The sequence below is a fragment of the Streptomyces sp. CNZ287 genome (assembly GCF_007827615.1).
The window spans coordinates 57,672-168,117 of record NZ_VISV01000008.1 but is presented as its reverse complement, the minus strand read 5'-3'; the positions used below and the strand labels follow the sequence as shown (position 1 = coordinate 168,117).

Sequence of the window (110,446 nt, the reverse complement as noted above, 5' to 3'; positions counted from 1 at the left end):
GGGGAACTGGCCGATGTGCGTGACGCCGTCGGGCAGGTCGCCCCAGCTGGATGCCTCCACGGCGAGCACGACGGCCAGGACGAAGAAGACGGCGACGACGGCCAGCTTGAAGAAGAGCAGCTTCTCCAGGGCGTTGTAGACCACCGGAGCCAGGGTCAGCATCGCCCCGATCGCGGCCAGCAGGCATATGCCGATGATCGCCGGGTCGCCGCCGAAGACGTAGCTGAGCATGGTCGCGGAGCTGGTCGCCCAGCCGGGCCAGAGGTTGGCGGCGTAAGTGAAGACCACCATCACCGCGCCCCAGTGCTTCCAGTAGCGGTTGAAGCCGGAGACGGCGGTCTCGCCGGTGGCCAGCGTGTACCGCTCGACCTCCATGTTGATGAACCACTGGGTCAGCACGCCGACCACGGCGCCCCAGAGGAACACCAGGCCGGCCTGCGAGGCGATGTAAGGCCAGAGGATGAACTCCCCGGAGGAGAGTCCGACTCCGGCCGCCACCACGCCGGGGCCGATGATCGGCCACACCCTCTTCGGCGGGGCGGGGAGCTCGCGGACCTCGGGGGCCGGGAGGTTCTGGGTCCGCAGGGGGAACGGGCTGCTGCGCGGTGGGGTCACATGGTCGTCAGCATGCGTCATGCCGAGCTCTCTCTTCGTTGCGGACGGCTCTCGCGTGGGCAGTTGACGGGAAAAGTTAAATCATTCGATGATTGCCGTCGAGGGGGCGGGAGGAACATTTGTGCGCAGACATCGGACGATGCACGAGTGGGCGGTCGACGAGTTGGTGCGCCGGATCGTCTCGGGTGAGGCCGCGCCCGGGGACTCGCTGCCGGTCGAGGAGAAGCTCGCCGCCGAGCTCGGGGTGAGCCGCGGGGTGCTGCGCGAGGCGGTCAAGTCGGTTGCGGGCAAGGGGATGCTGGGCATCAGGCCGCGTACGGGCACCAGGGTGCTGCCGCCCGAGGGGTGGAACCACCTGGACGCGGACGTACTGCGCTGGCAGCAGGAGTACGGGCCGCTGCGGCTGCTGCGGGAGACCGTCGAGCTGCGCCGCACCGTGGAGCCGGCCGCGGCCCGGCTGGCCGCCGCCGGGCGGCTGCCCGCAGACGTGCGCGCTCTGCTCGACGCGCACGAGCGGATGGCGGCAGCCGCCCGCCGCCCGGAGCACGCCGGCTACGTCGAGGCCGACGCCGCCTTCCACCGCGCCCTGCTCGACGCCAGCGGCAATCGGCTCTTCGGCTCACTGGGCCGCGCCCTGGACGTCGCCCTCCAGCACAGTTTCGCGATCAGCAGCGAGACCCCCGGCGCGCTGGAGGCATCCCTCCCCCGCCACCTCGCAGTCGCCGAGGCGATCGGGCGCGGCGACGGCGCCGAGGCGGCCGCCGCAGTCCTGGCCATCATCGACTCGGCGGAGCACGAGATCGAGCACTCCCCGGCGCTGGACCTCATCCCGCGGCCGGACGGCGAAGTCCGCACGCCGTAGGACATCGGTGTGCCCCACCCGGACCTCCAACCCCCGCACCGAGCAAGGGCGCGTTGGGCCTTGACGCACGCGGTTGGGTCGGCGGCTCCGGCCTGCCGTGGCCTGCCGTGATGACGAGCAGGTTCAGTCGAGGCTTGGCCGAACCTTCCTGGTCAGCACGTCGGCCCGCGGCCCCACGGCCCCGGGGGGTGATCCGTCGGTGAACGCGTACGACGAGATCGGCCGGGTGTGTCCCCTGCTCCTGCCCGCCGCCGTGTACGGCCGCGGGCACGCACTCGTGGTCGATGGCGCCGAGGGGAGCCGCAGCACGCGCCGCACGACCGGATCGTGGTCACCGTCGAGGCTGCCGATCTCGCCCCCGCCTGGGTGGACCAGTTCACCGAGAACGGCCGGATCGTGGTGCCGCTGCGCCTGCGCGGACTCGACTGGTCCGTCGCCTTCCAGCGCGAGAACGGCTCGCGGGAGCAGACCCCACGACACACGAGAGAACCACCTCCGTGGAGACCTCCGCCGACCAGACACCGAGGCCCGACCGGCGTTGGGCCTCTCCGTGCCACTCGCGTGCCATACACCGTGGACAAGACGAGTCTGCAACGGACACAGAGCGTGCCCTATCGCCACCCGATACCCACACGTCGTCGCAGGCCGGAGACATACCAGCGCTCCGAGGCGGTGGGATTCCCCAGGTCGGAGCGCGGGTTCGATTCCCGTCTCCCGCTCCAGAAGAAAGCCCCAGGTCAGCGACCTGGGGGTGCCGTGTTATCCAGACCTCTTTACCCCCGCGTGCCCGTTGCGTGCCCGATGGATCCTCGTCGTGCCCCTGCCGGGCTTTCTGCTCTCCCTCGTGCACGCCGCTCTGCAAGAGTGGTGGGCGTGGAGAACTTGAGGAGCCAGGATCCCAAGCGTCTGGGCGAGTTCAGGCTGCTGGCCAGGCTGGGTAGCGGCGGCATGGGGCGGGTGTATCTGGGACGGTCGCCGGGTGGGATGCAGGTGGCGATCAAGGTGATCCGCGAGGATTTCGCGGAGGATGCCGATGTCCTGGTCCGGTTCCGGCGTGAGGTGGCGACGGTGCGGGCGGTGCGCAGCCCGTACACCGCTCGTCTCGTCGGCGCTTCCCTGGACGTGCCGCCGTATTGGCTGGCGACGGAGTTCGTGCCGGGCCCGACGCTGCTGGAGGCATCACGCGGTACGTCCCTCGAACCCGCCCTGTGCACGGGGTTGTTCGCGGCGCTGGCGGAGGCGCTGGCGGCGGTGCACGGGCATGGGGTGGTGCATCGGGACGTGAAGCCGCACAACGTCATCCTGGCCCCGGGAGGGCCGCAGTTGATCGACTTCGGTATCGCCCGGGCGGCGGATCAGACGCAGCTCACCCGCACGGGGCAGATGCCGGGTACCCCTGGTTATACCGCGCCCGAGGTGCTGCTGGGCGGCGAGACGGGTCCGGCGGCGGATGTGTTCGCGCTGGGCGCGACGATGGCCGCCGCCGCGACCGGCCGGCCGCCGTACGGCGGCGGGGAGTGGCCGGCCGTGAGCTACCGAGTGGTGCACGGCGAGATCGATGTCGACGGGGTGGAAGCCGGGCTGGCCGAGCTCATCCGGCAGTGCGCCGCCCGGGACCCGGCGCGGCGGCCTGACCCGCTGGATATCGTCCGGCGATGCGGCGTGACGTACGCGCTGGCGGAGTTACCGGCGTACGGGCGGCTGGCCGGGGCGGCGCCGCCGGCGCTCCCGGCGCCGCCGCGACGCCGGGGCTCGTTGATGGCCGCAGCCGCCCTGGCCGTCGGAACGCTTGCGCTGGCGGCAACGGTATGGCTGCTGCCGTCGGGCGGTGACGGCGCGACAGCGGGCGACTCGCCGACCGAGTGTGCCACCGACCCCTCCCCGGCCGGGTCCGGCTCCGGTGGCGGTACGGGGCGGAAGAGTCTGACGATCGGCATCATGCCCGACCAGTCGACCATGAGCTACTGCGACCGGGACGGAAATTACGCCGGATTCGAGGTCGACGTCGCCAGGTACGTTGCCGGCGAACTCGGCGTCGAGGTCGAGGACATCACGTGGCGGGAAGTCTCCGCCGCCGAACGTAGGGACGTCCTTGTGCGCGGCGAGGTCGACTTCGTCGTCGCCGGCTATGGGATCACCGACGCGACGAAAGAAGAGGTCGACTTCGCCGGCCCCTACCTCTCCGCCCGCCAGGACCTGCTGATGCGCGCCGACGAACGGGTCCGGAAGGTGACGGACCTCAACGGCATGAAGCTGTGCTCGGTCACCGGCTCCACCTCCGCGCAGGTCGTGAAGGAGGGAGGGGCACCGGGCGCGGACCTCACGGAGCGCGCCGCCTACACGGAGTGCCTCACCGCCCTGGACAGAGAGGAGGTCGATGCCCTGACCACCGACGACTCCCTCCTCGCCGGATACGCCGCCTGGAGTGGAAATTCCAGTGACTACCGGCTGGCCGGACTGGAACTCAGCGCCGAGCACTTCTACGGGGTCGGGGTACCCGAGGGCGAGACGGAGTTGCGCGACGACATCGACAAGGCGATCGAACAGATGATCGCGGACGGCTCGTGGGCGAGGTCCGCCGCAACATTCCTCGAGGGCGTGGCCAACTACGACGCCGAGCCGCCCGAGCAGGCCGCGACGACCGGCTGACGCGGCACGAAGTGGCTCCAGAACAGGAGACCCCTCTCCGTGAAAGCCGGGAGCGCCCTCAAGCACCTGCCCGCCTCCGACTTGGTCTCACCGACGACGCGGCGGCCGGACGGCAGCTCCTCCCACGGCCACCCCACCGGCATCGTTTTCTGCCTCGCCGGCCAGCTCGACGTCATGGTCCTGCGAACACCTCGGCTGGAACGCCGCCAAGCTCGGCCTGCTCACCCTCACCCCCGGTCAGTGCGCCTGGCACTCCAAAGATCATTTCGACGTGCACCGGGTGTACTGCCCGATGGACGGCGGCGGCGGCGCCACCGGCCCCGGCTCCATGAACTCCACCGCCGGTTTCGGCGCCAGCTTCCACGTCTACCTCAACCCCCAGCAGACCACGGTCCACGACGAAGACGGTGACAGCTACGACCGCGACTCCTTCGACTGCGTCGCAGGCAGGCTCCCAGGGCTTCGGGGGGAGCAGTCCCAAGCTCAGAGCGCGGGGTCGAGCCGCTGTCTGCGGCACGACCCCCGCGGTGCGCGCATAAGCGTGAACGGAGCGCATGCGGATGCTGACGTTCCGTACCGAGATGCGGAGGGAAGCCGACGGCACCTATCGTGAACGGGAAGGTCGGCCTCCCTCTCGTCGATGAGGAGGGACGACGAAGGCGCGTGTGGTGCTGGACATCGCGACCGCGCAGGTCAGCGGGCGTGCGGACGCCCACAGAACCCCGCGGACTTGGACGTGCGCGAGATCGGTGACGAGTTGGCGGCCGGCAGGGCGCCGAACAATCTCGGCCGGCGACTGGCGGACGTCGCCCCGCGTGACATCGAAGGGCTGATCACTGGGCTGCGGGGGCATTCGGAGAGAACGGTGGCGATCATGCGAGCTGAAATCGGCGATCAACTCGTGGTCGAAAGCCCGGCTACCGGAGCTGCAAGAAGGGACGGCGAGATCGTTGCACTCCACCATGCGGATGGCACGCCTCCTTACGAGGTGCGCTGGTCGGATACGAACCAGGTGACCCTCGTCTTCCCCGGGCCTGACGCGCACATCCGCAGTCTCGCGCACGGGAACGGGGACGCGGACGGGCCTTCCCGGGCGGGAGGAAGCAGAAGCGCCGGGCTGCGGGCGGCCCCGCCGGGCAGGCGGCTCCATCCCGGTGACATCGGCCGCCGCGTGGCCGCCGGACGCGAACGCCAGGGTCTGACCCGGGAGGAGACCGCCCGCCGCGCCGGGATAGCGCCCGAGTACCTGGCGTACCTCGAAGAACAGACGGCCGACCCGACCGCCGCCACACTTGCTCGGCTGGCCGGCGTCCTGGGCACCACCCCCGCTGCTCTGCGCGGCGGTGCCAGCGATCTGCCGCCCGGGCGGGGGCAGGCGCTCCTCCATCCCCAGATGCGGGAACTCGGCCCCGGCGAGTGCCGTCGGCTGCTGTCCACCTCCGGCGTGGGGCGCGTGGCGGTGTCGACACGCCAAGGCCCGGCGGTGGTCCCGGTGAACTACGAGGTCGTCGATGAGGAGATCGCGTTCCGGACCGCGCCGAACTCGGTTCCGGCGGCGGCCGTGGACTCGGAGGTCGCGTTCGAGGTCGACCACCTGGACGAGGCCATGAGCCGGGGATGGAGCGTGCTCGTGGTCGGACCCGCGCGTGTGGTCACCGAGCCCGACGCGGTGCGGAAGCTGATCGATCGCGCCCACGCCTCGCCCTGGGCCGGGGGTGGCCGGGAGATGTGGGTGTCGATCCAGCCTCGGCGCATCACCGGGCGTCGCATCACCGAGGGCGGGCCGTAGCGCAGGCGTGCCGGTCGGAGTGGTCCGGAGTGCGGCGTGCGGCCACAGGGGGCAGTCTGGGAGGACATCGAAGGGCGCGTAGGAGGAAGACCTCTCTGGAGGCGGTCATGGCTGGTGCGAGCGGGCGTCGGCCGATCGTGGCGGGCGTCGACCCCGATCCTGCGAAGCGCCTGGCACTGCTCTGGGCTGCCGACGAAGCGGGCCGGCGTCACCTGCCGCTGCGGCTCGTCCACGCGCAGGCCCTGCCGCCGCTACCCGGTGGACACCGGTCGGAGGCGGTACGGCGGTACCGGGAGGAGTGGAGCCGTGCGCTGCGCGGCGTGGGCGACGAGTTGCTGCGGCAGGCGGCTGAGTTCGCCGAGTCCCGGCAGCCGTCGGTGGAGGTGTCGACGGTGCTGGCGGAGGAAGAGCCGGCATCGGTTCTGCTGCAGGAGGCGCGGAACGCCTCCCTTGTCGTGGTGGGTTCCCGGCACCTGAGTAGGCGGCGCGAGATGTTCACCCCCGACTCGGTGGCGCTCCCGCTCACCGCCCGCGCCCCCTGCCCGGTCATCGTCGTACGGGAGCCGGAGCACGTCACCCAGGAACCCGCGTACTTCGTGGTCGGCGTCGACGGCAGTGCCCATTCGGCCGCGGCGGTGGACATGGCGTTCGAGGAGGCCGGCCTGCGTGGGGCGCAGTTGCGTGCCCTCTACGTGTGGCATCCGCCGCTCCTCGGTCCTGCGGACGAGCACGCCACGATGCGGGAGTGCCGCCGGGTGCTGTCGGAGACGGTCGCGGGCCGCGAGGCGGCGCACCCGGACGTGGAGCTGCACCACGAAGTCCTCCGTGGCCATCCGGTGCAGGTTCTGACGGACGCCTCGGAGCACTCCCTGGGGCTGGTCGTGGGGACCCGGGGCCGCGGCGGGTTCGCGGGGATGCTGCTGGGCTCGGTGAGCCAGGGGGTGCTGCGCCACGCCCGCTGTCCCGTCATCTCGGTCCCAGTGTGAGGCACCGGACGGCCGAGGGGCGCACCGCCGGCGCCGGCCCGAGGACACCGGGCGGCGGCGCACCACCCGGTGCGGCCCGGCCTCCCGAGGCAGCGCAACTCGATGCCGGGAAGGTCTTCGCCGCGCTGGACACGTCACGGCGCGGCCTCTCGGAGGCACAGGCACGGGCCAGGCTGGAGGAGTGCGGGGCCAACGAGTTGCCCCGTGCGCGGCGCGGCGCCGCGCAGGGTGGCGGAGGCTGGGGGCGCAGTTCACGGATCTGTTCGCGGTGGTGCTGATTGTCGCGTCGGGGATCACCTTCCTGGCGTACGCGCTGGAGCAGCCGCGTGACGTGGGCACCTTGCAGCTCGGGGTGGCGATCCTGGGCGTGGTGGCGCTGAATGCGGCCATCGGCTTCGCGCAGGAGTATTCGGCCGAGCGGACGGCCGAGACGCTGGCGGCGACGGTGCCCCACACCTGCCGGGTGCTGCGCGGGGGTGAGCGGCGTGAGGTGCCCGCCCGGGATCTCGTGCCGGGTGATGCGGTGGTGCTGGAGGCCGGGGATGCGGTGTCGGCGGGGCCCGTCCCTGGAGGCCCGCAACTGCGTGTTCATGGGGACTGACGTCGCCGCCGGCTCCGGGCGCGCGGTGGTCTTCGCCACCGGTTCGAGGACCGGCGGCCTACCAGGCGTACATCAAAGGAGCGCCCGGAGAAGTGCTGCGCCTCCACCGCCAGGAGCCGCTTGATCAGGGCATGCCGGCGCGCCATCCGCCGTACGCCGATCGCCAGCGACACCGACAGTGTCGCGGGCAGCCCCTCCGGTACCAGCCACTGACCGGACAGGACCGGGCGGCGTCTGCCGCGGCGGGAGACGCGCTGGCGTCCGAGGGGCTGCGGGTCCTGGCCGTGGCGCGCCGGGAGGTGGCCGGACCACGCCCTGCGCCGGCTGAGACCGGAACGTCCACCTCCCGGGAGAGAACAGCGTTGACGCCGGGCGGGAGACGGCGCGCTCATCGCAGCGTGACGCGAACCGCCGTGACCTTGTACTCGGGGCAGGACGTGACGGTGTCGGCGTGTGCGGAGGTCAGGCGGTTCACCCCGCTGGCGGGGAAGTGGAAGGAGCAGAAGACCTGGCCGGGCGCCGTCTCTTCGCCGACCCGGGCGACGAGCCTGGCCTCGCCGTGCCGGCTGGCCACGGTGAGCCGCGCGCCGTCCGGGATCCGGTACCGGGCGGCGTCCGCCGGGTGCAGGTCGAGGACGTCGACCTGGTCGAGGGCGAGGTTGCCGCCGCGGCGGGTCATGCTGCCGGAGTTGTAGTGCGCCCAGCGGCGGCCGGTGACCATGAGCAGCGGGTAGTCGTCGTCGGGGTGTTCTCCGGGCGGGAGGTACGGTGCCGCGGCAAGGTGTGCCCGCCCGTCGGGCGTGGCGAACTCCTTCGTGTAGAGCCTGGCTTCACCCGGGCGGCCGGGGTCGGGGCAGGGCCACGGGACGGCGCCTTCCCGGTCGAGCCGGTCGTGGGAGAGGCCGGCGAAGACGGGTGCGACCCGGCCGCACTCGGCCAGTGCCTCGGCCGGCGTGGGGCAGCCCAGGTCGGTGCCCATCGCCGCGGCGAGGGCGCGTACGACGTCGTAGTCGCTGCGTACCCCGGCCGGCGGGGCCACGGCGGGGCGGACCCGCTGGAAGCGGCGGTCGAAGTTGACGAAGGTGCCGTCCTTCTCCGGCCAGGACGCGACGGGGAGCACGACATCGGCGCGTCCGGCGGTCTCCGACAGGAACAGCTCGTTGCACACCACCAGCGGACAGGCATCCAGAGCGCGGGCCACCTGGTCGGCGTCGGGATCGGTGGCGCAGACGTCCTCGCCGATGATCCACAGCGCCCGCAGTGCACCCGACCGGGCGGCGGCGAACATGTCCGGAATTCTCAGGCCGGGGCGCTCCGGAACCCGTACACCCCAGACAGCCCCGGCCCGGTCCCTCGCGGCCGGGTCGACGACCTTGCCGTAGCCGGGCAGGAGGTCGGGCAGCGCGCCCATGTCGGAGGCGCCCTGGACGTTGTTCTGGCCGCGCAGCGGGTTGACGCCGTATCCGCGGTCGGTGCCGACGGCGCCGCGCAGGATCGCCAGGTTGGCCAGGGACCGTACGCCGTCGGTGCCGTGGAGGTGCTCGGTGACGCCCAGGCCGTAGACGATCGCAGGCCGCCGGGCGCGGCCGTACAGCCGGGCGGCGGCGACCAGATCGTCTGCGGGCACTCCGGTGATGTCCTCGACCCGGTCGGGCGGGTAGTCCTCCAGCAGTGCGGTGAGTTCCGGCAGCCCCGCGGTCCGCTCGGACAGGAACTCCTCGTCGGCCAGTCCTTCGTCGAGCAGGACGTGGGCGAGCCCGTGGCAGAGCGCGACGTTGGTGCCGGGCCGGGGCCGGAGATGGACGTCCGCGTGCAGGGCGAGGCCGACCGCGCGAGGGTCGGCGACGACCAGCCGGGCTCCGCGGAGCACCTGCCGCAGCAGCCGCGCTCCGACCACCGGGTGGGCCTCCACGGGATTGGCCCCGACGACCAGCAGGCAGTCGGACTTCTGCACGTCGTCGAAGGAGTCGGTGCCGCCGGCCAGGCCGAAGGAGGCGGTCAGGCCAGCGGCGGACGGGGAGTGGCACAGGCGGGAGCAGTTGTCGACGTTGTTGGTGCCGATCACGACCCGCATGAACTTCTGTACGAGGTAGTTCTCCTCGTTCGTGGCGCGGGCCGAGGAGATCGCCGCCACCGCGTCCGCGCCGCCGGCGGCGACGGCCTCGCGCATCCCGCGGGCGACGTGGTCGAGCGCCTCGTCCCAGCCGGCCGGCTCCAGGCGGCCGTCGCGGCGGAGCAGCGGCCGGGTCAGCCGTTCGGGGGAGGTGAGGTAGCCGTGGGCGAAGCGGCCCTTGACGCAGGCGTGCCCCCGGTTGACCGGGCCGTCCGGGGCGGGCAGGACCGCCGCGACGGCGCCGTCCCGGGCGACGATGTCCAGGGCGCAGCCGACGCCGCAGTATCCGCACGTCGTACGGGTCGCGGCCGGCCGGTGGGCGGAGGTGAGCCCGCGCCCGGGGCCCGGCTGGGTGAGCGCACCGGTGGGGCAGGAGTCGACGCAGCCGCCGCACGCCACGCAGTCCGACTCCGCCCAGGGCCCGCCGGTGCCGGGAGCGACCACGGTGCCGGCGCCGCGGCCGGTCAGGGTGAGGGCGAAGGTGCCCTGGACCTCGGCGCACATGCGCACGCACCGCCCGCAGGCGATGCACAGGTCCCGGTCCAGGTGGACGTACGGGTGCGAGGTGTCCCCGCCCCGGCCTCCGGCGCCCCGGGCCGTCTCGGGGCCGAGGCCCAGCGACCGGCAGACGTGCGCCAGCTCGGCGGGGTTGCCGTCCGCCAGCGCGCGGGGCGGCAGGGCGGAGACGATGACGGCCACCGCGTCCCGGCGCAACCGCTGCAGGTCCTCGGTGCCCGTGTCGACGCGCGACCCCGGTGCGGCCGGGGTCACGCAGGCCGCCACGGTCCGCCCGTCGGCCCGTACGAGACACGTGCGGCAGGAGCCGGCCGGGCTGAGCCGGTCGTCGGAGCAGAGCGCGGGCAGCTCGGCGCCGGCCGCGCGCGCCGCCGTGAGCAGGGAGGCCCCCTCGGGCACCGCGACGTCGACGCCGTCGACGCAGACGTGCGTGAGGGGGTCAGAGCCGGCGTCGTCCCGGAGCCGTCCGGTCGCGGTCACAGAGCCCACCCCGCCAGGCGGTCGCCGTAGGCGCGGGCGAGGCTGTGCACGGCGGGCGGGATCCGCCGGCCGAAGGCGCACAGGCTCGCCTCGGCCAGCACCCGGCCGAGCCGGTCCCACTCCGGTCCGGGCGGGGCGCCGGCGGCGGCCAGCTCCAGGCCGCGGCGCGCGCCCACGCGGCACGGGGAACAGGCGCCGCAGCTTTCCGCCGCCGCGAACTGCCAGACGTGCCGCAGCACTTCTTCCGGGGCTACGCGGTGGTCGAAGGCGACCAGCCCGGCATGGCCGAGCGCGGCGCCCCGGGCCGCGAGGCCGGCGGTGGTCAGGGGCACGTCCAGGTCGTCCGGCCCGAGGAATCCGCCCAGTGGCCCGCCGACCTGCACCGCGGCCGGCTCCCCGCCGTCCTTGAGGCCACCGCCGAGTTCCGCGACGATCCGCAGCAGGGGCGTACCGAGTTCGACCTCGTACGCGCCCGGCCGGACGAACCGCTCCGACAGGCACACCAGCTTCGTCCCGGTCTCGCCCGGAACCCCCCGGCGGGCGTACGCCTCCCCGCCGCGGGCGACGATCCACGGGACGGACGCCAGGGTCTCCACGTTGTTCACCACCGTCGGCGCGTCCCACAAGCCGCGCTGGGTCGGATACGGCGGCCGCGGCCGGGCACAGCCCCGGTCCCCCTCCAGACCGGCGATCAGAGCCGTCTCCTCACCCGCGACATACGATCCGGCGCCCTCCGCCACTTCCACGTGCAGAGTGACGTCCGTCCCGTGCACCGACGGGCCGAAGTGACCCTCGGCGTAACCTTGCTCAACCGCGTCCCGCATCCGTGCCAGCGCATGCGGATACTCCGAGCGCACCAGCACCACGCCCCGCTCGGCCCCGCAAGCGAAGCAGGCCAGCGCCAGGCCCTCCAGCACCCGCTCCGGGTCCGCCTCCAGCAGCAGCCGATCGGCGTACGAGCCCGGATCGCCCTCGTCCCCGTTGGCCACCACCACACTGCCGCGCGCCTGCCCGGCCGCCTCCCACTTCGCGGCCACCCGGAACCCCGCTCCCCCGCGGCCCCGAAGCCCGGACACGGCCACCTGCGCCCGGACCTCATCGGCGGCACCGGTGCCGACGATCCGCGGCCACACCCGCCACGCCGGCTCGCCGGCCACCGCACCTCCCAGCAGCACGGGGTCACCGGTGCCGTCGGCTGCCGGGATCCCGGGCGTCCGGGCGGGCTCGCGTCCCGTGAGCTGACGGGTGAGCGTCGGGCCGGTGCAGGGTGTGTCGCCGTCGAGCGCGGCGGGACCCGCGTAGCAGTACCCCAGACAGCGCACGGATTGCAGCGATGCCTCCCCGTCCGGTGAGGCCGTGCCGGCACGCACGCCCAGCGCCTGCTCCACCTCGCCGAGGTGACGTCCGGACCGGGCGGCGAAGCACGCCGTCGCCGTGCAGACCCGGACGTGACGGCGGCCGTGCGGAGCGGCCAGATCCTCGTAGTAGGTCGCCGGCCCGAGCCCGGCGGCAGCGGGCAGCCCCATGTCCGCGGCGATGGCCGGAGCCCAGGCTCCGGGGTCTTCTCCCGTACCCGCTCTCCTTCCGGCCAGGGACTCCAGCAGCCGCTGTCCGGGCCGTCCGCTCCGGTCGGCCAGCGCACGAAAGGCGTCGAAGCGGTCTCCGGTGCCGGTGGGAGTCATGACCCCATCCTGGAGTCAGCCGCAAACCAGCGCAATCGTGGCAAAGGGCATCGGTGGAGGCGTCGCGGCCCGGGGTGCGCCGGGTTCGGCGTCGGCGCCCTGCTCCAGCAGCCGCGGTGCCACCTCGCCGTCCAGCAGCGCAGGCTCCACCTCCACGTCCGGGTAGCCGGTCCGGAAGGCGTCGAGGGCCGAGTCGAACTTCTTACCCGTGTTCGCCCGCAAACCAGCGCCGACCTTCGGGTTCGGCACGAACTTCCCAAGCTCAGAGCGCGGGTTCGATTCCCGTCGCCCGCTCCAGCCAGAAGGCCCAGGTCAGCGACCCGGGCCTTTCGTGTCGTCGGTGAACGCCCACCCGGTCCAGGTCACGACGTGGATAACGACCACCGCACCCGGCGGGGGTGCTTCCTCGTACTGACGGTACTTCTGTTGCAGCAGTTCAACGGCCGGCAGGCGGCCGGCGTCGTCTTGCCGGATCTCAGCCCGGCCGTCGGCGCGGGCCCACCACAAGGATGCCCAGTCGTCGGCGTAGTGATCGGCGATGACCGACACGGCAGGGTTCTCCGCGATGTTGCGTAGCCGGCGCAGGCCGGTCGTGCGCTTCGGCTTGTGATCGACGGCGAAGACGATCACATCCCCGTCGACGGCGAAGGTGATGGGCACCACGTGCGGCACACCCGCCCCGTCGGCGGTAGCCAGCCGCGCAACCGGGGAGCCGATGAAGCGATCACGAGCCTCGACCGCGGAGAGGTTCATGAGCCGAAGGTACCCACCGTGCCGGATCCATCCAGGCAGGCAGGCTGTTGCGGCAGCCCACGTTCCCTGCGCTGAGCGATCGATGAGGGGAGGCCATGCGGTACGTCGTTGTGGAGTGGCAGGACCGGGGGGTCGTGTGGCACGACCCGAGCGCGTACCTGGCGGCTCTGCGAGTCCGGTGGGGCCGGGAATCCGGTGGTCAGCAGATGAGCCGTTTCCATCGTCGGGAAATCCGCACAACCAACCGGATCGGCGTCAGCCGGAAGGGCCCGGGGCGCCACGGGGGAGGAGTTGCTCGGCCCAGATGGTCTTGCCGTCCGCCGTATAGCGGGTTCCCCAGCCCTGGGCGAACTGGGCCACCAGGAAGAGCCCGCGTCCGCCTTCGTCGTCGACTTGGGCCTGGCGCAGGTGGGGGGAGGTGCTGCTGCCGTCGGAGACTTCGAGTATCAGGTTCACGTCCCGGATGAGGCGCAGGCTGATCGGGCCGGAGGCGTGGCGGATGGCGTTGGTCACCAACTCGCTGACGATCAGTCCGGCGGTGAAGGCGAGATCTTCCAGATGCCAGGCCGCCAGTTGCTCCGTGGTGAGGGACCGGGCCTGGCCGACCGCCGTGAGTTCGTAGGGCAGGTGCCAGGTCACGACGTTCTCTTCCTTGACGGACCGTGGGCGTACGACGAGGAAGGCGACGTCGTCGCGGGGACGGTCCGGGAGCAGCAGGCGCTCCATGACCTCGCAGATCTCTTCCAGCGGACGGTCGGGGTACGCCAGCGCGAAGGCCAGCCGGGTGAAGCCGAGATCGATGTCGCGGTCGGCGGAGGCGGTGATGAGGCCGTCCGTGTAGAAGGCGAGGACGCTCTCGTCCGGGATCTCGAGGTGCGTGGATTCGAAGGGCAGGCCGCCCAGTCCGAGTGGGGGTCCTGCCGGGATGTCCAGGAATTCGACGGCCTTGTCGGGGTGGGCGATGGCAGGCGGGGGGTGTCCCGCGCGGGTGATCTCCGCGGTACGGGAGACGGGGTCGTACACGCAGTAGAGGCACGTGGCCCCGATCACGCCGGGGATGTGGTGGTCCGCCGTCTCCGCTTCGTCGAGGTGGGCGACCAGGTCGTCGAGGTGGGCGACCAGCTCGGCGGGCGGCATGTCGAGGGCGGCGAGGGTCTGGACGGCGGTGCGCAGGCGTCCCATGGTGGCTGCCGCGTTCATTCCGTGGCCGACGACATCGCCCACGACCAGTCCGATGCGGGCACCGGAAAGGGGCAGCACGTCGAACCAGTCCCCACCGACGCCTGCGTGGGTGTCGGCCGGCAGGTAGCGGTAGGCGACTTCCACGCCGGTGGGGGCCGGCAGGTCCTTGGGGAGGAGGTGGCGCTGGAGGGACAGGGCGGCGCGGTGTTCGCGGCCGAAGAGCCGGGCGTTGTCGATGCAGACGGCCGCGTAGGCAGCGAGTTCTTCGACGAGGAGCAGGTCGTCGGCGTCAAAGGCTTCGGGGTTCTTCCAGCGCACCAGGGTGGCCACCCCCATGGTGACGCCGCGGGCGCGCAGGGGCACCACCAGGTGGGAGTGGATGCCGACTTCCCGCAGTTTGTCCGAGCGCGCCGCGTCCTGGGACAGCCAGGGGGTCGACAGATCCACGGTGGGGTCCATCACGGGACGGCCCGTGGCGACGCAACGGTGCTGGGGCGAGGTCTCGGAGTAGGTGACCGGTGTCCCCAGCGGCGACTCGGATTCCGGAAGGTCCGCACGGATGGACTGCTGAGCGCGTCGGATCAGTTCGGCGGAACCGGCGGTCAGGACCGGAGCAGGCTCGTGGCCACGGATGATGGCGGCAGAGACGTCGACGGCGACGAAGTCGGCGACCTCCGGCACCAGCACCTCGGCGAATTCCTGGGCGATACGTTCGAGATCCAGCGTGCTGCCGATGCGGATACCGGCCTCGCTGAGCAAGGTGAGGTGCCGTCGTACCTGGTAGTAACTGGTGACATCGAGTACCGCTTGGCCCATCCCCAGGGTGTGGCCGGCGAGGTCCTGAAGCCTGAAGGACGAGCGGGAGCGGACGTGCGGCAGATGGGTGGAGGAAGCGGCCGGGGGGTCGGCATGGGAGACGGCGACCTGTGGCTCGCCCGTCTGCAGTACCTCCTGGGCGCGGGCTTCCGTCGCCGGACCGGCCTCTTCGGGAACGATGTCGCCGAGGGTGCGGCCAAGCTGTTGCCGTGCGGGGACACCCTCCATGCGTTCCAGTGCGGGGTTGACCATGACGAGCCTCAGTTGCGGGTCCACCACGGCCAGCCCGAACGGAGACTCGGTGAACAGTCCGCGCAGGATCGCGTGGTCGCGCTCCCGCGCCTGTGCGGTGGCGAGGTCCGTGGCCAGAATGAGCCAGCTCGCCCCGTGGTGGAGCCCGAGCGGGCAGACCTGTGCCCTGGTCTGAAGGCGGCTGCCGTCGTGGCGATACGCCGTGAAGGTGCCCGTCCAGCCTCTTCCGGCCCGGTTCCGTTCGGCGATCTCCCAGCGCTCGTCCCACGGGATCGCCAGGAACTCCGTGACACGCTGTGCGACGGCGTCCGGCGCAGCGTAGCCGAACAGCGCCTCAGCGCCCTCGCTCCACTGCTGAACCAGGCCCTCCGGGCCCACCACGATCGCGGCATCGGTGATGTCGAACCGATAGCCTTCGGTCTCCCCGACAGTCGCTCGCGGCCTGTCGGCTTGCGCTGATCCCACACCTCAATGGTGCATCCGTTCGACAGAGCGCACCACCGTCGGCGGGAGCGCGTCCGGGGCCGATGACGGAGGGTGACCCGCTCCGTTCCCAGCGCTCCCCACCCGGACGCGCCGCCCCTCACCGCAGGTCACGGCTGCCGTCCCGCGGCGAGCAACAGACCACTCCGCCTCTCGGTCCGTGGTCAGGTGCCCTTGCGGAGGATGCGGTGAGGGCTTCGCCCGTGGGGTGGGTGAGGGGGCCCGGGCTGGAAACAGGGAGGACGCCGCCCGCTTCACGGGGAAGGAGCAGGTCCTGGGCTACGTTCAGGGCGTGTTCACGACCATGGGCGAGATCGACTTCACCGACGGCCGGAGCCGGTCACCGAGATGTCTCAGATGTGGCGGGTGCCGTCGCCGGTCGGGTACGTCGCCCGGTAATCCCGGCGGGTCACCGTGCCGAACGTCAGCTCAGGGAGCGCCGGGCGACCGGCCCCGCCGCCGTTACCCCGCTTGCCGGAGCGCACCCCCGGCTCACGGGAGCACTACCTCCGCAGCAGCCACTGCCCGAACGTCCGCCGCCGCGGTCGTACGACGACGCGGCCGTGGGCCTTCTGGCCGTACAGCTCCACCCGCAGCCTCACCGGCACACCGGAATCCGCGGGCGGCTCGCGGAACACGACCTTGCTGTGCACCAACCGCAGGCCGTCGGTGTCGACCACGATGCCGGGACCGGTGACCAGCGTCAGGTTCTTCCCCATCATGGCCACGTCGATCCGCAGGGTGTCCTGCGTGATCACGGCGTCGGTGAAGTCGAGGGTCACCTCGCAGTGCGTCACCGCGAGTTCCAGCCTCCGCGGCACCACCCAGCGCCCCACGCGCTCGATCGCGCCGCCGTGGATCTGCTCGATCCTGACCAGGTCCTTCACCTCGGACCCGGCCGCGCCCGCCCCGGCCGGTACGGGCGGCAGATCGGCGGTGAGCACGGCCAGTTCGCTGCGGGTACGGGCCGACAGGGCGGCCTCCACGCGCTGGTCCAGCTCGTCCGCGGTCAGCAGGCCCTCCCCCGCGGCGATCCGCAGCACGTCCACCACCCGGTCCCGGTCGGCGTGCGACGCGCGCAGTTCGGGCTGCGAGCCCGGCGGCCCCGGTACCCCCGGCGAGCCAGGCGGCCCCGGCGAGCCCGGGCCGGAGTTCTGTCCGGTGGGCGAGATCTCTCCCGGCATGCTTCCGTCCTGTTCCGTCCCGGTCCCTCACACGTGCGCGCGACGCGGACATCGGCGCGACCCTCAGACTAGCGTTATATCGCGACACACACCCGGCCCGGCCCCGCACTCAGGCCGGTTGCGCGAGAAGCAGCCGGGCGAGGATGTCGTCGAGGGTGGAGGCCGCCCGGCGCCCGCTGCCGCTGCCGGACGCGGTGGCGCGTATGCAGGAGTGGCATCGGGAGGTTCGCCCATGGGGGGACCGCTCCTCCTTGGTAGTTCGCCGCCGGTCGCCGGTCTCCGGTTGCCCGCTGCCGGCCGCCCGTCGCCCTGCTCCGTGCGAGTCGTCGGATCGAGTGGATCTGGCCGAATGCCGATGTCGCGGACACCGGAGTAAAGGGATAGTAAATCCGAGCGGCGATCCCCTCGCCCGCCACCCCATTCGCAGAGACGACGAAGGAGACGACACCGCATGGTGTTCAAGCGACTGCTCGGCGCGATCGGCGTGGGCGCGCCCAGCGTGGACACGGTCCTGGAGGGCGGCGCGGTGCTGCCCGGCGGCACCCTGGGCGGCCGGGTGCTGCTGCGCGGCGGCAGCGCCGCGGCCGACATCGAGCAGATCACCCTGGAGCTCGTCGCCCGCGTCGAGGCCGAAGGCGGCGACGGCGAGCACGAGGGCACGGTGTCCTTCGGCCGCTTCCCCGTCGGCGGCGCCTTCCGCCTCGGCGAGGAGGAGGCCCACGAGGTGCCGTTCTCCCTGGTCCTGCCGTGGGAGACGCCGATCACCGAGTTGCACGGCCAGTCCCTCGGGCTCCCTCTTGGCGTGCGTACGGAACTGGCCGTGGCCGGCGCCAGGGACGCCGGCGACCTGGACCCGCTGGCGGTCCGCCCGCTGCCGGTGCAGGAAGCGGTCCTGGAGGCTTTCGGACAACTCGGCTTCGCCTTCACCTCCGCCGACCTCGAACTCGGCCACATCCCCGGCACCGGCCAGCAGCTCCCCTTCTACCAGGAGATCGAGCTGGCTCCGGGCCCGCAGTTCGCGCACGCGATGCAGGAGGTCGAGGTCACGTTCCTCGCCTCGCCCGGCGGCATGGAGGTCGTCCTCGAAGCCGACAAGCGCGGCGGGATGTTCTCCGCGGGCCACGACGCGCTCGCGCGCTTCACGGTGAGCCACCACGACGTCGCACAGGCCGACTGGACCGCCCTGGTGGACTCCTGGGTCAAGCAGTTGGCGGAGCACCGCGGCGCCCCGCCGGGCTCGTACGGCCACGGGGGACACCACCACGGGGAGGACCACGGCCGCCGCGGCCCGGGAATGGGCACGGTCGCCGTCGCGGCGGCCGGCGGGCTCGCGGCGGGGGTCGTGGGCGGGATGGTCGCCGCGGAGGTCGTCGACGAGATCGGCGACGCCTTCGAGGCCGAGGACGAGGAGGAGTAACCCCGCTCCCGCAGCCGTCCGCCGTCTCGGAGTCCGCCGCGCCGGGGACTCGCACGAGGGCATGCTCCGGCAGGAGCGGGGCGCGGGCGAACTCGTCGACCGCGCGCTGTGCGACACCCGCGGCGGAGGGAAGGAGCGTCCGCCCAGGGGGGCGGTGTCCCGGGCGAACGCTTCCTGGTTGCTACTTGCCGGCGGCGAAGCGCATGAGCGAGTGCTCGTTGCCCTGCTTGATCTTGCCGGTCTCGTTGATCACCTGCAGCCGCCAGGTCTCACCGGATCGGGTGGCCTTGGCGACGGCGCAGCCGTTGTCGGTGGTGAGCAGGCTGGGCCAGATGTCGGCGACCTGCGCGGTGCTGCCACCGGAGGCGTCGTACACCTTGAAGCTGATATTGCGGGCCTTCTGGAAGCTGCTGCCCTTCTTGTAGGCGGCGGCGACGAAGACGATGGCCGTGATCTGGTTCGGGATCCGGGAGAACTCGACGGTGACCGTCTCGTCGTCGCCGTCGCCCTTGCCGGTCTGGTTGTCGCCGCTGTGCACGATCGCGCCGTTGCCCATGGGGTCCAGCGAGTCGAGACCGGCGAGCCGGACCGGGTCGGATCCCGCCATGGCGATGGCGATCAGGTCGAGGTCGGTGCCCTTGGTCTGGCGCAGCTTGCCCATGATGCCGCCGCTGCTCCCGACGGTGGGGTCCCAGGAGACCCCTATCGACAGGTGGGTAACCCCGGCCAGGTCCGCCGGTTCGTCATCCTTCGTAAGCGTGATCATTCCCGATCCCTTGGTGGTGAGACGGTGCAATCCGAAGTGGCGCCGAGGGCCCGCGGGCTTCCGGTGACACCCCACTCCGTATGGGAACATACCGTGCCGGGCTGGACGCCTGGGAAGTCCGGCGGGCCGGATGCACGAGTCCCGGGGCCGCGACCGGCGGTCTGCTCGACCGGACGGACCCGCCGGATCGCGCCCGGAAGCGGACGGAGCGCAGTGCCGATCAGCTCCTTTGCCGGTTCGTCGGCGAAGCGCACCGCCGACCCCGGGTCCGCGGCCGTCTTGGCACGTGCCGCTGCCGTTCGGTTTCCTGGATAACGGGCATGACGCCCTCGCGTCCGCGTCATGATCCCATCGGGCAGTACGCCGGCGGCTGCCACAGGTGCTTGCGAATCGGGGGGAACGTGACGGTGCCAGACCAGGTCCTCGGGGGCCGTTACCGCTTGGTGCGGCAGCTCGGTGAAGGCGGAATGGGGCACGTATGGGAAGCACGGGACGAAACTCTGGGCCGTCCCGTCGCGGTCAAGGTGATCTCCCTGCTCGCCGGTGGCGGGAGCCGCGGCGATGAGGCACGCGCCAGGTTTCTGCGCGAGGCGCGCATCACCGCCCGGTTGCAGCATCCCGGCATCGTCACCATCCACGACCTCGGCGAGACCGGCTCGGGAAGCGAACGGGTCCCCTTCCTGGTGATGGAGCTGGTCCGCGGCGAGGGCCTGGACGCGAAGCTGCGCAGAGGCGCCGTCACCTTGCAGGACGCGGCCCGATGGGGCGCGGAGATATCCGACGCACTGGCCGAGGCGCACAGCGCCGGGGTCATGCACCGGGACATCAAGCCGTCCAACATCCTCGTCATGCCGTCCGGCATCGTGAAGGTCCTCGATTTCGGCATCGCGCGGGCGGCCGACCCCTCCGCGACCGCAGACCGCCTCACCCAGACCGGCTTCATCGTGGGCACACCCCCTTACATGGCGCCCGAACAGGCGCGTGGCCATCCGGAACCGCACAGCGACCTGTACGCCCTCGGCTGTCTCCTCTTCGAGCTGATCACCGGCCGGCTCCCGTTCCAGGCCCCCGACACCGTCGGGTATCTCACGGCACACCTCACCCAGGAACCGCCCGCCCCCAGTTCGGTGTCGGCTGGTATCCCCTCCGCATGGGACGACCTCGTACTGACCCTGCTCCACAAGGAACCCGGCGGGCGGTGCGCGAACGCCGCCGGTCTCTCCCAGGCGCTCCGGGAACTCGACCGCGCACCGGAGTCCGCACCCACGGCGGACGGGTCCACTGCAATCCTCACGACGCCCGGCCCGACTCCGCTCACCGAGGCCGGCACCCGGCCGGGTCCCCGGGCCCCGCGACCCGAACCGCCCGGGCGGCAACCGGGCCCCGCGGGCACGGGTACCCGCCCGGACACGACGCCGCCCCCTCCCCGGCGGTCCGCCGCCAGGACCGCGACTGCCGTGACTGCGTTCCTCTGCCTCGTCCTGGTCCAGGTCATTCCCTTCGCGACCACCCAAGCCGTCGACACCGGCGAGATGACGAGCGGTGAGCGGACCGCGCATGTGACGATCTTCGGCGCTCTGGCGGCCCTGCTCATCATCGGCATGCTGTTCCTCACGCGGCACGGGGCCGGACGCTGGCTGATCGCGGCAGCCGGCGCCGGCCTGGCCCTGCAAGCGGCGAACGCCATGATCATCTTCGATGCGATCGGCACCGCCCTGCAGGGAGTCCTGCCCCTTGCCGCCGCCACGGCGGCCCTCTCCGCCATCCTGGCGGTCCTCCCTGCCACGAGCCTGTCTCCCCGGCATACGGGCGAAGCCCGCCCGCGTCGCTCCGCCGGAGGGAGAGACGGCTGACGGGTCGACCGCGGTGCGCCGCCTCGTCGACAACGGTGGTCGGCCGGGCGCGGGGCGCACGGGGTACCGGCGTCCTCCCCACCGCACGTGGTGCCCCGCCCACACGGCGAGCGCCCGGTAGCCCGTCAGCCACTCCGCCCCGGCCGCGCGGGCGCCGTCCCAGCCGGCCCAGGTTGCAGAACTCCAGGGCGGGCTGGCCGCTGGTGTGCAGGGGCAGGCGTACGTCCCGGACCTGGACGGCGTACGCGGCCAGCGGCGGTTCGTCGAGCGAGGGGTCGGCGCTGAGCACCTTCGCGTGTACGTCGCGGAGGGCCGGGCCCGGTGCGACGCCGCCCAGTTCGGCGGCGAGGGCGAGGCGGGTGGTGCGGTAGACGTCGAGGGCCTCGGCCTGGCGGCCGGCGCGGTAGAGGGCGGTCATCAGGGAGGCGACGAGCCGTTCACGCAGGGGGTAGCGGGCGGCCAGGGGCCGGAGTTCGGCGGCGAGGGAGCCGCCGCCGTCGCGCGCCCCGCCGCGGCCGGTGTGCAGCCGGTCCTCGGCGCGCTGCTCCAGAGCGCCGAGCCGGAGTTCGGCCAGCTCCGCGCCGAGCCGGGCGCGGAGTTCGCCGTCCGCGAGCCCGTCGAGGAGTTCCCCGCGCCACCGGGCCAGCGCCTTCTCGGTACGGCGCAGCCGCTCCGCGGGGTCGCGCAGCGCGGCGGCGGCGCGGGCCCGTTCGGCGACGCGGGCGGCCGCTCGATCGTCCGCTACGCCCCGGACGGCGGCCATGTCCACCACCCCACGGGTCCGGTCCTCATCGGCTTCAAGGACGGCCAGGGCAACCTGCGCCGCGGCGAGTACCTGGTCGACGGCGTCGACACCCTGGAGATCACCGCGTCCGACTACCGCACGATGACGTGGAAGGAGGGCACGAAGAAACTGACCGACGTCTGCGACAAGATCGCCTGAGCCGGGCCGCGGCCCGCCCGCGAGACACCGCCGCTGATCTACAGAGCGCGGTACACGTCGCGGCGGTCGCCGACGGCGACGACCCAGATGACGAGTTCGCCGTTGTCGACCGTGTACACCACTCTGTAGTCCCCGACGCGCAGCCGGGACATGCCCTCTTGACCAGTCTGCGGCTTGATGTCGAAGGCCGAAGTGTCGCCCTTGTCCATGGCGCGCTGGAACTCCCCGAGGCGAATGAGGATCCTGCGCGCCTCGCGGAGCGGCACGGCCCGCATCTGCCGCTGAGCGGCCTGGGTGAGTTTCGTGCTGGAGACCCCGTCGGTCATGCCTGGCGAGCCTCGCCCAGGATCTCAGCGGCGAGGTCTTCCAGGGTGACGGTCGGTTCGCGCCCTTCGGCCAGGGAATCTGCGGCCAGCCGCGAGAGCCAGGCGTCCTCGACGCTCTCCTCAAGTTTCCTGAGGCGCTGGTACTCGTCCAGGTCGAGAATCACGGCTTCGGCCTTGCCCCGCCGGGTGATGATGGTCGGGGTGGCTTCCCGGCGCGCACGGTCGATGGTGTCGGCCAGGTGGGCCCGCACACCCCGGCCTCAGTGCAGTTGGAGGACCATGACGTCGTAGCGCGGTGAGTCCGGGAACGGCTGCGACTGTCCGACCTTCTTGTATCCCCAGCGCTCGTAGAGCGAACGAACCCGCGGGTGGGCGGTCTCCACGGTCAGCGAAGCGCGGTCTTCCGGGCGCTGGTGCATCAGCTCGTCGTGAATGCCGCGGGCAACCTGGGTTCCGCGCCAGGGGGTACGCACCATGATCTCGCAGAGGCCGAAGACAGAGCGGCGGCCGTAGTCGTGGACGTCGGGGCTGACCGGATCGATCACCGCGTCCCACTCCTCGGGGCTGTCCGGTCGGCCGTACGCGTAGCCGACGACGGCGCCGTCGACCTCGCCTACGACGCACGACCAGCCGGGGGTGGACGTGTGGCCGTCAAGGCGGCGTTCGAATCTGTCCACGGAGAAGAAGGGATCCTCGGCCGCCTCGGCGGCGTAGACCTCCGCGTACACCTCGATCAGCGTGTGGCGAATCTCCGGCAGTCGGCCACGGTTGTAGGTGCTCAGGGAGAGCACTTCGCCGGTCATGCTGCAACCTTCCGGTAGCGTTCCAAGAACTCGGCGGTCACAGGGGAGGACCCTCTCTGGCCGAGCGATCGGCCGAACCCCCGCAGATGGGCGGTCCAGCGCGGGCTGCGCACCTCGGGCAGCAGATCGAGGGCCCGGTGCCCGGCCGCCAGCGCCTCCTCGGGTTCGCCGGCAGCCAGGGCATTGCGCGCCAGGCTCACGTGCGTGGCGAACGCGTTGCGCCGGAACTCGCCGACTCCCATGAGCGTCCGTGCCTCGCGGTCGGCCTGGAGAGCGTCGGTGAAATCGCCGAGGTTGTAGTGGCAGAGGGCGGCCTGACCGGTCAGCTCCGCGGGTCCGCAGAAGGCCAGCCACGGCGGCGGTTGCGGCGAAGCGCGGTCGAGTTCCTGTTCTGCGCGGTGGAGCGACTGCCCGCAACGCCCGCGCTGGCCGGTGACGGAGTGGCCCAGGGCGACCCGGGTGTGGAGCAGGGCGGACAGCCGGGGCTCGCGGCGGCCTCTTGTGGCGTCCAGCGCCGTGCGGGCGATGGCCACAGCCTCGGAGCCATGCCCGAGGTCGACGGCCTGCCGGGACATGCAAGACCAGACACGCGCCTCCAGGTCGGAGGACTTGGCCAGGCGCGCGTACTGGAGGGCGCCGCGCCAGTGGCGGCGGGCCTGTTCGTGCTGCTGGGAGTCATAGGCGAGCCAGCCGGCCTGAGCGCACATCTCCCCGAGCGCCTGATGCAGCGCCGTCTGCACGCGGCTGCCGTAGCTGCAGTGCCGCATGGTGTGCTCGACGTGCGCGACGTAGCGGCCGGCTACGCCGGCCAGCTCTGCGCTGCCGTGGCGGTCGTCCAGTTGCACCAACCGGGCCTCGGCGCCGCGGATGCGCGCGATGTCGCTCATGTCGATGCGGCCGGCCTCGGGCAGAACGGGGAGCGCCACTAGGGTCCCGGCGCTGAGAACGAATCTGCGGCGACGCACTGGCAGTTCCTCGTCAACGGGTGCTGGTGCTCGCACAGTACGCCCGCGTAGGGCCGCTTGGGGAGGAGAGCGGAAGCCGAGTTCCACGGCGCGGCGGCCGAGGACCGCTTCCAGCGGCAGCCTGGTGGCGTCACGGGGCCATGCGACCTCCCCGGTCAGCAGGCGGCGCACCTGGCGATCGCTGCATCTGCCCGGTGAGCCGTACAGCTTCTCGTGTTCCTCGTTGATGGCCTCTGCCAGGTCATCCTGGGTGTAGCCGCTCTTCTCGATGGCCTGCTGAAGAGCCTGGTTCGGATGTAACGGCATCAGCATCAACTCCCGGGACCCGCGACACAGTAGTGGTCCGATTACTGAAAGTGGAGTGAATCGTCCGCCCGGGGTGAAGCAACAGCCCCGGCACCGTCCTTCCCGCTGACGCCCTCGCCGCCGGACCGTATTCACATGCCGTGCTGGCTGAGCACGGCACACCGGTTTTGAGGCGATGCAAGGTGTCGTGTATGACGACCGATCAGAACAGAATGGCCAGCACTTCGGTCATGAAGTGGCAGTGGCGGCGGCATCCTCGATGTGTAGGGCTGGCGCGGGCCCAATTGCGAAAGGCTTTGGCAGGGTGGGGGCTGACCGGGATCGAGGAGCCGGCTTCGCTGGTGGTCTCGGAGCTGATGACCAACGCCGTGGTGCATGCCCGTGTGCCGCCTGGGCGGGAGATCCTGACGCGCTTCGTCCGGCAGGACGGCGGGGTGCTCATCGAAGTACACGACGCCTCCGACGTGTGGCCGGAAAAGCGGGTGCCCGACGAGGGCGGCGGCTATGGGCTGCTGATGGTCGAGAAGCTGGCGGTCCGGTGGGGAGTCTCCGCGCGCAACGGGATCGGTAAAAGGGTCTGGGCGGTGGTGGTCGACACCACCGCCCCATCGGAGTGAGGCTGCCGGGAAGTGACCGCCCCCGGCGGGCTTTCAGCGCGCTGTTTCCGCCGCCTCCTCACCCCGCGAAGTGGCATGCCGCCGGGTGGTCGCCTCCGTCCCGTACGCGCAGTTCCGGGGCCTCCGACTCGCAGATGTCCGCCGCCAGGGGGCAGCGGGTGCGGAAGCGGCAGCCCGTGGGCGGGGAGGAGGGGGACGGGACCTCGCCGGTGAGGGGGAGGTCCTTCGCGGCGCCCGGGCGGTCGCGGACCGAGGGGGCCGCCTTGAGGAGGGCCTGGGTGTAGGGGTGCTGGGGGGACTCGAAGACCTGGGCGGCGGTGCCGCGTTCGACGATCGTGCCCAGGTACATCACCGCCACCTCGTCCGCGATGTGCCGGACCACGTCCAGGTCGTGGGAGATGAAGAGGTACGCGATCCCCAGCTCCCGCTGGAGGTCCGCGAGCAGGTTGAGGATCTGTGCGCGTACGGAGACGTCCAGCGCCGAGACCGCCTCGTCGCAGACGATCAGCTTCGGCCGCAGCGCCAGCGCCCGCGCGATGCTCACCCGCTGGCACTGGCCGCCGGAGAGTTCGTGCAGGCGGCGGGTCGCGTACGAGGCGTCCAGGCCCACCTGGGTCAGGAGCCGCGCCACCTCCGTCGCGTGCTCCGCGGGCGCCACCACGTCCCGGTGGATGTGCCAGCCCTCCGCGACGATCTCCGCCACCCGCATCCGCGGGTTCAGCGACGTGTACGGGTCCTGGAACACCATCTGCAGGTCGTGCGCCACCCGCCGGCGCTCCCGGCGGCCCGCCGTCGCCAGGTCCAGGCCCGCGAAGGAGACGGAGCCGGCGAAGGGCTCCAGCAGGCCCACCACCGAGCGGGCCAGCGTCGACTTGCCGCAGCCGGACTCGCCGACGATGCAGACCGTCTGCCCCGGCCGTACCGTCAGGTCGACGCCCGCGACCGCGTCGACGCGGCGGCGGCCGAGGCCGGAGCGGCCGGGGACCGTGTAGCCGGCGTGCAGGCCGCGGATGTGCAGCAGGGGCTCATCCGTCTGCTGCGGGCTTGTCTGCGCGGTGCTCATGAGGCGGCCTCCACGCCGGTGGGCTGGGCTCGTACCTTGTCGCTGTGGTGGCAGGCCGCGCTGTGGCCGGCTCCCACTGCCGTCAGTGCGGGGTCTTCGGTGGCGCACACCTTCGTCGCGTACGGGCAGCGTGGCGCGAACGCGCAGCCCGCCGGCTGCCGGCCCGGCGCCGGCGGCTGGCCCTCGATCGGGACCAGCCGGCCGGGGCGGGCCGGGTCCGGGACCGCGTCCAGCAGGCCGCGCGTGTACGGGTGCGCCGGTGCCGTGTACACGTCGTCCAGCGCGCCCGTCTCCACGATCCGGCCGGCGTACATCACCGCCACGTCCTGCGCGACCCGCGCCACCACCCCCAGGTCGTGCGAGACGAGCAGCATCGCCATCCCCGCGTCCGTCTGCCGGGCCGCGAGCAGCCGCAGGATCTGCGCCTGCACGGTGACGTCGAGCGCGGTCGTCGGCTCGTCGGCCAGCAGGACCGCCGGGTCCAGGGTGAGCGCCATCGCGATGACCGCGCGCTGCCGCATGCCGCCCGAGAACTCGTGCGGGTACGCGCCGTACTTGGCCTCCGCGTCGGGGATGCCGACCGTCCGCATCAGCTCCACCGCCCGCTCCCGGGCCGCGCGGCGGCCCGTGCCGCGGCGGCGCAGCGTTTCGGCGATCTGCCAGCCGATGGTGAACGACGGGTTCAGCGCCGCCATCGGGTCCTGGAAGACCATCGCGACCTGCGCGCCGCGCAGTTCGCGCCACTGCGCGTCGGTGAACCCGGCGGTGTCCCGGCCGTCGATCTCGACCGTCCCCGTGCTCACCGCGGCGCCCGGCGGCAGCAGGCCCATCAGCGCCAGCGACGTCAGCGACTTGCCGCTGCCCGACTCCCCCACCAGGGCGGTGACCCGGCCGGGTACGAGGTCGAGGTCGACCCCGCGGACGACCTCCCGGGGGCCGAAGGCGATGTGTACGTCCCGCAGGCGGGCCGCCGCGGAGGTCTCCACGGTCGTGGCAGGCATCTTCTTCTCCTCTGCGCTCATATCTGCGACCGCGGGTCCGAGACGTCCCGGAAGCCGTCCCCGATCACGCCCACCGCCGTGACCACCAGCGCCAGCGCCGCCGCCGGCATCGTGGAGATCCACCACGCCGAGCCCAGGTAGTCGCGCCCCACGGAGACCGTGGCGCCCCACGAGGACGTGTCGACGGGCACGCCGAGGCCGAGGAAGCTCAGCGACGCCTCCGCGACCATCACGAGGCCCACCTGCACCGTCGCGGCGACCAGCAGCGGCTGCCACAGGGACGGCAGCACGTGGCGGACCATGATGCGTACGTGTCCCGCCCCCAGCACCCGCGCCGAGTCGACGAAGCCGAGCTTTCGCGTCGCCATCGCCGAGGCGCGGGCGACGCGGGCGAAGATGACCCACCTCGTGATCGCCAGCGTGATGACGATGTTGGTGACGCTCGGGCCGAGCACGCCGGCCAGCAGGATCGCCAGCAGGATGGAGGGGAAGGCGAGCTGGATGTCGCCGATGCGGGAGGCGATCGTGTCGGGCCAGCCGCCGAAGTAGCCCGAGACCAGCCCGACGACGAGGCCGACCGCGCCGCCGACCAGGATGGTCGCGGCGGCGACGAGCAGCGAGATCCGGGCGCCGGCCAGCAGGTTGGCGAGCAGGTCGCGGCCCATCTGGTCGGTGCCCAGCCACGCGATGTCACCGCCGTCGGTGCGCTCCCCGGGAGAGAGCAGCCGGTTCGGCAGGTCTGTCGCGACCGGGTCGTACGGGTGCAGCAGCGGCCCGACGAGGGCGGCGAGGACGAAGAGCGCCAGCACCCCGGCGCCTGTCCACACGCGCACCGGCACCCGCCGCGCGGCGTCGCCGCGGGACTTGTCCGTACGCGGGGAGTCGACGGCCTGCGCGGGTGCGGCCGTGGTCGTGCCGCTCATGCGTCCTCCGGAGTGAGGCGGGGATCGATGACGAAGTAGACGACGTCCACGAGCAGGTTCAGGACGATGTACGCCAGCGTGATCGTGAGGATCGCGGCCTCGACGACCGCGTAGTCGCGGTTGGTGATCGCGTCGACCATCAGCGAGCCGATGCCCGGCCAGGAGAAGACGACCTCGATGATGACCGCGTTGGCGATGAAGTTGCCCATCAGCAGGCCGAGTACGGTCACGACCGGGATCGCGATGTTGCGGCCGACGTGCACGTACTGGATCGTCCCCTCGCCCACGCCCTTCGCGCGGGCCGTACGGGCGTAGTCCTTGGCGCCCTCCTCCAGCGCGCTGCTGCGCACCAGCCGGGCGAGCCAGCCGATGAACGGCAGCGACAGCGTGAAGGCCGGCAGCAGCACCGCGGTGGGCGAGCCGTCGACGGTCGCGGGCAGCCAGTCGAGTCGGCGGGCGAAGACGAGGATCAGGACGATCCCGAGCCAGAAGGACGGGATGGCCTGGCCGGCGAGCGAGCCGGTGGAGACCACCAGGTCGAGCAGCTTGCCGGGGCGGCGGGCGCAGAGCATGCCCAGCGGGATCCCGACGGCGACGGTGAACAGCAGCGCCGCGAGCGACAGGCTGAGGGTCGCGGGGAAGCGGTCCAGGGTGTTGCTGAGGGCGGAGCCGCCGAGGCGCCAGGAGTCGCCGAGGTCGCCGCGTACGATGCCGGCGAGGTGGTCGGCGTACTGCCGCCACAGCGGGTCGTCGAGGCCGAAGTCGGCCCGTACGCTCTCCAGTTGTCCGGCGGAGGCGTCGGGGCCGACGATCAGCTTGGCGGGATCGCCCGGCACGACGCGCACGATGAGGAACACCAGCGTCAGCGCGCCGAAGGCGACGACGACGGCCTGCGCGAGGCGTTTGGCGAGGAACGCGCCCATCATTGCTCACCTCTTCTTCCCAGTGGTCCGGCGGAGGCGCGTACGACGAGTTCGGGGGCGAGGAGGGTACGGATCGGATCCGTGTCCTCCGCGACGGAGTCGGGCCCGGACTGCACCCGCTCCAGCAGCCGGTCGACGCCGGCCCGGCCCACGTCGGGCGCGGGCAGCCGGACCGTGGTCAGGGCCGGGTCGAGGTACGCGGAGAACGGGTGGTCGCCGTGGCCGACGACCCCGATGTCGGTGCCGACCCGCAGCCCCCGCTCGGTGAACGCCCGGTAGAGGCCGAGCGCGTGGTAGTCGTTGCCCGCGAGCACCACCGCGCCGGGCCCCGCCCGCCGCGCCAGTTCCGCGCCGACGGCGTACGCCACCCCGGGGTCGAAGGGACCGGAGACCGGCAACCCCTCCGGCGCGGCCGCCGGATCCACGCGCACCACCGCGTCGTCGGGCGCCGCGACCCCGCGGGCCGCCAGCGTCTCGCGGAAGCCCCGGATACGCTCCGAGACCGGCGAGATCTCCAGGTCCTCCTCGACCAGGTACAGCTCCCTCGCCCCGCCGTCCAGCACGTGCTCGGTCGCCGCGCGCGCACCGGCGTAGTAGTCGACGCCCACGACGTCGGCGTCCAGCTCCGGCAGGTGCCGGTTGAGCAGCACCACGGGCGTACCGGACTTGCGCAGCCGGCTCCAGTGCTCCGCGCCGTGCTGCACGGGTATGGCCAGCACGCCGTCGACGCCCCAGCGCATCAGCTCCTCGGCGGCGCGGCGCTCGTTCTCCGCGGAGTCCTCGGTGACCATGAGCATCAGCGAGTAGCCGCGTTCGCGGCCGCGCTCCTCGATCGCGGAGATGAGGCGGGCGTAGAAGGGGTTGGCCGGGTTGGTGATGACGAGCCCGAGGGTCATGGCGTTCCGCAGGACGAGGGAGCGGGCCATGGTGTTGGGCACGTAACCGAGGCGTTCCGCCTCCTCCTTGACCCGCTCGCGGGTCTCGGGGCTCACCGCGTCCTTGTCGGCGAGCGCCCGGGAGACGGTGTTGACCGACAGGTCGAGCGACAGGGCGATGTCGCGCAGCGTGGGTCGGCGGCGTGGGGTCATGGGATCCTCCGGCGCGGGGTCATCGGCGCCCCACCACGGCGAGGTCCGGCTGGTTGTTCGGGGCGGGGGTGAAGCCGGTCAGCTCCTTCGCGCGCCCGTACCCGGTGACCAGGGTGACGGGGAAGAGACCGACGGCGTCCGACCATATGGTCCCGCATGCCTCGCCGTAGAGCGCGTCGCGTTCCGGGCCCTCGGGCGCACCGGCGGCCCGGGCCAGGACGGCGTCGAGGTCCCCGTTGGCGTAGCCGAGGCGCTTGGCCTCCGAGGTGTAGAGGCGGCCGATGGTGAAGGCGGCGTCGCCGGTGGTCACGGTGTTCGTCTGGAGGTTCATGTCCCAGTCGAGGCCGTTGAGCCGCTCCAGCCACATCGCCTTCTCGATGCTCTGCGGTTCGACGGTGACGCCGATGCCGGCCCACGCCGAGATCAGCGCCTGCGCCAGCTCCCGCGACAGCGGCCCGGTGGCGTCGAACCACATCATCGAGGTGGAGAACCCCCGCCCGAGCCCGGCCCGCGCCAGCAGCCGGCGCGCCTCGTCCGGGTCGTACGGCCAGGGCCGCTGCGGCGCGAAGCCGGCGACGGTCTCGGGTATCGGCGCGCGCATCTGCTTGCCGCCGCGGCCGAAGAGGGAGTCCACGATCTGCGGCACGTTCACGGCCTGGCAGAGCGCGCGGCGGACGTCGGGGTCGTTGAAGGGCTCGCGCCCGCAGTTGAACCAGTTGAAGTAGTACGTCCAGGAGGGCACCGGCTCGACGGTGATCCCGGAGACCCCGGTGACCTCGGGCAGTTGGTCCGGCGGCACCGGCCAGAGCAGGTCGATGTCGCCGCCCAGCAGGGCGGTGATCGCCGTCGAGGTCTCCGCGATGTACGGCATGGAGACGGCGGGCAGTTCCGCCCGGCCGCCCCAGTAGTCGTCGAACCGCGCCAGTTCCACGGAGGTCGACGGGGTGAAGCCGGTGACCCGGAACGGACCGGAGCCGACGGGGCTCCGCTTCTGCTCTGGGTCCGCGACCAGCCGCGCCGGGACGATGAACAGGAGGGTGAGGTTGACCGGGAGCGAGCCGAGCGGCCCGTCCGTGGTGAAGACCACCGTGTGGTCGTCGGGCGCCTCGGCGCCCGCGACCGTCGCCCACAGCGGGGTCTGCGCGGACGCGACCTGCTGCGTGTGCTTCAGGCACGCGACCACGTCGCGGGCGGTGACCTCGCTGCCGTCGTGGAAGACGGCGCCGCGGCGGAGCGTGAAGACCCACTTCGTGTCGCCCTCCCGCCGCCACCCGGTCGCGAGCCCCGGCGCCAGCTCCGCGCCCTCGCGCCGTACGAGGGTGTCGAAGACCAGCCGCTTGACGATCAGCGACGCCTCGTCGACGGCGGTCGCGGCGTTGTACGGGTCCAGGTCCGTGACCGGCTGCCCGAACGCCGCGCGCAGCGCCCCGCTGGGCGCGGCGCTGCCGACGCCGCAGCCGGACAGCAGCACCGCCGTGGCACCGAGCCCCGCCATCGCCAGGAAGTCCCGCCGCGCGGGGCCTCTCCCACTCGCTCTGCTCGCCCCGGTCATCTCACCACCTCCGGATCATGACTTGAGTGCCAGGTAGATCAGGACCTTGAGGGACGAGGCCGTGTCGCCGGTGGCCTCGGCCGGTTCGTCGACGACGGTGCCGCGCAGCCGCAGCCAGCCGCCGAAGCCCTCGGCGGGCCAGCTGTGCAGCGGCCCGTCGTCGGGGTCGACGGACTGTTCCGCGCCGCGGTCGAGGTCGCACCAGTGCAGGCCGTCAGGCGATATCTGGGTGCGTACGAGCATCCGCGGGGCGCGCCCCGAGGCGTCGAGGACGCGCACGAACCAGCGGGCCTCGCGGGCCCAGGCGGCCTCGTACGGCTCGGTGGTGAACTCGCCCGTCAGGGTCGCGTTGCGCTCGATGACGGCGGTGAAGGACTGTCGCATGGTCATGTCGCACTCACCAGTCCACCGAGATCAGCACGGAGTCGAGGTACAGGAAGTTCCGCACGTCGGTGTGGGTGCGGACGGAGACGTAGAAGTTGAGGAGGTTCTGCAGCGACCCGTACTCCTCGTCGTAGGGCGGTACGGGCACGTCGGACATGTCGTGGACGACGTCGTTCACCTGGAGTTCGACGTTGCTGCGGGTGCCGGTGTCGATGACCCAGCGCAGATAGTGCCAGTTGACCTTGGTGGGGACCTCGTTGAAGCAGAGGTCCTGCCGCTCGCCGAACTGCCGCCAGTCGGCGGGGTCCGGGGCGGTGAAGTCCGCGGTCCGCGGGAGCTTGACCTTGCCCTCGAAGTGCTCGCGGGGGGTCGGCTCCGGGACCGTGGGGTACATCCAGCGGTGCTGCACCTCGTGGTCGGGATCGGTGTTCTGGTACCGGACGACGTTGTGGTAGCGCACGCCGTCGCAGATGTCCGTCGCGACGGTGAGCGCGCCGAACTGCTGCTCCGACGGGTGGTTGTTGGCGTCCCACCGGCCGCCGCCGGCGGCGGTCGCGGCGCCGTTCTCCGCCGAGGCGGCCTCCGCCTTGTACGCGAAGTACGTCTCGAACTGCACCCGGCCGCGGCCGGCCATCGTCAGCCGCCGGATCGCCACGCCGGTGTGCCCCGTGACCGGCCGGGTCGCGACCTTCAGGGCGTACGTGCCGGACATGGCCCCGTGCGTGCCGACGTCGAAGAAGTTGCAGGAGCTGAGCTGCGGCGGCCGGAAGTCCGACATGTGCGCGTCGACGGTGTCGAGATCACCGTGCTGGTCGTGGTTGCCGATCAGCTCGATCCAGCCGTGCGTCCCGGTGTTGAAGTCGTCGTGGACGAGGATGCGGCGCAGCGGGTTGAACTTCGCCAGCTTCGGGTCGAGCAGGCGCGGATCGGGGTGTGATGCGGTCGTCACCGGTGTCCTTTCATGAGGCGGACGGTGGCGTAGGAGAGGTTGTGGTCGGAGCGGAGGAGTTCGGCCTGCGGCCCCTCGGTCGCGGTGGTCTGCGGGATCTGCACCCACTCGCTGACCTTCGTCCCGTTCCGGACGAAGAGGTGGTCGATCTTCTCGCCGAGGGGCAGCGGGATCTTGCCGCCGTTGTACGAGGCGTACGCGTCGCCGGTGACGCGGTCCGCGACCGCGAGCGCGTCGGTGAAGCCGACGTCGGAGAAGGCGTCGATGGCGCTGGCGCCCTCGGCGGCGGAGCCGGAGTTCATGTCGCCGGCGAAGACGATGGGCAGGTTGCGGGTGTGCTTGTTGCGGAGGGTCAGCTCCTCGGCGGTGCGCCTGGCGTCGGCGTAGCGGACCTCGTCCCAGTTCTTGGTCCAGCCGTTGGGGTCGGTGGCGCCGTTCTTGCGGTACTCCAGGTGCATGTCGACGACGACGAAGCGGGCGCCGGAGCTCTTCTCGCGCAGCACGTTCCAGGTCATGGTCTTGCCGTAGATCTCGGTGGAGTCCGGCAGCCAGAGCAGGTCGTGGGGGAGTTCGCGGCCGCGCTTGTCGAGGTGGGAGTAGCGGGAGGCGTCGTAGTACGTGTAGCGGCCGGCGCCGGACTTGAGCGGGTAGCCCTTCTCCGGGTGGCGGGTGCCGGCGTAGTCGGCGGGGGCCTCGGCGTAGCCGTACTCCTGGAGGGCGGCGGTGAGCGGCGCGCGGAAGGACTCGACGTCGACGGCGGGCTGGCTGGGCGTCGCGTTGTTGCCGATCTCCTGGGTGGCGACGACGCCGAGTCCGGCCGCGTCGATGTCCGCGGCGACGTCGGCGGCCCGGCCCTCGGCCCAGGGGCGCAGCTTGGTGGCGCAGTCGCGGCCGATGACGCGCTCGCACTCGGCCTTGGTCGGCAGGCACCCGTGGCCGCACACGTTGTACGTGCCGACCCGGACCTCCACGGTCCGCCCGGCCGCTCCGGGCCGGCCGTTCTGCCCCTGGCCGTCCTGGTCTGAGGCCGCGGCGGCAGACCCGCCGAGCAGCGCGAGGGCTATCGCGACGCCGGGGACCACCACGGTGGATATTGCACGCAATCTGGGACGCATCTCGGCTCCAGGCTCGACATGAACGTTAACGTGAGCGTTGCGATGAGCACGCTACGCATGCCGTGGCCGGAAGTAAACGGTCCCGACGCGACTACTTGGTGAAGGGGCGGCGGCAAGGCGCCGCCCCCGGCCTCGGGTCGGCGAGGCGCGGGGGCGGCGGGCGGGGGCGCGGCGGGGCCGCCGGGGTCAGCCGGCCGTCAGCCGGTCCCGGCGGGCAACTCCGCGAGTTCGGCGAGGAGTTCGGGCGAGAAGTTGCTGCCGGTCACGACGGTCGCCAGGGCGCCGGGCGCGAAGCGGTGGTGGAGTGCGGCGGCGACGCCGAGGGCGGCGGCGGGCTCCAGGATCAGGCCCACGGTGTCGCGTACCGCCCGCAGCGCCTCGCGGATCTGGTCGTCGTCGACGAGCACCACGTCGTCCACGAGGCCGCGCATCCTGTCGACGGCCGCGGGCACGGGCACCCGGACGGCGACCCCGTCGGCGATGGTCCGGGCCTCGGGGGTGCTGACCGGCGCGTTCCGGCGCCAGCTTTCGGCCATCGCGGGGGCGCCCGCCGCGCAGACGCCCACGATCCGGGTACGGGGCGCGCGGGCCTTGGCCCAGCAGGCGATGCCGCCGATCAGGGCACCGTTGCCGACCGGTACGAGCAGGGTGCCGGGGAACGGCGCGAGTTCCACGGCGATGGTGCCGGCGCCCTCGGAGATGCGCGGCTCCTCGCCGTCCTCGACGAAGAGGCGGTCCGCGGCGCCGTCCGCGTACGCCCGCGCGGCGTCCTTCGCGGCATCGAAGTCGGCTCCGGCCAGGACCACTTCGGCGCCGAGGTCGCGCATCCTGGCGACCTTGACGGGGTTCGCGTTCCGGGCGCAGTACACCGTGACCGCGATGCCGCGCGCGCGGCCCGCGTAGGCGACGGCCTGGCCGAAGTTGCCCGCCGAGGCGCAGACCACCCGCTGCCCCTCGGCCAGTTCGTGCATGAAGTAGTCCGCGCCGCGGCCCTTGAAGGACCGGATCGGGTTGAGCGTCTCCAGCTTGAGCGCCAGATCCCGGCCCACCCGGCGGGCCAGGGCGGCGTCCTCGACGTACGGGCTGTCGCGGAAGACGGGATCGATGAGGCTTGCCGCTTCCTCGATGTTCTCCACCTTCAAGGGCTTGACCATCTGCGCATCGTATACGATGAACGCATGGCCGTACGATCGACGCTCCAACTCGGCGATCCCGCCCTGCGCCTGCCCGCCGCCGACGTCGCGGAGCCGGGCTCGGCCCGGACCGCGGAAACCGCCGCCGACCTCGCGGACACCCTGGCCGACTGGGTGGCGCGCACCGGCTACGGCCGCGGCATCGCCGCGCCGCAGATCGGTGTGGACAGCCGCGTGATCCATCTGCACCTGGACCGGCCCTGGACGCTCATCAACCCCCGGATCACGGGCCGTTCCACGGAGACCTGGGAGCCGTGGGACGCCTGCCTCAGCTTCTCCCTGCAGTTCTTCTGCCGGGTCAGCAGGGCGACATGGGTGGACGTGGAGTACGTATCAGCGGACGGCGAGCGGCACGGCCTGCGCGCGGACGGCGACCTCGGCGAACTGCTCCAGCACGAAATCGACCACCTGGACGGCATCATGGCGGTCGACCGGATGATCTCTCCGAGCACCCTGTGCATGCGCTCGGAGTTCGAGAAACGCCACCGCGACGAAAGCCCGTACCCGCAATGACCACGTACCCCGCAGGCGCGAACGAGCCCATCACCCGGGCGGAACCGCTCCGCGAAGCCGTCTACCTCCGCATCGTCGCCCGCATCTCCGCGGGCGAGTACGCCCCGGGCGCCCCCCTCACCGAGGCCGGCCTCAGCCGCACCCTCCAGGTCTCCCGCACCCCCGTACGCGAAGCACTCCTCCGCCTCCAGGCGGAAGGCGTCCTCCAGTCCGCCCTGGCCCGCGGCTTCACCGTCCGCCCTCTCGTCCGCCGCGACGCCGCCGAGCTGTACCCGGTGCTGGCCGCCCTCGAAGCCCTGGCCGTCCGTACGATCACGGCGCTCGACCCGGCCACGACGCAGCGGCTGCGCACCACGCTCGGCGAACTCGAAGAATGCGCCGACCCGGTACGCCGCTGGCAGCTCGACACCGAGTGGCACACGACGATCGCCGCCGCGGCCGGCAACCGCCACCTGCTGGGCATGCTCACCCAGTTGCGCACGAACCTGTCCCGCTACGAGCTCACGTACATGCGCGAGGTGAAGCACCGCGCGGAGGTCGACCACGAGCACCGGAAGGTCCTGACGGCCCTCACCGCGGGCGACTTCGGGCACGCGGCCGCCTTGCTGGAGGCCCACTGGCACGACGGCATGCACACGATCCTCGACTGGCTCGGGGGACCGGATTAAATCGTCCGGTCATTGACGGGGTCCGGCGCGCGTTCGCATGGTGCCGGCAGCACTCCTCCTTCTCGCTCTCCTTCTCCGTACCGCGCACCGGAAAGGAACGGACGCCGTGACGTGCCCTACCGCCCCCCCACATCGTGTTCGTCATGACCGACCAATTCCGTGCCGACTTCACCGCGGGCGAGGGGTTCGGTCTCGACACCATGCCCTTCCTCGACTCCCTCGCCGCCGGCGGCATGCGGTTCAGGCGGGCCTGCGGCACGACCGGTACAAGCTCTACCAGCACGTGGACGGGGAGGCGGAGCTGTACGACGTCGCGGCGGACCCGATGGAGCTGCACGACCGCTGGGACGACCCGCGCCTGCGCCACGTCCGGGCGGATCTGACCCAGCGCCTCCACCGCTGGTCCCTCCGCCTCACCGACGACCTCCCCGACGGCGCCTACGCCCCCCTCCTCCCCGCGCACAACTGGCACCGCGGGGAGGGCGATGAGCGCCGGCCGCCGCACGGGGGCGGCGCGCGGCGGCTGCGTGCGGGTGCACGGGACGGTTCGCGGGACGGTTCGCGGGGCGTCATGCCGCCGTCAGCGGACCGACCGTGCCGCCTCCTCGATGAGGTCGGCCACCGCGTCCGGCCGCGAGACCGTCACCGCGTGGCTCGCGTCGAGCGTCACCGTACGGGCCCCGGCGCGCTCCGCCATGAACCGCTGTGCGGCGACGGGGATGTTCTTGTCCTCGGTGGTGAGGAGGGCCCAGGACGGCACCGTCCGCCAGGCGGCGGCGCCCGCGCCCTCGCCGAGGGCCGCGCTCGTGATGGGGCGCTGGGTGGCGGCCATCCGCTGCGCGGTGACGGGGGGCACGTCGGCGGCGAACTGGCCGTGGAACTTGTCCTGGTCGATGGAGAGGTCGGTGACGGCGCCGCCGTCGGGCAGCGCGGTGGGCACCTCCTTCAGCGTCTCGCCGAGGGTGCTGCCGGGGAACTTTCCGGACAGCTCCGCGGCGCTCTCGCCCTCGTCGGGCAGGAAGGCCGCCACGTACACGAGCGCCTTCACCTTGTCGTTGCCGGCGGCGGCCTCGCTGATCACCGAGCCGCCGTAGGAGTGACCGGCGAGGACGACGGGGCCTTCGACGCTGTCGAGTACGTCCCGGAGGTAGGCGGCGTCGCTGCGCAGGCCGCGCAGCGGGTTGGCGGGGGCGACGACCGGATATCCCGCGCGCCTCAGCTTGTCCACCACCCCGTTCCAGCTCGACCCGTCGGCGAACGCGCCGTGGACGAGGACGACGGTCGGCTGCTTGCGGTTCGACATGAGGAGCCTCCGTGGCTGGTTTCCCACGCCGCCGGGAGGCCCCGGCGACACTCATAAAGCTAGCGCACACTTACCTTTGGCACAAGTTAATTGTGCACGAACTGAACGGGCGGGGGCGCGCCCGTGATCCACGTGCGCTGGAACGTTTTGGCTGTCCGATGCTCCGCAGGTAACGTGTGCGCCTCCTCCGGCCGATCCAAGGTCAACCCCCGGGAGGCGCCCAGCAGTCGAGTGAACGAAGGTCGAGATGAAGTACGTCATACGCGGGCGCCGCGTCGCCGTCGCGGCGGCCGGGACGGCAGCGCTGCTGGCGTTCACCGCCTGCGGCAGCGACGACGAGGGGGGCGGCGGAGCGAGCGGGGGACCCGCGCAGACGGACGCCGTCGAGGCGATGCGCGCCGCCACGTCCGTGCACGCGGTCGGCGAGATGATCGTCGTCGCCGACCCCGCCCGGATCGACGTGCAGGTGGACGACAAGGGCAACTGCGTCGGCAGCGCCACCACGGACGACGGTGCCGTGGAGTTCGTCATGCAGGGCGACAAGGCGCGGATGAAGCCGGACGCCGCCTACCTGGAGTCCGAGTACATGTTCGACGCCGCGGTCATCGAACAGGTCCAGGGCTCGTACCTGGAGGAGCCGAAGTCCGACGTCCAGTCGGCCATCACGGACCTCTGCAAGATCGACACGTATGCCGAGCAGACCGACAGCGTCGTGTCGTTCAGCCCCGGGATGACGCAGAAGGAAGAGACGAAGCACAAGGGCGTGGCGGTCGTGCCCTACGTGAACGAGGACCCCGAGACCAGCGACGGCGCCAGCATGAAGATCGCGGCCGAGGGCAAGCCGTACCCGGTGACCATCACGGACCCGGAGGGGGCCGAAGTCGACCTGGCGTTCTCGGCGTTCGGCGAGCCGGTGAAGCCGAAGGCTCCCGCCGCCGACTCGGTGCTGACGGAGGACCAGGTCTCGGACATCGAGTTCGAGGCCATGTAGCGGGCGGCCTCGCCGCCTTCGGGGGAAGCGGCGGCGGTACGGGTCGGGGGGCCCGTACCGCCGCCGGCTGCCGCTTCCGGGCGGGGTCCTTCCCGCGGGACGGCCCGGAGGGCCCCGGGACCACTGCCTACGATGGGGGCATGGCTGGGGCGAGCGGTCTGCTGATCGCGGGCCGGTACCGGTTGGACCGACCGGTGGGACAGGGCGGCATGGGCCGGGTGTGGAGCGCTCGCGACGAGCTGCTCGACAGACGGGTCGCGGTCAAGGAGATCCTCTTCGCCGCCGACGTCGGGGAGGGGCAGCGGGAGAAGCAGCTACGGCGCATGATCGTCGAGGCCCGTGCGGCGGCCCGCCTCAACCACCCGGGCATCACCACCGTGTACGACGTCGTGGAGCACGACGGCGCCCCGGTGATCGTGATGGAGTTCGTCGCCGGCAGCTCCCTCGCCGCCGTCCTGCGGGAACGCGGGCGGCTGCCGGTGCCGCGGGTGGCGGAGATCGGCGTCCAGGTCCTCGACGCGCTGGCCGAGGCGCACGCGGCGGGCGTGGTGCACCGCGACCTGAAGCCCGACAACATCCTGGTGACCGACCGGCGCGCGGTGATCACCGACTTCGGCATCGCCGCCATCGCCGACGCGGCGGGCCCGGAGGGCGCGGCGGGCCTGACGACCACGGGCGGCATGCTGGGCACGCCCGCATACGCCTCCCCCGAGCAGTTGAACGGCGAACCGGCCACCGCCGCCTCCGACATGTGGTCGTTCGGCGCCACGCTGTACGCGGCCGTGGAAGGCCACCTGCCGTTCCACGGCGAGAACCTGTGGACGCTGCGCCAGGCCGTCTCCGCGTCCGCCCCGGCGCCTTTCCGCCACGCGGGCCCGCTGGCCCCGGTCCTCACGGCGCTCCTGACCAAGAACCCCGCCGACCGGACGACCCTCGCCGCGGCGGCAGCGGAACTCCGTGCCCATACCCCCGCACCGCCCCCGGCCCACCCCCGCAAGCTGCGCCGCCCCTGGAAACTCCTCCCCACCCGCCGCACCCACCACCCGGCGTACGCCCCGCGACTCCCCCCGACGCGGGTCATGCGGGCGGACCCCGTGGAGGAACTGGAACGCGCGGCGCGGGCACGGCTCCACAGCCAGGTGCAGGTCCACCTGGGCCTCCTGGACGTCATCGCGGCGGCACCGCCGTCGGACGCGGACCTGCTGACGGGCCTGAAGAACCTCAAGGACACGCACACCCACCGGGTGGGCCGCATCCTGGAGGACGAGGAGCACAAGTTGCTCCGCTTACGCGACCTGGAGGACGAGGAGTCGCGCCGGGCGATGGAACCGTACGCCTCCCACCACGGCGCCTGGCTGGCCACCCGCCGCGACGCCCTCGCGGCCCTGGACGAAACGCTGCCGCTGTCGCCAACCCTCCTGGCGGGCGAAAGCCCCCGCGAGGCCCTGCTGTCGGCGGTCGACGCCTTCAGAACCCACATGCTCGCCATGCAGTCGGACTGAGGGGCGAGGACCGGGCGGTTCCGGCACGCGACGGTCTCGTCCGCCCTGCGAGGCCGGCCGTACCGGTACCGGCGTGCGGAGAGTGCGAACGGGGGGTCCTGGCGCCCGTACCCGTCTCCTGGCAACACCGCCGTGCGGCACGGCCTCCGGCCGGCCCGGAGGGATGCCGTGCGCGACACTGGACAGAAATATGTAGATCGGTCTAGCGTCATCGTATGGCTGTCAAGGGAGCACAGACCCGGGCCCGGCTCGTCGAAGCCGCGCGCACCCTGGTCGAGGCGCGGGGCTACCACGGCACGGGCCTGAACGACGTGATCGCGGCCGGAAGCGCGCCGCGGGGCTCGCTGTACCACCACTTCCCCGGCGGCAAAGACCAGTTGACCGCCGAGGCCCTGACCGTCTCCGGCCGGGAGATCACCATCGTGTTCGCCGATCTGGCGGACTCCGCCCCCGACACCCGGTCGCTGATGGAGTCGGCGCTGTCGCTGCTGGCCGACCGGATGGAGGAGGCGGCGTACGCCAAGGGCTGCCCGGTCGCGACGGTCGCCCTGGAGGTCAGCGCCCGCAACGACGCACTGCGGCAGGTATGCGCGGAGATCTACGACCGGTGGCAGCGCGTGCTCGCCGACCGGCTGATCGCGGACGGCCGCTCCCCGGCCGACGCCGAGGATCTGGCGTGCTCGCTACTCGCCCTGACGGAAGGCGCACTGATCCTCTCCCGCACCCGGCGCAGCCGGGCGCCGATGGAACAGGCCCGGCGCACCGCGCGGGCCCTGCTGGACGGCTGACCGCAGACCACCGGTCCGCCCGCCTCCCCCTGCCGGCGAACGGTTCACCCACACTGCCCGCCCAAAGAATATGCAGATCGGTCTACTAGGAGCGCCATGGTCACCGAACCCGACACCCTCGTCGCCGGAGCGACCGGCCTCATCGGCCGCTGGCTGACCGCCGAACTCCTCACCCGGGGACGGTCGGTCGCCGCCACCGTCCGGGACGCCCCCGTGCGGGAGGGGGAACTGCGCGGCTGGCTACGCGAGCACGGTGCCGACGACCGGGCCCTGACGGTCATCGGAGCCGACGTCAGGCGCCCGGATCTCGGCATCGCCCCCGACGACGCCCGGCGGCTGCTCTCCGTACAGGACGTGTACAACACCGCCGCCGTCTTCCACTTCGGCCTCGACCGCGACAAGGCCCGCCGCGTGAACGTCGACGGCGCCCTCAACGTGCTCCACCACGCCGCCCGGCTCCCCCGGCTGCGCCGCCTCGTCCACGTCTCCGGCTACCGCGTCAGCGGCGCAGAACCACTGCCTTACCCCGCCCCCGAGGACCGACTCGCGCGCCTCTACCGCCACTACGGCGCGTACGAGGCATCCAAGCACGAGGCCGACGCCGCACTGCGGGCCGTCGCCGCAGCAACCGCGGTCCCCCTGACCCTCATCAACCCCGCCACCGTCATCGGGCACTCACGCACCGGCGAGTCGGGACAGTACATCGGCCTGGCCGACATGGTCGAGAAGCTCTGGACAGGCCGGCTGCCGGCCCTGGCCGGCTCGCGGAATACGTTCGTGCCCGTCGTCACCGTCGACTACCTCGCCCGGTTCATGGCCGCCGTGCCGGAGCACGACCGCGACATGCTCCACGCGCACTGGGTCCTCGACCAGGCGACCCCCGAACTGCCGGAGCTGGTCGCGTTGCTGGCCCGGCACCTCGGGGTCCGCGCCCCGCGCGTCACGCTGCCCGTGGGCCTCGTACGCCGGCTGCCCCGCGCGCTGACCCGCACCGAGCCCGAGACGCTGACCTTCCTCTCCGACGACCGCTACAGCACCGCGTCCGCCGACACTCTGGCCGGTGCCGCCGGGCTGAGCCATCCACCTGTGGCCGACGCGCTGCGCCGCTGGGCGGACCGGCTCGTGGCGGAGCGGTTCGGCGCCACCAGGCCACCGCTGCCCGGCGCACTGACCTCGGCCGCCGGCACCCGCACCTACGTCGCCGGCGACCGAACCCACGCCGAACCATGAGCCGGGCCCGGTCACCTCCGATACCGCTGCGCCACTGCCGTGAAGGCGGCCTTGGGTTCCCAGTCCATGTCGGGGTAGGTCTGCCCCCGGCGTCCTTCGAGGAGTTTGACGATGCCCAGTCCGGCCCGGTCCAGGTCGTCCCGGGGGTCGCCGTCCGGGCGGTGCGGGTATCCGGGCAAGGCGAACAGGAAGACGAACGCGCTGTCCACGCCCTCGGTGTCGAAGATCTCCAGGAGTTCGCTCAGATATGCGGCCTGGCCGGCCTCGTCACGCTCGTATATGCCGTTCAGTCGCACAGGGGCCCTGGTCTGCGGATCGTGCTCGACCACCTCCAGCACGCGCCCGCCGCGGTCTCCCGCGCCGCGGTAGGCCGCGGTGCCGAACCCGGTGAGGGCGAGCGGCTTCGGGCCCTGGGCCAGGGTGCGTACCGCGTCCCGGAACCGGTCGGCGACCTCGGCGGAGCGGATCAGCTCGAACGTGACGATGTCGAAGGGAGTCCAGTCGACCTGCTCGAACTGGATGGATGCGTAGGTGAGCTTGCCCTGGAAGCGCTCGCGGACCGTGGCCGCGGCCTCGCGGAGGAACGCGTTGATGCGCACGCCGAGCTCGCGCATCGCCCCGGCCCGCCGCTCGGGTTGGCTCATCAGCTGCTCGACCCGCTCCTCGGGGCTCTCTCCGGGCAGGAACCCGCGGTTCATCACGCTCAGTTCGACCCCTGCGACGAACACGACTGCGGCCCCCTGCCGCCGGAGCCGTTCCGATCGCTCGGCGCAGTCGCGGAAGAGCACGAGGATCTGCTCCGGGTCCAGCTCCAGCGGATAGGGCGAGAACCAGACCTCCAGGCCGAGCTCGGCGGCGGCAGCGGCGGCAAGCTCCAGTCGGCCCGGGTCGCCGCCGATGATCTGGACCGCGTTGCAGTGCAGGTCGTCGCGGATGATGGCGAGCTCGCGCCGGACCACCGCGGGGTCGAAGTGCTCGCGGGACATCTGGCCGCGCACGACGAATCCGGTGTCGTAGGTCATCCCTCTTGCTCGCACGGTGACGTCCTCCCTGTCGGTCTGGTTCGGGTCGAGACTGACAGAAAAAGTGCGCACGCGCAAATTTACGTGCGAGCAATTTTGCGCATACGCAGCCTGTGTGGAACGCTGACACCGTGACGACACCACCAGGGCTGCGGGAGCGGAAGAAGCAGGCCACGCGCGAGGCGCTACGCGAGGCGGCCCTGCGCCTGGCCGTGGAGCACGGGCCCGACCAGGTGCGGGCCGAGGACATCGCCGAAGCGGCCGGGGTCTCGCCGCGCACCTACCACAACTACTTCGCCAGCCGCGAGCAGGCGATCGCCTCCGCTGTCACCGCGGACCGGGAAACGCGGATCGCGGCGGCGGTCGCGGCCCGGCCCGCAGACATGCGCCTGGCTGACGCCGTCACCGAAGCAGTGGTCCAGCAGTACACGAACACCGGCGAGCGCGAGCACAAGGCGCTGCTGCTGATCACCACCCAGACCGCGCTGCGCGACGCGTTCCTCGATACCACCGCCGGCATCGAGCCCCCACTCACGGCGGTGATCGCCGAACGCCTGGGCGACTCCGAAGCGTCCACAGCCCGCGTCCTCGCGGCAAGCGTGACCGCGGCGGTTCGCATCGCGCTGGAAGGCTGGCTCCGGCCGGCCGGGAACACAGAGGTCGCCGGAAGTTCCGGCGCCGGAGGACTGCTCGTACCCTCCGGCTCCCTGCCCGACCGACTCCGCGCGGCACTGGCCCCGCTCGCGCCCGCGTTCGACGCCGCCGAGCAACACACCCGGCCGTGAGCCGGCGTCGTGAGTCGGGCGCGATCACGGCCCCCTAGGCTGAGAGTCGCTCGGAGAGGACCACGTCGAGGCGGGGCCGGCATGCGCACTGCCCGGCGGCGACGCAGGTGAAGGGCGCCATGAAGATAGGTTTCGCACTCCCCCAGTTCCACCGTCAGGCCTTCGACATCGCTCGGACCGCCACGTTCGCCTCCGCGATCGAGGAGGCCGGGGGAGCCAGTCTCTGGGTGGGCGACCGCAATCTGGCCGCGGTCCGGCCCGTCGTGGGCTACGGCGGGCGGGGAACCACCATTCCGGAGGAACTGAACCCCGCCGCCGACCCGTTCGTCCTGCTCGGTGTGGCGGCCGCCTCGACCAGCCGGGTGCTCCTGGGCTCCCACGTACTGATCGCCCCGCTGTACCCGCCCGTCCAACTGGCCCGGTCGCTGACGACGATCGACCTGATCAGCGGCGGGCGGCTCCTCCCCGGCTTCGGGATCGGCTGGTCTCCCGAGGAGTACCGGGCGGCCGGGCTGGACTTCACCCGCCGCGGCGCGCGCATGGACGAACTGCTCGACGTCCTCGACGCCATCTGGACCACCGACCCGGCGCGGTACGAGGGCGACCAGCTCTCCGTGCCGGAGCACCACTCGCCCCTGAAGCCGGCGCGACAGCCCCGGCCGCCCTTCTACCTCGGCGCGCTGTCCGAGCGGGCCCTGCGCCGGGTCGCCCGCCGCGGCGACGGCTGGCTGCCGTTGATGGTCGTGCCCAGCTACGTGGACGTGGACGGGCTCCTCGCGCAGCGTTCGTTCCTGGACGAGCTGGCCCGGCAGGACGGCCGCGACCCCCGGGCCATCGACACGGTGCTGCGGGTGAACATCGACGCGGGGACGAGCACGGCGAAGGTCGTCGACACCGTCAAGGACATCCACGAGCGGACCGGAATCGACCACTTCATGATCGACTCGATGTACGAGATCGGCACCGTCGAGGGCTCGGTGGAGCACGCCCGGCGGATCCTCGAACTCGTCGGGAGAGGCTGAGCCCACGCCGAAGCTCGGGCCGCGGCCGTCGTCACGCCTTGGCGCACTCCATGTGGCCCCAGCCCGTGCCGTTCTTCGCGATCGTCGTGCCCGCCTCGTACGGCCGGCCGCAGCGGCAGCGGCCCGGGTACTTGGCCTTCAGGGTTCCGGTCCTGCCGGAACGGCGCTTCGGGGCGGCGGACGGGACGCGCGCCGGGGCGTCCTCCACCGTCGGCAGCGGGGAGCCGTGGGCCGTGCCCGCCGGGTTCTGGGTGCGGGCGGACTCCGCGGCGGCCGCGTCCGCGGCGGCGTTGTACGGGTCACCGCCGACCTGGTGCGCGCGGACGTGGACGAGGCGGACGTCACGGCCCGTGAGGCGGTCGTCGATACTGCGTACCAGCTCCTGGTTGGCGACCGGCTTGCCCGCCGCGGTCTTCCAGCCGCGCTTCCGCCAGCCCGGCAGCCAGTCGGTCACGGCCTGCATCGCGTACGTGGAGTCCATGCGGACTTCCAGCGGGACGGCCGGGTCCGTGGACTCCAGGAGCCGCAGCAGGGCGGTGAGTTCGGCGATGTTGTTGGTCGCCGTGCCCAGCGGGCCCGACTCCCAGCGCGCGACCGCGCCGTCCGGGCCCGCCACCACCCACGCCCACGCGGCCGGCCCCGGGTTCGGACTCGCGGCGCCGTCGCATGCGGCGATGATCAGGTCAGCCATACGGCCGATTCTGCCACCCCTTGCCGGCCGGCGGCCGGGCGGATCGCCCGGCCACCGGCCGTGCGTGACCGCGGGTCTGTCACTCGAAGACGAACGGGCCCGGGTTCTGCGGGGTCGTGGCGTCGCAGGTGGCCGTGATGCCGAGGACCGAGACCGTCAGGGACGTGGCCTCCAGCGAGTCGCCGGAGGCGACCGTGCCGTCGAGGGGGCCGGTGTCGGCCGGGGCGCCGGCCGGGATGGCCGGGTTGGAGCTGCCGGAGAACTCGACCGTGTCGGTGCCGTTCCGGGTGAGGGTGAGCGTCGAGGACGCGGAGCCGGCGCCGATCGGGATCGGGGCGGTGATGGCGTCGGTGGTGATGGTGATGGTCGCGGCGGTGCCGTCCTGCGTGGCTTCGAGCGTCGCCTCGCCGGCGCCCCAACTCCCGCAGTCGAACCCGATGGTGGCGGTCTGCGGCTCCACCGCCAGCGCGCTCGGCGCCGCGAGTAACAGCGCGCCGGCGACCGCGGCACCGACGCCCAGGGCGGTGCGTGCGTTCTTCATGGAGTGCCTCTTCCTGGTGGGGGGTCGGGGTGGATCACCCCGGATACGTAGGCATTGAGGCAGCTCCTCGTGGCGAGGGCAAGAGCGGCGACCCGACATTTTTGTCATGGGCATCGCTATTGCGCCACGTTTGTTACCGGCGGGTCAACAGCCCCCGGGTACCGCTCCGGAGCGCGTCCTCCACGCCGGACCGCCGGGGCCTCGCGGCCCGCATACCCACCGGTCGTGCGCCGCGTGGCGAGGAGGGTGCCCCCAGAGGGGTGATCCGCAGTGCCCTGGGCTTTCGCGCCGTCGTTACCAGCCAAACGGGCGCCTACGCACCCTGCCCCCGGGAAGGCGGCTAGTCCTCATGCAGCGCACCGACGCCGGCCCGGCGTGCTTTCCGCTCGCCGAGTTGCGTCACGCCGTCGGCGGCGGCATCGCCGCCTGGCTGGACCGCGCCGGTGCCGGCGCCGACGGCTCCGACTACCTGGCCACGGCGCAGCGCTGGGCGCTCTGCCCGCCCGGGAAGCTGCTGCGGCCGATCACCCTCCTCGCCGCCGCCGGTGCGGTCGGCGGCTCGTACGACGCGGTGCTGCCCGCGGCCGTGGGCCTCGAACTCGCCCACGTCGCGACCCTCGTCCACGACGACATCATCGACGGCGACGGGCTGCGCCGCGGCAAGGCGGCGGCGCACCGCGAGTTCGGGCTGGCGCACGGGGTGCTGGCCGCCGACTCGCTCTTCTTCGCCCTCTTCGAGCAGCTCGGCGCCTGCCGGCGGACCGGGGTGCCCGCGGGCCGCGTGCTCGACGCCGTCGAGGTCCTGGGCGCCGTCGGGCAGCAGACCGCGCGCGGCGTCGCGCAGGAGGTCGCGCTCAGCGGCAGCCTGCGCGAGGTGACCGCGGCGGCGGACGGGGGCATCGCCGCGTACGTGGAGATGGCGCGGCTGAAGAGCGCGTCGCTGTTCTACTCGGCGTGCCACGTGGGGGCGCTGCTCGGCGGCGGCAGCCCGGAGGAGACGCGGGCGCTCGCGGCGTACGGGGAGGCGATGGGCATCGCGTTCCAGATCCGCGACGACCTGCTGCCGTACGTGCCCGACGGCGATGCCGGCGACGACGGGGACGGTGAGGACGGTGAGGACGGCGACGGGGGCCGCGCGCTGCGCGCCGGGAAGCCCGTCTGCAGCGACCTCCGCAACCGCCGCCCCGCGCTGCCCGTACTCCTCGCCCACCGCCTCGGCGGCCGCGCCGAACGGGCCGCCCTCGTCGCACTGGTCGACGGCACGACCGACGAACTCGCCCGCCAGCGGCAGCTCTCCCGGCTCGCCCGCGACACCGGCGCGCTGGACGCGGCGCAGATGATGGCCCGCGCGTACGTCGACCGCTGCCGGGAGGCGCTCGCGCCGGTGCCCGCGGGGGCGGACCGCGACCGGCTGGCGTGGCTGGCCGACGAAGTGGCAGGCACGGCGTACGAGCACGACGCGGCGGGCACGGCGTACGGCCATGAGGCGGCGGACACGGCCTACGGCCACCACCCCGGCGGTGACCGGCCGTGAACGCCCCGCCCCCGGACCCTGCCGCCCCCTTCGCCATGCCCCGCGGCGGGCCCGCCGCCGCCCGCTGGGACCGGCTCTACGAGACCGGCAGGGCCGAGTACATCGACCGCCCCGGCAACCCCGCCACCACGCGCCGCGTCCTCCGCGGGCTCGACCGGTTCCAGCGCCTCACCCTCGGCTACCGCACCTGCGCCCGCCTCACCGCCGCCGAGTTCGGCCCCGCCCCGCACCCCCGCGTCCTCGAACTCGGCGCCGGCTGCGGGCGGCTCGCGTACCGCATCCTCCGCGCCCACCCCACCGCCCGGGTCACCGCCAGCGACGTCAACCCGCGCGTCGTCGAAGAGCTGCGCGCCGGGCCGCTCGGCCGGCATCCGCGCGCCCGCTGCGCGGTGGTCGACGCGACGGCGATCGACGCCCCGGCGGGCGCGTACGACGTGGCGGTGATGGCGATGTCGCTGCACCACCTGCCGCCCGCCGGGGTACTGGCGCTGCTGCGGGAGGGCACGCGGGTGGCGCGGACGCTGCTGCTCGTGGACGGGTGGCGGCACCCGCTGTGCCTGGTCTCGGTGCCGCTGATGTTCCTCACCGGCGGCCCCGCCCAGGCGCACGACGGGCTGATCAGCCTCCGCAAGGTCTACGGGGCCGCCGCCGTCCGGGCACTCGCGGGGATGTGCGGAGCGCCACTACGGGTGCACACTCGGTTCGCACTGCCGGGGTATCTCGTCGCCACCGCCACGCGGTCGTCGTACGCCCCGGCACCTGCCGTCCCGACACGTCTCCGGACCCGAAAGTGAGCCGCAACGGTATGCCCACGAGGACCGAGTTCCTGCCCGCAGCCCACAACGACGACGACTTCGACACCTTCGGCACCGACACCGCCCGCTCAGCCATCGCCCGGTTCCGCAGCCCGATGACGCGGATGCTGCTCGGCAGCGACGGTCTGACGACGACGCTCCTGGAGTCGTGGGCGGGCACGCCGATGCGGGTCGGCGACGTGGCGCTGCGGGTCGTCCGCCCCGAGCTGGCCCCGCGCGGCGTCGTCGCGCTGCTCGGGACCGAGGGCGAGGTGCTCGTACGGCACTCGACGCTCACCGACGCCGGGGGCCGGAGGTGGTCGTGGAACCGGGTCGTGGCCGGCCCCGGCGGCGACCCGGCGCTGCGGCGCTGCCTGACCGACGCCGCGGTGCCGCTGGGCCCCGCGCTGCGGGCGGCGGGCGCGCGGCTGGAGCGCACCGTCGTACGGGCCGGGGTCACGCCGTGGCCGCCGGAGCCGCGGGCGGAGGAGCCGCGGCCGGCGGCGTTCCGGACGTACCGGCTGTGGCGCGGGGACGACGTCCTGGCCGCCGTGCACGAGGTGTTCAACCCCGCGCACGTGCCGGCGGACCTGGAGGAGACGGCATGAGCGGCACGAGCACGACGGCGGGGCCGCGACGGTTGCGTACGCAGGTCGCCGTCGTGGGCGCGGGACCGGCGGGACTGGTCCTGGCGAACGTCCTCTTACGGGCCGGGGTCGGCGTCGCCGTCGTGGAGCGCCGCTCCCGCGCCGAGGTCGAACGGCGCGCGCGGGCGGGCCTGGTGGAGCACCGGGTCGTCGAGTACCTGCGCGCGCACGGCCTCGCCGGCCGGCTGCTCGCCGAGGGCACCCGGCACGGCTGGTGCGACTTCCTGTGCGCGGGCCGGCTGCTGCGCTTCGACTACGGCGCCCAGTCCGGGGGCATCCGGCACTGGGTGTACCCGCAGCAGCTCCTGGTACGGGACCTCATCGCCGACCTCGGCACGGCGGGCCACACCCCGGAGTTCGGCCTGCCGGCGACCCGCGTGCACGTCGACGGCGCCGGTCCCGCGCGGGTGGAGTGCCCCGGGCTGGACATCGAGTGCGACTACGTCGTCGGCTGCGACGGCCCGCACGGCATCACCCCGCAGGCGCTGCCCCCGGACACCGCGCCGCGTGCCGAGCTGGACGAGCGCTACCCGTACGACTGGCTCACGCTCCTCGCGGAGGTCGACCGCGGCGTGCCGGGCGTGGTGTACGCCGTGCACGAGGACGGCTTCGCGGGCGTCATGCCGCGCACGTCCCGTATCGCCCGGCTCTACCTGGAGATCCCCGCCGGGGACGCCACCGCGCGCTGGACCGCCGCCCGCGTGCACGAGCGGCTGCGCACCCGGCTGGTGGGCGCGGGCGCGGCGGTGCCGCGGCTGGGGCGCATCGTGGAGACCGGGGTGCTGCGGATGCGCAGCAGCGTGCGGCAGCGGTTCCAGCACGGGCGGCTCTTCCTCGCGGGGGACGCCGCGCACGTGCTGACGCCCTCGGGGGCGAAGGGCATGAACCTCGCCGTCGCCGACGCCGCCGACCTGGCCGACGCGCTGATCCGCCGCTACCGGGACGGCGACGAGACGCACCTGGCCGGCTATACGGCCCGCAGGCTCCCCGAGGTGTTGCGGACCCGCGACCTCGCGGCCGGGTTCCTGGACCTGCTGCACCCGCAGGGGGAGCACCCCGCGGACCGCAGGGGGGAGCTGGCGCGGCGGCTGGAGCGGCTGCGGGAGCTGGCCGAACCGGGCCCCGCGGGCGCGGCGTTCGCGCACTGGTACGTCGGCGCGGGACCCGGCCTCCCCGTCCCGCACAGCACCCCCCACACGATGCAGTCGAGAGAACCCAGGGAGTCCACTCCATGAGCCTTGCGGTCCAGGCGCGGGCGTTGTACGGCTTCTCGCGCGGCAACCAGGCGCTGCTGAGCATCGCCCAGCCCCTGGTCGGCGCGCTGCTGGCCACCGACCACCCCGCGCCGGGCCGCCTGGCCGCCGCCGTCTTCGCCACCGCCGCGGCGTTCTTCGCGGTCTTCGCGGCGAACGACCTCTTCGACGCCCGCCTCGACCGGCGCAGCGCGGCGATGGCCCGCACCCGCGCGGCGCCGGACATCGACAGCACGGGCGGCCGGCACCCGCTGGCGCAGGGCAGGCTGCGGTTCGCGGCGGGGCTCGCGTGGGTGCTGCTGCTGGGCGGGATCGCGCTGGCGGTGGCGGTCGCGCTGAGCTGGGTGTGCGCGGTGCTGTTCGTCGGCGCGGCGCTGCTGGAAGCGGCGTACTGCAAGCTGGCCACGGTCACGGCGTACAAGTTCCTGCTCAGCGGCGCGATGGTGGCGATCGGCGCCTGCGCGGGCTGGTTCGCCTTCTCCGCCACCGTCGACCCGCTGCGCCTCGGGCTGCTGGCGCTGTGGATGGCGGCGTGGGAGATCGGCGGCCGGAACATCCCCAACGACCTCGCCGACGTGGCCGAGGACACCCCGCTCGGCATCAAGACGGTCCCGATCGTCTACGGCCCCCGCGCCGCCGCCCGTCTCTCGGCGGCCCTGCTCCTGCTCACGGCGGCCACGGCCTGCACCCTGGCGGTAACGGCCTGGCCGTTCTACGGCGCTGCGGGGATCGCGGTCACGGCCCTCACGGCGATCCCCACCCTCGTCCTCCCCGCCGCCCGCCTCCTCCGCCACCCCGAACCCCCCACGGCCCTCACGGTCTTCAACCGCGCGTCGTTCCACCCCCTGGGAGTCCTCGCGGCCTTCGTGGCGGGGTCGCTGGTGGTCTGACTCCCGGTCGATTCATTCTTTCCTGAATTCAGAATCCCCTGTATCGTCTCCGGCGTGCTGACCACCGCCACGGACATCGACGTGCTGGCCCGCTTCGGGCGGGCGCTTGCCGACCCCATCCGCTGCCGGGTCCTGCTCGCGCTGCGCGACGGGCCCGGCTATCCCGCCGAGTTGGCCGAGGCGCTCGGCGTCTCCCGGACCCGGCTCTCCAACCATCTGGCGTGCCTGCGCGACTGCGGGCTCGTCGTCGCCGTGCCCGACGGGCGGCGGGTGCGGTACGAACTCGCCGACGCCCGCCTCGGGCATGCCCTGGACGACCTGCGGGCCGCCGTCGTCGCCGTGGCGACGGACCGGACCTGCCCGGACGCCGACGCCGAAGGGTGCTGCTGACGATGGCCGCGGGCGTCGGCACCGGTCCCGGCCAGAGCCGGGCGGCCCTGCTCACCCGCCGGATACGGCTGCTGGTCGCGGCGACGATCGCGTACAACGTCGTCGAGGCCGTCGTCGCGCTCACCGCCGGGGCCCTCGCCTCCTCCGCCGCGCTGATCGGCTTCGGGCTGGACTCCGTCGTCGAGGTCTCCTCCGCCGCCGCCCTCGCCTGGCAGTTCTCCGCCGTCGACCCCGCCGCCCGGCAGGCCAGGGAGGGGCGGACGCTGCGGATCATCGCGGTGTCGTTCTTCGCCCTCGCCGCGTACGTCGCCGTCGACGCCCTACGGGCGCTGGCGGGCGGCGCCGAGGCGGAGCCGTCCGTACCCGGCATCGTGCTGGCCGCGCTGTCGCTGGCGATCATGCCGTTCCTCTCCGCCGCGCAGCGCCGCGCGGGCCGCGAACTCGGCTCCGCCAGCGCCGTGGCCGACTCCAAGCAGACCCTGCTGTGCACGTACCTGTCGGCCGTCCTGCTGCTCGGGCTCGTCCTCAACGCGACCGCCGGCTGGACCTTCGCCGACCCGGTCGCGGCCCTGGTCATCTCCGCCGTCGCCGTACGGGAGGGCCGTAACGCCTGGCGTGGCGAAGCCTGCTGCGCCGTCCCGGGGACCACGACCGCGAGCACCACCGCCGCGTGCGACTGCTGCGGCACCCATGGAGGAGGCCCGTCATGAGCACGTGGGCGCGGGCCGCCACGACCACCACCGGCCTCGCGCTCGTCCTCCCCCCACCCGGTCTCCCTCCCGGCCCTCGCCGCGCTGATCGTCGCGGTCCCGTTGCAGGTCCGGGTCGTGGAGGAGCCGCACCTGACGGCGGTCCACGGCGACGCCTACGCCGCGTACACCGCCCGCGCCAGCCCTTTCTCCCCGCCATCGGCGGGGCACGGCCTGATGCTTACCCGCCGTTCACGCCGCAGGGATCAGATCGCCAAGTCGCTGCTGCGCACGCAGATGTGACTGCCAGACCAAGTCCAACGCCGTGAACGGGGACATGACCGGCGGTCTCAGCCTCGGACGGCCCGGATGAGGAAGATGCGGCGCACGCCTCCGGCCGAGCGCGGCGGTACGGCGTGGGACCAGCGGGGGTAGTCGGCAGGCGCCTCGCCCGGCTGTACGGAGGTCGCACGCATGCCGTGCCCGGAGAAGAGGACCTCCGGTTCGTCGGTCCCGAAGTGCCAGGGGCAGCCCCAGCGGGCGAACATGTTGAGCTGCCCGCTCGCGTGCGGCACGGTGAACGCGGCAGCACCGACGCAGTCGGCGAGGAGCACAGAGCCCGGGGCGGTGACGCGGCGGATGCGGTCGAGGAGGTCGTTGACCTCACCCTCCCGCAGGTAGCACAGCAGACCCTCCAGCAGCCAGACGGAGGGCACCTGCGGCTCGTACCCGGCCGCGACCAGCCGCCGCTCCCAGTTTGGCCCTGTCAGGTCGGCACCGACGGCACGGCGATCCACGCAGGGCCGCACGTCCGCTAGTCGCGCCTGCTTGTGCGCGACGACGGCGGGCCGGTCGATCTCGTACCACCGCACGCCCCGTGGCCACTCCGTCCGGTACGCCCGGCAGTCCATCCCACTGGCCGGCAGCACCACCTGCGTACCCTCGTGCACGTCCGCACGGAGCCGGTCGTCGAAGAACCGCGTCCGCACGGCGTTGACGTCGAGCACATCGGGCATCCGCCGCGGCTGTCCGGCCGGCAGCGTCGCCGCCCGCAACTCCTCCAGCAGACACGGACCGACCTGCCCGCACAGCCGGTGCGCGTACGGATCGTCGAAGAGACGGTCGGAGCGACGACTCTCGATCGCCCGCATGGCGGCGGTAAGCAGCGAGGTACGGCCAACGGCATCCAGCCGGCCGCTCGTCGGCTTCGCAACAGCGACGTGTCCCACGTCCGCAGAGTACGACGCTCCGCTTGCCGGGCACTTGGCCCCGCAGGCTCAACGAACCACCTGCGGCAACGCTTCACTCCTGCGGGGCACTCCAGGTGTGGACGAAGCGCAGCATGCCTGTCGCCTCGCGGGCGCGGGTCAGCGCCTGCCTGGCGTCAGCCGCCGACGGCGATGACGCAGCCGGACCGGTCGAAGTTCTGGCTGACCGTGCATGGTGGGCTCCCGGGTTCCCGCAGCAGCGTCGCGGTATTGACCTGGGGCAGGTGTCCCGGGTCCGTTCAGGACGCGAGCCAACCCCAGCAGGCTCGCGTCGGCCGTCAACCGCCGTACGGTGGCCGCGTACCAGGACGCTGGGACAACGACATCTCTCACGGGAATCCACACCTGACCGCTCGGGCTCTCAGGGGCGGCTGGCAGCGTAGAAGGGCATGCTGTCGACCGGGACGATCTCGACGTTCTTGCCGGTGCGGGGCGCGTGGATCGCCTTGCCGTCGCCGACGTACATGCCGTTGTGCTGCGTGTCGTTGTACCAGTAGATGATGTCGCCGGGCTGCATGTCCGCCTGGCTGACCTTGCGGCCCGCGTCGTACTGCTGCTTGACCGTACGGGGCAGCGAGACCCCCGCCGCGCTCCACGCCGAGCCCGTCAGGCCGGAGCAGTCGAAGGAGTCGGGGCCGGTCGAGCCCCACTCGTAGGGCTTGCCGAGCTGGGCGTACGCGAAGTCCAGGGCCGCCTTCGCGCGGCCGCTCGCCGGGCCGTCGTAGGTGTCCGCCGCGTCGCTCGTGCCGGCCTCGGCCGCGTCGCGCTCCTCGGCGGCGTCGAGGCGGGCGCGTTCCTCCGCGGTCAGGGAGTTGAGGAGCTGCCGCGCCTCGGTCAGCTTCGCCTGGACCTCGTTCTTCTTCTCCGCCGCGGCGGTACGGAACTCCTCCGCCTCGCGCAGCTTCGCCGACGTCTCCCTGCGCTGCTGCGCCAGCTCCCGCTGCTTGTCCTGGAGCACGCTGAGCGCCGACGCCTGCCGGTGGCCGACGCGGTCGACCAGCTCGGCCTCCCGGAGGTACTCGTCCGGGTCGGCGGAGAGGGCGAGTTGCACACTGGGGTCGATGCCGCCGTTGCGGTACTGCTCGGCGGCGAGCGGGCCTATCCGGTCCCGTAGGTCGTTGATCTCCTGCTGCTGGCGGGCCGCCTCGTCCTGCGCCTTCTCGGCCTCCTCCTGAAGCCCGCGCTGGCGCTCGCGGGCGGCGTTGTACTCCTCGGTGGGCCCCGTGGCCTCCTCGTACAGCTTCTCCACCTCCGCGCGCACCTCCTCGACGGTGGGCTTCGGCTCGGCCTGGCCGCTCTGGGTCGAGAGCAGGGTGAAGGCCCCGGCGGCGAAGGAGAGGGCAGTGATCCGGGCGCGGCCGGGGGACTTCGGGCGGCGGTGCGCTCCCATGGCGGAGTTGCTCCTCATCCTCGGCGGCGACAGGAACCGAAAGGCAACTTAGTAGATTAGTAGAAGCGCAGGCAAGCGACCCCCTGCAAGCTGTAGGAGGCCATGGCGTTGCTGACGCCTTCGCATAGCCGTGATGCTGGCGGTTGCGTGACGATCCGCTCGATGCGGGTGATGCCGTGGGCGGCCAGCCAGGCTCGTGCTCGGTGCATGAACGCGATCGCGGTAGCGGCATTCTCGTCCGGGAGGGGTAGCGATTGACCCACTTCGGTGCGGTCGCCCTGGAGATGCCCGTCTCTGCGGCGACGTGCGCGATGGGCCGAGTGCGGCAACGTTTGACCAGACGCCGGCGTCCTTCAACGCTCAGGGTGCGCTGGCGTGGGTCATGACGTGGCCTGAGTGTGGGGGAATGCGCGGTGTCGGGCCCCGGCGACGATGACCAGGCTGACTGCCCCGAGGGCGGCGGCTGACGCGGCGACCACGGTGACGCCCGAGCTTTGCAGCAGGAGACCGCCGATGATGCCGCCAAGGGCCATCGCGGTGTTCCAGAGGGTGACGAGGACGGCTTGCGCGGTGTCAGCGGCAGCGGTGCTGCGCCGCATTCCGGCTTGTCCGGCTGCGGTTTGCAGCAAGGTCGGGGCGCCGCCCCACCCCAGGCCCCAAAGAACAGCGGCGACCCAAACGATCGTGTGTGTGGTGGTGACGGCAAGAGCTGCGGTGGCGAGAGTGAACAGCGCTGCGCCGGTGACCATCAGAGCCCGTGGCCGGCGGTCGACATGGCGTCCGACGTACCAAATGCTCACCAGGCATGCGACACCGAAAGCAAGGAGAACCGCGTCGGTCGCTGGCCTGAGCCCGGCGTGCTGTAGGTAGGGAGCGATGTAGGCGTAGATGATCGTGTGCCCGAGAACGAACGTCGTGACCGTGACCATGATCGCCGCGACACCGGGCACCGCCAGGGTCTGCCGCAGGGGCGACTTCGCTGATTCTGGTGCGGGGTCCGAACGGTTGGGGTCAGCCTGTTCAATGGCAGGTTGCCCCACGCCGGGGACGGACACGCTGATCCAGCCGATGACGGCAAGAGTGACCAGGGAGACAGCGCCAAACGCCGCCCGCCATCCCACCTGTTCACCGATCAGCGTGCCGGCCGGAACTCCCAAGGACAGCGCCACAGGGATCCCGGTCATCGCCACTGCGATGGCGCGCCCTTCCAAGCCGACAGGTGCGATACGACGGGCGTAGCCAGCGAGGATCGCCCACGCCAGGCCCGCGGCCACGCCGGCGAGGAACCGGCCCGCAAGCAGGACGATGTATCCCTGTGCAGCCGCAGTCAGCGTGTTGGCCACCAGGAAGACGGCCATGGCGCCGAGCAGCAGTGGTTTCCGCGGAACAGATGCCGTCGCCGTGGCGAGCGGGATCGCGGTCAACGCCGTACCGGCCGCATAGACGGTGACGGCCTGGCCGGTAGCACCTGAACTGGTGCCCAGTGAGGTCGACATCTCGGGCAGCACCCCGGCAGGCAGAGTCTCGGTCAAGCTCGTGATGAAGACGGCAGTCCCCAGTGCCAACAGCGCGGACCATGGAAGGCCGGCCTGTCGCGTACGAGGCTGTGCGTCAGAAGACGTGGTGGTCATGGACCGAATCCTGAAACCTTCACATAGATGTGATGGTCAAGCCGACGTGCGCCGAGTAGTTTCGGCGAGTGTGAGGATCGGTGAATTGTCGCGACTGACGGGTGCGTCCCGTCGGCTACTTCGCTACTACGAGGAGCAGGGGCTGATTGTCCCGGACCGGGGCGCGAACGGGTATCGGGAGTATGACGACCGCTACGTGGACCGGGTCAACCAGATCCGTGGCCTGCTGGATGCGGGGCTCCCCACTCGCATCATCAAGCAGATTCTTCCGTGCCTGGACAAACCTCGATCGATCCACTTTCCCGATGCAACACCGGAGATGCTGGCCTTGCTGGCCGCCGAGCGGGACCGGCTCACCGAGCGGATCGACGTACTCATCCGCAACCGTGATGCGATGAGCGAGTACCTGACTGAAGTCGCACAATGCCGAGCGGCGGCGCCTGGCAGCTCTCACGGAACACCGAACTCCCCGTCGGTGGTGTCAGCAACGTCATGACCCGCAACAGCAAGCCGGGACCACGGGCCGTCAGACCAGCGCGGGCGGGCAGGCCACCAGGAGCGGGACCAGCGGCACCGTCAGCGCGACCGCCGCCACCGCGCCCCGCAGCACCGGGTGCGCGCGCCGCCGCGGGCCCAGCACCCGGCGCAGCCGCACCGGCACCGTGCCGCCGCCGACGGCGAACGCCCCGCGCGGCGCGCGGCAGGCCGCCATCTCGTACATCGCCGTGGCCAGCACCCGGCCCGGGTGCCGCCGCAGCGCGCGGTCGTCCGCGGCCATCTCCAGCAGCAGCGCCGTCTGCCGCCGCACGTGCCGCGCCAGCGGCAGCCCGCGGAACAGGGCGGCGAAGCCGTCCGCCGCCGCCTGCGGCAGGTGGTGCCGGCCGGCGACGTGCGCCCGCTCGTGCTCCAGGACCGCGTCGACCTGCGCGGCCGACAGCAGCCGCAGCGCGCCCTCGCTGACGACGACGCGCGCGCGGCGGCCCGGCAGGCAGTACGCGACGGGCGTGCCGTGCGCCACGACGGTGGCGCCCAGCGCGGAGGAACGGCGGCCGACCATGTCGAGTACGGCGCGATGCCGGGCCCGTACCCGCCGCGCCCGCAGCGCGTGCCCGCCGACGCTCACCGCCACCGCCCCGGCCACGGCGGCCGGCAGCACGCCCGCCAGCCGGCTCGCGACACCCGGGTCGGGCCGCCCGGTGCCGAGGCCGAGGTCCACGCCCCGGTCCAGGCCCAGGCCGCAGGAGTGCAGGAAGCCGACGAAGCTGGCGTGCAGATGCTCGGTGGGCGTCGCCAGGTGGTACGCGGCCAGCGCCACGGAGAGCGTGAACGCCACCGCGAGCGCGTGCCACACGGCGACCGCGAGCCGCGGCGCCCGGTGCGGCCACGCGCCGCGCAGCACGAAGCGCGGCGCGACGACGCCCAGCACGGCCGCGTACCCCAGGACGGGCAGCGCCTCGCTCACCCCGGGCCCCGGCCCTCGCACCGGCGGCCGGCGTCGCTCTCGCGCAGCGCCTTGCGCAGGGCGGCGACCTCGTCGTCGGTCATACCGTCGACGAAGTGGGCGAGGGCGGCGGACCGGTCCTCGCTGGCGCCGAGGGCGTCCTCCATCAGCGCGGCGGAGTACGCCTCCCGGCTGCGGACGGGGGTGTAGAGCCAGGCCCGGCCCTGTTTCGTACGGACCAGCCAGCCCTTCTGGTACAGGATGTTGGCGACGGTCATGACCGTCGTGTAGGCCAGCTCGCGGTCGTTGTTGATATCGTCGACGATCTCGCGGACGGTGGCGGGGCGCTCCCACTTCCACAGCCGGTCCATGATCTCCGCTTCGAGATCCCCCAGCCGCCGCATGATCGTTTCCCCTCCGCAGGCGATGCGCGCAGCCACATCGTAGCCAGGGGCGGCGGCCCTGGCCCGGTGGCGGTGGCAGTGGCGGTGGCGGGCGGGAAGGATCACCTGCGCCAGAGCTGGCCGGTGCAGTTTCCGCAGGGGTTGAGCACCAGGCCGACGTTGATGGCGGGAGGCCCGGCCGTGTCCATGCACAGTCCCGTGGTCTGGTTGACCAACTGGCCGGTGCCGGGACTGTGGTGCCATACCTGGCCGGTGTAGTTCCCGCACGGGTTCACCACCAGGCCGACCCCCGTGGCGGGGGCTCCGGCCGTGTCGAGGCACGGTCCGCTGGGCGGGTTGGCAAAGTGACGATCGTTCTCGTCGTAGGTCCAGCTCTGGCCGGTGCGGTTCGCGCAGGCACGCATGTGTACTTCGACACCGGGCCCCTGGGGACCGTTGGTGTCGATACACGACCCGGCCCGGCAGGACACGTTCGACGAGATGTACCGCAAGCTCTTCGGCACCCAGGCGGAGTGGGGCGGGGCGCAGGAGTCGAAGGATGACGTCTTCCGCGGCTTCGCCCGCGAACTGGGCCTGGACATGGACCGCTTCGACCGCGACCTGGCGGCCCCGCGCACGGCCGACCGGGTACGGGCCGACCAGCGCGACGGCCTCGCCCTGGACGTCCAGGGGACGCCGACGTCTTCCTCGGCGGGGAGAAGATCTCCGACCCGCAGTCGTGCGAGGACTTCGCCGCCGCCATCGACGAAGCGCTCGCGCGCTGACCCGGACGGCTACGGCTTCATGAGGCCGCCGCGCTCCTGGAGCATGTCCCGCATCAGCTTGATCTCCGACTGCTGCCCGCGCAGCGTGGTCTCCGCCAGCCGCCGCACCACCCGCGTCTCCACCGCGCCCGCCGCCATCTGCGACATCTGCACGCCGCCCCGGTGGTGCGCGGTCATCAGCCGGAGGTACAGCACCTCGGCGTCCCGGCCGTCCGCGTCCCGCAGCCGGCGGAGCTGGGTGTCGGTGGCCATGCCGGGCATCAGCGACCCGTCGCGCGCCTCGAAGGGCATCTCGTGGCCCATCCAGGCCATCGGCGGCTCGCCCGACGACTTCGGCAGCTCCCACTCGTCCAGCCAGCCGAGGAGCATGCCGCGCTGGTTGGCCTGGGTGTTGACGACGTCGTAGGCGAGCCTGCGCACGTCCTCGTCGCCGGTGCGGTCGCGCACGATGAGGGACATCTCCACGGCCTGCTGGTGGTGCACGATCATGTCGCGGGCGAACCCGGCGTCGGCGGAGCCGGTGTCCGGGACGCCGGGGGCGTCGTCGTCCGCGCCGGTGGCGAGGACGACGAGGAACGCACCGCAGACGAGGACCGCGGCGGCCAGCATCGCGAGCGGCCACCGCAGGGCGGGCCGGAGGAGCGTCACGCGTCCTTCCCACCGGTGCAGGCGGCACCCTGCTCGGGAGTCTGCGGACCCTGGACGTACTTGTCGAAGAACTTGCCCACCTTCGGGTCGGCCGCCTTCTCGACCGTGAGCTGCTTGCCCCAGGCGGAGAGGGTGATCGCCCCGGTCTGGTCGGGGTGGGGGCTGATCAGCGAGTACGGGGTGTCGGTGACGCGCTCGGAGAGGGTCTTGACGTCCCCTTCCTTCGCCTTGTCGCCGTACGTGACCCACACGGCGCCGTGCTCCAGGGAGTGCACGGCGTTCTCGTCGCGTATCGGCTGGTCGTAGACGTCGCCGTTGCAGTTCTGCCACGCGGGGTCGTGGTCGCCGCCGGCGGGGGGCGTCATCTTGTAGTCGACGTCCTCGGTGACGTGGTTCTGTTCGAGGTCGTCCCAGCTCTGCTCGCCCTTGAGGGGCGCGGCGGCGGCCTTCTCGTCCTCGCGGGCGCTGTCGACGATGAAGTAGCCGCCGACGGCGGTGGCGACCACGACGACGGCGGAGGCGAGATAGGTGATCTGCTTGCTGCGCCGCTCCCGGGCGGCTTCCTTGCGGCGCATCTCCTCGACGCGGGCACGGCGGGCGGCGGCTTTGGACTTGGCGGAACCCATGGTGTGCGGACCCTTCTCCCCGGGGCGCGCGCGAACGCGGCGGGCGCGGGCGCGCGGCGGGGTGTGTGCGTAGGGGTGAGTGGACGGAGTACGGGGTGGGCGCATGCACCGGGCGCCGCGGGCGGCGATCCGGTTCTGGGGCGTGCGCGGGACCCGGCCTGGGGCCTGGCTTCACTCTCGCGTCGTTCGCCCGCAGGGCGGGCGGCGCAGGGGGCACCGCCCACGCCCCCGCGGCGTAGGGGGAGTCTGGTGCGTGCGATCGCAAGGCGGAGGCCGACCGCATAGCGGGCCTCTTCGGCCGATCCCGACAACGCGGCGAGCGTGCGTGCCAGGCTCCCCCACAGCGCGCTGCGCGCCCGTGGGCGGTGCCCCCAGCCGCAGGCGGGAGATTGACGACAGACCCTAGGTCCGCTGGACCTGGAGTTGGTGGAGATCGGGGGTGCGGAGAGCGCCGGGCGGGGCCGGAGCGAGGCCGCAGTCGGCGACGGCGGCCTCGCTGGGCACGTACGAGGGGGCGGTGCCGGGCGGCGGAGAGAACGCGGGCCCGGAGAGGGACGCGACGGGCGCCCGCTCGGAGGCGGCGGGGCACTCCCCGGCGGGGGCGCCGGGGGCGTGGACGGAGGTGCAGTCCAGGGGGAGGGGCGCGGCGCCGGCGGAGGGGGCACCGGCCGGGAGGGGGCCGCGGGGTGGGCCGTCGGGCCGGGGGGTATCGCCGGGCGGGCCGTCGGGCTGGGGGGCATCGCCGGGCCGGAGAGCGACGGCGCGTGCCGGGTCGGCCGGGAGGCTGTCGCCGGGCGGGACCCCGGCCCGGAGGCCGTCGGCAGGCAGGGCATCGCCGGGTGGCGCGTCGGCCGGGAGGCGGTCGGCGGGTGAGGCGTCGGCCCGCGGATCGTCACCCCGTAGCGCGTCGGGGCGAAGCGTCGCCAGGACGTCGGTCTGCGGGGCGTCGGCGCGGAGGACGAGTCCGTGGGCCCCGGCGGTGCCGGAGCGGCCGGCGTCGGCGCAGGACGCCGCCCCGGCGAGGAGGCCCAGGAGGACGAGGACGTAGCCGAGCAGGCGAAGGCGGCGCACCGCGGCGTCCGGAACCCTGCGTGGCCTGGTCATCGCCGCGCATCGTAGCCCGCCCGCCCCCGCCGCAACAGCGCCCCGCACCGACAACGGCCCTCCGCGGCCCCGGCCCCGGCCGCACCACGGCCACCGTTTCGCATCCGCCCCGGGGCCACCACACCAACCCCTCACACCCGCCCAAGGGTAGGCCGCCCCACCGACAACGCCCGCCGAGAAGCCCGGCCCCCCGGGGCCGCGGCACCACCCCCGCCCTCGCCCACCACCAAGCCGCGTCCGCCTCCCCGCACCACGCCCACGCCCACGCCCGAGCCACCCCCGCCCCAGGCCACCCGCACCCGGCCGCCCCCGCCCCGCCGATTACCGTCTGGGGAGAACCGCAGATCACCCCACCCCCGAGGAGCAGCCGTGGCGCAGGCCGGCGGGATCGTCGCCGCCATGGAGCGGCACCAGGTTCCCGTCTACCTCGGGGCCCTCGTCGCCGGCGGGGTCGTCGGGTGGGCCGCGCCCGGCGCCGGACCCGGCCTTGAGCACGCCATCAACCCCGTGCTCGCCGCCCTCCTCTACGTGACCTTCCTCCAGGTCCCCGCCGCCCGGCTGCTCCGCTCCCTGCGCGCCGGCCGCTTCCTCGCCGCCGCACTCGTCGTCAACTTCGCCGTCGTGCCGCTCGTCGTCGCCGCGATGTTCGCCTTCCTCCCCGACGAGCAGGCCATCCGCATGGGCGTCCTGCTCGTCCTCCTCACCCCCTGCGTCGACTACGTCATCGTCTTCAGCGGCCTCGCCGGCGGCAGCAGCCGCCGGCTCCTCGCCGCCACCCCCCTCCTCCTGATCGCGCAGATGGTGTTCCTGCCCGGGTACCTGTACCTCTTCATGGGCTCCGACCTCGCCGACATCGTCGAGGCCGGGCCCTTCGTGGAGGCGTTCGTCGTCCTCATCGCCGTCCCGCTCACCCTCGCCTGGCTCACTCAGGCGTGGGCCGCCCGCCGTCCCGCAGGGCAGAAGACCGCCGGCGCGGCGGGCACCGCGATGGTGCCGCTGATGGCCGCGACCCTCGCGACCGTCGTCGCCTCCCAGGTGCCCAAGGTCGACGACAGCGTCGGGGACGTCGCCCGCGTGGTGCCGTTCTACGTGCTCTTCCTCGCGGTGATGGCCTTCGCGGGACTCGGCGTCGCCCGGCTGTTCCGCCTCGACGTCCCCGCAGGACGCGCGATCGTCTTCACCGGCGCGACCCGCAACTCCCTCGTCGTCCTCCCCCTCGCCCTCGCGCTGCCCGACCGGCTGGCCGCCGCCGCGGTGGTGATCGTCACCCAGACCCTGGTCGAGGTCGTGGGCATGGTGATCTACGTACGCCTCGTGCCCCGGCTGCTGCCCTCCGCCCCGCACGGGATGCCTTGAGCACGTCTGTTCTGTCCGGCATTCCGGAGATGTAAGTTGGAGGGTGAGTCCCCCCGAGGGAGGCTGATGCGATGCCGTGGATCGTCTGGCTGCTCGCCGCCGCGGCACTCGGTGCCGCGGAGTTCTTCACGATGACGCTGGTCTTCGGGCTGCTGGCGGGCGCCGCCCTGGTGGCCGCCGTGGTGGCCGGGGTGGGCGTCGGCGCTCTCGGCCAGTTCGTGGCTCTGGGTGCGGCGGCGGCAGCGGGCCTCGTGGTCGTACGCCCCATTGCCAAGAAGCACATGGCGCAGACACCCCTCTCCCGCGAGGGCAGCGACGCGCTGCTCGGCAAGCGGGCCGAGGTCGTGCAGGAGGTCACCGCGACGCGCGGCCTGATAAAGCTCTCCGGCGAGGAGTGGTCCGCCCGCGCCTTCGACCAGTCCTCGGTGATCCCGGTGGGGGCGCTGGTGGAAGTCATGGAGATCGAGGGCGCCACCGCTGTCGTCTATCCCCGTGAGCTCCTGCCATGAATCGCTGAACACACAGCCAACGGAGGAAGTGTGGACCCGGTCGTCATCCCGATTCTCGTGGCGGTGCTCGCCGTCATCTTTCTGGTGAGCGCCAGTGTGCGGGTCGTCCCGCAGGCACGCCGCTACAACATCGAGCGGTTCGGCCGGTACCGCCGGACGCTGCAGCCCGGTCTGAACTTCGTCGTGCCGGTGGCGGACCGCATCAACACCAAGCTGGACGTGCGCGAGCAGGTCTACTCGTCCGACCCCAGGCCGGTGATCACCGAGGACAACCTCGTGGTCAACATCGACACCGTGCTCTACTACCAGATCACCGACCCGCGGGCGGCGGCGTACGAGGTCTCCGACTATCTGCAGGCGATCGACCAGCTCACCGTCACCACGCTGCGGAACGTCATCGGCGGCATGGACCTGGAGGAGACGCTCACCTCGCGCGAGGAGATCAACGCCCGGCTCCGCACCGTCCTCGACGACGCCACCGGCAAGTGGGGCATCCGGGTCAACCGGGTGGAGATCAAGGCCATCGACCCGCCGCACAGCATCAAAGAGGCGATGGAGAAGCAGATGCGGGCCGAGCGCGACAAGCGCGCGGCCATCCTGCATGCCGAGGGCGAGCGGCAGGCCAAGATCCTCACCGCGGAGGGAACGAAGCAGAGCGACATCCTGGAGGCCCAGGGCACACAGCAGGCCATGATCCTGCGGGCGGACGGTGAGGCGCAGGCCGTGGAGCGCGTCTTCCAGGCCGTCCACCGCAACAACGCCGACCCGAAGATCCTGGCGTACAAGTACCTGGAGACGCTGCCGCACCTGGCGAACAGCGACAACAACACGTTCTGGGTGATTCCCGGCGAGCTGACCGAGGCGGTGCGCACGGTCACCACCGCGTTCGGCGACAAGTCGGCGTCGGGGCCGCCCGAGGTCGCGCAGACGACGCCGACGCCCGACGAGAAGCCGGCCGAGAGCGGTACCGGGGCTCCGGCGCTGGAGGCAGGCGCGGCGCCCACGCTCGATGCGGTGACGGCGGCCGTCGAGGCCGCGAAGGAGGCCGACGCGGCGGTGAGCGAGGCCAAGGCCGAGGCGGAGGCGGCGAGTTCGACGCAGCCGCCGAGGCCGAACCGGAAGAAGGCCGACACCGACGAGTAGACGGCCCTCCGGCCCGGGGCCCCGGGCCGGGATCAGGCCGGGTACGCGTGCGTCTGGATCGCCTTCACGGCCGCCCAGACCTCGGCGCCCGGGTGCAGGTCGAGTTCGGCGGCCGCGGTGGTGGTCAGGTCGGCCGCCAGGGGAAGTTCACCGGTCAGCTCGGCGCGGATCTGGTCCGCGTGGGTTTCCAGTCCCGCGACCGCGCAGCGCCAGACGTTGCGGGCGCTGGAGCCGGTGGGCCGGTCCCGGTGCAGGGTCACGGCGCTGGGCGGGAAGGCGACGAAGACCGGCCCGGTGAGGTCGTCGGCGGTGGTGATCGCGGGTCCTTCTGCGAGGTCGACGGTGTGGCCGCGGGCCCGCCCCCGGTAGAGATTGAGGCCCACGAGGTGGGCGATGTAGTCGGTACGCGGGCGGCGGGCGATCTCCGTGGGGGCGCCCTGCTGCACGATGCGGCCGTCCTCGATGACCACGAGGTGGTCCGCCAGCACCATCGCGTCCAGCGGATCGTGGGTGACGAGCACGGCGACGGCCTCGAAGTCGGCGAGGTGGCGGCGGAGCTGGGCGCGGACCTCCAGGCGGGTACGGGCGTCGAGCGCGGCCAGCGGCTCGTCCAGGAGCAGCAGCCGGGGGCGGGTGGCCAGGGCGCGGGCGAGCGCGACGCGCTGTGCCTGGCCGCCGGAGAGCCGGCGGGGCTTGGCGGCGGCGTGCTCGCTCAGGTCCATCCGCGCCAGCCAGGCGGCGGCCTCGGCGCGGGCCCCGGCCTTGGTGGCGCCGTGGCAGCGTGGCCCGAAGGCGACGTTGTCGAGGGCGCTGAGGTGCGGGAAGAGCAGGTAGTCCTGGAAGACGACCCCGACCGGGCGGTCTTCCGGCGGCGTACGGTCCAACTCCGCGGCGTCGAGGCGCAGATGCCCGTCCGTGAGCGGGACGAGGCCCGCGAGGGCGCGCAGCGCGGTGGTCTTGCCGGCGCCGTTGGGGCCGAGGAGGGCGAGGACGTCGCCGGGGCGGGCGCGGAGCGCGACGTCGAGTTGGAACGCGCCCCGTTCGACCACGAGCCGCGCGTCGAGCCCGCTCTCTCCCGGCATCTCCGCGTCCGCCTCCACGCCGCCCCCTTTGCGTACCGAATCGTCGCTCATGCCGAGGTCATCCAGCGGTCCCGTAGCCCCGCGAGCACCGCCACCGAGACCGCGAGCAGCACCAGGCTCAGCGCGATCGCCGCCTCCGGGTCGCTCTGCAGCGCGAGATAGACGGAGAGCGGCATCGTCTGCGTACGCCCCGGGAAGTTGCCCGCGAACGTGATCGTGGCGCCGAACTCGCCCAGCGCCCGCGCCCACGCCAGCACCGCACCCGCCGCGATGCCCGGCGCGACGAGCGGCAGGGTGACGCGGCGGAAGGCGGTGAAGCGGGAGGCGCCGAGGGTGGTGGCGGCCTCCTCGTAGCGGGGGTCCGCGGCCCGTAGCGTGCCCTCGACGGCGATGACCAGGAACGGCATCGCCACGAACGCCTCCGCGACCACCACCCCCGCGGTCGTGAACGGCAGCGTGACCCCGAACCAGTCGTCCAGCCACCGCCCCACCACCCCGTTGCGCCCCAGCGCCATCAGCAGCGCCACGCCGCCGACCACCGGCGGCAGCACCAACGGCAGCGTCACCAGCGCCCGGACGAGCCCGCGCCCCGGGAACTCCACCCGCGCCAGCAGCCACGCCAGCGGCACCCCGATGACCAGGCTCAGCGCCGTCGCCGCCGTCGCGCACACCAGCGAGAGCCGCAGCGCCTGCCACACCTCGGTGCTGGTCAGCAGCTCCGGCATGCTGCTCCACGGGGCGCGGAGCAGCAGGGCGAGGAGCGGCAGGACCAGGAAAGCGAGGCCGAGCAGCGCCGGTACGAGCAGCGGCAGCGGCGCCCCGCCGCGGCCGGGCGGGCGGGGCCGGGGCCGGGACGCGGTCCGGGACGCGGTCCGGGACGCGGGCCGGGGCCGCACGCGGCGCCGGCGGAGCGGGGCGGGGCCACCGGCCGGGGTGTCCGCCGCCTCGCCCTTGTCCGCGCCGGAGGGGAGCGTCACGGCTTGAGGAACCCGGCCTCGGTGAGCACCTTCTGCCCCGCGGCCGACTGCACCAGCCCGACGAACGCCTCGGCCGCGGCGGCGTTCGGCGCCTCCTCAAGCAGGGTGATCGGGTAGTCGTTGATCGCGCCGGCGGACTCGGGGAAGTCCACACCCTCCACCGTGCCAGCGGCGGCCCGCACGTCGGTCTTGTAGACGACGGCGGCGTCGGCCTCCTTCAGCACCACCTTGGTGAGGGCGGACTTGACGTCCTCCTCGTACGACACGGGGGTGAGCTTCAGCGCGCCGGCGTCCAGGGCCTTCCGCACGGCGGACCCGCAGGGCACGGTCTCGTCGCAGAGCACGACCTTCAGGCCCGGGTCGGTGAGGTCCTTCAGCGAGGCGATCCCGTCCGGGTTGCCGGGCAGGGTGGCGATCTCCAGTCGGTTGCGGACGAAGGTCTCGGGGGTGCCGGCGGCGGCCCCGGCGTCCGCGACGATCTCCATCGTCGTGGGGCTGGCGGAGGCGAAGACGTCGGCGGGGGCGCCGCCGGTGATGCTCGCGGCCAGGGCGTCGCTGCCGCCGAAGCTGAACGTCACGTTCGTACCGGGGTGGTCCTTCTCGAACTGCGCGCCGAGCTTCTCGAAGCTCTCGGTGAGGGAGGCGGCGGCGAAGACGGTGACCTCACCGGACAGCTCACCGGACTCGCCGCCCTTCCCCGGGTCCGAGCCGGGAGCCGGGTCCGAGTCGGAGCAGGCGGTGAGCGCCAGCAGGGCGGCGGCCCCGGCCCCGGCCCCGGCCATACGGAGGGTGGGGCGGCAGCCCCCGGTCCGGCGCGCGGAACGGGTCATCACAGGTCCACTCCCTGACGTCTACGGTCTCTCGACGACCACGTTGGTCGACTTGATCACTGCCACCGCCGGAACGCCCGGCGCCAGCCCCAGTTCCTCGGCCGACTCCCGGCTGACCATGGACACCACCCGGAAGGGACCGGCCTGGATCTCCACCTGCGCCGAGACGTCCCCCAGGTGCACGTCGGTGACGATCCCGGCGAAGCGGTTGCGCGCGGACGACCCGGTGGACCCCCGCTCCGCTCGATGCATCTCGCGGGCGTACGCCGCGAGCGCCGCCCCGGGGATGATCCTGCGCCCCGCGTCGTCGCGCTCGGCGGTCAGCTTTCCGGCGTCGACCAGCCGCCTGACGGTGTCGGCGCTGACACCGAGCAGGGCGGCGGCATCTCCCATCCGGTACGTGTGCATGCGCCCATGATAATGCCGCACCTGCAAGGTGAAAGTCACTGGTCTCTTTGCACAAGCACGTCGATACGAGAGATGGCCTGGCATGTGCGTTTTCACAGACCCGCAGCGCGTGCTCCCTCAGGACCGCCGCGGGGCGTGCCGCTTCACACCGGGCGGCACTCGCCGGTGTGCTCGGCCTCGGAGCACAGGCCGTGGCCCTGGTCGCGGAGGATGTCGCGGCCGGTCTGCTGGGTGAGGAAGTTGAGGAAGGCCGCCGCGATCGAGCCGGCCGGGGGCTCGCCGTAGGTGTACGCGAACTCCGTCTGCCAGTACGGATAGTCGGCGTCCTCGACGCCGGCCGCGGTCGGCTCCCTGCCGTCGATCTTCAGCTTGACCAGCTCGCCCGCCGCCCGGTGGCCGTCCACGCCGGCGGCCTCGCTGTAGCCGATCGCACCGGCCTTGGCCGCGGTGGCGGCCAGCATCGTGTCCGTGCTGCTGACCTCGCAGCGCCCGTACCGCCGCGCCCCCGAAACCGTCCGGCCAATGTTCATCCGGGATCCATGTACGCCATGTCGTGTTCGCTCGGATGCTCAGATCAGCAGGCCGCCGGTGGCGCGGAGGTTCTGGCCGGTGATCCAGGCGGCGTCCGGGCCCGTCAGGAACGAGACCACCGCGGCGATGTCCTCCGGGCGGCCCAGGCGCTGGAGCGCGGTCATGGCCGCGGTCTGGGTGAGGGCCTCCGGTGGGTTGGTGGCGCGGAGGAGGGCCGTTTCCGTGGCGCCGGGGGAGACGGTGTTGACCGTGATCCCGCGGGGGCCCAGTTCCCGGGCGGCGACCTGGGTGAACTGTTCCAGCACCGCCTTGCTCGCGCAGTACAGCGCGTGGCCGGGGGCCGGGACCACCGTGTTGAGGGTGGAGATGTTGACGATCCGGCCGCCGTCCGGCATCAGGGCCGCCGCCTCGCGCATCGCCAGGGCGCCGAACCGCGCGTTCGCCGTCAGCACCCGGTCGAACTCCGCCGCCGTCAGCTCCGCCAGCGGCAGCCGCGGGTTGACCGCCGCGTTGTTGACCAGGATGTCGAGGCCGTCGCGGACGGGGGCGAAGGCGTGGGCGAGGGCGTCCGGTCGCTCCTGGTCGGCGCGGACCGCCTCCGTGCCCGGGACCTCGCGTACGACCTCCGCCGCCGCCGTCTCGTTCTCCTTGTACGTGAAGACCACCCGCGCGCCGTCGCGGGCCAGCCGGGTCACGATCGCCCGGCCGATGCCCCGCGAACCGCCCGTCACCAGCGCCGTCCTACCGTTCAGCAGCATGCGCGGGACGCTATCCGGCGGCCGGCTCCCGGTATTGAAGGTTTGCGCACAGCGCGGTGGGCGTCAGGCCCGTCAGCTCCCGTACGTCCCGGGTGAAGTGCGGCTGGTCGGCGTAGCCGCAGGTGGCGGCGATGGCTGCGAGGTCGTGCGCCGGGTCGGCCAGCCGGCCGACCGCGTGCTGGAGACGGGCGATACGGGCCACCCGGCCCGGCGGCATGCCGATCTCGCGCCGGAAGCCCAGCTCCAGGTACCGGCGGCTGACGCCCAGCCGGGCCGCCAGCGCCGGGATGGGGATCCGGCGGCCGGGACGCTGGAGCCGGTGCCAGGCCGCGGCGAAGGGGGTGGCGGCCGGGCTTCCCGGCCCCGCCGTCAGCCACGCCTCCATCGTCGCCACCAGTACGTCCAGCCTGCGCGGCCCAGCCTCCGCCAGCCGCTCCGCCAGCTCCTCCTCCCGCCGCCGCCCCAGCGCGTCCGCCAGCTCCACCGTCTCGCCCACGAACTCCCGCGCCGGCACCCCCAGCAGCGCCGCCGTCCCCACCGGAGTGAGACCGACGGTGACGCCCTCGCGCCACCGCTGCGTGGTGTGGATGCCGTACGCGGAACGGGCGCCGGTGACGAGGCGGTCGGCGCCGGTGACGTCGATGACGAGGACCGTGGCGTTGACCGGCAGCAGCCGATGGCGCACGGGCGCGCCCCCGCCGGCACGGAACGCCGAGCAGCCGATGACGTACGGCCCCAGCCGGGGCGGCGGCGTACGGACCACCGACTCACAGGGCTCTGCCTGCCGCCGCGCCGGAATGGAGTGCACGTTCACCACCACGATGATTCCTCAAGCCGCTTCACCCCGGCAGCGGCTCACCTGTATTGATCACCGCAGGACGGCATGCGACAACAAGGCCCCCGACAGCCGCTGACTGTCCCTATCCTGGCCTCGCCCCGCACCCCGGGGGGCGGGGCCAGTCCCTCCCCCGGCCATCAAGGAGACCCGGTTGCCCGCCCGTCACAACCTCGCCCACGAGGCCGAACTGTGGGACGCCTACGCCGAGAGCGTCACCAAGGACATCACCGAGCCCGTCCTGGACTGGACGCAGTACGCCGGCCACGGCCCCGGCCCCGAACTCCTCGGCGAGCCCGGGACGGCGCTGGAGATCGGATGCGGCACCGGCCGCGCGGCCGCGTACCTCGCCGACCGGGGCGTCGAGGTCACCGGCATCGACCTGTCCCCGGTCATGGTCAAGCGCATCACCGCGCACTGGGCGGGCCGCGGGCCGCAGTTCGTCCGCGCCGAGGTGCTCGACTACCTCACCGGCACCGACCGCACGTGGGACGCGGTGTACTCCATCTTCGGCGCCGTTTGGTTCACCGACCCCGCCAAGCTGCTTCCGCTCGTCGCCCGACGCCTCACCCCCGGCGGCGTCTTCGCCTTCTCCCAGCCGCCCGCCATCCCCGGCGCCTACGGACCCCAGGGCATGTACAAGAGCGGCTTCGCCGGAAAGGCCATGTACACCTACCGCTACAGCTACACGCCACGGAAGTGGCGCACCCTCCTGGAGCGGGCCGGTTTCACCGATATCAGCGTCGACATCCTCGGCGCCCCCACCCGGGACCACATCGGCACCCTCATCGCCCGTGCCGCCCTGGTCGCTTGAACACCCGCCGCCCCCGGGTGACGCGTCATGCGGAACTCAGGACGGGCGGCTCGTGGTGAGAGTTATCCGGCCGTCGGTCCGGGCCGGCAGGAGCCGGGCGAGTTTCTGCAGCGACGGACCTCGCGCGTAGTGCCAGTGCACCGCGATCGGCGTGTCGACATGCACCCTGAGGGCGATCCGTGCGCCGGGTGGCACGCCGGGGAGCTTGCACGAGGCCCAGACGAGCTTGCCGGGGCCGGTGCGGTCGGAGGTGCGGCGGGCGTCGCCGATGTCGTGGACCTCGATGCGGCGAGCATAGTCCTCGGCGGTGACGTGCGCCCGGAACCGGCGGCCCCGGCATCTCACCCACATTTACCAGCGGGTTTCTGATATTCTGAATTCATGAGGATGATGAGCGCAAGCGAGGCTTCCCGGAGCTTCGCTTCGGTGCTGGACCAGGCGGAGCATGGGGAAACCATCGTGATCACCCGCAACGGCAGACGTCTGGCGATCCTCGGGCCGGCACCCAGCGGGAACGGCGCTGCGCTTGCCGACGTGCTGGAAGCACACGCCGCGGCTCTCGACGAGGACTTCGCGTCCGATGTGCTGGAGACCCGAAAGCTGCTGACTCTGGAGGACCCGTGGGAAGGGTGATCCTCGACACGGGTGTCCTTGCTGCGGTCGATCGCGGCCGGGTTGAGCTGGCCAAGCTGTTGCGCGCCCGGGATGACGACATCACCATCGCTGCCGTCACGGCGGCTGAACTGCTGCAGGGCGTGGAACTCGCGGCGGACGAGCTGACCACACGCCGTCGCCAGGGATTCGTCGACGCGGTGCTCGCCATAGTCCCGGTGGATGACTACACGCTGGATGTGGCGCGTGTGCATGCCCGGTTGCTGGCGTACACCCGGAAGCTGGGCAAGCCGCGCGGTGCGCACGACCTGATCATCGCGTCGACGGCGATTGCCACGAACCGGACGGTGATGACCACAGACGCCCATGCGAAGTTCGATGAACTGCCCGGCGTCGCCGCAGAGATGTTCCCCGTCCCCTAACTCGGCCCGCACCCCGAGGTCGCCAAGCGCCACGGCCGACCCGCGCCTCCCACGGACCTCCGGGTGACCGCGGGGGCCGCGATGCCGCGATCTTCTCCCCCGCCGTCACAGGGGTTACAGTCGGGGCCCCGGACCGCGGCGACGGGAGGCATCCCGCTATGGCGACCCCGACTCCCTTTCCCCGCAGGCGGTTTCTGCTCGCGAGCGGGGCCACCGCCGCCGGGCTGGCCCTCGGCACGCCGGGGATCGGCGCCGCCGCCTCCGGGCCCGGTCCTGAAGCCCTGCTCTACCACCGGCTCCTGCTGCGCCACACCCGCTGGGTCGAGACGCAGTGGGACGACGCCGCCGGGCGCTACCCGCTCGCCGACTTCGGCTTCGTCAGCGTCCTCGGCAACGCCGTGCTGCTCACCCACGGCACGTACGACGCGGACCTCGCGGGCGTCGACCGCGACACGCTCGCCGACCACACCGTGCGGACCATCCGGCACTTCGCCGCCACCAACTTCTGGGCCACCGGCGCGACCTGGGGCGGCGGCGGGTACGAGTGGGGCGGGCGGGTGTTCTGGGACGGGACGTTCGAGTCGTACTTCGTCGCCGCCGCCCGGCTGCTCTGGGACGACCTCGACGCCGCCACCCGTGCGCACGTCGACGCCATCGCCGTCCGCGGCGCGCAGTACGTCGCGGGCCTCGGTGCCGGCGAGGATCCCCGCAGCGGCGGCTGGTCGTCCAACGGGCTCACCGGCGGGCACCGCGGCGACTCGAAGATCGAGGAGATGGGCGCGAAGTCGATGCCGCTGGCCACGGGCCTCGCGTACCACCCGGGCCACGCCGACGCCCCCGCCTGGCGCGAGTGGCTGACCCGCTGGATGTCGAACATGACGGGGCTGCCCTCCGCGGACCGCGAGAACGGCACGCTCATCGACGGCCGTCCGGTGTCCGAATGGAACACCGCGCAGAACATGTACGAGGCCCACGTCGTCGAGAACCACGGCACCTACGCGCCCATGTACCAGCAGTCCACGGGCGCGTACCCCGGGCGCAACGCCCTCCACTTCCTCATCGCCGGCGCCCCGCTGCCCGAGGTGCTCGCCAAGCAGCCCAACGCGGCCGGCCTCTGGCACACGATGACCCACCTCGGCACCGCCGCCGGGCTCTCCTCGCACCCCATGGTGGCCGACCGCTACCACCTCTACGGCCGCGACGTGCTCCCCCTGACCTGGCGCCGGATGGGCCAGGCCGACCCGTACACCGCCCGCGCGGAGCGGATGCTCGCCGCGCATCTGGAGCCGTATCTCGCGTACCCGCCGGAGAACCGGCTGACGAAGTTCAGCGGCGAGCCGAAGTACGAGCCGGAGGCGCGCGCGGAGGTGGCGATCGCGTACCTGCTGCACGTCTGGCGCGACCGGCTGCACGGCGACGTACGGCCGGTGAGCGAGGCCCGCTACTGGGCGAGCGTGACCGGGGCGACGGACTACGGCGCCGAAGTCGGGCTCGTCGCGCACCAGTCGGCGCAGGCCCTGGCGATGGCGGTGAGCAAGGCGGGGCACGTGAAGTTCGCGTTCCTGCCCGAGCACGACGACTGGCTCTTCGACGTCACGGGCGCCGCCCCCGCGTTCCTGCCGGGCACCGCGCTCGCGGTCACCGGCCGCCGCGTCGCCCGCTACACCCGGGCCGCCGACGGCTTCGACGGCTCCGCCACGGTGCTGCGCCTCGCGCAGGGCACCGCGGGCTACGCGACGCTGCCCACCGGCGCGGTCGTCTACGCCACGTCCGGCCTCGCCGCCGACGAGGGGCGGCTGCGGCTGCACACGCTGACCATGCCGGGCGTACGGGGCCTCGACGGCGACCGTACGTTCCACGGCCCCGGCGGCGCCGTCACCCTGGCGCCCGACGGCGGCGACGGCGGGGTGGACGAGGTGCGCTTCCCCGCGGTCGCGGCGCGGCACGTGCGGATGCTCGGCGCCCGGCCCGCGACGCAGTACGGCTACTCCCTCTGGCGCGTCGAGGTCTACGCCCCCGGCTCCGCCACCGACCTGGCCCGCGGCCGTACCGCCACCGCCTCGTCCGCCGACCCCGCCTACCCCCCGCCGCACGCCACGGACGGCGACCCCGCCACCCGCTGGGCGGTGGCCCGCGCGGAGCGGCCGCGGGCGGACAGCTGGCTGGCGGTGGACCTGGGCGCGGAGCAGCGGGTGGACCGGGTGCTGCTGGGATGGGAGGCGGCGTACGGCGCGGAGTACCGGGTGCAGGTGTCCGCCGACGGCACCGGCTGGCGCGACGTGGCGGCGGTGCCCACGGCGCACCGCTTCACAGGGAACTGGGTGAACGTCGACGACCGGGCCGGTTTCGTCGTACGCGGCGGAAGCAACCCGATCCGCGTGACGGCCGGCTCCGTCACCCTCTCCGCGGGCCCGGACGCCCCGCTGATCGCCGAGGGCTACCCGGCGCAGCGCGCGGGCCGCACCCGCGCCCTGGCGGCGGCCCCCGCACCGACCACGGACGTGCCCGGCGTCGCGGCCGCCCTGGCCGACGGCCACCTCGCCGTCTTCAACCTCACCGACGCCCCCGTCCGGGCGACCGTCCACGTCCCCGCGGGAACGGACGGGGAGCCCGCCCGCACCGTCCGCGTCGACCTCCCCGCCGCCGCGGCCACGATCCTGCCGCCCGCCTCCGGTGCGTGACGTCCGCTACTGCGCGGGTTGCGGGGGTGCGGGAGGATCGTCCGGTCATGGGTCTGGGGTGCGGGTCGGGGAGGTTCGGGATGGGGCGGGGTTTCGGGGTCCTGGCCGCGGTGTGCGCGGGTGCGGTGCTCCTGGCCGGGTGCGGTGAGGAGAGCGGTTCCGCTACGGGTACGGGTACGCCGTCGAGCGGCGGCTCCCCCTCCACCGCGGAGGAGTACGCCGAAGCGACGCGGAAGGAGCACGACCGCGCGTGGCCCGGCATCGCGCGGAAGTGCCGCGACGTGCGGCCGGAGCCCACGGCCCGGGCGGAGGGCGAGGAGGGCGTACCCGAGAACCCCAAGTACGGGGAGAACAACGCCTACAAGCAGACCACCGACGTCACCCCCGACGAGCTGTGCCGGGGCGAGGCCCACGCCGCACGCATCGCCGCGGCGCTTGAGGACGCCGCCCCCGCCGACCTCAGGGACGAGGAACGGACGCGGCGCCTCTTCGAGGACCTCGGCTACGGCCCGGACACGGTCTCCGCGCGGCAGAACGACGCCGCCCTCGTCTGGTGGGACGTCATGGTGGCCGGGGCCGGCCCGTGCATCAGCGGCAACACCGACCCGGCCGCCGGGATCGACGTGCACGGCGTCTACATGGAAGGCGGCTGCACCGAGCCCGTCGGCGGGCACTGACCAACTGCGGAGGACCGCGGTTTGACGCGCGGGCCGTCCGCGCTGTTGGCTGCCCGGGTGTCCGATCTCCGCTTCACGCCGCCGGCCGACGACGAGGCGCTCCGGGACTGGCGCCGCGTCCACAACGCGACGATCCCGACGCATCACCTCTCTCTGGACGACGTACGGGACCGGGCGTGGCGGCACCGCCTGGAGCTGGCCTACGCCGGCGGGGTGCTCGTCGGCTGCAGCACCGTGCGCCCGCCCGAGGACGGCACCCGCACCGCCACCGTCATCGCCCGCGTCCTCGCCGAGCACCGCGGCCGGGGCATCGGCGAGGAGCTGTACGCGCGCGGGCTCTTCCGGGCGTGGGAGCTGGGCGCGGAGCAGATCGCGACGGTGGTGCTGTCGTCGAACGACAGCGGACTGCGGTTCGCGCACAAGCACGGCTTCGTCGAGACCGAGCGCTACGTGCTGCCGGGCGAGACGATCCCCTGGATCGACATGAAACTGGCCTCTTAGAGCGTGTCGTAGGCCCCGCGGCCGACGCCGGGCGCGCGGGTCGCGTGGATCCCGGCCCGCCTGCGCGCGTGTCCCGCTGTCAGTGGCGGCGGGCAGCATTGCCGCCATGCGGGCGCTGGCGGCGGCCGGACTCGACCGTATCGGCTGGATAGCCGCAGGACTCGCCGCCCTGGACCGGGGCGAGGACCTGCCGGAGCCGTTCGATGACGAGGGGCGGGCCTTCGACCGGCTCTTCACCGACCCGAGCGTTCCCCGGACCCTCGTGCCCGCCCCCGGCGGCGGGAACGACGACGTGCTCCAGCAGGCCATGGCGCTGCCCGCGCTGCTCGCCGCCGCCGGCCCCGACCCGCTGAGGGCCGCTCTGGAGGCGCTCGCGCACGCCGCCGTGACCTGGGGCGGCGCCCGCCAGGAGCTGTTCGCCCAGGCCCGCGCCCAGTTGCCGGGCTGACGGCACGCACGGGCTCCCGCCCGGCCGCCCGGCCACGTCCCCCACCGCCGCTCCACACCTCCCTGACCACCGCTTCTCTTCCGGTATCAAGGTCTGCACACCCGTTGACCCTCATGTGGACCCCGTGTATACCTGCCACATGCACGGTGGATCCACCGCCGGTACGGCTCGTCCCCTGGCCCCGATGTGTGGAGATGTTCAATGGCACCAATCAGCAGGCGGCACCTCCTCGCCGCCGGCGGCGGCGCGCTCGGCAGCGCCGCGCTGGCCGCGTGCGGCAGCCCGGTCAACCTGCCGTCGTCGATGGAGGAGGTCACGCCCCGGCCCGGCGGCCCGAGCCGCGGCGGGGTGCTGCACTTCGGGCTCTCCACGGACCCGGCCAACCTCGATCCGCACGTCACCACGGGCGCCGCGTCGGACCTGCTGCGGCAGCTCACGTACAACGCGCTGCTGCAGTACGACGGCGACGGCGAGATCATCGGCGACCTGGCCGCCGAGTTCGGCTGGGCCGACGACACGACGTACGAGGTCAAGCTCCGCCCCGGGGTCCGCTTCCACGACGGCTCGCGGCTGACCACGAAGGACGTCGCGTTCTCGTTCCGCCGGATGAGGGACGAGAAGACCGCGGCGACCACGGGCCCGCTCCTCGACCTGATCGAGGAGGTCGAGGCCAAGGACGACACCACGGTCCTCTTCCACCTCAGGCAGGCGGACTCCACGATCCCGTTCGTCCTCGCCAACCCGACCGCGAACATCGTCTCCCAGCGCTGGATCGAGTCGGGCGTCGACCCCAAGACGCAGGTCATGGGCACGGGACCGTTCCGGTTCGTGGAGCGCATCCCCGGCGTGAGCACGACGTACGAGCGCTTCGACGAGTACTTCGAGCCCGAGCTGCCGTACCTCAACGCGATGGTCTTCCAGCCGATGAGCGACGACTACGCCCGCGTCACGGCCCTGCGCACCGCCACCGTCGACATGATCGACTACGTCCCCGCCACCCACGTCGACGTCATCAGCGAGAACCCCCGGCTGCGCTTCGCCTCGGACCGCAGCTTCGGCTTCGGCTTCGTCGGCTTCGTCACCAGCAAGCCGCCGTTCGACGACGTACGCGTCCGCAGGGCCGTCGCGATGGCGATCAACCGGGACTCCGTGCTGGAGACCGCGCTCCTCGGCCACGGCCAGCCGATCGACGGCGCGCTGATGCCCCCGGCCTTCGCGCGCTACTCCGGCTCCCTCGACAACACCATGGACTACGACCCCGAGCAGGCCCGCTTCCTCCTCAAGCAGGCCGGCCAGGAGAACCTGACGCTGCCGACCGTCACCACCAGCACGTATTCGGTCATCGCCCGCCCCGCCCAGGCCATGCTCCCCGGCATCCGGGCGGCCGGGGTGGACGTGCGGCTGACCCAGCAGGAGTGGCTGACCTTCCGGGCCAGCGTCGAGGCCAAGTCGTACCCCGTGCACTCCTGGGGCACCGCGCCGAAGTTCGGCGACCCCGCCTCCCTCAGCGACTTCCTCGGCAGCACCGGCACGTTCACCAAGAACACCGACTTCAAGGACGAGCGCCTCGACCAGCTCCTGGCCGAGGGCCGCCGCACCCGCGACCGCGCGCTGCGCGACGAGATCTACCGGGACGTCGAGCAGCGGGCCCTGGAGCTGGTGCCGATGACCTGGACCGTACGCCGCCAGCAGGGCGAGGCGCACTACGACTACGTCAAGGGCTACCGGCACCCGCCGAAGGGCTCGTGGACCGGAGTGACGCTGCGCCGCATATGGATGGACAAGAAATGAGACGGTTCCTCCTCACCAGATTCGCGCAGGCGGCACTGCAGCTCTTCGCCGTCGGCAGCATCGTGTTCCTCCTCGTCCGCCTCATCCCCGGCGACCCGGCGCGCGCCGCGCTCGGCGAGGGCGCCACCGAGGAGCAGGTGGCGCAGACCCGCGAGGCGATGCACCTCAACGACTCCTTCGTCAGCCAGTACGTCGGCTTCTGGGGCCGGCTCTTCCAGGGCGACCTCGGCACCTCGCTGCTGAGCAGCCGCCCCGTGATGCAGGACCTGCCGAACCGGCTGGGCAACTCCCTGGAGCTGGTGCTCGTCTCGCTGATCATCGCGGTCACGCTGGGCGTGCTGCTCGGCCGGGTCGCGGCCACCCGCGCGGACAAGCCCGCCGACCACGCGCTGGTCGCCGGCTCGATCTTCGGCATCTCGCTGCCGGTGTTCGTCGTCGGCACGCTGCTGCTGATGGTCTTCGCGTTCCTCGTGCCGATCCTGCCGCCGCAGCGCTTCACCACGCCCTGGCAGGATCCGGTGACCCACCTGCAGATCCTCGTCCTCCCCGTCGTCACGCTCACCGCCGCCTCGTGCGCGGTCATCACGCGCATGACGCGCGCCGCGATGCTGGAGACCCTCTCCGCGGACTACGTACGCACCGCCCGCTCCAAGGGCCTCGCCGAGCAGCGGGTCATCAAGGATCACGCGCTGCGCACCGCGCTGCTGCCGGTGGCGTCCGCGACGACGGTGGAGCTGACCACGCTGATCGGCAGCACCGTGCTGGTGGAGACGATCTTCGGCTGGCCCGGGGTGAGTTCGCTGCTGATGAGCGCGGTCGGGCAGCGCGACTACCCCGTCATCCAGGCCGTCGTCCTCGCGGTCGCGGCCGTCGTCATCCTCGTCAACCTCGTCGGCGACCTGGTCGTACGAGCCCTCGACCCGCGGGCGGAGGAAGCCTGACATGCCGACCGTCGAACTCACCACTGCCCCGCCACCGCCCACCGCCGCCACCCCGCCCCGCCGGGGCGGCCGGCACCTGCTGCGCAGCCTCGCCGCCAACCGGCGCACGTCGATCGCCGGCGGCTTCCTGCTGCTGGTCTTCGCCGCCGCCCTGCTCGCCCCGGTGATCGCGCCGCACGACTACCGCGACATCGCCGGCACCCCGCTCACCCAGGGCGGCATGCTCGGCATCGACGACTACGGGCGCGACGTCTTCTCCCGGCTGCTCATCGGGCTGCGGACGTCGCTGGCCGTCGCGCTCTCCGCGGTCCTCATCGCCGGCGCCATCGGCACCACGCTCGGCCTGGTCGCCGGGTACGGCGGCCGCTGGGCGTCGAGCATCATCATGCGCGGCATCGACATCCTGCTCAGCTTCCCGCCCATCGTGCTGGCCATCGCCGTGGTCGCCGCGATGGGGCCCGAGCTGGTCAACGTCGTCATGGTCATCGGCGTGCTGTACATCCCGCGGTTCACCAGGATCGTCTACAGCCAGGTGCTCGCGATCCGCAGTGTGGAGTACGTCGAGGCCGCCGAGATCATGGGCACCGGGCGCAGCACCATCCTGCTGCGCACGATCCTGCCGAACGTCGCCGCGCCGGTGATCGTGCAGCTCAGCCTCTCGGTGAGCTTCGCGATCCAGATGGAGGCGGGGCTGAGCTTCCTCGGCCTCGGCGCCCAGCCGCCGCTGCCGTCGCTCGGCACGATGGTCGGCGCGGGCCGCGACTTCCTGGAGGTCCAGCCCACGCTGCTGATCTACCCGTCGGTGCTGATCATCCTCATCGTGCTGGCCCTCAACGTCTTCGGCGACGGCCTGCGCGACCTCCTCGACCCCCGCCGCAGCGGCACCGACTCGTGAACTCCCGTACGCACACCGCACCGCGGCAGCACCCCGGCACCGCAGCGAAAGGAATCAGCCCCATGGCCGTCTCCCTGCCCGACACCCACCGTCTGGGCGAACTGTCCTGGACGCAGGTCAAGCACCTGGCGGAGCAGGACCCGGTCGTCCTGCTGCCCATCGGTGCCATCGAGCAGCACGGGCCCCACCTGCCGGTCCACGAGGACTCCATCGTCGCCGAGTGGGTCGCGGACAAGCTCGCCCGCGAGCACGGCCACTGGGTCGCGCCCGCCCTCAACTACGGCCACTCCGGCGTCTTCCGCGGCTTCGCCGGGAACCTCTCCCTCAGCCAGGAGACGCTGCGCAACGTCACGTACGAGATCCTGGAGGCCCTGGTCGCCTCCGGCTTCCGGCGCATCGTCATCGTCGACAACAACGGCGGTAACGTCGGCCCGGTGACCGGCGCGGCCATCGACGCCCGGCGCGACTTCGGCATCCTCGTCGGCCACCTCTACCCCTGGCAGCTCGGCTATGCCCTGATGCGCGACGTGTACGACGACCCGGCCACCGCCTACGGGCACGGCGCCGAGCCGGAGCACTCGGCGATGCTGGCGATCTTCCCCGAGCAGGTGCAGAGCGAGCTGGCCGAGCCGGGCGGGCTCTCCTCGCCGGCCGGCTGGACGCCGACCAGCTACACCGAGGCCGCCATCCCCGGCCAGCCCGTACCCGGCACGGTCCTCTGGGACTTCTCCGAGATCAGCGCCACCGGCTGCACCGGCGACGTGAGCCTGGGCAGCGCCGAGACGGGCAAGGTGTGGATCGAGCGGGTGCTCGGCTTCTGCGCCGCGTATCTGGCGGAGTACGACCGCAACACCCGTACGGCGGCGGCGGCCGGAACCGCGGCGGGGCCGAAGTGACCGGCCACGGGCAGGAGAAGGAGGGGACGGCGCCCGAGCCGGTGCTGAGCGTCGAGCGGCTGTCGGTGGACTTCCGCGTCGCCGGCGAGTGGACCCCCGCCGTACGGGACGTCAGCTTCACCGTCGGCCGCGGCGAAGTCGTCGCGCTGGTCGGCGAGTCCGGCTCCGGCAAGTCGGTCAGCTCGATGTCCGTGCTGGGCCTGGTCGCCGGCAGCGCCCGGCACCGCGGCAGCATCCGCTTCCACGACACCGAGCTGCTCGGCCTCGGCCACGAGGCGCTGCGCGGCATCCGCGGCAAGCGGATCGCGATGATCTTCCAGGAGCCGATGACGGCGCTCAACCCCGTCTACACCGTCGGCCGGCAGATCGCCGAGGCCATCCGCTGCCACGAGAAGGTGTCCGCCGCCGGCGCCCGCGCCCGCGCGATCGAGCTGCTGACGAAGGTCGGCATCCCGGAGCCCGAGCGCCGCGTCGACAGCTACCCGCACCAGCTCTCCGGCGGCCAGCGGCAGCGCGCGATGATCGCCATGGCGATCTCCGGCTCCCCCGAGGTCATCATCGCCGACGAGCCGACCACCGCGCTCGACGTCACCGTGCAGGCGGAGATCCTGGAGCTGCTGCGCGGCCTGCGCCGGGACCTCGGCTCCGCGGTGCTCATCATCACCCACGACATGGGCGTGGTCGCCGACATCGCCGACCGCGTGGTGGTGATGAAGGAGGGCGAGGTCGTCGAAGAGGCGCCCGTGGGGCGGCTCTTCGCCGCGCCCCAGCACGAGTACACCCGCCGGCTGCTGGCCGCGGTGCCCAAGCCGCCTCCCCCGCCGGCTACGCCCTCTCCCCCACCGGCTACGCCCCCTCCCCCACCGGCTACGCCCCCATTGGCGGGGGTGCCCCCATTGGCGGGGGAGGACACGACGCTGCGGATACGGGACCTGGAGGTCGAGTACCCCGGGCGGCTGGGCCGCAAGGGGTTCAAGGCCGTGCACGGCGTGAGCCTCACCATCGGCAAGGGCGAAGTCCTGGGCCTGGTCGGCGAGTCAGGCTCCGGGAAGTCCACCATCGGCCGGGCCGTCGTCGGGCTGTCGCGCGCCACCGGCGGGTCCGTCGAGGTCTGCGGCACCGACGTCACCGGCCTGTCGGGACGCCCGCTGCGGGCCTTCAGGCCGACGTACTCGATGGTCTTCCAGGACCCCGGCGCCTCGCTCAACCCCCGCTGGTCGATCGGCGACTCGATCGCCGCGCCGCTGCTGGTCAACCGCCGCGCCGACCGCGCCGCCGCGCACTCCCGGGTGGCGGAGCTGCTGGAGCAGGTCGAACTGCCCGCGCACTGGGCGAGCCGGTTCCCGCACGAGCTGTCCGGCGGCCAGCGCCAGCGCGTCGGCATCGCCCGCGCGCTGGCGCTGGAGCCGGAGCTGCTCATCGCCGACGAGCCGACGTCCGCGCTCGACGTGTCCGTCCAGGCCACGGTGCTGCGGCTCTTCCGCGAGCTGCAGGACCGGCTGGGCTTCGCCTGCCTGTTCATCAGCCACGACCTCGGCGTGGTCGAACTCCTCGCGCACGAGGTCGCGGTGCTGCAGAACGGCCGGCTCGTGGAGCACGGCCCGGCGCGCGAGGTGCTGGCCAACCCGCGTACGGAGTACACCAAGCGGCTCGTCGCCGCCGCGCCCGTGCCGGACCCGGAGCAGCAGGCGGAGCGGCGCCGGCTGTGGCGCGAGATGGCGGCGGCATGACCGCCGCGCGCTGCCGCCGCCGGTCAGTCCAGGTGGGCGACGACCGTCTGGTCGGGGTTCAGGTGGGTGCGGATCGTCCGGGCCGCGGTCTCGAACTCGTACCCGCCGAGGGAGTCCAGCAGCGCGTGGTGCTCGCGCATGATGAGCGGCAGCCGCTCGGGTCGGATCGTTATCGCCGAGACCCCGATGCGCTGGTGCCGCGGCTGGAGGCTGCGGAAGAGGTCGGTGAGCACGGTGTTGCCGGTGGCCCGGACGAAGCCGAAGTGGAACTGGAAGTCGAGCTTGCCGTGCTCGGCGATCGCCTCGCGGTCGCCGGCGCGGCAGCGCGCCAGCAGCTCCGGGTCCCCCATCTGCGCGAGCAGTTCGGCCTGCCGGGCGGGGATCTCCAGCCGCTTGTCGCACAGGGTGCGGAAGCCGTGGATCTCCAGCACCTGGCGCATCTCGTACGTCTCGATCATCTCGGCCACGGTGACGCGCCGGACCTGCGCGCCGCGCCGCGGCAGCAGGTCGAGGAACCCCTCGGCGGCCAGCCGGTGCAGCGCCTCGCGCACCGGCGTCCGCGACACCCCCGCGGCCACGGAAAGGACCTTCTCCTCCAGGAACGACCCCTCGGGGTAGCGCCCCAGCAGGATCGCCTCCTTGACCCACTCGTACGCGCGCGCCCGCGCCGTCACCGCACGGCCGTCCTCGTCGACTGACACGCTCCCCGCCCTCTCTGGGTATGTGTATACGCAGTGTATACCTATTCCGCGAAGGAGGCTCATGCCCCCCCGCACGACCGACCGCCGGCGCGCTTACGCCGCCTGGCTGTCCGACCCGAGTTTCGCCGCCGCCGAGATCGTGGCGGCCACCGGGTACGGCGCCGTGGTGCTCGACATCGAGCACGGCGCCTTCGACCTCGCCGACCTGGAGCGGTTCATCCCGTTCCTCCGCCGGCTCGACCTCGACGTGCTCGCCAAGGTGCTCGGCCCCGAACGCGGCCCGATCCAGCAGGCGCTGGACTTCGGCGCCACCGCCGTCGTCGTGCCGCACGTGGAGAACGCGGCGCACGCCGCCGAGGTCTGCGCGTACGGCAAGTTCCCGCCGCTGGGGGACCGCAGCTTCGCGGGCGGCAGGACCGCGGGCTACGGCGGGTTCGACGACGACTGGATCGCCCGGCAGGACCGCGGCACCCGGGTCTACCCGATGATCGAGGACGCCGGGGCCATCGAGGAGATCGGGAAGATCCTCGACCTGCCGGTGGTCGACGGGGTGTTCGTCGGGCCCAGCGACCTGTCGATGCGCCGCGCGCGCGGCGCGTACACCCGGAGCGAGGCGGACTTCGCGGACCTCGCCGCCATCGCGGACGCCGCCCGGGCGGCCGGCAAGCCGTGGGTGCTGCCGGCCTGGTCGGCGGCGGAGAAGGCGTTCGCGCTCGCGCACGGCGCCGACCAACTGGTGCTGACCATGCAGCACGGCGCGCTGCTGGCCGGCTTCGGCGCCGCGGTCGCCGAGACCGACGCGCTGGCAGGCCGCGCGTGAGCGGCTCCGCCGGGCCCTCCGCCGCGTACGCGAACGGCCAGATCAGCACCCGACTCCGCCGGGGCCGCTGAGGGCGCAGACCCCAGTCCGCCGGCCGGCACCCGCTCCACCACACGAAAGGCACCACCTCATGCTCGCCACCGTCGCCCAGTTCGCCGCCACCACCGACAAGGCCGCCAACCTCGACGCGGTCACGGGACTCGTCGCCACCGCCGCCGCGCGCGGCTCGGACCTCGTCGTCCTCCCCGAGAACTCGATGTACGCCGACCCCGACCCGCAGGCCGAGACGGCGAGCCAGGCCGAGGCGATCGACGGCCCGTTCGCCACTGCGGTCGGTGCGCTGGCCAAGGAGCACGGCGTCGCGATCGTCGCCGGCATGACGGAGGCCGCGGCCGATGGCGGCAAGCCCGGCAACACCGTCCTGGCCGTGGACCGCGGCGGCGAGCAGTTCGGCGTCTACCGCAAGGTGCACCTCTACGACGCCTTCGGCTACCGCGAGTCCGACCGCATCCAGCCGCAGCCCGCCAAGGCGCTCACCTTCACCCTCGACGGCCTCACCGTCGGCGTCATGACCTGTTACGACCTCCGCTTCCCCGAGATGGCCCGGTTCCTGGTCGACGCCGGCGCCGAGGCGATCGCCGTCCCCGCCGCCTGGGTCACCGGTCCCGTCAAGGAGGACCACTGGACCACGCTGCTGCGGGCCCGCGCGATCGAGAACACCGTCTACGTTCTCGGCTCCGGCCAGACGGGACCCGTCTCGTGCGGGCAGAGCGCCATCGTCGACCCCATGGGCCAGATCGCCGCGTCCGCCGGCGAGACGCCCGGGGTGGCGTCCGCGGTCCTGGACGCGGCGCGGGTCGCGGAGGTGCGGGTGAAGAACCCGAGCCTGGCCAACCGCCGCTTCTCCGTGTCCTTCGGCTGACGCCTCCCGCGCAACCGCGCCCCTTTTCCGCCCCTTTGAGGACGGCCCTCCTGCCGGCCGGTCGCTGCCGGCCGGCCGGGGGCCGTTCCGGGGGCGTTCGGCCGCGGCGGGGGGTCGAACAAAAGGGACCGTAGCGCCCATACGAGGCGGGTGCGGAGCGCGACCGCCTGCCTACGGGGAGGTGAACGACCCGGAAGCGAGCGTTTGCGGGTACTGCGGCGATGGCGATAAATCTTCACCGTGGGTGGAGGCCCTACCCGGCCTCTGTCACGACAGGCCCACGCCGACCTGCTCACCCCACCTGCACGCGAGAAGGCGAGACTCAGATGGACGGTTACTTCCTCACGGAGCGTCATATACGTCTCAGGGAGGAGGTCCGCGCCTACGCGGAGCGCGAGGTCCGCCCCCGTATCGCGGGAATGGAGGAGTCGCGGAGCGTGCAGTTCGAGCTCTCCCGCGACATCGCCAGGCAGGGCTGGCTCGGCGTCACCGTCGAGGCCGAGTACGGCGGGATGGATCTGGGGCACCTCGCCAAAACGATCGTGATCGAAGAGCTTTCGCGCGTGAGCGCCGCCATGGGCGCGATGGTGCAGGCGTCGCAGCTCGGTGTCGCCAAGATCGTCCACTTCGGCAGCGCCGTCCAGAAGAAGACGTGGCTGCCGCTGATATCCGCCGGCGTCTGCATGCCGACCATAGCCGTCACGGAACCCACCTCGGGCAGCCATGTGCTGGGGATGTCGGCGAGCGCGGAGCGCGTCGGGGACGAGTACATCGTCAACGGCCGCAAGGTGTTCGTCGGCAACAGCCACGTCGGTGATCTCCACGGCGTCGTCGTGCGCACCGGACCGGGCTCCAAGGGCCTTTCGGCGCTGCTGGTGGAGGCCGACCGCCCCGGCTGCACGCTGGGCCCGCACCGGCCCTCCATGGGCCTGCACGGCTTCAGCTTCGGCGAGGTGATCTTCGACAACTGCCGGGTGCCGGTGTCGAACCTGCTGGGGCAGGAGGGCGACGGGCTCTCGGTCGCGTACTCCTCCAGCATCCTGTACGGCCGGCCCAACCTCACCGCCGTCGCCCTCGGCATCCACCAGGCGCTCGTGGAGGAGACCACCGCGTTCGCGGCACGGCAGATCCGCTACGGCAGGCCGCTGGCGGAGCTGGGCACGGTCAAGCAGCGGCTGGGGGAGATGCAGTCGCGGCTGATGACCGCGAGGCTGGCCGCGTACCACGCGACGCACCTGCTGGACCGCGGGCTGCCCTGCGACGCGGAGTTGCAGAACGCCAAGCTCGTCAACGTCGAGTCCGCGCTCGACTCGGCGCGTACGGCGATGGAGGTGCACGGCGCGTGCGGGCTCTACCCGGAGATGTCCGTGGAGCGGTATCTGCGCGACGCGTACCACGTGTTACCGCCGGCCGGCACCTCGGACGTGCAGCGGCTGCGGCTGGCGGAGGTGGCGCTCGGCGCGGACCACGAGCCGTGGTCGACGCGTCTCGCGCCCCACGCGGTGGCGTCCCAGGCGGTGTGACGCGCCACGTCCGGCGGAGAAGGGGGCGGCGGTGAGCGCGGGGCGGCGGTGACGGCGCCGCCCGCTCGCCGGTCCGGGCGCCGGGCGCGCCGGGAGGCGCGGCGCGGGCCGCGGGCCCGAGCGCGGGGGCCCGGGGGCGCGCAGCCCCCGGACCGCCCCCGCGGCGCGAACGCGGGAGCCTTCAGCTCGCCGCCCGGCCCCGGCTGCGCTCTTCGAGGATCTCCATCAGCGAACGGGCCTGGGTCTTGATGAACTCCAGGCCCTCCTGGGCCTGCCGGCCCCACGGGCGCGGCTCGGTGTCCACCACGCACACGGTGCCGAGCGTCACGTCGGTCACCGGGTCGATGAGCGGCGCGCCCATGTAGGTGCGGATGCCGATCTGGTCCACCACCGGGTTGCCCGCGAAGCGGGGGTACGCGCACACGTCGGGCAGCACGAGCGCGGTGCGCCGGCCGACGACGTGCGGGCAGTAGCCGTGGTCGCGGTCCATGACCCGGCTCACCTCCGGCTTGCCCGGCTGCTCGGCGAGGCTGGGGTCGGCCCATTCCGCGGGCGGCGCGTACAGCCCGGTGAAGTACTGGTGGTCGGTGATGAGGTTGACCATCGCGTACGGGGTCCCGCCCAGTTGGGCCAGCGACGCGGCGCCCTCGGCGAGCCGGGCGGCGAAGGCGTCGAACTCCGGGTCGGGGTTGTCGCCCAGGCCCAGTTCGTGCAGCCGCTGCTTGCGCCGCTCCAGCTCCTGGTCCTGCTCCCCGTCGGTCATCAGATGGCGGGCGGTGTGGTAGTCGAAGGTCGTCATGCGGGGCTCCTCGGTGGGGAGGTGGGCACGGGCTGTGCGGACTCGGACGCGGAAACTGCCCCGGTCGCGGGCTCCGGTTCCGCCGAAACCCCGGCCCTGGCCGCCACGGACCGCGCGTGCGCGTGCTCGACCAGCCTGATCAGCAGGCTGCGCGCCGAGCTGGTGGCGCGGGCGTCGCAGCACATCACCGGGGTGTCGCTGCGCAGATGGAGCGCGGCCTTCACCTCTTCCGGGGTGTAGTGGTAGGCGTCGTCGAACTCGTTGATGCCCACCACGAACGGCAGGCCGCGCCGCTCGAAGTACTCGACGGCCGCGAAGCAGTCGGCGAGCCGCCGGGTGTCGGCGAGGACGACGGCGCCGATGGCGCCGCTCGCGAGGTGGTCCCACATGAACCAGAACCGCTTCTGGCCCGGCGTGCCGAACAGCAGCAGCATCATGTGGTGGGCCGTGAGGGTGATACGGCCGAAGTCCATCGCGACGGTGGTGGCGTCCTTCTCCGGCACCCCGTCCAGGCTGTCGTGGTCGACGCTCGCGGCGGTGAGGGTCTCCTCGGTCGTCAGCGGCGGGATCTCGCTCACCGCACCGACCATCGTGGTCTTCCCGACCCCGAACCCGCCGGCTATCACGATCTTCAGCGGGACGAAGGAGTCGTCAGAGATTGCGTAGTCCGACAAGGACCTTCTCCAGTAGGTATGGGTCGGTGGGGTCTGGCGGGCCCGCGGGCGCCGTCAGGATGAGCGCGCAGGTGTCGAGCAGGTCGCACAGGAGGATCTTGGTGACCGCCACCGGCAGCCCGAGCCGGCCGGCGACCTCCGCCACCGAGCGCGGGCCCGCACGGCACTCCCGCAGGGTCTCGTCGTGCTCCGGTGTCAGCGCCACCCGGGGCAGCGTCCTGGCGGCCATGACCAGCGTCTCCAGGGCCAGCCTGCGGGTCGGCACGGTCCGCCCGCCGGTGACCGCGTACGGGCGTAACCGCGGGGCTCCGTCCTCCACCCAGGGGGCGTCGTCGTACGACGTCATGTCACCGGACGGAGCCCGGAGCCGCGGCGGCGGCGGTCCGTGCGGGCGAGGTGAGGTGGGTCGGGACACGCTTGACCAACTGGCCCATCTCGTAGCCGATCACGCCCAGGTCCGCGTCCGGCTCGGCGAGCACCGCCAGGACGGCGCCCGGGCCCGCGGCCATCACGCACAGCACCACGTCCTCGTGCTCCACGAGCACCTGGCGCACGCCGCGCACGGTGTCGGTGCCGATGCCGGCGCCGAGCGAGAAGAGGCCGGTGGCCACCGCGGCGAGCCGGTCGGCGGCGGCGGTGTCGAGGTCGTGCGCGTGCATCCGCACGCCGTCGGTCGAGGCGACGACGGCGCTGCGGGCGCTGGCGACCTGCTGGACGAAGTTGGCCAGAAGCCAGTCGAGGCTTTCGCTCACGTAGACGGGCCTTCCGTGGATCGGTGCTGGTGCGTGGGGGCGGGTCCGGCCGGGTCTTCGGCGTAGTCGGCGGCGCGATGGTCGCCGTCCTCCGCGGCCCGGGAGCCGGCGGTGAAGCGGGCCATGAGGCCGGTGTTCAGGGGTGAGGAGGGGGCCGCCGGGCCGCCGGGTGCGGCACCGGGGACACCGGGTTCGCGGCGCAGCTCGGGCACCAGGTGGCTGCCGGAGCGCTCGGGCAGCGGGGGCCGCTGCCCGGGAGCCGGGGCCGGCGACGCGGGGGGCGGGGCGGCGTGGCGGGGGGTGTAGCCGGCCGTGGGGCCGGTGGTGTGCGGGGTGGCGTCGGGGTGGCCGGCGGCGGTCAATGGGGGTTCCCCCGCCAGTGAGGGCGTAGCCGGTGGGGGAGGGTGCGCGGGGGTGCGCTCGTGGGCGGCGTTGGTCTCGTACGGGCTGGTGCTCTCGTACTCCGTGCCGTCGTACGCGGGGGTGGTGTCGTAGGCGCCGAGGATGTCGTGGCGGCCGGTGCTCTCCTGGGCCCCCGTGATCCGGTGCCCGCCCGTGGCCTCGTGCGCGGCGGTGCTCTGGGGCGCGCCGTTGATCTCGGCGGCGCCCGGCTGCCGCTGCCGCGCCACGCCGTTGGCGGTACGGGCGGGCAGCGACGCGGGGGCGGCGCTTCCGATTGCGGCCGGGCGGCGCTCGGCGGCGTCTGCGGCGAGGGCCGCCGGCTGCGGCGCGGTGACCGCGGCGGCCTGCGGCTGCGGTGCGGCGGCCTGCGGCTCGCGGGTGGCCGGCTTCGCCTTCTCCTCCGGGTCCATCAGCAGCGCGTTGGGCAGCAGCACGGTGGCGCGGCAGCCGCCGTAGACGTTGCGCTGGAGCTGGACGGGGATCCGGTGCCGGCGCGCGAGGTGCGCGACGACGAGGAGGCCGATGCGGCCGTCCTTGATCTGCTCGTCCACGACCTGCGGAGTGGCCCGGCTCAGCAGGGTGTTCATCCGGTCCTGCGTGTCGGACTGCAGCCCGAGGCCGCGGTCGTCGATCTCCACGACCAGACCGGCCGCGGCCGGCTCGACGCGCAGCTCGACCTTGGTCTCCGGGGGGGAGAACCCGGCGGCGTTCTCGACGAGTTCGGCGATCAGGTGGATGACGTCGGGGGCGACGGCACCCTCCAGCACGCCGGTCATCGGCGGCACCAGCTTGACGCGCCCGTAGTCCTCGACCTCGGAGACCGCCGAGCGCAGCACGGCGTTCACCGGCATCGGCCGGCTGATGCGGCGCGGCACGGCGCCGCCGAGGATCGCCAGGCTCTCCACCTGGCGGCGGAGCCTGGTGACGAGGTGGTCGAGCTGGAAGAGGCCGTGCAGCAGATCCGGGTCCTCGACCTGCTTCTCCAGCCCGTCCAGCTCGTCCAGGGAGCGGATGACGAGGTTCTGCAGCCGGCGGGCGAGGTTGACGAAGACCTCGATGCGGCCGCGGGACGAGACGTCCACGACGGCCTTGAGCGCGGCGTGCACGGTGGCGTGCACCAGGCGCTCCACCGTTTCGGGGGTGACGTCGGCGGCGGCGCGGGCGGTCGGGGGGGCGGTGGGGGTACCCCCGCCGACAGGGGCGTAGCCGGCGGGGGACGACAGCGCCAGCGCGTCGGGCTCGGGGCGCTCGCCGCGCTGCGCCTGGTCGACCAGGCGCAGCAGTTCGCTCTGCGCGGCCTCCAGGAGCGCGGTCAGCTCCAGGTTGCGTTCCGTGCGGGCGTCTTCCTCGGCGTCGAGGGCGTCGGCGAGCGCGCCGATGCGGAGTATCGCCAGGACCGTGATGCCCACCACGGCCAGTACTCCGGCACCGATGATCATGCGGGTCTCGGCGCTCGTCGACCCGCCTATGAGCGCGCCGTACGTCGTGGCGCCGCCCACCAGCAGCGCGGCGGTCACCGGCAGCAGCGTGACCCGCCAGAGCCGGGCGCGCAGCGCGCGGCCCGCGCGGCGCCGCCGGGAGGGGAACCGGCCCTGGCGGGGGCCGTCGTTCCCGGCGGGAGCGGGGTGGTCGGACATGGGCTTCCTCGCTGGATGGGCCGTACGATGCCAGCATCTGGCTGGCGCTGTCGTACGGCGTCGTGCGGCGTTTCTTCCGGCCGTCTGCCGGGCAGTGCGCGCGCGGCGCACACACATCGAGTGGTCACCGTGGCCTCAACGGCACCGTGAGCCACATCTACATTGCTCAGCAAGCGGTGTCGTTGCTACCGCTCCCCGGGGTCGTTTGGGGGTCGCTTCCCGGGGGTTCGAACGCATGCGTCATCTTCGCCCGCCGTGGTGCCGGTCGGGCCGGAACTGCGTTCGGTTTCCGCCGGTCACGGCCCCGGCGAAGACGCCGGGATCGCCGTCGGCGGCCTCCCGCCCGGCCGGGTCGCCCGGCCCCAGCTCGCCGACGTAGCGGAGCACGTCGTCCAGCTCCGCCAGGCCGATCAGCCGGCTGCGCGGCCGGAGCATCCCGGCGCTGCCGTAGCGCGCCAGCTCCGCGCACCGGTCGGTGAGCCAGGCCCAGTCGAGGTCCAGGTGGTCCGCCAGCCGGCGCAGCCGCTCCGCCGGCGTGGCACCGTCGGTGACGCTGTGCGTCCGCGCGTGCCGTACGGCGTCGGCGTACGCGCGCAGCCGCGCCCAGTGGCTGGTGGTGTCGACCTGCCAGATCCCGTCCGTACGGAGCCAGTTGGCGATGATCGCCCGCTCGCCCGGCACCAGCGCGAACCCGTCCACCTGCGCGTACTCCGGCTCCGTGACCACCCACGTGGTCAGCCCGTGCCGCTCCAGCAGCGCCAGCGTCAGGAAGAGCAGCGTGCGCTCGTAGCGCTCGCTGGTCTTGACCGCGTTGTGCGGCAGGCAGAACGCGTACCCGTACGGGCGGTCGGCGTCCGCGAGCAGGTCGTGCAGCGCGCGCAGATACGTGTGCTTGTGCCGGAAGAAGAGCCAGGCGGCGGCCTCTTCGCCGAACTGCTCGCGAGCCCAGAACACCGGCGGCTCACCGGAGCCGGCGCGCAGTTCGCGCAGGATGTGCCGGTCGCAGACGTACGAGCCGAGCCACGCGGTGCCGACGTCGGACAGCTCCGGCATCGCCGAGCGGGCCACGGCGGACCGCTCGCGGGTGAGAAAGTCGTCCAGCCCGCTGCGCTCCGCCTCCAGCACGGCGTCGTCGGCGAGGAGGCCGTCGTCGAGGTTGAGCACGGCCCAGAGGACCGCGTACGTCAGATCGTCGAGCCGGTACGCACGCGGGATCGGCAGCACGTCCACCGGGTCGGCGGCGACGGGCTGCCGGGCGCGTACGGCGTCGAGCACGAACAGCCCCTCGCCGCGCCGCGCGCCGAGCGCGGCGAGCAGGAGCGCGCGGCGCGCGGGGCGGATGAAGTCGCGCAGGTGCGGGTGGTCGTCGGGCCCGATGACGACGCTGTCGGAGCCGGCCTCGGCCTCGTACAACTGCACGGCGACGGACGTCCCGTCGAAGACGCGGTGGCCGTCGAGCTGCCAGACCCCGCCGCCGCCGGGGGCCGGCGCGGTGGGCGAGAGGAAGGACGTGGACCAGGTGACGTCGAGCGCGCGGGCGGTGGCGAGGGAGGCGTCGTCGGGCAGGCGGGGCGTGGTGAACGTGCGGGTGGGCGCCGGGCCGAGGAGCGCGTCGACGTCGATGCCGAGCATGTGCTCCAGGACGGTGCCGGCGTTGCCGCGCGGGATCTGCTCCCCGGCGAGCCACCGCTTGAAGGTGGTGCTGGAGATGGTGAGCCGGGCGAGCCGCGGGTCGCCGTACTCGGCGGCGGCCTTGCGCGCGGCATGCGTGTAGTGGACCTCGAACGTCGAGAACCTCGCCCAGCCGCGCTTGGCCAGCTCGACGCGGAGCAACGTCGGCGGCGGCGCTGCGGGGCCGGGCTCCGGCTCCCGTGGGGCAACGTGGGTGTCTGCTCCGTCCTCTCGTGCATCGCCCGAGGAAGGGCCCGAGGAGTCCTCGTCCGCGGGCTGCGGGGTGTGGCCGTCGGCGGGTGGTCCCGTCGTGGTCATGTAAGCGCTACCTCGATCTGCCGGCTCAGACCGGAACTTTGCGCTCCGTAGCCTGCCGTCTGGCATGTGCCGTTCGTAAGTTCCGGGGGTGTGCAGAGCGTTCACCGTCACTACGCGCATTAAATCGGGTGATCCTCCAGGTCGTTCGAGGGTCGTCCGAGGCAGAGTGCCCTGGGGGCAGCGCCGGACCGGCAATAATGCGCGTCCATGACGCGAGGCAGGCCCACGACTCGGTTGACATTGACGGACCGGGAACTCCACTTCCTCGAACACCTGGTCGCACGGAGCGCCACCCCGGCGGCGACGCGGCTGCACTGCCGGATCGTACTGGCGTGTGCGGCGGGTGAGTCGAACGGCGAAGTGGCGGCCCGCTTCGGCATCACCCCGGCGACGGTGTGCCGCTGGCGCAACCGGTTCGCGCGGGAACGCCTGGGGGCGGTCCGGGGCGCGGGAGAACGGGGGCCGGGGGCGGGCGGGCGCGAACGGGGGAGCGGGGCACGGGAGTCGTGGGTACGGGAGCGGGGCGCGCCGGCCGGCGGGGAGCAGGGCGTACGGGAGCGGAAGGCACCCCGGCGGGAGGCGAACGGTGCCGCGGGCGGGCAGCCGGGCGCCGATCCCGGCGGAGCCGGGCACGCGGTGGGGCGGGCCCTGTTCCGGCGGTTCGGCGCCCCGGCGCCGGCCGGCGCCGGATCCGCGTCCGGAGCCGGGACCGCATCCGGGTCCACCGCCGGAGCCCGGCCCACCACCGCGCCCCCGTCCACCACCGCGTCCCGGCCCCGGGCCAGGGCTTCGGGCGGCCGGGGGCCCGGCGTAGGCGGCGGCACCGGCGCACACCCCGGTGCCGCCGCGGGCGAGAACGTGAACGTCCGGCTGGCCGCCCTCATGCGGGAGTCGGGGCTCACCCCCACCTCCCTCGCCGGCCAGGTACGGGAGCTGGGCCGGCGCCGCGGGCTCGAACTCCGGTGCACGCACACCTACGTCAAGCGCTGGCTGCGCGGCAGCTTCGGCTCCTCCGTACCGCCCGAGCTGATCGCCGCCGTGTTCTCCCGGCGGCTCGGCCGCGACATCACGCCCCGCGACCTCGCCGCCCCGCCCCCGACCGGCTACGCCACCGCCGGCGGGGCCGCCTCCCTCGCCCGCCGCCGCCTCCCTCCCGACGACCTCGGCCTGCGCGGCCCGTCGACGCCCCTCGGCGCCGTCCGCACCGCCGCCCAGCTCTGGGACGCCGACCCGCGCTACGCCCTCCCGCCGGTCTCCGCCACCGACCTGCGGGACTCCGTCCGCCGCTGGCGCCGTGCCACGCCGCCCGCGCCGCCGCAGCGCGCCATCGGCTCGTACCGCGTCGGACAGCCGGACATCGCGAAGATCCACGCGCTCACCGAGCACCTGGCGATGCTCGACAACCGCTACGGCGGCGGCGCCGCCCGGTCGATCGCGATGACCCACCTCCGCACCGACGTGCTGCCGATGCTCGAAGGCAGCTACTCGGGCACGGTCGGCCGCAACCTGTTCCGCGCCGCGGCCCTCGTCACCCACCACACCGGGCACCTGCTGTACGACACCGGCGGGCACGGCGCCGCCCGGCGCTATCTGCGGCTCGCCCTCGACATGGCGTACCACGGCCACGACCGCGCGTTCGCCGCCAAGATCCTCGGCACCCTCGCCCACCAGGCGGTCCACCTCGGCGACTACCGGGAAGCCGTCGAACTCGCCGAAGCCGGCCTCGCCGAACCCGGCCTGACCCCCGCCGGACGCGCCGTGCTGCACGCGATGGCCGCCCGCGCGCACGCGCGGCTGCGCGACTCGCGCGCGACCGCCATCTCCCTCTCCCACGCCGAGAGTGCGCTGTCCGCCGGCACGCCCGCCCAGGAGCCGGTCTGGCTGCGCTACTTCAGCGGCGCGGAGCTGCACGACGAGATCGCGCACTGCCTCGTCGACCTGCGGCAGGCGCGCGCCGCCCGGCCGCACGCGGAGCACGGGATCGCGGCGCGCACGGACCGGTACGCGCGCAGCATCGCGTTCACGCGCGTCGTGCTGGCCACGGCGTGGCTCCAGCAGCGGGAGGTCGAGCGCGCCTGCCAGGTGGCGACGGGCGCGCTGCGGGCGACGGAGGACATCCAGTCGGAGCGGGTACGGGGCTATCTCGCCGGGTTCCGGGAGCGGCTGCGGCCGTTCCGGAACGTCCCGGCGGCACGGGACTTCTCGTACAAGGCGGCGCGGATGCTGCGCTGACGCGCGCGGTCGGGGAAGCGGGGGTCCTAAGGGCGTACGAAGCGGGCGGGCCGGTACGGCGCCAGCTCCGGCGCGTCCCGGCCGGTCAGCAACTCCCGTGCCACCAGCTCCCCCAGCCGCAGGGACAGAGTCATGCCGCTGTGCGTCACGACGGTGTAGAGCCCTTCGGCCTCGGCGTGCGGGCCGACGATGGAGTTGTCGTCCGGCGGCAGCGGCCGGGTGCAGACCCGGGCGTCGGCGAGCCGGGCGGTGCCGGCGAGGCCGGGCAGCATGGCGCGGGCGCGGGCGTGGAGTTCGCGGCCGAGCGCGGTGACGCGCGCGGCGGGCGTGTGCTGGTCCACCTCGTCGTTGAGGTCCAGCGCCTCCAGGTAGACGCGCCCGCCGGCGAGCGGGCGGGCATGCAGACCCGGGCTGAGCACCATGCGGGTCAGCGGCGGCCCCGCGGCCTCGCCCGGCCGCAGGTGGGCCAGGAGCGTCGGCGCCTCGGACCCCGGCGCGTCGCCGGGCACCAGCGGCACGTACGCGCCGGCCAGCGCCGCGACCGCCGGGGTCCGCCACCCGGCGCAGCACACCGCGACGTCCGCCGGCACCGTCTCGCCCCCGGCGCACCGCACGCCGCGCACCCGGCCGCCGGCGGTGTCGATGGCCACGACGCGGGCGTCCTCGCCGGTACGGACGTGGACGCCGCGGGCGCGGGCGGCGGCGAGGAGGTGGGCGACGAAGGGCCGCGTGTCGACGGCGGCCTCGTCGGGGAAGTACGCGACCCGGGCGGCGTCTTCGATGCGTAGCGCCGGCTCCAGCTCCCGGGCGCGTGTCACGGGAATCCACTCCGCGGCGTACCCCCAGTCGCGCAGCCGGGCGACGGTCCGGCGGAGCCGGTCGAGCCCGGCGCCGCCGGAGGCCCACCGCAGGGCGCCGCCGGGGCGGTACCAGCCGGGGCCGCGGGCGCCGCCGCCTCCCCCGTCCGCGTACGCGGCGGGTCCCGTGGCCCGTACGAGAGCGGCGTGGGCGCGCATGCCCGAGACCGCCAGCTCGTGGTAGTGCCGCGGGGTCTTGGAGTGGGCGTTGATCCAGGCCATGGAGCTCGCCGTGGTCCCGGCCCCCGGTTCGCCGCCGTCGAGCAGCCACACCTGTACGTCGCCGTCCGCCCGCGGTCCCCCGCCCCGCTGCCCCCCGCTGCCGAGTTGCACCGCCAGCGCCGTACCGATCACGCCTGCACCGATCACCACAATGCGCACGATGGATTCGCCCCCGTTTCGCTCGTGCACCAGTCGCTACCAGGCTGCCATCGAGCGGGCCGCGGCGAGGGAATGGAAGATGACGTGTCCGGATATCACCCGTGGCGGGAAGGAAAGCAAGATTCGTGCGGAAGGTAGGTTCGAGATGCCGGTATCTGATCGACTAGCTGAGCACTGAACCGATCGACGAGCGGAGCACGCGCATGCAGCACATCGTCCGACCCGACGGATCCCCGCCGGTCAACGGCTACAGCCACGCGGTGACGTTCACGGGCACCATGGTCGCCGTCTCCGGCCAGGTGCCGCTGGACGAGGCCGGCCGCCTGGTGGGCGAGAACGACGCGGAGGCGCAGGTGCGCCAGGTGTTCGCGAACCTCACGACGGCGCTGCGGGCGGCGGGTTCCGGCCTTGAGCACGTCGTGAAGCTGACGGTCTACCTGACGGACCTCGACGACCTGCCGGCGTTCCGCCGCGTACGGGACGAGATCCAGAACCCGGCGCTCCCGCCGGCGAGTTCGCTGGTGCAGGTCGCGGGCCTGGTGAGCCCGGAGTTCCGGGTGGAGGTGGATGCCCTGGCGGTGGTGCCGGGGTGAGGTCGGTCAGCGGTTCACGGTCCGGGCGAACGTTCTGTGCCCGTACTCCGTCATAGCCCTGACGCGGTTGCAGGCAGGGCAAGGGAGGCGACGCGATGGCAGTCCGCCGCAGACCGGCGCACGGCGGGCACGGCGCGCACGGCGCGGACGGCGCGGGTCACACGGACCCCGCGCTGTCCGCGGCCGACACGCGCCGGGTACGGGCCGTGCTCGCGCTCGGCGGCGTGCCGTTCGGCGAACTCGACGACGGCGTGCAGCAGGTCCAGCTCAAGCTGCTGGAACAGCACCTGGCCCCGGACCGCGCCCCGGTCCGCAACCCGGCCGCGTGGGCGGCGGCGGTCGCCTCCCGCGTAGCCGCGGACTGGCACCGCGGCCGCACCCGCGACGCGGGCCTGCGCGACCGCCTCGCCGCCCGCTGGACCCGCCCGGCGGAACACCCCGAGGACGCCAGGCTGCTGGCCCTGGCGGTGGCGGAGGGCCTGGAGGAACTGCCGCCGGGGCAGCGCCAGGTGGTGGTGCTGCGCTACTACGCGGACCTGCCGGTGAAGGACATCGCGGAGGCCCTGGGCATCCCGGAGGGCACGGTCAAGAGCCGCCTGCACGGCGCGGCGGCGGTGCTGCGCACGCGGCTGCGGGAGAGGGAGGTGGGGTGAGGTGCCGGGTCTGACGGAGGCGGAGGAGGCGCGGCTGCGGCGGGCGCTGGGGCTGATCGCGGCCGAGGCGGAAGGGGCACGCGAGGGGGGCACGGCGAGCGGGGACTGGGGCTGGACCGAGCCGTCGCCGGGGGTCCGGCGGGTGCGGGGGGCACGGCGGGCCCTGGCGGCGGTGGTGAGCGCGGCGGCGGTGGTGGCGTTCTGCCTGCTCGCGTACACGACGATCAGCGGCGCGGGGACGGACCGTATCGCGAAGGACGACGCGGGGGCGGGCGCCGCGGAGGACGCCGGAGTGGATGCGGGAGGGGATGCGGACGGCAAGGGGCTGTCACGCCTGCAGAACGCCGCGTGCACGAAGCGCCTGCTGGAGGGCACGGTGGCGGACGTGCAGCAGGTCCCGCACCCGCCGGACGCGTTCCCGTGGGTGGAGGTCACGCTGACCGACGTCCGCTGGCACGTGCCCCCGTCGACGGAGAGGCAGGTGACGGTGCGCCTGCCCGATCCGGTGGAGTGGAACGCGGAGAAGCCCTTCGCCCGCGGTGAACCGCTGCTGGTGGAGGACCTGGGCCGGCACGACATCTCGTACTTCCGCGACGGGCCGGGCAAGGGGCGCGGCCTGGAGACGGTCCGGGAGGAGCGGCTGCGGGCGCTGGACAAGGCGCAGGAGAAGGGCGTCACGTGCCCGTCGTTCTGGAAGAACCGCTAGGACCTGGCGTCGATCTCCCGCCTGCGCCCTGCGGGCGCACGACGGGAGATTGACGACGGACCCCCGGTCAGCGGTCCGGCACGTCGTCGAGGTGCGCGTTGACGCGGCCGAGCAGGGCGAACAACTGCGTGCGCTCGTCGCGGCCGAGCGGGGCCATGATGTGCTCGTTGACGCCGTCGAGTACGCGGTCGAGTTCGTCGAGGCGGCGCTCGCCGTCCTCGGTGATGGTGATGACGTTACGGCGCTTGTCGGCCGGGTCGGGGGTGCGGCGGACCCAGCCGCCGTCCGCGAGGTCGTTGAGGACCGAGACGAGATCGCTCTTGTAGATACGGGTGCGGCCGGACAGGGCCGCCTGGCTCGCCGGACCCGCCTCGGCGAGTGTGGCGAGCACCACGAAGTGGTCCTTGCGGGCGCCCACCGCCCGGAGCGCGTCGCCCGCTACCCGCCGCGTCTGGACGGCCGTCATCCCGACGAGCCGCGAGAGCTGGCGCTTGAGCCGCTCCGGGGTCTCGTCGCCGCGGTCGAATCGCGTTTCGTCGGCGGTCTCCATGCCGGGCATCCTACCCGTTTGCGTTAGCGACACTAACGATATACATTCGGTCGTGAGTCAACCGTTAGTAACACTAACGTTTTGAGGAGAGCGTCATGCCCGGTACCGAAACCCTGATCCGCGACCTCGCCGACCGCGCCGCACTGGCCGACCTGGTCGCCCGCCACAGCCTGTGGATCGACGAAGGCCGCTTCGACGAGACCGACCGGCTCTTCACCCCGGACGTCGTCGTCAGGTCCCCGCGGGGGGAGGCCCACGGCATCGAGGCGCTCGTCGGACTCGCCCGCGGGGGCCACGACACATACGTCCGCACCCTGCACACCAAGTCCAACCTGGTCATCGTGATCGACGGGAGGACGGCCACGGTGCGGGCCCACGACGTCGCCGTCTTCGTACTCGACGACAAGACGGAGGCGATCGCTGCCGCGATCCACCGCTACGGAGCGCGCCGCACCGAGGACGGCTGGCGCTTCGACCGCCTCGACGTCACCCCGGTCGCACTGACCGAGGCCCTCGACCGGGCCCTGTAGAAGTCCGCATGAACCTACTCCGCGGGGTGGACCGGCCCGCGGCGCGGGTCAGCGCGGCGAGGCGGCTGCGCAGCCACCTCGGCCGCCCGCGTCAGGCGCAAGAGACCCGGGCACCCACCGGGGCACCGGGCCCGGCTCCGGCCCTGACAGCAGCAGCCGGACCGTGGAGCGCGTATGCGCACTCGTAGCGCCGGATGTCAGACCCGTGGCTCAGGATGGGGGACATGAGGGAGATCGATGTGGAACTGGAGGGCGGGCGCAGGCTGCATGTGTACGACACCGGGGGCGAGGGCCGCGATGACCGGCTCGCCGTCTTCTGGCACCACGGGACGCCGAACGTCGGTGCGCCGCCCGGGCCGCTGCTGCCGGACGCCGAGCGGCTGGGGCTCCGCTGGGTGTCGTACGACCGGCCGGGGTACGGGGGGTCGAGCCCGTGGCCCGGGCGGGACATGGCGTCGGCGGCGGCGCTCGCCTCGCGGGTAGCCGACGAACTGGGCATCGGGCGGTTCGCCGCCGTGGGGCACTCCAGCGGGGGCCCGCACGCCCTGGCGTGCGGGGCACTGGCACCGGACCGGGTGGCGGCGGTGGTGAGCGTGGCGGGACCGGCGCCGTTCGGGGCGGCGGGGCTCGACTGGTTCGCCGGGATGGCGTCGTCGGTCGCGGAGTCGCTGCGGGCGGCGGTCGCGGGGCGCGCGGCGAAGGAGGAGCACGAGGCGGAGGCCGCGTACGAGCCGGAGATGTTCACGGCGGCCGACCACGCGGCGCTGGCCGGTGCGTGGTCCTGGTTCGACGACGTCGTCGGCCCCGCCGTCGCGGGCAGCCCGGACGGGCTGGTCGACGACGACCTCGCCAACGTCGGCCCCTGGGGCTTCGACCCGGCCGCGGTGACCGCGCCGGTGCTGCTGCTGCACGGCGGCCGGGACCGGGTGATCCCCCGCACACACGGCGAGTGGCTGGCGCGCCACTGCCCGGCGGCGGAGCTGTGGATACGGCCCGAGGACGGCCACATCTCCGTACTCGGCTCCGGCGCGACAGCGCTGGAATGGCTCAGAGAGCAATCCGCCCCCTGACGACGGCCCGTCGCCAGGACCACCGATGCCCGTGCGGTCGGTGTCAGCCTGTCGGCACGGATCCGGTGCAGGCGTCGGCGATTGCCCTGGTGTCCCAGTAGAACGGACGGACCTCGGTGATCTGCCCGTTCTTGACCGTGATCGTTTGCAGAATGGGGAAGCCGAGTTCACGGCCGGTCGCACGAGCGCGCGCACGGACCTGCGTCAGCACGACCGCGGTCTCACCGGTGGCAAGGAACTCCTGCTCCACCATGTCGAACGTCTCCCAGACCCGGCCCATCGCGAGAAAGAAGCGCGTCATGCCGTCGTGCCCGCGCCAGGTGCCTCCGTACGGCAGGGCCTCCGCTTGATGCAACACGACGTCCGGGGCGAAGAAGGGGGCGAGAATGTCGAACGAAGCCTCGCCGGGACCGCCGGCGGCGAGGTACTCCGCCTCGGCGGCATACATGCCGGTGAGGACGGTCACGGAGTCTGTGGCGGATGAAGTCGTCATGCCGCCAGCATGATCGGCGCGGGGGCGGATGGCTGGCGGGAATCGGACATCACGTTCGGCACGCCCCGGTCCGCGGCGGGGATAGCCTCTGGCCATGCCGAGCTTCGAGATCACACCGATTGGTACGGTCCGCAACGACCGGACGGACATCCAGAACACGGACAACTGGGGTGCCGTCCGCAGCACGATCACCGTGGACGAGCGCTTCGGCGAGGCATGCCTCCAGGGCCTGGAGGGCTTCTCGCACGTGGAGGTCGTCTTCGTCTTCGACCGCTTCCCGGAACCCGATGCCAGCGCCGTCAACGAACCCCGCCCGTACCGGGGCCGAGCGGACCTCCCGCCCATGGGCATCTTCGCGGGCAGGGGCCCGCGGAGACCGAACCGGCTGGGGGCGACGACGTGCGCGATCGAGTCGGTGGAGGGACGGGAGTTGACGGTGGTGGGGCTCGACGCGGTGTCGGGGACGCCGGTGGTGGACCTGAAGCCGGCGATGGAGGAGTTCCGCCCGGCGGAGGTGAGGCAGCCGGAGTGGGTGAGCCGGATGATGTCGGAGTACTTCAAGCCGTAGGGGGAGGCGGCGGAGGGGCGGGGAGGCCGGTCCGGTCGGCGTCGGGGTGCCGCGATGCGGGGGAGGCGGCCGGGTACGGCGTGATCGGCGCCGGGGGCACCGCTGTCCGCCCCGGGGGTCGTGCCCTCTCGTGCCTGTCCGGCTGTTCGCCCGGGGGCTGATGTCCTCTGGTGTCTGTCCGGCTGCTGGCCCGGGGGTTGTGTGCTCTGGTGTCTGCTGGGCTGCTGGCCCGGGGGGTTGGTGTCCTTTGGTGTCTGTCCGGCTGTCCGGCTGCTTGCGCCGGGGGTTGGTGTTTCCCCTCACGCCCGCCCAAGGGTATGCGGTTGCTGTGACATTGCCGGGTTTCCGGTGTGGTGGTGTGCGTGGGGCGGGTACGGGGGTGCGGTGCCGGGCTGGTGGTGGTTCGTGGGGCGGGGGGTGGTGTCGGGGGAGCCGAGTTGGGGTGGACCCGTGCCGTCAGGGCTCCCCCGGGGCCGCCCCGTTCCTTGAGCGTGCGGGCCTGTGTCCGCCGTCAAGGGCGCCCCTCCGCTTCGCTCCGCAGGCGTCGCTACGCGATGGGGCTTCGCCTCGCCCCTTGACCGGGGACTCCGGCCCGTAAAAGACCGGCGGTTATGGGTGGCCCGGAGGGAGCGGGCACCCTGAGCCGAAGCTACGCAAGGGCAGCCGCGCGGACGGGGCCGGAGCGTCGGGAGTTGAGCCCGCCGGGTTCGCGGGCGGACGCCGAGAGGGAAGAGACGGGGACCGGGGCCGCCCGGTCGGGGGACGCCCCAGTGGACGTGGGCCCGACCACCGGAGCCGGACCCGGCCCAGACACAGGCGGGCCCGGCGGGTGGGGGCGAGCCACCGGAGCCGAGCCCCGCCCGCCCGCGAACATCCCCGGGTGACAGGGGCGGAATCAGGGCCGACGGAATCGAGGCCGACGGAAGCGGGGCAGGCGGTGCCGGCCGGGGGCACGCCAGCGGACGGTTGGTGAGAGGCGGCCCGGTGGCTCTTACCGATGCTCCGGGTCGAAGGCCTGGACGACGGCGAGACTGTCCTCGTAGACGTGGTGTCGGGTGACGAGACCGTCCTCGACGGTGAGGTGCAGGGCGAACCGGGCGCGATACGCACGTCCGGTGGACCGGGCGGTCTGGCGGATCTCCCCGAGCACAATCGCGTCGTTTCCGTCGATGAGGATGCGCTCGACCTCGGTCGCCGCCTGTTCCGGCACGTGATGCTCGGCAATCTCGCGGTAGTGGGCCGCCGCGTCGGCCCGGGTGGACCGGTGGCGGATCCAGGGCGTGGCGGGGCGACCGTGCTCGGCTTCCGGCCAATCCAGCTTCCAGTCGCTCTGCTCGGCGTACAGCTCGGCGATGCGGTCGGGATCACCCTCGCCGATCCTGCGCAGCAATTCCTCAACCACAGTGCGCGTGTTCGCGGGCGCGGCTTGTGACACAACTGTCCCTACGTCTTGGTCCGCGTCCGGGCGACGCGGAGAGATCAGCAAGCTTGCCCGCGTAGGCCGGCCCACGCGATTACCTCCGGGGTAAGGCAGGCCCTTCGCCCCGGGGCGGGGTGCGCGTCGGTGGGCAAAAGTCGGCCCGTGTGGGTGGTTTGCCCTGATTCATGAGGGGTGTTACCGCGAGTATGTGTCGGCGGCGTGCACTTCGGGCGGGCTGGGCGGCAGTCGGCGTGTCTGGAGGTGGTGCGGGCGTGTCGTTGGGCGAAACTCGGCTCGCGTGGGCGGTTTGGGGTGGTTTGGCGCGAGGGTTACCGCGAGTTTGTACCGATGGTGTCCACTCAGGAGCGGGTCGGGCTGTGGATCCCGGTCTCGGGGGTGGCTGGCGCTCGTGATGGGGCAAAACTCAGCCTTCGTGCCGGATTTAGTCAGGTTTGGCGGGTCGGTTACCGCGAGTTACGGCGAGATTTGTCCGCCGGCGTGCCCCCGGCCGGCACCGCCTGCCCGCTTCCGTCGGCCTCGATTCCGTCGGCCCTGATTCCGCCCCTGTCACCCGGGGATGTTCGCGGGCGGGCGGCCTGCGGAGCGAAGCGGAGAGGGGCGCCCTTGACGGCGGACACAGGCCCGCACGCTCAAGGAACGGGGCGGCCCCGGGGGAGCCCTGACGGCACGGGTCCACCCCAACTCGGCTCCCCCGACACCACCCCCCGCCCCACGAACCACCACCAGCCCGGCACCGCACCCCCGTACCCGCCCCACGCACACCACCACACCGGAAACCCGGCAATGTCACAGCAACCGCATACCCTTGGGCGGGCGTGAGGGGAAACACCAACCCCCAAGACCAGCAGCCGGACAGACGTGACGGACGTGGAGGGCTTGGCGAAGTGCCGTGCCCCCGACAGGGGGCCCATCCCCGGCGCCGCTCCTACCAACCCGCCGCACCCTCCGGCGCCCCGGAAACCTTGAACGTCGCCCAGACGGACTTGCCAGGGCCGTTGCGGGCGGATGTACCCCAGTCGTCGGCCAGGGCCTCGACCAGGAGCAACCCCCGGCCGCGGTCGTCCGTGTCCGCGGGAGAGCACACGTGGGGCTCCCCGTCCCCGGGGTCGTGTACCTCCACCTGAACGACGTGCGGCTGCACGGCAACCCGTACGAGGAAGCGGCGACCCACGGGGGTGTGCCGTAGCGCGTTGGTCGCCAGCTCCGAGACGCACACCCGGATGTCGTCCGCCCGGTCCCCCGCGCCCACCACACCTGCGACGAACTCGCGTGCCCTGCCTACCGAACGGGCACTCCTGGCGAACATCCGCGCCTGCGTGGTCATGGTGCTTACCTCGTTCCGAGCGGAGCTGAGCTGTGGTCCCCGTCCCTCTCCCCACGTGGTTCCGCGGGCGAAGCGGTCAGAGTTGGCCCCCCTGACCCGCCGGGGTAAGAAGCCTTCCCCGGCACTCCCCCCGTCTCCCGCAGAAGCGCAGGTGAACAGTCCCCCGGTCGGTTCGTCCGCCGCCTGCCTGTCTGCCATCGCCATGCCTGCCAATTCGTCAGTTCGTCTGATGCCCCGACCGGGGGTCTACTACGTTGCGTAAGAACATCGTTGCCCTCCGTACCGGCGAGCAACAGGTCTTCACGTCTCCCGCTACCGCTGGAGAGATGGGAGTCGCACAGTGCCCGCACGTCCCCGCGAACTCACCCCCGACCGAAGCGCCCGACACCTCTTCGGCGCGAAGATGCGCGCCCACCGCATGCGCGCGGGCATGAGCCTCGAAGCGCTGAACGACGTGGTGAACATCAGCCGCAGCCACCTGGCCCGCATCGAGACGGCGGAAGCCATGCCGCCGCCGGATCTGCCGCCGCGGCTGGATGCCGCCTTCGGCACGGACGGGATCTTCCAGGAGCTGTACCGGCTCGCGGCGAAGGAGATTCACCCCGACCAGTTCAAGCGCCGTATGGAACTTGAGGCACGCGCCCAAGCGATCGGGGAGTACGGCGGTCAGATCGTGCCCGGGATCTTGCAGACGGAGGGCTATGCACGTGCCCAGTTCCGGCAGGCCAACCCCTGGGCGTCGGAAGACAGCATCGAGGAGTTGGTCACCGCTCGTATGAGTCGGCAGTCGGTACTTACCTCCGACACATTGATGGACTACTCGGCGGTGCTGGACGAGGCGGCACTCCGCCGGGGCTTCGGCGGGCCGGAAGTGATGCGGACCCAACTCGCGCACCTCGCAGAGCTGACGCTCACGCAGAAGACGATGGTCCAGGTCGTCCCCTTCGGCCTTGGGGGACATGCGTTGGCCGGAGGCACGCTCACCCTGATGACCTCGGCCGATGGTGCACGGGTCGCCTACGAGGAGAGCATCACGACAGGCACGTTGATGGAGGAAAAGGAAAGCGTCGTCGAACGGCAGCGGGTATACGATCTGTTAAGGGCATCCGCCCTGTCGCCAGACGATTCAGCGACCTTTTTCCGGTCCGTCATGGAGGTACTTCCGACATGAGCACCACGCCTGACCTCTCCCGCGCGGAATGGGTCAAGTCGAGCTTCAGCGGAAACGGCGGGGGCAGTTGTGTCGAGTGGGCTCCTGCTTACGTCACCTCAGGCGTCGTCCCCGTCCGTGACAGCAAGGACCCCCACGGCCCCGCGCTCACCTTCGAGCCCTCCGCCTGGACGTCCTTCATCACCGCCGTCCGGCGCAACGAGTTCGGCACCGAAGATCGCGACCCCACAGCCTGAGCACTAGGCGGTTTCGAGGAGCCGCTTTCGCAGCAGGGCGGTGCCGGATTCGGCGAGCCAGTCCGCGAGCGTACGCAGTCCGGGGTGGATGACGCGCAGGGCTTCGATGTCGGCGTGCCAGCGCGATCCGGCCGCCCAGCGTTCCCGGACCTGTGCGATCTCGGGGTTGAGTGCGACGGCCTCGGCATGCGTGATCTGCTCGTAGCGCACCGCGGTTCCGGTGGCCTCGCTGATCGCGGCGACCGCCTCGGCCGGGGTGGGGGCGTCCCCCGCCAGTTCCAGGGTCCGCCCCGCGAACCGGTCCGGCCTGTCGAAGGCCAGCGAGGCGAATTCGGCGATGTCCTCCACCGCGATGATCTGGACGGGCTCGTCCGGCGGGAAGATGTGCCGGTGCACGCCGTGGACGATGCCGTCGACACCGACGGGCGGCGCGGCGAGGTAGTTCGACATGAAGCGCACCGGCCGCAGCACGGTCACCGACCGGATCCGCTCCCGCAGGTAGTCCTCGATGCGCTTCTTCCCCTCGGAGCCGCCCAGTCGACCCGGCGTGGACGCGATGCCCGTGAACACCACGTGCTCGACCCCCACGGCGGTCGCGGCATCGATCAGCGCCCGGCCACGGGCGAACTCCTGCTCCACGCCGGAGCCGTCCGGTCCGAAGGCGACGGGCGGTACGGCGAACAGCGCCGCGGCTCCCTCCAGTGCCGCGGGCAGACTCGACGGGTCGTCGAAGTCGCCGCGGACGAGTTCGGCGCCGGCGGATTCGAGTGCCTTGGCGGCGGCAGCCGTCGTATCCCGCACGAGCGCGCGCACCGGCCTGCCCGCCGCAAGGAGCCGGCGTGCGGCGGCGCCGCCCTGCCGTCCGGTCGCACCGGTCACAACGACCAAGCGGTCAGTGGTCATGTCGTCCTCCGCCCCGGGATTGTCGGTGGCACGATCGGGTCGGTCCGGGGTCGATGTGGAATGCTCCACCCGGTTGACTGCGACGGACAAGGGATTACGTGACATGACCGCAGCTCCCCACGACATCGGCCGGGCCGATGCGCGCCGTAACCGCACGAAGGTGCTCGCCGCCGCTTCGCGGGCGTTCGACGAGCACGGCACGGACATCTCGCTCGGCGCGATCGCACGGCAGGCGGGGGTCGGCGCCGGCACCGTGTACCGGCACTTCCCCAGCAAGGAGATCCTGCTGGAGGCCGTACTCGTCCGGCAGGTCGACGACGCGGTGGACGCCGCCCGGCGGTGGGCGGCCCGCGCCGACCCCGTCACGGCGTTCTTCGGCTTCCTCCTGGAGGTCGTCGACACGTCCCTCGGGCGCAAGCACGCCTGCGACGCCCTGACCGCGGAGACCAACTGGCCGCGCCCGGGCCTGGCCGCGTCGGCACGACGGTTCCGCCGGGCACTCGACGAACTGCTCCGCGCGGCCCAGCAGGCCGGCGGGGTCCGCACCGACGTCGGCGCGGACGACGTCGCCGCGCTCACCGTCGGGTGCTCGACGACCCGGGCCGCCCACCGCGACCGGAACGGCGGCGCCCGCATGGCGCGGCTGGCACTGGAGAGCCTGCGGAGCCCCGGACCCGTCACGGAAGGGCAGGTGTTCCGTGACGCACCCGGCGCGCTGCACGCGGCAAGGCGGTGCGAGGAGTGCGGGGCCCGGCTCCAGGCCCGGCCCTCCGGCCGCCCGGCCCGCTACTGCGGAGCGACCTGCCGACAGCGGGCACACCGTCGCCGCCTCGGCTCGTAAGCTCCCATGACCGATCTGCCCGCCCCGCCCTCCGCTGCCCTGTCGCCCGTTTTCGGCAGCCTCGATCGACGTCCCACAGCCATCTCCGTGCCTCCTGAGTCCCGCCGACCCCCCGTGATGTCTACCCCTCACCCCCGGGAGATCAACGCGGATCCAGCGGCTCCAGCCGCGTCCACCCCGTCCAGCCCCGCTTGCGCAGCAGCCCGATGAGCCGCCGCGCCGGCGGCGCCGCCTCGAAGGCCAGCTTGTCCATCAGCTCCGCGAAGGGCGGCGCGAGGTCGACGTCGGCGACGTAGTCCCGCCCCCGTTCCGCCGTGAGGCGGGCGAGGTACGCGGCGAGGTCGTCGGCGAGGGCGGTCAGGCGGGGGTCGTCCGGCGCCCAGTCGAGGGCGTGGCCGAGGGTGCGGTAGAAGTCGAGGAACTGGGGGTCGGCGAGCTGGGCCCGTTTACGGGCCAGCCACTCCGGTACGCGGTCGGGGGAGTGCGCCGCGAGCGGGATCCAGCCCTCGCGCTCGACCGCCACGATCCGCTCGTCGACGCCCAGTTCGCGCAGCCGGTCCAGGAACGCCACCACCTCCGCGGGCAGCGCCAGGCTGTCGCCCGCCGTGAGCCGGGCGATGCGGCGGCGGGTCTCCCGGCGGGCGCGGATCTCGGCCCGCAGCCGCCGGTCGATGTCCGCGACCGCCGCCGCGAACTCCGCCTCGCCCGCCCGCAGCAGCTCCCGCACCCGGGCCAGCGGGACGCCGGCCTCGGCGAGGGTGCGGATGCGGATCAGCTCGACCACGGCGGCGGCGTCGTAGCGTCGGTAGCCGGAGTGGTCCCGGTCCGGCTCGGGGAGCAGGCCCTTGGCGTGGTAGTGCCGGACCGCGCGGACCGTCACGCCCGCGTACGACGCCAGTTCGCCGATGGTCAGCATCGGGGCATCCTAGGCCGCCGCGCGGGTGCGGTAGAGGCGGCGCGACCAGAGGTAGCCGGCCGCGCCGAGCGCCGCGCACCAGCCGGCCGCCCACGCCGCGTCCACGCCGTCCGGCGCCCCGTCGAGGAGCCCCCGGATCAGATCCATGACCGGCGTGAACGGCTGGTGCGCGGCGAACCACCGCAGCCCCGCGGGCATCGTGTCGACGGGGACGAACCCGCTGCCCACGAACGGCAGCAGCACGAAGACCATCGGCAGGTTGCTCGCCGTCTCCGGGTCCGGGCTGGCCAGACCCAGCGCCACCGTGAACCACGTCAGCGCGTACGACAGCAGCCCGAGCAGCCCCGCGAGGCAGACCCAGTCCGCCGCCGACGCGCCCGTCCGCAGCCCGAGCGCGAAGGCCACCGCGCCGACCGCGGCGAGCGCCAGCGCGGTCTGGATCATCGCGGCGAGCACGTGGCCCGTGAGCACCGAGGACTTCGCAATAGGCATGGTGCGGAACCGGTCGATGATCCCGTCGGTCATGTCGTTGGCGACGAGCACGGCGGTGCCGATGGACACGCTCGCGACCGTCATCGTGAGGATCCCGGGGGCGATGTACGTGGGGTAGGAGCCGCGGTCGCCGCCGGGGAGTCCCGCGCCCATGGTGCCGCCGAAGACGTACGTGAACAGCAGCAGGAAAAGCAGCGGCTGGCCGACGAGCATGAGGGTCATGGACGGGTAGCGGGCCATGTGGCGCAGGTTGCGGCGCAGCATGGTCGCGGAGTCGCGCAGGACGTACGTGCCGGGGGCACTCATGCCCGTACCTCCCCGGCGGGGACGGCGTGGCCGGTCAGGGCCAGGAACACGTCGTCCAGGTCCGGGGTGTGCACCGCGAGCCCGGTGACCGACCCGTCGTCGTCGAGCCCCGCCAGCAGCCGCCGCAGCGTGCCGAGGCTGCCGTCGTACGGCACGGTGACGGCCGGCGCCGCCGGGTCGGCCACCGCGCCGGGCAGCCGGCGCGCCAGCTCCGCCGCCCGCGCGGCGTCGGCGACGTGGAGTTCGACGTGGCCGCCGGTGACGCGGCGCTTCAGCTCGGCCGCGGTGCCCTCGGCGACGAGCCGGCCGCCGTCGAGCACCCCGATGCGGTCGGCGAGCCGGTCCGCCTCCTCCAGGTACTGCGTGGTGAGGAAGACGGTGGTCCCGTCGGCGACGAGTTCGCGGACGACGTCCCACAACGCGCGGCGGCTGCGCGGGTCGAGTCCCGTGGTCGGCTCGTCGAGGAAGATCAGCCGCGGCCCGGACACCAGGGTCATCGCCAGGTCGAGCCGCCTCTTCATGCCGCCGGAGTACGTCGCGGCCCGCCGGTCGGCGGCGTCCGCGAGGCCGAAGCGGGCGAGCAGCCCGGCGGTGACGGCAGCGGCGCGGGGGCGTGCGAGGTGGCCGAGGTCGGCCATGAGCCGCAGGTTCTCGCGGCCGGTGAGCAGCCCGTCGACGGCGGAGAACTGGCCGGTGACGCCGATCGCCGCGCGCACCCGGGCGGGCGCGCGGCGGATGTCGTGGCCGGCGACCTGGGCGGTGCCGGCGTCGGCGGGGAGGAGGGTGGTGAGGATGCGGACGGTGGTGGTCTTGCCGGCGCCGTTGGGGCCGAGCAGGGCGTAGACGGTGCCGGCGGGCACGGTGAGGTCGACGCCGGCGAGGACCTCGCGGCCGCCGTACGCCTTGCGCAGTCCCGCGGCCTCGACGGCGGGGGCTCTCGTGGTCATGGCCCCATGCTCGGAGGCTGACCCTGCGTCGGGGTCAAGGGCGGCACCGCGGGCGGCTGTGGGGGAACCCGGACTGCGGGCTGAAGACCCGCGGGTGGGCGGAGACGCGGGCGTCGCTGGAGAGCCTGGTGGCGGCGGCGCGGCAGGTGCGGGCGGAGCTGCGGGGGTGACGTGGCGGCAGAGGGCGGGCGCTGACGGCCGGGTACGGGCCGGGTACCGGCGGCCGTACGCGCCGGGCGCCGGGCATGCCGCCGGCGCTCCGGCACGGGGGACCCGGCCCGCGTCAGGCGTCCGCCCCGGCGCCTTCCCGGGGGTGGGTCGTCCGGCGAGAGGACCAGGAGTGGGTGTGTTGGTCGTCGATGGTGCAGCGGGCTGCCGATAACTTCTTGGGGCGGTGTTTGTGCGGGCACGGCGGTGAGGGCGGCCGTGATGCGCCACGGAACACACCTGGGTGCGTGGCGAGGCGTGACATGGGGTTGTGGAGGCAGCCGTGGCGGAGTC

The 110,446-nt window shown here is 73.0% G+C and carries 115 protein-coding genes and 4 pseudogenes (2 of these 119 only partly in view); 59 read left to right on the top strand and 60 right to left on the bottom strand.

Features of this window, described 5'->3' with window-relative positions; translation table 11 throughout:
• A protein-coding gene (locus FB457_RS17040; RefSeq protein ID WP_047017003.1) for an Nramp family divalent metal transporter crosses the window boundary here: on the bottom strand, positions 1-636 show its 5' portion. The gene continues 825 nt to the left of window position 1, outside the view; 636 of the gene's 1,461 nt are visible here — the first part of the coding sequence; it begins with the start codon at positions 634-636; the stop codon falls past the left edge of the window.
• Positions 637-736: 100 nt separating this feature from the next.
• On the opposite strand from FB457_RS17040, the gene FB457_RS17035 reads away from it, so the two are divergent.
• From FB457_RS17035 to FB457_RS36195, 7 genes and pseudogenes are all read left to right on the top strand, one after another.
• The gene (locus FB457_RS17035; RefSeq protein ID WP_486589046.1) at positions 737-1,477 is read left to right on the top strand and encodes a FadR/GntR family transcriptional regulator; all 741 of its coding nucleotides are present in this window, start codon (positions 737-739) and stop codon (positions 1,475-1,477) included.
• 228 nt (positions 1,478-1,705) lie between these two features.
• A pseudogene (locus tag FB457_RS36200) lies at positions 1,706-1,933 on the top strand (methyltransferase, FxLD system); the annotation flags it as partial.
• Positions 1,934-2,350: 417 nt separating this feature from the next.
• Positions 2,351-4,126: a serine/threonine-protein kinase gene (locus tag FB457_RS17030; RefSeq protein ID WP_486589051.1), complete on the top strand. Its 1,776-nt coding sequence runs from the start codon at positions 2,351-2,353 to the stop codon at positions 4,124-4,126.
• 730 nt (positions 4,127-4,856) lie between these two features.
• The gene (locus FB457_RS17020; protein WP_486589045.1) at positions 4,857-5,915 is read left to right on the top strand and encodes a pyridoxamine 5'-phosphate oxidase family protein; all 1,059 of its coding nucleotides are present in this window, start codon (positions 4,857-4,859) and stop codon (positions 5,913-5,915) included.
• A 107-nt stretch (positions 5,916-6,022) separates the two neighbouring features.
• A complete protein-coding gene (locus tag FB457_RS17015; RefSeq protein ID WP_047016998.1) occupies positions 6,023-6,901 on the top strand; it encodes a universal stress protein in 879 nt (292 codons plus the stop codon).
• The gene (locus FB457_RS35255; protein WP_164492552.1) at positions 6,898-7,179 is read left to right on the top strand and encodes a cation-transporting P-type ATPase; all 282 of its coding nucleotides are present in this window, start codon (positions 6,898-6,900) and stop codon (positions 7,177-7,179) included. Before FB457_RS17015 ends, FB457_RS35255 begins: the two co-directional genes overlap by 4 nt.
• Entirely contained in the window at positions 7,170-7,502 is a 333-nt protein-coding gene (locus FB457_RS36195) for a P-type ATPase actuator domain-containing protein (RefSeq protein WP_047016997.1), read from the top strand. Before FB457_RS35255 ends, FB457_RS36195 begins: the two co-directional genes overlap by 10 nt.
• Positions 7,503-7,890: 388 nt before the next feature.
• Here FB457_RS36195 and fdhF read toward each other — a convergent pair whose 3' ends face one another.
• From fdhF to FB457_RS16975, 6 genes are all read right to left on the bottom strand, one after another.
• Positions 7,891-10,611, bottom strand: coding sequence for a formate dehydrogenase subunit alpha (gene fdhF, locus FB457_RS17000; protein ID WP_078898352.1), 2,721 nt, complete (start codon positions 10,609-10,611; stop codon positions 7,891-7,893).
• Positions 10,608-12,293, bottom strand: a complete 1,686-nt coding sequence (locus FB457_RS16995; RefSeq protein WP_047016996.1) for an NAD(P)H-dependent oxidoreductase subunit E — start codon at positions 12,291-12,293, stop codon at positions 10,608-10,610. The genes fdhF and FB457_RS16995 overlap by 4 nt, the downstream gene beginning before the upstream one ends.
• Positions 12,294-12,308: 15 nt before the next feature.
• Complete coding sequence (locus FB457_RS16990; protein WP_145782320.1) at positions 12,309-12,542, bottom strand: hypothetical protein; 234 nt, start codon at positions 12,540-12,542, stop codon at positions 12,309-12,311.
• 63 nt (positions 12,543-12,605) lie between these two features.
• The gene (locus FB457_RS16985) at positions 12,606-13,046 is read right to left on the bottom strand and encodes a TIGR03668 family PPOX class F420-dependent oxidoreductase (protein WP_047016994.1); all 441 of its coding nucleotides are present in this window, start codon (positions 13,044-13,046) and stop codon (positions 12,606-12,608) included.
• A 255-nt stretch (positions 13,047-13,301) separates the two neighbouring features.
• On the bottom strand, positions 13,302-15,761 hold the full coding sequence (locus FB457_RS16980; protein ID WP_253911325.1) for a SpoIIE family protein phosphatase: 2,460 nt from the start codon (positions 15,759-15,761) through the stop codon (positions 13,302-13,304).
• Positions 15,762-16,282: 521 nt separating this feature from the next.
• Positions 16,283-16,963: a DUF1707 SHOCT-like domain-containing protein gene (locus FB457_RS16975; protein ID WP_078898351.1), complete on the bottom strand. Its 681-nt coding sequence runs from the start codon at positions 16,961-16,963 to the stop codon at positions 16,283-16,285.
• Positions 16,964-17,414: 451 nt separating this feature from the next.
• Here FB457_RS16975 and FB457_RS16970 point away from each other — a divergent pair, with 451 nt between their 5' ends.
• Positions 17,415-18,380 carry a sporulation protein gene (locus FB457_RS16970; RefSeq protein WP_047016993.1) on the top strand — a complete coding sequence of 322 codons (966 nt, stop codon included), beginning with the start codon at positions 17,415-17,417 and terminating at the stop codon, positions 18,378-18,380.
• Between the two features lie 181 nt (positions 18,381-18,561).
• Here FB457_RS16970 and FB457_RS16965 read toward each other — a convergent pair whose 3' ends face one another.
• Entirely contained in the window at positions 18,562-19,146 is a 585-nt protein-coding gene (locus tag FB457_RS16965) for a TerD family protein (protein WP_047016992.1), read from the bottom strand.
• Positions 19,147-19,547: 401 nt separating this feature from the next.
• Between FB457_RS16965 and FB457_RS16960 the strand changes: the two genes are divergently transcribed.
• Positions 19,548-20,999, top strand: a complete 1,452-nt coding sequence (locus tag FB457_RS16960; RefSeq protein ID WP_047016991.1) for a serine/threonine-protein kinase — start codon at positions 19,548-19,550, stop codon at positions 20,997-20,999.
• A gap of 343 nt (positions 21,000-21,342) precedes the next feature.
• Here FB457_RS16960 and FB457_RS36190 read toward each other — a convergent pair.
• The 5 genes and pseudogenes from FB457_RS36190 to FB457_RS16935 all read right to left on the bottom strand — a co-directional run.
• A pseudogene (locus tag FB457_RS36190) lies at positions 21,343-21,762 on the bottom strand (AfsR/SARP family transcriptional regulator); the annotation flags it as partial.
• Positions 21,763-21,980: 218 nt separating this feature from the next.
• Positions 21,981-22,268: a type II toxin-antitoxin system RelE family toxin gene (locus FB457_RS16950; RefSeq protein ID WP_047016990.1), complete on the bottom strand. Its 288-nt coding sequence runs from the start codon at positions 22,266-22,268 to the stop codon at positions 21,981-21,983.
• Entirely contained in the window at positions 22,265-22,519 is a 255-nt protein-coding gene (locus tag FB457_RS16945; protein ID WP_145782319.1) for a type II toxin-antitoxin system Phd/YefM family antitoxin, read from the bottom strand. Before FB457_RS16945 ends, FB457_RS16950 begins: the two co-directional genes overlap by 4 nt.
• 9 nt (positions 22,520-22,528) lie before the next feature.
• Positions 22,529-23,071 (bottom strand): GNAT family N-acetyltransferase, encoded by a 543-nt coding sequence (locus FB457_RS16940; protein ID WP_145782318.1) that lies wholly within the window; start codon positions 23,069-23,071, stop codon positions 22,529-22,531.
• Positions 23,068-24,348: an NsdA family TPR-like regulatory protein gene (locus FB457_RS16935; protein WP_145782317.1), complete on the bottom strand. Its 1,281-nt coding sequence runs from the start codon at positions 24,346-24,348 to the stop codon at positions 23,068-23,070. Before FB457_RS16935 ends, FB457_RS16940 begins: the two co-directional genes overlap by 4 nt.
• A 185-nt stretch (positions 24,349-24,533) precedes the next feature.
• On the opposite strand from FB457_RS16935, the gene FB457_RS16930 reads away from it, so the two are divergent.
• The gene (locus FB457_RS16930; RefSeq protein WP_145782315.1) at positions 24,534-24,959 is read left to right on the top strand and encodes an ATP-binding protein; all 426 of its coding nucleotides are present in this window, start codon (positions 24,534-24,536) and stop codon (positions 24,957-24,959) included.
• 58 nt (positions 24,960-25,017) lie between these two features.
• On the opposite strand, the gene FB457_RS16925 is transcribed toward FB457_RS16930, so the two are convergent.
• From FB457_RS16925 to FB457_RS16880, 10 genes are all read right to left on the bottom strand, one after another.
• Positions 25,018-26,022: an oligopeptide/dipeptide ABC transporter ATP-binding protein gene (locus tag FB457_RS16925; protein WP_145782314.1), complete on the bottom strand. Its 1,005-nt coding sequence runs from the start codon at positions 26,020-26,022 to the stop codon at positions 25,018-25,020.
• Entirely contained in the window at positions 26,019-27,023 is a 1,005-nt protein-coding gene (locus tag FB457_RS16920) for an ABC transporter ATP-binding protein (RefSeq protein ID WP_145782313.1), read from the bottom strand. Before FB457_RS16920 ends, FB457_RS16925 begins: the two co-directional genes overlap by 4 nt.
• Positions 27,024-27,040: 17 nt before the next feature.
• Complete coding sequence (locus FB457_RS16915) at positions 27,041-27,946, bottom strand: ABC transporter permease (RefSeq protein WP_047016983.1); 906 nt, start codon at positions 27,944-27,946, stop codon at positions 27,041-27,043.
• A complete protein-coding gene (locus tag FB457_RS16910; protein ID WP_253911322.1) occupies positions 27,943-28,872 on the bottom strand; it encodes an ABC transporter permease in 930 nt (309 codons plus the stop codon). The genes FB457_RS16915 and FB457_RS16910 overlap by 4 nt, the downstream gene beginning before the upstream one ends.
• Positions 28,869-29,957: a LacI family DNA-binding transcriptional regulator gene (locus FB457_RS16905; protein ID WP_047016981.1), complete on the bottom strand. Its 1,089-nt coding sequence runs from the start codon at positions 29,955-29,957 to the stop codon at positions 28,869-28,871. Before FB457_RS16905 ends, FB457_RS16910 begins: the two co-directional genes overlap by 4 nt.
• 19 nt (positions 29,958-29,976) lie before the next feature.
• Positions 29,977-31,509, bottom strand: a complete 1,533-nt coding sequence (locus FB457_RS16900) for an ABC transporter substrate-binding protein (RefSeq protein WP_047016980.1) — start codon at positions 31,507-31,509, stop codon at positions 29,977-29,979.
• A gap of 15 nt (positions 31,510-31,524) precedes the next feature.
• On the bottom strand, positions 31,525-31,899 hold the full coding sequence (locus FB457_RS16895; protein WP_145782312.1) for a hypothetical protein: 375 nt from the start codon (positions 31,897-31,899) through the stop codon (positions 31,525-31,527).
• A 7-nt stretch (positions 31,900-31,906) separates the two neighbouring features.
• Positions 31,907-32,842, bottom strand: a complete 936-nt coding sequence (locus FB457_RS16890; RefSeq protein WP_145782311.1) for a DUF6772 family protein — start codon at positions 32,840-32,842, stop codon at positions 31,907-31,909.
• On the bottom strand, positions 32,839-33,927 hold the full coding sequence (locus FB457_RS16885) for an exonuclease/endonuclease/phosphatase family protein (RefSeq protein ID WP_078898349.1): 1,089 nt from the start codon (positions 33,925-33,927) through the stop codon (positions 32,839-32,841). Before FB457_RS16885 ends, FB457_RS16890 begins: the two co-directional genes overlap by 4 nt.
• A gap of 227 nt (positions 33,928-34,154) precedes the next feature.
• A complete protein-coding gene (locus tag FB457_RS16880; RefSeq protein ID WP_047016977.1) occupies positions 34,155-35,111 on the bottom strand; it encodes a threonine ammonia-lyase in 957 nt (318 codons plus the stop codon).
• A gap of 24 nt (positions 35,112-35,135) precedes the next feature.
• Here FB457_RS16880 and FB457_RS16875 point away from each other — a divergent pair, with 24 nt between their 5' ends.
• From FB457_RS16875 to FB457_RS36185, 3 genes are all read left to right on the top strand, one after another.
• Positions 35,136-35,663, top strand: a complete 528-nt coding sequence (locus FB457_RS16875; RefSeq protein WP_145782310.1) for a peptide deformylase — start codon at positions 35,136-35,138, stop codon at positions 35,661-35,663.
• The gene (locus FB457_RS16870) at positions 35,660-36,331 is read left to right on the top strand and encodes a GntR family transcriptional regulator (protein ID WP_047016976.1); all 672 of its coding nucleotides are present in this window, start codon (positions 35,660-35,662) and stop codon (positions 36,329-36,331) included. Before FB457_RS16875 ends, FB457_RS16870 begins: the two co-directional genes overlap by 4 nt.
• Before the next feature lie 143 nt (positions 36,332-36,474).
• The gene (locus tag FB457_RS36185) at positions 36,475-36,714 is read left to right on the top strand and encodes an alkaline phosphatase family protein (RefSeq protein WP_145782308.1); all 240 of its coding nucleotides are present in this window, start codon (positions 36,475-36,477) and stop codon (positions 36,712-36,714) included.
• Between the two features lie 197 nt (positions 36,715-36,911).
• On the opposite strand, the gene FB457_RS16855 is transcribed toward FB457_RS36185, so the two are convergent.
• Positions 36,912-37,634, bottom strand: a complete 723-nt coding sequence (locus FB457_RS16855; RefSeq protein WP_047016974.1) for an alpha/beta fold hydrolase — start codon at positions 37,632-37,634, stop codon at positions 36,912-36,914.
• 247 nt (positions 37,635-37,881) lie between these two features.
• On the opposite strand from FB457_RS16855, the gene FB457_RS16850 reads away from it, so the two are divergent.
• From FB457_RS16850 to FB457_RS16835, 4 genes are all read left to right on the top strand, one after another.
• Entirely contained in the window at positions 37,882-38,625 is a 744-nt protein-coding gene (locus FB457_RS16850) for a hypothetical protein (protein WP_145782307.1), read from the top strand.
• 140 nt (positions 38,626-38,765) lie between these two features.
• Positions 38,766-40,127, top strand: a complete 1,362-nt coding sequence (locus tag FB457_RS16845) for a serine/threonine-protein kinase (RefSeq protein ID WP_078898347.1) — start codon at positions 38,766-38,768, stop codon at positions 40,125-40,127.
• A gap of 215 nt (positions 40,128-40,342) precedes the next feature.
• On the top strand, positions 40,343-40,915 hold the full coding sequence (locus FB457_RS16840) for a TetR/AcrR family transcriptional regulator (protein WP_047016972.1): 573 nt from the start codon (positions 40,343-40,345) through the stop codon (positions 40,913-40,915).
• A 96-nt stretch (positions 40,916-41,011) separates the two neighbouring features.
• A complete protein-coding gene (locus FB457_RS16835; RefSeq protein WP_145782306.1) occupies positions 41,012-42,145 on the top strand; it encodes an SDR family oxidoreductase in 1,134 nt (377 codons plus the stop codon).
• 11 nt (positions 42,146-42,156) lie between these two features.
• Here the strand turns inward: FB457_RS16835 and FB457_RS16830 are convergent, their stop codons facing one another.
• A complete protein-coding gene (locus FB457_RS16830) occupies positions 42,157-43,167 on the bottom strand; it encodes a hypothetical protein (RefSeq protein WP_145782352.1) in 1,011 nt (336 codons plus the stop codon).
• A 131-nt stretch (positions 43,168-43,298) separates the two neighbouring features.
• On the opposite strand from FB457_RS16830, the gene FB457_RS16825 reads away from it, so the two are divergent.
• On the top strand, positions 43,299-43,952 hold the full coding sequence (locus tag FB457_RS16825) for a TetR/AcrR family transcriptional regulator (protein WP_145782305.1): 654 nt from the start codon (positions 43,299-43,301) through the stop codon (positions 43,950-43,952).
• Between the two features lie 119 nt (positions 43,953-44,071).
• A complete protein-coding gene (locus tag FB457_RS16820; RefSeq protein ID WP_047016969.1) occupies positions 44,072-44,974 on the top strand; it encodes a TIGR03619 family F420-dependent LLM class oxidoreductase in 903 nt (300 codons plus the stop codon).
• 31 nt (positions 44,975-45,005) lie between these two features.
• On the opposite strand, the gene FB457_RS16815 is transcribed toward FB457_RS16820, so the two are convergent.
• Both FB457_RS16815 and FB457_RS16810 read right to left on the bottom strand, forming a co-directional pair.
• Positions 45,006-45,665, bottom strand: coding sequence for a ribonuclease H family protein (locus tag FB457_RS16815; RefSeq protein WP_047016968.1), 660 nt, complete (start codon positions 45,663-45,665; stop codon positions 45,006-45,008).
• A gap of 79 nt (positions 45,666-45,744) precedes the next feature.
• Positions 45,745-46,206 (bottom strand): hypothetical protein, encoded by a 462-nt coding sequence (locus tag FB457_RS16810; RefSeq protein WP_047016967.1) that lies wholly within the window; start codon positions 46,204-46,206, stop codon positions 45,745-45,747.
• A gap of 349 nt (positions 46,207-46,555) precedes the next feature.
• Here FB457_RS16810 and FB457_RS16805 point away from each other — a divergent pair, with 349 nt between their 5' ends.
• The 8 genes from FB457_RS16805 to FB457_RS35250 all read left to right on the top strand — a co-directional run bounded on the left by FB457_RS16805 (position 46,556) and on the right by FB457_RS35250 (position 52,706).
• The gene (locus FB457_RS16805) at positions 46,556-47,740 is read left to right on the top strand and encodes a polyprenyl synthetase family protein (RefSeq protein WP_078898345.1); all 1,185 of its coding nucleotides are present in this window, start codon (positions 46,556-46,558) and stop codon (positions 47,738-47,740) included.
• On the top strand, positions 47,737-48,534 hold the full coding sequence (locus FB457_RS16800) for a methyltransferase domain-containing protein (RefSeq protein ID WP_145782303.1): 798 nt from the start codon (positions 47,737-47,739) through the stop codon (positions 48,532-48,534). Before FB457_RS16805 ends, FB457_RS16800 begins: the two co-directional genes overlap by 4 nt.
• An 11-nt stretch (positions 48,535-48,545) precedes the next feature.
• Positions 48,546-49,142, top strand: coding sequence for a hypothetical protein (locus FB457_RS16795; protein ID WP_047016965.1), 597 nt, complete (start codon positions 48,546-48,548; stop codon positions 49,140-49,142).
• Positions 49,139-50,416, top strand: coding sequence for an FAD-dependent monooxygenase (locus FB457_RS16790; protein ID WP_047016964.1), 1,278 nt, complete (start codon positions 49,139-49,141; stop codon positions 50,414-50,416). The genes FB457_RS16795 and FB457_RS16790 overlap by 4 nt, the downstream gene beginning before the upstream one ends.
• Positions 50,413-51,324, top strand: a complete 912-nt coding sequence (locus FB457_RS16785; RefSeq protein ID WP_253911321.1) for a UbiA family prenyltransferase — start codon at positions 50,413-50,415, stop codon at positions 51,322-51,324. The genes FB457_RS16790 and FB457_RS16785 overlap by 4 nt, the downstream gene beginning before the upstream one ends.
• Before the next feature lie 54 nt (positions 51,325-51,378).
• Entirely contained in the window at positions 51,379-51,714 is a 336-nt protein-coding gene (locus FB457_RS16780; protein ID WP_047016963.1) for an ArsR/SmtB family transcription factor, read from the top strand.
• A 2-nt stretch (positions 51,715-51,716) separates the two neighbouring features.
• Positions 51,717-52,424: a cation efflux transmembrane domain-containing protein gene (locus tag FB457_RS16775; protein ID WP_047020155.1), complete on the top strand. Its 708-nt coding sequence runs from the start codon at positions 51,717-51,719 to the stop codon at positions 52,422-52,424.
• A 117-nt stretch (positions 52,425-52,541) separates the two neighbouring features.
• Positions 52,542-52,706: a hypothetical protein gene (locus FB457_RS35250; protein WP_186461988.1), complete on the top strand. Its 165-nt coding sequence runs from the start codon at positions 52,542-52,544 to the stop codon at positions 52,704-52,706.
• Positions 52,707-52,753: 47 nt separating this feature from the next.
• Here FB457_RS35250 and FB457_RS16765 read toward each other — a convergent pair whose 3' ends face one another.
• The 3 genes from FB457_RS16765 to FB457_RS16750 form a co-directional block, all read right to left on the bottom strand.
• Positions 52,754-53,632 carry an SAM-dependent methyltransferase gene (locus tag FB457_RS16765; protein ID WP_253911320.1) on the bottom strand — a complete coding sequence of 293 codons (879 nt, stop codon included), beginning with the start codon at positions 53,630-53,632 and terminating at the stop codon, positions 52,754-52,756.
• 400 nt (positions 53,633-54,032) lie between these two features.
• Complete coding sequence (locus tag FB457_RS16760) at positions 54,033-55,061, bottom strand: NlpC/P60 family protein (protein WP_145782302.1); 1,029 nt, start codon at positions 55,059-55,061, stop codon at positions 54,033-54,035.
• A 380-nt stretch (positions 55,062-55,441) separates the two neighbouring features.
• On the bottom strand, positions 55,442-56,692 hold the full coding sequence (locus tag FB457_RS16750) for an MFS transporter (protein ID WP_047016959.1): 1,251 nt from the start codon (positions 56,690-56,692) through the stop codon (positions 55,442-55,444).
• A gap of 70 nt (positions 56,693-56,762) precedes the next feature.
• On the opposite strand from FB457_RS16750, the gene FB457_RS16745 reads away from it, so the two are divergent.
• Positions 56,763-57,188: a MerR family transcriptional regulator gene (locus FB457_RS16745; protein WP_047016958.1), complete on the top strand. Its 426-nt coding sequence runs from the start codon at positions 56,763-56,765 to the stop codon at positions 57,186-57,188.
• Between the two features lie 30 nt (positions 57,189-57,218).
• On the opposite strand, the gene FB457_RS16740 is transcribed toward FB457_RS16745, so the two are convergent.
• The 3 genes from FB457_RS16740 to FB457_RS16730 all read right to left on the bottom strand — a co-directional run bounded on the left by FB457_RS16740 (position 57,219) and on the right by FB457_RS16730 (position 59,007).
• Positions 57,219-58,154 (bottom strand): M56 family metallopeptidase, encoded by a 936-nt coding sequence (locus FB457_RS16740; protein ID WP_145782300.1) that lies wholly within the window; start codon positions 58,152-58,154, stop codon positions 57,219-57,221.
• Positions 58,151-58,537, bottom strand: a complete 387-nt coding sequence (locus FB457_RS16735) for a BlaI/MecI/CopY family transcriptional regulator (protein WP_047016956.1) — start codon at positions 58,535-58,537, stop codon at positions 58,151-58,153. The genes FB457_RS16740 and FB457_RS16735 overlap by 4 nt, the downstream gene beginning before the upstream one ends.
• A gap of 101 nt (positions 58,538-58,638) precedes the next feature.
• Positions 58,639-59,007 carry an RICIN domain-containing protein gene (locus tag FB457_RS16730; protein WP_486589050.1) on the bottom strand — a complete coding sequence of 123 codons (369 nt, stop codon included), beginning with the start codon at positions 59,005-59,007 and terminating at the stop codon, positions 58,639-58,641.
• On the opposite strand from FB457_RS16730, the pseudogene FB457_RS36180 reads away from it, so the two are divergent.
• Positions 58,940-59,161 (top strand): annotated as a pseudogene (locus tag FB457_RS36180) (DsbA family protein); the annotation flags it as partial. The gene FB457_RS16730 and the pseudogene FB457_RS36180 sit on opposite strands and share 68 nt — an antisense overlap.
• A 149-nt stretch (positions 59,162-59,310) precedes the next feature.
• Here the strand turns inward: FB457_RS36180 and FB457_RS16720 are convergent.
• From FB457_RS16720 to FB457_RS16710, 3 genes are all read right to left on the bottom strand, one after another.
• Complete coding sequence (locus FB457_RS16720) at positions 59,311-59,970, bottom strand: DUF305 domain-containing protein (protein ID WP_145782351.1); 660 nt, start codon at positions 59,968-59,970, stop codon at positions 59,311-59,313.
• Positions 59,946-60,575, bottom strand: a complete 630-nt coding sequence (locus tag FB457_RS16715; protein ID WP_047016954.1) for a thioredoxin-like domain-containing protein — start codon at positions 60,573-60,575, stop codon at positions 59,946-59,948. The genes FB457_RS16720 and FB457_RS16715 overlap by 25 nt, the downstream gene beginning before the upstream one ends.
• Positions 60,576-60,977: 402 nt before the next feature.
• Positions 60,978-61,679, bottom strand: a complete 702-nt coding sequence (locus FB457_RS16710) for a hypothetical protein (protein WP_145782298.1) — start codon at positions 61,677-61,679, stop codon at positions 60,978-60,980.
• A gap of 399 nt (positions 61,680-62,078) precedes the next feature.
• Here FB457_RS16710 and FB457_RS16705 point away from each other — a divergent pair, with 399 nt between their 5' ends.
• The 3 genes from FB457_RS16705 to FB457_RS16695 all read left to right on the top strand — a co-directional run bounded on the left by FB457_RS16705 (position 62,079) and on the right by FB457_RS16695 (position 64,687).
• Positions 62,079-63,035, top strand: a complete 957-nt coding sequence (locus tag FB457_RS16705) for an arsenic resistance protein (protein WP_047020153.1) — start codon at positions 62,079-62,081, stop codon at positions 63,033-63,035.
• Between the two features lie 71 nt (positions 63,036-63,106).
• Positions 63,107-63,544 carry an NfeD family protein gene (locus FB457_RS16700; RefSeq protein ID WP_145782297.1) on the top strand — a complete coding sequence of 146 codons (438 nt, stop codon included), beginning with the start codon at positions 63,107-63,109 and terminating at the stop codon, positions 63,542-63,544.
• A 30-nt stretch (positions 63,545-63,574) separates the two neighbouring features.
• On the top strand, positions 63,575-64,687 hold the full coding sequence (locus FB457_RS16695) for an SPFH domain-containing protein (protein WP_145782295.1): 1,113 nt from the start codon (positions 63,575-63,577) through the stop codon (positions 64,685-64,687).
• Positions 64,688-64,719: 32 nt separating this feature from the next.
• On the opposite strand, the gene FB457_RS16690 is transcribed toward FB457_RS16695, so the two are convergent.
• From FB457_RS16690 to FB457_RS16660, 7 genes are all read right to left on the bottom strand, one after another.
• Positions 64,720-65,820: an ABC transporter ATP-binding protein gene (locus FB457_RS16690; RefSeq protein ID WP_145782294.1), complete on the bottom strand. Its 1,101-nt coding sequence runs from the start codon at positions 65,818-65,820 to the stop codon at positions 64,720-64,722.
• Positions 65,817-66,746, bottom strand: coding sequence for an ABC transporter permease (locus FB457_RS16685; RefSeq protein ID WP_145782293.1), 930 nt, complete (start codon positions 66,744-66,746; stop codon positions 65,817-65,819). Before FB457_RS16685 ends, FB457_RS16690 begins: the two co-directional genes overlap by 4 nt.
• Positions 66,743-67,576: a molybdate ABC transporter substrate-binding protein gene (gene modA, locus FB457_RS16680; protein ID WP_145782292.1), complete on the bottom strand. Its 834-nt coding sequence runs from the start codon at positions 67,574-67,576 to the stop codon at positions 66,743-66,745. Before modA ends, FB457_RS16685 begins: the two co-directional genes overlap by 4 nt.
• 21 nt (positions 67,577-67,597) lie before the next feature.
• On the bottom strand, positions 67,598-67,984 hold the full coding sequence (locus FB457_RS16675) for a TOBE domain-containing protein (RefSeq protein WP_173534862.1): 387 nt from the start codon (positions 67,982-67,984) through the stop codon (positions 67,598-67,600).
• Positions 67,985-68,127: 143 nt separating this feature from the next.
• A complete protein-coding gene (locus tag FB457_RS16670; RefSeq protein ID WP_347611926.1) occupies positions 68,128-68,514 on the bottom strand; it encodes a substrate-binding domain-containing protein in 387 nt (128 codons plus the stop codon).
• A 39-nt stretch (positions 68,515-68,553) separates the two neighbouring features.
• Positions 68,554-69,273 carry an SDR family oxidoreductase gene (locus FB457_RS16665; RefSeq protein WP_145782291.1) on the bottom strand — a complete coding sequence of 240 codons (720 nt, stop codon included), beginning with the start codon at positions 69,271-69,273 and terminating at the stop codon, positions 68,554-68,556.
• 10 nt (positions 69,274-69,283) lie between these two features.
• On the bottom strand, positions 69,284-70,093 hold the full coding sequence (locus tag FB457_RS16660) for a helix-turn-helix domain-containing protein (protein WP_145782289.1): 810 nt from the start codon (positions 70,091-70,093) through the stop codon (positions 69,284-69,286).
• A gap of 169 nt (positions 70,094-70,262) precedes the next feature.
• Here FB457_RS16660 and FB457_RS16655 point away from each other — a divergent pair, with 169 nt between their 5' ends.
• Positions 70,263-70,922, top strand: coding sequence for a methyltransferase domain-containing protein (locus tag FB457_RS16655; protein WP_145782288.1), 660 nt, complete (start codon positions 70,263-70,265; stop codon positions 70,920-70,922).
• Positions 70,923-70,958: 36 nt separating this feature from the next.
• On the opposite strand, the gene FB457_RS16650 is transcribed toward FB457_RS16655, so the two are convergent.
• A complete protein-coding gene (locus FB457_RS16650) occupies positions 70,959-71,267 on the bottom strand; it encodes a hypothetical protein (RefSeq protein WP_186461999.1) in 309 nt (102 codons plus the stop codon).
• A 36-nt stretch (positions 71,268-71,303) separates the two neighbouring features.
• Between FB457_RS16650 and FB457_RS16645 the strand changes: the two genes are divergently transcribed.
• The 11 genes from FB457_RS16645 (at position 71,304) to FB457_RS16595 (ending at position 82,516) form a co-directional block, all read left to right on the top strand.
• Positions 71,304-71,555: a type II toxin-antitoxin system Phd/YefM family antitoxin gene (locus FB457_RS16645; RefSeq protein WP_047016944.1), complete on the top strand. Its 252-nt coding sequence runs from the start codon at positions 71,304-71,306 to the stop codon at positions 71,553-71,555.
• The gene (locus FB457_RS16640) at positions 71,552-71,956 is read left to right on the top strand and encodes a PIN domain-containing protein (protein ID WP_253911319.1); all 405 of its coding nucleotides are present in this window, start codon (positions 71,552-71,554) and stop codon (positions 71,954-71,956) included. Before FB457_RS16645 ends, FB457_RS16640 begins: the two co-directional genes overlap by 4 nt.
• A 158-nt stretch (positions 71,957-72,114) precedes the next feature.
• Positions 72,115-74,637 (top strand): discoidin domain-containing protein, encoded by a 2,523-nt coding sequence (locus FB457_RS16635; protein ID WP_145782287.1) that lies wholly within the window; start codon positions 72,115-72,117, stop codon positions 74,635-74,637.
• Positions 74,638-74,717: 80 nt separating this feature from the next.
• Entirely contained in the window at positions 74,718-75,314 is a 597-nt protein-coding gene (locus FB457_RS16630; RefSeq protein WP_145782285.1) for a hypothetical protein, read from the top strand.
• 57 nt (positions 75,315-75,371) lie between these two features.
• Positions 75,372-75,815 carry a GNAT family N-acetyltransferase gene (locus tag FB457_RS16625; RefSeq protein WP_047020149.1) on the top strand — a complete coding sequence of 148 codons (444 nt, stop codon included), beginning with the start codon at positions 75,372-75,374 and terminating at the stop codon, positions 75,813-75,815.
• Positions 75,816-75,921: 106 nt separating this feature from the next.
• Positions 75,922-76,263 (top strand): hypothetical protein, encoded by a 342-nt coding sequence (locus FB457_RS16620; protein WP_145782284.1) that lies wholly within the window; start codon positions 75,922-75,924, stop codon positions 76,261-76,263.
• Between the two features lie 201 nt (positions 76,264-76,464).
• On the top strand, positions 76,465-78,054 hold the full coding sequence (locus FB457_RS16615) for an ABC transporter substrate-binding protein (protein WP_145782283.1): 1,590 nt from the start codon (positions 76,465-76,467) through the stop codon (positions 78,052-78,054).
• Complete coding sequence (locus FB457_RS16610) at positions 78,051-78,995, top strand: ABC transporter permease subunit (protein WP_145782282.1); 945 nt, start codon at positions 78,051-78,053, stop codon at positions 78,993-78,995. Before FB457_RS16615 ends, FB457_RS16610 begins: the two co-directional genes overlap by 4 nt.
• 1 nt (position 78,996) lies before the next feature.
• A complete protein-coding gene (locus FB457_RS16605) occupies positions 78,997-79,890 on the top strand; it encodes an ABC transporter permease (RefSeq protein WP_047016938.1) in 894 nt (297 codons plus the stop codon).
• A 62-nt stretch (positions 79,891-79,952) separates the two neighbouring features.
• Entirely contained in the window at positions 79,953-80,786 is an 834-nt protein-coding gene (locus FB457_RS16600; RefSeq protein WP_047016937.1) for a creatininase family protein, read from the top strand.
• Complete coding sequence (locus FB457_RS16595; RefSeq protein WP_145782280.1) at positions 80,783-82,516, top strand: ABC transporter ATP-binding protein; 1,734 nt, start codon at positions 80,783-80,785, stop codon at positions 82,514-82,516. Before FB457_RS16600 ends, FB457_RS16595 begins: the two co-directional genes overlap by 4 nt.
• A 23-nt stretch (positions 82,517-82,539) precedes the next feature.
• Here FB457_RS16595 and FB457_RS16590 read toward each other — a convergent pair whose 3' ends face one another.
• Complete coding sequence (locus FB457_RS16590; protein ID WP_047016935.1) at positions 82,540-83,217, bottom strand: GntR family transcriptional regulator; 678 nt, start codon at positions 83,215-83,217, stop codon at positions 82,540-82,542.
• Positions 83,218-83,278: 61 nt separating this feature from the next.
• Between FB457_RS16590 and FB457_RS16585 the strand changes: the two genes are divergently transcribed.
• The 3 genes from FB457_RS16585 to FB457_RS16575 all read left to right on the top strand — a co-directional run bounded on the left by FB457_RS16585 (position 83,279) and on the right by FB457_RS16575 (position 86,482).
• Positions 83,279-84,037: an HpcH/HpaI aldolase family protein gene (locus FB457_RS16585; protein WP_047016934.1), complete on the top strand. Its 759-nt coding sequence runs from the start codon at positions 83,279-83,281 to the stop codon at positions 84,035-84,037.
• A 130-nt stretch (positions 84,038-84,167) separates the two neighbouring features.
• On the top strand, positions 84,168-84,959 hold the full coding sequence (locus FB457_RS16580; RefSeq protein ID WP_047016933.1) for a carbon-nitrogen hydrolase family protein: 792 nt from the start codon (positions 84,168-84,170) through the stop codon (positions 84,957-84,959).
• A 326-nt stretch (positions 84,960-85,285) separates the two neighbouring features.
• The gene (locus FB457_RS16575; protein ID WP_047016932.1) at positions 85,286-86,482 is read left to right on the top strand and encodes an acyl-CoA dehydrogenase family protein; all 1,197 of its coding nucleotides are present in this window, start codon (positions 85,286-85,288) and stop codon (positions 86,480-86,482) included.
• A gap of 181 nt (positions 86,483-86,663) precedes the next feature.
• Here FB457_RS16575 and FB457_RS16570 read toward each other — a convergent pair whose 3' ends face one another.
• The 6 genes from FB457_RS16570 to FB457_RS16545 all read right to left on the bottom strand — a co-directional run bounded on the left by FB457_RS16570 (position 86,664) and on the right by FB457_RS16545 (position 92,735).
• Positions 86,664-87,281 carry a GAF domain-containing protein gene (locus tag FB457_RS16570; RefSeq protein WP_047016931.1) on the bottom strand — a complete coding sequence of 206 codons (618 nt, stop codon included), beginning with the start codon at positions 87,279-87,281 and terminating at the stop codon, positions 86,664-86,666.
• A complete protein-coding gene (locus tag FB457_RS16565; protein ID WP_047016930.1) occupies positions 87,278-87,955 on the bottom strand; it encodes a GTP-binding protein in 678 nt (225 codons plus the stop codon). Before FB457_RS16565 ends, FB457_RS16570 begins: the two co-directional genes overlap by 4 nt.
• Positions 87,933-88,301 (bottom strand): DUF742 domain-containing protein, encoded by a 369-nt coding sequence (locus FB457_RS16560; RefSeq protein ID WP_047016929.1) that lies wholly within the window; start codon positions 88,299-88,301, stop codon positions 87,933-87,935. Before FB457_RS16560 ends, FB457_RS16565 begins: the two co-directional genes overlap by 23 nt.
• Before the next feature lies 1 nt (position 88,302).
• On the bottom strand, positions 88,303-88,707 hold the full coding sequence (locus FB457_RS16555; RefSeq protein ID WP_047016928.1) for a roadblock/LC7 domain-containing protein: 405 nt from the start codon (positions 88,705-88,707) through the stop codon (positions 88,303-88,305).
• Positions 88,704-90,746 (bottom strand): ATP-binding protein, encoded by a 2,043-nt coding sequence (locus tag FB457_RS16550; RefSeq protein WP_145782279.1) that lies wholly within the window; start codon positions 90,744-90,746, stop codon positions 88,704-88,706. Before FB457_RS16550 ends, FB457_RS16555 begins: the two co-directional genes overlap by 4 nt.
• A 240-nt stretch (positions 90,747-90,986) precedes the next feature.
• Entirely contained in the window at positions 90,987-92,735 is a 1,749-nt protein-coding gene (locus tag FB457_RS16545; RefSeq protein WP_047020147.1) for a hypothetical protein, read from the bottom strand.
• A gap of 207 nt (positions 92,736-92,942) precedes the next feature.
• Between FB457_RS16545 and FB457_RS16535 the strand changes: the two genes are divergently transcribed.
• Entirely contained in the window at positions 92,943-94,967 is a 2,025-nt protein-coding gene (locus FB457_RS16535) for an NsdA family TPR-like regulatory protein (RefSeq protein ID WP_078898341.1), read from the top strand.
• Positions 94,968-94,993: 26 nt separating this feature from the next.
• Here FB457_RS16535 and FB457_RS16530 read toward each other — a convergent pair whose 3' ends face one another.
• The gene (locus FB457_RS16530; protein WP_047016927.1) at positions 94,994-96,196 is read right to left on the bottom strand and encodes an NAD(P)/FAD-dependent oxidoreductase; all 1,203 of its coding nucleotides are present in this window, start codon (positions 96,194-96,196) and stop codon (positions 94,994-94,996) included.
• A gap of 212 nt (positions 96,197-96,408) precedes the next feature.
• Here FB457_RS16530 and FB457_RS16525 point away from each other — a divergent pair, with 212 nt between their 5' ends.
• From FB457_RS16525 to FB457_RS16515, 3 genes are all read left to right on the top strand, one after another.
• The gene (locus FB457_RS16525) at positions 96,409-96,798 is read left to right on the top strand and encodes a RidA family protein (RefSeq protein WP_047016926.1); all 390 of its coding nucleotides are present in this window, start codon (positions 96,409-96,411) and stop codon (positions 96,796-96,798) included.
• A 95-nt stretch (positions 96,799-96,893) separates the two neighbouring features.
• Positions 96,894-97,451, top strand: coding sequence for an RNA polymerase sigma factor (locus tag FB457_RS16520; protein ID WP_047016925.1), 558 nt, complete (start codon positions 96,894-96,896; stop codon positions 97,449-97,451).
• A gap of 1 nt (position 97,452) precedes the next feature.
• Entirely contained in the window at positions 97,453-98,157 is a 705-nt protein-coding gene (locus tag FB457_RS16515) for a hypothetical protein (RefSeq protein ID WP_047016924.1), read from the top strand.
• A gap of 67 nt (positions 98,158-98,224) precedes the next feature.
• Here the strand turns inward: FB457_RS16515 and FB457_RS16510 are convergent, their stop codons facing one another.
• Positions 98,225-98,707: a MarR family winged helix-turn-helix transcriptional regulator gene (locus FB457_RS16510; protein WP_047016923.1), complete on the bottom strand. Its 483-nt coding sequence runs from the start codon at positions 98,705-98,707 to the stop codon at positions 98,225-98,227.
• A 95-nt stretch (positions 98,708-98,802) separates the two neighbouring features.
• On the opposite strand from FB457_RS16510, the gene FB457_RS16505 reads away from it, so the two are divergent.
• Both FB457_RS16505 and FB457_RS16500 read left to right on the top strand, forming a co-directional pair.
• Positions 98,803-99,237 (top strand): nuclear transport factor 2 family protein, encoded by a 435-nt coding sequence (locus FB457_RS16505; protein ID WP_047016922.1) that lies wholly within the window; start codon positions 98,803-98,805, stop codon positions 99,235-99,237.
• 224 nt (positions 99,238-99,461) lie between these two features.
• Positions 99,462-100,307: an alpha/beta fold hydrolase gene (locus FB457_RS16500; RefSeq protein WP_047016921.1), complete on the top strand. Its 846-nt coding sequence runs from the start codon at positions 99,462-99,464 to the stop codon at positions 100,305-100,307.
• A 43-nt stretch (positions 100,308-100,350) separates the two neighbouring features.
• On the opposite strand, the gene FB457_RS16495 is transcribed toward FB457_RS16500, so the two are convergent.
• Entirely contained in the window at positions 100,351-100,800 is a 450-nt protein-coding gene (locus tag FB457_RS16495; RefSeq protein ID WP_047016920.1) for a nuclear transport factor 2 family protein, read from the bottom strand.
• 94 nt (positions 100,801-100,894) lie between these two features.
• Between FB457_RS16495 and FB457_RS16490 the strand changes: the two genes are divergently transcribed.
• On the top strand, positions 100,895-101,368 hold the full coding sequence (locus FB457_RS16490; RefSeq protein ID WP_047016919.1) for an SAM-dependent methyltransferase: 474 nt from the start codon (positions 100,895-100,897) through the stop codon (positions 101,366-101,368).
• Positions 101,369-102,359: 991 nt separating this feature from the next.
• Here the strand turns inward: FB457_RS16490 and FB457_RS16485 are convergent.
• Both FB457_RS16485 and FB457_RS16480 read right to left on the bottom strand, forming a co-directional pair.
• The gene (locus FB457_RS16485) at positions 102,360-102,803 is read right to left on the bottom strand and encodes a nuclear transport factor 2 family protein (RefSeq protein ID WP_047016918.1); all 444 of its coding nucleotides are present in this window, start codon (positions 102,801-102,803) and stop codon (positions 102,360-102,362) included.
• Positions 102,804-103,734: 931 nt separating this feature from the next.
• Positions 103,735-104,133: an ATP-binding protein gene (locus tag FB457_RS16480; protein ID WP_047016917.1), complete on the bottom strand. Its 399-nt coding sequence runs from the start codon at positions 104,131-104,133 to the stop codon at positions 103,735-103,737.
• Between the two features lie 340 nt (positions 104,134-104,473).
• Here FB457_RS16480 and FB457_RS16475 point away from each other — a divergent pair, with 340 nt between their 5' ends.
• A complete protein-coding gene (locus tag FB457_RS16475; protein WP_047016916.1) occupies positions 104,474-105,304 on the top strand; it encodes a helix-turn-helix domain-containing protein in 831 nt (276 codons plus the stop codon).
• On the top strand, positions 105,301-105,540 hold the full coding sequence (locus FB457_RS16470) for a DUF397 domain-containing protein (RefSeq protein ID WP_145782278.1): 240 nt from the start codon (positions 105,301-105,303) through the stop codon (positions 105,538-105,540). The genes FB457_RS16475 and FB457_RS16470 overlap by 4 nt, the downstream gene beginning before the upstream one ends.
• Positions 105,541-105,543: 3 nt before the next feature.
• Here the strand turns inward: FB457_RS16470 and FB457_RS16465 are convergent, their stop codons facing one another.
• Entirely contained in the window at positions 105,544-106,443 is a 900-nt protein-coding gene (locus FB457_RS16465) for an NmrA family NAD(P)-binding protein (protein WP_078898339.1), read from the bottom strand.
• A 103-nt stretch (positions 106,444-106,546) separates the two neighbouring features.
• Here FB457_RS16465 and FB457_RS16460 point away from each other — a divergent pair, with 103 nt between their 5' ends.
• Positions 106,547-107,284, top strand: a complete 738-nt coding sequence (locus FB457_RS16460; RefSeq protein WP_145782277.1) for a TetR/AcrR family transcriptional regulator — start codon at positions 106,547-106,549, stop codon at positions 107,282-107,284.
• 142 nt (positions 107,285-107,426) lie between these two features.
• Here the strand turns inward: FB457_RS16460 and FB457_RS16455 are convergent, their stop codons facing one another.
• From FB457_RS16455 to FB457_RS16445, 3 genes are read right to left on the bottom strand one after another with little or no spacing between them, the layout of a single operon-like run.
• A complete protein-coding gene (locus FB457_RS16455; RefSeq protein ID WP_047016913.1) occupies positions 107,427-108,200 on the bottom strand; it encodes a MerR family transcriptional regulator in 774 nt (257 codons plus the stop codon).
• 9 nt (positions 108,201-108,209) lie between these two features.
• Entirely contained in the window at positions 108,210-108,998 is a 789-nt protein-coding gene (locus FB457_RS16450; RefSeq protein ID WP_047016912.1) for an ABC transporter permease, read from the bottom strand.
• Positions 108,995-109,945 (bottom strand): ABC transporter ATP-binding protein, encoded by a 951-nt coding sequence (locus FB457_RS16445; protein ID WP_047016911.1) that lies wholly within the window; start codon positions 109,943-109,945, stop codon positions 108,995-108,997. Before FB457_RS16445 ends, FB457_RS16450 begins: the two co-directional genes overlap by 4 nt.
• Positions 109,946-109,998: 53 nt before the next feature.
• Here FB457_RS16445 and FB457_RS16440 point away from each other — a divergent pair.
• Positions 109,999-110,115 (top strand): annotated as a pseudogene (locus FB457_RS16440) (hypothetical protein); the annotation flags it as partial.
• 320 nt (positions 110,116-110,435) lie between these two features.
• Positions 110,436-110,446 carry the 5' end (the start) of a hypothetical protein gene (locus FB457_RS16435; RefSeq protein ID WP_047016910.1) on the top strand. Its footprint extends 196 nt past the window's final position, so 11 of the gene's 207 nt are visible here — the first part of the coding sequence; the start codon lies at positions 110,436-110,438; its stop codon lies beyond the right edge, outside the window.

What these genes read in the sequence shown, in the direction of transcription:
- FB457_RS16575 (WP_047016932.1), top strand. Translation starts at nt 85,286, where the DNA reads ATGGACGGTTACTTCCTCACGGAGCGTCATATACGTCTCAGGGAGGAG.
- FB457_RS16910 (WP_253911322.1), bottom strand. Translation starts at nt 28,872, where the DNA reads ATGATGGGCGCGTTCCTCGCCAAACGCCTCGCGCAGGCCGTCGTCGTC.
- FB457_RS16580 (WP_047016933.1), top strand. Translation starts at nt 84,168, where the DNA reads ATGCTCGCCACCGTCGCCCAGTTCGCCGCCACCACCGACAAGGCCGCC.
- FB457_RS16535 (WP_078898341.1), top strand. Translation starts at nt 92,943, where the DNA reads ATGACGCGAGGCAGGCCCACGACTCGGTTGACATTGACGGACCGGGAA.
- FB457_RS16635 (WP_145782287.1), top strand. Translation starts at nt 72,115, where the DNA reads ATGGCGACCCCGACTCCCTTTCCCCGCAGGCGGTTTCTGCTCGCGAGC.
- FB457_RS16605 (WP_047016938.1), top strand. Translation starts at nt 78,997, where the DNA reads ATGCCGACCGTCGAACTCACCACTGCCCCGCCACCGCCCACCGCCGCC.
- FB457_RS16760 (WP_145782302.1), bottom strand. Translation starts at nt 55,061, where the DNA reads ATGGGAGCGCACCGCCGCCCGAAGTCCCCCGGCCGCGCCCGGATCACT.
- FB457_RS16805 (WP_078898345.1), top strand. Translation starts at nt 46,556, where the DNA reads ATGCAGCGCACCGACGCCGGCCCGGCGTGCTTTCCGCTCGCCGAGTTG.
- FB457_RS16915 (WP_047016983.1), bottom strand. Translation starts at nt 27,946, where the DNA reads ATGAGCGGCACGACCACGGCCGCACCCGCGCAGGCCGTCGACTCCCCG.
- FB457_RS16920 (WP_145782313.1), bottom strand. Translation starts at nt 27,023, where the DNA reads ATGCCTGCCACGACCGTGGAGACCTCCGCGGCGGCCCGCCTGCGGGAC.
- FB457_RS16970 (WP_047016993.1), top strand. Translation starts at nt 17,415, where the DNA reads ATGGTGTTCAAGCGACTGCTCGGCGCGATCGGCGTGGGCGCGCCCAGC.
- FB457_RS16840 (WP_047016972.1), top strand. Translation starts at nt 40,343, where the DNA reads ATGGCTGTCAAGGGAGCACAGACCCGGGCCCGGCTCGTCGAAGCCGCG.
- FB457_RS16975 (WP_078898351.1), bottom strand. Translation starts at nt 16,963, where the DNA reads ATGCCGGGAGAGATCTCGCCCACCGGACAGAACTCCGGCCCGGGCTCG.
- FB457_RS16870 (WP_047016976.1), top strand. Translation starts at nt 35,660, where the DNA reads ATGACCACGTACCCCGCAGGCGCGAACGAGCCCATCACCCGGGCGGAA.
- FB457_RS16795 (WP_047016965.1), top strand. Translation starts at nt 48,546, where the DNA reads ATGCCCACGAGGACCGAGTTCCTGCCCGCAGCCCACAACGACGACGAC.
- FB457_RS16965 (WP_047016992.1), bottom strand. Translation starts at nt 19,146, where the DNA reads ATGATCACGCTTACGAAGGATGACGAACCGGCGGACCTGGCCGGGGTT.
- FB457_RS17015 (WP_047016998.1), top strand. Translation starts at nt 6,023, where the DNA reads ATGGCTGGTGCGAGCGGGCGTCGGCCGATCGTGGCGGGCGTCGACCCC.
- FB457_RS16645 (WP_047016944.1), top strand. Translation starts at nt 71,304, where the DNA reads ATGAGGATGATGAGCGCAAGCGAGGCTTCCCGGAGCTTCGCTTCGGTG.
- FB457_RS16935 (WP_145782317.1), bottom strand. Translation starts at nt 24,348, where the DNA reads ATGCTGATGCCGTTACATCCGAACCAGGCTCTTCAGCAGGCCATCGAG.
- FB457_RS16465 (WP_078898339.1), bottom strand. Translation starts at nt 106,443, where the DNA reads ATGACCACTGACCGCTTGGTCGTTGTGACCGGTGCGACCGGACGGCAG.
- FB457_RS16610 (WP_145782282.1), top strand. Translation starts at nt 78,051, where the DNA reads ATGAGACGGTTCCTCCTCACCAGATTCGCGCAGGCGGCACTGCAGCTC.
- FB457_RS16835 (WP_145782306.1), top strand. Translation starts at nt 41,012, where the DNA reads ATGGTCACCGAACCCGACACCCTCGTCGCCGGAGCGACCGGCCTCATC.
- FB457_RS16690 (WP_145782294.1), bottom strand. Translation starts at nt 65,820, where the DNA reads ATGAGCGACGATTCGGTACGCAAAGGGGGCGGCGTGGAGGCGGACGCG.
- FB457_RS16490 (WP_047016919.1), top strand. Translation starts at nt 100,895, where the DNA reads ATGCCGAGCTTCGAGATCACACCGATTGGTACGGTCCGCAACGACCGG.
- FB457_RS16700 (WP_145782297.1), top strand. Translation starts at nt 63,107, where the DNA reads ATGCCGTGGATCGTCTGGCTGCTCGCCGCCGCGGCACTCGGTGCCGCG.
- FB457_RS16820 (WP_047016969.1), top strand. Translation starts at nt 44,072, where the DNA reads ATGAAGATAGGTTTCGCACTCCCCCAGTTCCACCGTCAGGCCTTCGAC.
- FB457_RS16995 (WP_047016996.1), bottom strand. Translation starts at nt 12,293, where the DNA reads ATGACTCCCACCGGCACCGGAGACCGCTTCGACGCCTTTCGTGCGCTG.
- FB457_RS16480 (WP_047016917.1), bottom strand. Translation starts at nt 104,133, where the DNA reads ATGACCACGCAGGCGCGGATGTTCGCCAGGAGTGCCCGTTCGGTAGGC.
- FB457_RS16925 (WP_145782314.1), bottom strand. Translation starts at nt 26,022, where the DNA reads ATGAGCACCGCGCAGACAAGCCCGCAGCAGACGGATGAGCCCCTGCTG.
- FB457_RS16670 (WP_347611926.1), bottom strand. Translation starts at nt 68,514, where the DNA reads ATGAACATTGGCCGGACGGTTTCGGGGGCGCGGCGGTACGGGCGCTGC.
- FB457_RS16585 (WP_047016934.1), top strand. Translation starts at nt 83,279, where the DNA reads ATGCCCCCCCGCACGACCGACCGCCGGCGCGCTTACGCCGCCTGGCTG.
- FB457_RS16905 (WP_047016981.1), bottom strand. Translation starts at nt 29,957, where the DNA reads ATGACCCCACGCCGCCGACCCACGCTGCGCGACATCGCCCTGTCGCTC.
- FB457_RS16715 (WP_047016954.1), bottom strand. Translation starts at nt 60,575, where the DNA reads ATGGGTTCCGCCAAGTCCAAAGCCGCCGCCCGCCGTGCCCGCGTCGAG.
- FB457_RS16785 (WP_253911321.1), top strand. Translation starts at nt 50,413, where the DNA reads ATGAGCCTTGCGGTCCAGGCGCGGGCGTTGTACGGCTTCTCGCGCGGC.
- FB457_RS16675 (WP_173534862.1), bottom strand. Translation starts at nt 67,984, where the DNA reads ATGCACACGTACCGGATGGGAGATGCCGCCGCCCTGCTCGGTGTCAGC.
- FB457_RS16710 (WP_145782298.1), bottom strand. Translation starts at nt 61,679, where the DNA reads ATGACCAGGCCACGCAGGGTTCCGGACGCCGCGGTGCGCCGCCTTCGC.
- FB457_RS16620 (WP_145782284.1), top strand. Translation starts at nt 75,922, where the DNA reads ATGCGGGCGCTGGCGGCGGCCGGACTCGACCGTATCGGCTGGATAGCC.
- FB457_RS16790 (WP_047016964.1), top strand. Translation starts at nt 49,139, where the DNA reads ATGAGCGGCACGAGCACGACGGCGGGGCCGCGACGGTTGCGTACGCAG.
- FB457_RS16445 (WP_047016911.1), bottom strand. Translation starts at nt 109,945, where the DNA reads ATGACCACGAGAGCCCCCGCCGTCGAGGCCGCGGGACTGCGCAAGGCG.
- FB457_RS16875 (WP_145782310.1), top strand. Translation starts at nt 35,136, where the DNA reads ATGGCCGTACGATCGACGCTCCAACTCGGCGATCCCGCCCTGCGCCTG.
- FB457_RS16850 (WP_145782307.1), top strand. Translation starts at nt 37,882, where the DNA reads ATGAAGTACGTCATACGCGGGCGCCGCGTCGCCGTCGCGGCGGCCGGG.
- FB457_RS16450 (WP_047016912.1), bottom strand. Translation starts at nt 108,998, where the DNA reads ATGAGTGCCCCCGGCACGTACGTCCTGCGCGACTCCGCGACCATGCTG.
- FB457_RS16940 (WP_145782318.1), bottom strand. Translation starts at nt 23,071, where the DNA reads ATGACCGGCGAAGTGCTCTCCCTGAGCACCTACAACCGTGGCCGACTG.
- FB457_RS16510 (WP_047016923.1), bottom strand. Translation starts at nt 98,707, where the DNA reads ATGGAGACCGCCGACGAAACGCGATTCGACCGCGGCGACGAGACCCCG.
- FB457_RS16460 (WP_145782277.1), top strand. Translation starts at nt 106,547, where the DNA reads ATGACCGCAGCTCCCCACGACATCGGCCGGGCCGATGCGCGCCGTAAC.
- FB457_RS36185 (WP_145782308.1), top strand. Translation starts at nt 36,475, where the DNA reads ATGACCGACCAATTCCGTGCCGACTTCACCGCGGGCGAGGGGTTCGGT.
- FB457_RS16735 (WP_047016956.1), bottom strand. Translation starts at nt 58,537, where the DNA reads ATGCGGCGGCTGGGGGATCTCGAAGCGGAGATCATGGACCGGCTGTGG.
- FB457_RS16895 (WP_145782312.1), bottom strand. Translation starts at nt 31,899, where the DNA reads ATGACCATGCGACAGTCCTTCACCGCCGTCATCGAGCGCAACGCGACC.
- FB457_RS16775 (WP_047020155.1), top strand. Translation starts at nt 51,717, where the DNA reads ATGGCCGCGGGCGTCGGCACCGGTCCCGGCCAGAGCCGGGCGGCCCTG.
- FB457_RS16520 (WP_047016925.1), top strand. Translation starts at nt 96,894, where the DNA reads ATGGCAGTCCGCCGCAGACCGGCGCACGGCGGGCACGGCGCGCACGGC.
- FB457_RS16810 (WP_047016967.1), bottom strand. Translation starts at nt 46,206, where the DNA reads ATGAAGAACGCACGCACCGCCCTGGGCGTCGGTGCCGCGGTCGCCGGC.
- FB457_RS16495 (WP_047016920.1), bottom strand. Translation starts at nt 100,800, where the DNA reads ATGACGACTTCATCCGCCACAGACTCCGTGACCGTCCTCACCGGCATG.
- FB457_RS16545 (WP_047020147.1), bottom strand. Translation starts at nt 92,735, where the DNA reads ATGACCACGACGGGACCACCCGCCGACGGCCACACCCCGCAGCCCGCG.
- FB457_RS16560 (WP_047016929.1), bottom strand. Translation starts at nt 88,301, where the DNA reads ATGACGTCGTACGACGACGCCCCCTGGGTGGAGGACGGAGCCCCGCGG.
- FB457_RS16665 (WP_145782291.1), bottom strand. Translation starts at nt 69,273, where the DNA reads ATGCTGCTGAACGGTAGGACGGCGCTGGTGACGGGCGGTTCGCGGGGC.
- FB457_RS16830 (WP_145782352.1), bottom strand. Translation starts at nt 43,167, where the DNA reads ATGACCTACGACACCGGATTCGTCGTGCGCGGCCAGATGTCCCGCGAG.
- FB457_RS16615 (WP_145782283.1), top strand. Translation starts at nt 76,465, where the DNA reads ATGGCACCAATCAGCAGGCGGCACCTCCTCGCCGCCGGCGGCGGCGCG.
- FB457_RS16900 (WP_047016980.1), bottom strand. Translation starts at nt 31,509, where the DNA reads ATGACCGGGGCGAGCAGAGCGAGTGGGAGAGGCCCCGCGCGGCGGGAC.
- FB457_RS16630 (WP_145782285.1), top strand. Translation starts at nt 74,718, where the DNA reads ATGGGGCGGGGTTTCGGGGTCCTGGCCGCGGTGTGCGCGGGTGCGGTG.
- FB457_RS16750 (WP_047016959.1), bottom strand. Translation starts at nt 56,692, where the DNA reads ATGACCACCACGTCTTCTGACGCACAGCCTCGTACGCGACAGGCCGGC.
- FB457_RS16815 (WP_047016968.1), bottom strand. Translation starts at nt 45,665, where the DNA reads ATGGCTGACCTGATCATCGCCGCATGCGACGGCGCCGCGAGTCCGAAC.
- FB457_RS16930 (WP_145782315.1), top strand. Translation starts at nt 24,534, where the DNA reads ATGACGACCGATCAGAACAGAATGGCCAGCACTTCGGTCATGAAGTGG.
- FB457_RS16845 (WP_078898347.1), top strand. Translation starts at nt 38,766, where the DNA reads ATGGCTGGGGCGAGCGGTCTGCTGATCGCGGGCCGGTACCGGTTGGAC.
- modA (WP_145782292.1), bottom strand. Translation starts at nt 67,576, where the DNA reads ATGACCCGTTCCGCGCGCCGGACCGGGGGCTGCCGCCCCACCCTCCGT.
- FB457_RS16985 (WP_047016994.1), bottom strand. Translation starts at nt 13,046, where the DNA reads ATGAACCTCTCCGCGGTCGAGGCTCGTGATCGCTTCATCGGCTCCCCG.
- FB457_RS16550 (WP_145782279.1), bottom strand. Translation starts at nt 90,746, where the DNA reads ATGTCCGACCACCCCGCTCCCGCCGGGAACGACGGCCCCCGCCAGGGC.
- FB457_RS16505 (WP_047016922.1), top strand. Translation starts at nt 98,803, where the DNA reads ATGCCCGGTACCGAAACCCTGATCCGCGACCTCGCCGACCGCGCCGCA.
- FB457_RS16705 (WP_047020153.1), top strand. Translation starts at nt 62,079, where the DNA reads ATGGAGCGGCACCAGGTTCCCGTCTACCTCGGGGCCCTCGTCGCCGGC.
- FB457_RS16880 (WP_047016977.1), bottom strand. Translation starts at nt 35,111, where the DNA reads ATGGTCAAGCCCTTGAAGGTGGAGAACATCGAGGAAGCGGCAAGCCTC.
- FB457_RS16455 (WP_047016913.1), bottom strand. Translation starts at nt 108,200, where the DNA reads ATGCTGACCATCGGCGAACTGGCGTCGTACGCGGGCGTGACGGTCCGC.
- FB457_RS16525 (WP_047016926.1), top strand. Translation starts at nt 96,409, where the DNA reads ATGCAGCACATCGTCCGACCCGACGGATCCCCGCCGGTCAACGGCTAC.
- FB457_RS16855 (WP_047016974.1), bottom strand. Translation starts at nt 37,634, where the DNA reads ATGTCGAACCGCAAGCAGCCGACCGTCGTCCTCGTCCACGGCGCGTTC.
- FB457_RS16950 (WP_047016990.1), bottom strand. Translation starts at nt 22,268, where the DNA reads ATGACCGACGGGGTCTCCAGCACGAAACTCACCCAGGCCGCTCAGCGG.
- FB457_RS16470 (WP_145782278.1), top strand. Translation starts at nt 105,301, where the DNA reads ATGAGCACCACGCCTGACCTCTCCCGCGCGGAATGGGTCAAGTCGAGC.
- FB457_RS16500 (WP_047016921.1), top strand. Translation starts at nt 99,462, where the DNA reads ATGAGGGAGATCGATGTGGAACTGGAGGGCGGGCGCAGGCTGCATGTG.
- FB457_RS16600 (WP_047016937.1), top strand. Translation starts at nt 79,953, where the DNA reads ATGGCCGTCTCCCTGCCCGACACCCACCGTCTGGGCGAACTGTCCTGG.
- FB457_RS16570 (WP_047016931.1), bottom strand. Translation starts at nt 87,281, where the DNA reads ATGACGACCTTCGACTACCACACCGCCCGCCATCTGATGACCGACGGG.